The organism is Psychroflexus curvus (assembly GCF_020164585.1).
GTDB lineage: Bacteria > Bacteroidota > Bacteroidia > Flavobacteriales > Flavobacteriaceae > Psychroflexus > Psychroflexus curvus.
This window is the reverse complement of record NZ_JAIQZF010000001.1, coordinates 1-115343: the sequence shown is the minus strand read 5'-3', so window position 1 is coordinate 115343 and position 115343 is coordinate 1. Positions and strand designations below refer to the sequence as shown.

The following is a 115343-nucleotide window of genomic DNA, read 5'->3' as shown; positions in this document are numbered from 1 at the left end:
TCGGTAACGAAAAGGCCGTGTTCTAAACGGTGCTTTTTTTTATTCAAACTGTTTATAAGCTTAATTTGATTTTTACTGAGCATAGAAAATTATATTTTTTGAAAACATCACGCATTTGAACTACGGAATCACAAAATTACCATTAATTCTTTTAATTACTTTCCTGTTTTTCTCCTGTGACGTCACAAGAAAACTTAGTGATAATGAATTTTTAATTACAGATCAAACTATTACAAGTAGCGATACTTTAGTGACTGATAATGAAATCCATAGCCAGCTTTCTCAAAAAACCAACACCAGACTTTTTGGGTTTCCACTTAAGCTACAGATTTATAATCTAGCTCAAACCAAGCCAGAAAAGCGTTTCATCAATTGGGTTGGAAAACGAAAACAACGTAAAGATCGGCTAGTTTCTATACTATCTAAAAGACAAGTTATTCAGCTTAAAAAGTTTTGGGTCAATGTGAATAACTCCATCAAAAACACTGGAGAACCCCCTGCTCTGTTTGATGAAGAAAAGACAGAGCTCTCTTTAGAGAAATTGGAATCATGGTACTGGAACCATGGCTGGTTTAATGCGGATGCAGATTATAGTATTCAAAATGACTCACTGGCAAAAACTGTAAAAATTGATTACAAAATAAATCCAGGTGTTTTATATATCATCGATAGCATTTCAGAAAATATTGAATCTCCTGCAGCTGATTCTTTATATCAGCTCATTAAAAAAAAGAATAAAATAAGAGTTGGTAAGCCCTATAATACCGAAGAGTTTAATAGTGACAGAGACTTCATAAGCACTTACTTTAGAAACCACGGGCTTTATCATTTTGAAAAAGAATTTATTTCCTTTTATGCAGATACCTTGGGTAATGATCAAAAGATCAATCTTGAACTCATAATTACTAATCGCAGCGAAGCAGCAGGAGATACGATTACTAGTGTACCCTTCAAAGTCCATAAAATAAGTGAAATAAATATATTTCCAGACTATGATGGAACTTCTCGAAATGTAAAGGATTCTGTTAGATATAAAAACACTAATATCTACACATTTGGAAATCTAAAATTGAATCCAAAAGTCCTGTCTAATTTTATTTTTATAGAAAAAGACAGCCTTTACAGAGACATTGACAGAGCAAGAACAAATAATAGAATTTCGGAAACCCGAATTTTTAAATATCCTAACATACTCTATCAGGAAGACCCCAGGGATTCAACGGGCACTAATTTAGTTGCTAATATTTTTCTAACACCCAAAGAAAGATATTCTGCCAACATAAGTGTAGATGTAAGTCAAAGTAATATTCAGCAGTTCGGTATAGGATTCAACACCTCGGTTTTAGCTAGAAATGTTTTTAGAGGCGCAGAAACTTTAGAGCTTTCTGGTAGAGGAAATTTCGGTTCATCCAGAGACCTCGCTAATACTAAAGATCAGTTTTTAGATATTTTAGAATATGGTGCAGATTTGAGATTGAATTTTCCTAGAATTATTTCTCCGTTTTCAACTCAAAAAATCATAAAAAACACAATGTCTCCTTTTACTTCTGCCAGTGTTGGTTTTAGTACTCAGCAAAATATCGGTTTAGACAGAAGAAATCTTAATGCCATTTTTGGTTATCGATGGAAACCCAAACCCAGGACTTCCTATCAGTTAGACCTCATGAATATTCAGTTTGTGAATAATCTGAATGCAGCTAATTTCTTCAATGTATTTAGAAATTCATATTCAGAATTGAATCAAATTTCAAAGAATAACATCAACGAAGTGAATCCTGAATTTCTATTTGAAAATAATGAAGGTGAACTCGATTTAATTATACCAACTGGTACTAATGGATTTATAAGAGCCATCAATAACCAAAGTATAAACTTAAGCGTTGAAGAACAACAAACGGCAAATTCCCTAATAGAAAGAAGAGAACGCTTAACAGAAAACAATCTAATTGTCGCTTCAAATTTTACTTATGATTTCAGTTCGAGACGAGACATTTACGACCAGGATTTTTCTCAGTTTCGAAGTAAAATTGAATGGGCAGGAAATTTACTCTCTCTTTTCGCAAAACCATTGAACCTTGAGCAAACCCCAGAGGGTAAGTATAGATTATTTGATGTTCAATATTCTCAATACGTTAAAACCGAACTTAATTATATAAAGCATTGGGATCTTGGAAATAAACAGGTATTAGCTGCCCGTGCATACGGAGGTATCGCTATTCCTTATGGTAATGCGAAATCAATTCCATTCTCAAGAAGTTTTTTTGCCGGCGGACCCAATGACAACAGAGGCTGGAGACCCTATGATCTTGGACCCGGAAGCACTGATGCGGTTAATGATTTTAATGAAGCTAACTTCAAACTAAGCTTTAATGCAGAATATAGATTCAACTTATTTGGAAGTCTAAACAGTGCCTTATTTATTGATGCCGGGAATATTTGGAACGTGTTTGATAACATCGAAGACCCTAAAGCAACCTTTGATGGTTTACAGGATCTAAGCGAACTGTCCGTCGCCTCTGGATTCGGCTTACGTTATGATATTGAGTTTTTTGTTATCAGGATGGATTTAGGGTTTAAGACTTACAACCCTGGTAATGAAGGATCCAAATGGTTTAAAAACTATAATTTCAGCAATGCCGTTTTAAACTTTGGAATCAATTATCCGTTCTAGTAGATATATATTTATTAAATTTACAATTCTAATTATTAATTTAAAAAAGACATTATGAGTCATAATATAAAACCAGGCGTAGCAACTGGAAAAGAAGTACAGGCTATTTTTCAACATGCTAAAGAAAACAATTACGCTTTACCAGCTGTAAATGTTGTGGGTTCCAATACTATAAATGCAGTTCTTGAAACCGCTGCAAAATTAAATTCTCCTGTCATTCTTCAATTTTCAAATGGAGGAGCTCAGTTCAATGCAGGAAAAGGTTTATCTAATGCAAATGAAATTGCTGCCATTAAAGGTGCTGCCACTGGAGCAAAACATGTTCATGACTTAGCAGAAGCTTACGGAGCAACTGTGATTTTACATACAGACCACTGTGCTAAAAAATTATTGCCTTGGATAGACGGATTATTGGATGAAGGTGAGAAATTTTATAAAGTTCACGGCAAGCCTCTTTATAGTTCGCACATGATTGATCTTTCTGAGGAGCCTTTAGAAGAAAATATTGAGATTTGCAAAGCCTATCTAGAGAGAATGAAGAAGATGGGAATGACCTTAGAAATTGAACTTGGAGTTACAGGCGGTGAAGAAGATGGGGTTGATAATACAGATATCGATTCCTCTAAATTATACACACAGCCAGAAGAAGTTGCTTATGCTTATGAAGAATTAAGTAAAGTTTCAGATCAATTTACAATTGCAGCTGCTTTTGGGAATGTACATGGTGTTTATAAACCAGGAAACGTAAAACTTACTCCAAAAATTCTAAAAAATTCTCAGGAATATGTTTCCAATAAATATAAAGTAGAAGAAAACCATATCGATTTTGTATTTCATGGAGGAAGTGGTTCTACTGTAGAAGAAATCAAAGAAGCAATTGGTTATGGAGTCATTAAAATGAATATCGATACCGATTTACAATATGCTTTTACAGAAGGAATTAGAGATTACATGATCAACAAAAAAGAGTATGTCTCTACTCAAATAGGAAATCCTGATGGAAGTGATGTTCCAAATAAAAAATACTATGATCCAAGAAAATGGCTAAGAGAGGGTGAAAACACATTCATCACCAGATTAGAAAAGGCATTTAAGGATTTAAACAATATCAACACATTATAATATAGCCCCTATTTCGTATGGCAGCTTGGTTTAAGAGAAAGAAAAAAGGAATTCAGACCGCAACAGAGGACAAAAAAGATGTCCCTAAAGGACTGTGGTACAAATCTCCTACTGGTAAAATTATAGATGCAGAACAACTTGCAAAAAACTTTTTTGTGAGCCCGGAAGATGATTATCACGTCAGAATTGGCAGTCCGGAGTATTTTGATATTCTTTTTGATAATGGAACATTTGAAGAATTAGATGCAAAATTAAAATCTAAGGATCCGTTAAAATTTGAAGACACCAAAAGGTACAAAGACAGATTAAAAGAAGTTGAAAATAATACTGGACTCAACGATGCTATTAGAACAGCTATCGGCAAGTCCAAAGGCAAGCAAATTGTGATTGCGGCTATGGATTTCAAATTCATAGGAGGGTCTATGGGGTCTGTAGTTGGTGAAAAAATTGCCAGAGCTGTAGATCACGCTATTGCCAATAAGTGTCCTTTGATTATCATTTCAAAATCTGGAGGGGCAAGAATGATGGAAGCAGCCCTATCGCTGATGCAATTGGCGAAAACCTCTATTAAATTGACACAATTAGCAAAGGCTAAATTGCCTTATATTTCACTTTGTACAGATCCTACTACTGGTGGAACCACGGCCTCCTTTGCGATGCTAGGTGATATCAATATTGCAGAACCTGGTGCCCTGATTGGTTTTGCAGGCCCAAGAGTTGTAAAGGATACTACGGGTAAAGATCTGCCAAAAGGATTTCAATCTTCTGAATTTTTAAAAGAACATGGTTTTTTAGATTTTATTTCTCATAGAAAAGAACTCAAACATAAGATCAATTTATATATAGATCTTATTATGAATCAACCTGTAAGAGCATAATTTTTAAAAAATTGATATTCCATTTCAATTTAAAAGGTTACTTTTGCGCGATTGAATAGAAAACCTATTCTAGCATAAAAATTATTGAAATAATATTGGCATGTACTTAACATTAGAAGAAAAGGGCAAATTATTTGCTCAACACGGTAAGAACGAGAAGGATTCAGGTTCTGCAGAAGGACAAATCGCATTAATGACTCAAAGAATTGAGCATATTTCTCGACACCTTAAGACAAACAGAAAAGACTATAATTCTGAGAGATCTTTGGTCAAATTGGTTGGTAAGAGAAGAAATCTTCTTGACTATCTCATGAAAAAAGACATTATGAGATACAGAGCAATTGTAAAAGAATTAGGATTAAGAAAATAAGAGTAAATCAAGGGGCAATTCGCCCCTTTTTTAGTTTAAAAGCGTTCCTCGGGACGACTTCCAATGGTTTTACGTTTTTTTCTAAACAACAACACAACAACACGTATTAAGAAAAAAGTATAACCTTAAAATCATTATTATGATTCCAAAAACATTTAGTGAAATTATCGATCTCGGTGATGGTAGAGAAATCAAGCTTGAAACTGGTAAATTAGCAAAACAAGCACACGGCTCTGTAGTGGTCCAGATGGGTAACGCAATGCTATTGTGTACCGTCGTATCTTCTTATAAAGAAAGTACTTTAGATTTCTTTCCTTTGACAGTAGATTATAGAGAGAAGTTTGCAGCAGCAGGTCGTTATCCTGGTGGCTTCTTCAAAAGAGAAGCAAGACCAAGTGATGGTGAAGTGCTTACGATGAGAATAGTAGACCGTGTATTGCGTCCGCTTTTCCCTTCAGATTATAGAACCGAAACTCAGGTTATGATACAGTTGATGTCTCATGACGAGGAGGTTATGCCTGATGCACTGGCTGGACTTGCAGCTTCTGCAGCCATACAGTTATCTGATATCCCTTTTGAATGTGCTATTTCTGAAGCCAGAGTGGGAAGAGTTAATGGTGAGTTTGTCATTAACCCTAGCCGCAGTCAACTTTTAGAATCAGACATCGATATGATTATTGGTGCTTCTGCAGATTCTGTGATGATGGTAGAAGGTGAAATGGACGAAATTTCAGAAGAAGAAATGGCTGAAGCGATTCAGTTTGCTCATGAGCATATCAAAAAGCAAGTTGAGGCACAAATAAAATTAGCAGAAGCTTTTGGCAAAAAGCCCGTTAGAGAATACAATCCTGCAAAAGTGGATGAAGCCATCGAGAAAAAGGTTCACGATGCTGCTTACCAAAAAATATATGATATCGCTAAAGGCGGTCATAGCAAAAGAGATCGTGGAGAAGCCTTTTCTGCTGTAAAAGATGAAGTTTTAGATTTATTTTCTGAAGAAGAATTGGAAGAAAACGAAAAGCTCATCAAAACGTATTTCAATAAAGTTGAGAAAGAAGCAGTTAGAGAACTCACCCTTGCTGAAGGTGTGAGGCTAGACGGTAGAAAAACGGATGAAATCAGACCTATCTGGTGTGAAACCAATTATTTACCATCAGTTCATGGTTCTGCTATTTTTACCAGAGGTGAAACTCAGGCACTTGCCACGGTAACTCTTGGTACATCCAGAGAAGCCAATACTATCGATATGCCAACGCATCAAGGTGAGGAAACTTTTTATTTACATTACAACTTCCCTCCTTTTTGTACAGGAGAAGCTTACCCCATAAGAGGAACTTCCAGAAGAGAAATTGGTCATGGAAATCTTGCACAGCGTGCGCTAAAAGGAATGGTTCCAGAAAACAATCCTTACACAATCAGAATTGTTTCTGAAGTATTAGAATCTAATGGTTCGTCTTCTATGGCTACAGTTTGTGCAGGAACTATGGCCATGATGGATGCTGGTATCAAAATGACAAAACCAGTTTCTGGTATTGCTATGGGTTTGATTTCTGATGGTGAGCGTCATGCTGTTTTGTCTGATATTCTTGGAGATGAAGATCACCTTGGAGATATGGACTTCAAAGTAACAGGAACGGTTGATGGTATCACTGCTTGTCAAATGGACATCAAAGTAAAAGGACTGCCTTACGAAATTCTTGTAAAAGCTTTAAAACAAGCAAGAACAGGAAGATTACATATCCTGGATAAATTAGCTGAAACCATTTCAGAACCAAATGAAAATGTAAAAGCTCATGCTCCTAAAATCATCACCAGAAGAATTCCAAATGAATTCATTGGTGCTTTAATTGGACCTGGAGGTAAAGTTATTCAGGAACTACAAAAATCAACGGGTACAGAAATCGTCATCAACGAAGATCCTGTTACTGAAGAAGGTATTGTAGAAATTCTTGGTACAAAACAAGAAGGAATCGATAAAGTTCTTGCAAAAATTGACTCTGTAACCTTCAAGCCAGAAAAAGGTAGTGTTTACGAAGTTACTGTTGTAAAAGTCTTAGACTTTGGGGTAGTTGTAGAGTATAACGATGCACCAGGAAATGAAGTATTGCTTCACATTTCTGAACTTGCTTGGGAACGTACAGAAAACGTTGCTGATGTTTTAAAACTCGGAGACGTTTTAGACGTGAAGTACTTTGGAGTTGATCCAAGAACCAAGAAACCTAAGGTTTCTAGAAAAGCTCTTTTGGAAAAACCTGAAAGAAGCCCAAGAAAAGAAGATGAAGACTCTAAGTCTTAAACATACTTTAATCTATTAAAACGGTTTAGAACATTCTAAACCGTTTTTTTTTTACTGACAAACTAGCGCTACTGACATATTTTCATAAAGATATAGCAGTACAATTAAGGGTTTTCAGTGAAATACCTCTGTTTTATCTTAAAACATGTTTAATAATCCAAAATCAATGAATAATATGTTTACTTTAGTATTTGTGCATGATGCTTGCATTATATTAAGTAATCATTTTTATTAATCATTAAAAAAATAAAATGAAAGTATTAGTAATAGGAGCAGGTAACATGGGATTAACCTACTCTGAAGGAATGGCAAAATCCCCATTGTTGAATAGAAAAAATTTGATGATATACGACGTCTCAAAGGACTTATTGAATAAACTCAATGAAGTCTCATATTATGACGTCTTTGAAAATTTAGAAGACTGCTTACCAGATGCAGATGTCGTTTTTGTAGCGGTTAAACCTTATCACAGTGAAGACTTATTCACAAAGATGAAGCCGATGCTTAATGACCAGCAGATTATCGTTTCCCTGATGGCTGGTGTCACGATAGAGAACATTCAAAACGGACTCAATGTCAAAAAAGTAGTGAGAACAATGCCAAATCTTCCGGCAAAAGTTGGAAAAGGTGTGACATCTTACACAGAGTCTAAAGAAGTTTCCAGAGTCGAACTTCTTATGATTAGAAATTTACTGGACACCACGGGACAATCTATTCGTGTAAAAGACGAAGATTTTATCAATAAATCTACAGGTATTTCTGGTAGTGGTCCGGCTTATATTTTTTATTTCATGGCTTCCATGCTGGATGCAGCGAAGAAAATGGGATTCTCTGAAAACGATTCTAAAATTCTTGTTAGTAATACCTTTGAAGGTGCTGTTCATTTGTTTAATGAATCAGATTTATCACCAGAAAGATGGATGGACATGGTAGCTTCCAAAGGAGGAACTACAAGAGCCGCTTTGGACTCTATGGATGATAATAATGTTAAACAGCTTATTCAGGATGCAGCCTACGCAGCATTTGACAGAGCAGTAGAACTTGGTGATGAATAACTTAAACTCAGAAAGCATGCATAAAAAACGTATAGTAGTTAAAGTTGGAACCAATGTAATGACCAACAGAAATAATAGAATCGTTGGGCCAATTTTAAAAAATCTAGTAAGACAAATAGCTTATCTGTATGAACGAGATATCATAACGATTCTTGTTTCATCTGGCTCAGCTATCGCCGGGAAAGAGGTTTTAGGATCTTGCTTATCAGAAGATAAATCGACCCGACGTCAAGTGTATTCATCTGTCGGGCAACCAAGAATGATGAGACATTATTATACCATGTTTCATGATTTTGGAATGCGATGCGGACAGGTTCTGGCAACAAAAAGAGATTTTGCTCCAGGAAAATACCGCGAGAACATGATCAATTGCTATGAAGGCTTGTTAAGAGAAGGTATTATCCCTATTGCAAACGAAGACGATGCGGTATCGCTTTCAATGTCGATGTTCTCTGATAATGATGAATTAGCAAGTTTAGTTTCAGAATTGGTTGGAGCTGACATGTTAATTATGCTTACTGATATCGAAGGACTTTATACGGGTCATCCAGATCATGAGGATTCAGAATTGTTGAGACATGTTCGCGTACACGATAATGTTGAAAAATACGTTCAGGAAAATGAAAAAGGAGAAGGCGAAGGTCGTGGTGGTATGGAGTCCAAGCTTAAAATTGCAAAAATGACAGCAAGTAAAAATATACCCACTTATATCGCGAATGGAAAGGATGAGAATATCATAATAGATATTCTTGAAGGAAAGGAAGTAGGAACAAAATTTACAGTTTAAAAATTAGTACAAATGAAATTATTAAATACAAAAGTAAAAAATGACGTTCTTCAGTCTATGATGACGATCATAGATAAGAGAAGGAACGAAATTGTAGAAGCAAACAAAAACGATCTTGAATCTTTCAATAGAAATGATCAAGCTTTATATGACCGACTTGTGGTCGATCAGAAAAAAGTAGATGGGATGATTCAAGCTATCAAAGAGGTTAAAGAACAGGAAGATCCTGTTGGAAATGTTATTTCTGAAAGAACTCTAGATACAGGATTGAAAATCGTGAATAAAACAGATCCATTTGGAACGATCATGATTATTTATGAATCCAGACCAGATGTGACTATCGAAGCTGCTGTACTTGCCTTTAAAGCCAATAATAAAATATTTCTAAAAGGTGGTAAAGAAGCTAATCATAGTAACATTATATTAGAAGAATGCTGGCATCAAGCCTTGGAAGAAAACGGTTTATCAAAAGATTGGATAAAACTTCTTCACCTTAACAGAGAAGAAACCAGAGAATTTTTAAGCAATCCACCTGAGAAAATAGACTTAATTGTTCCCAGAGGTGGTGAAAAGTTGATTGACTTCGTTAAAAAAACTGCAAATTGTGCAGTACTAGTTAGCGGTCGTGGTAATAATTTCCTTTATGTGTCTCCAGATGCAGATTGGGATATTGCCAAAAAAGTAATTATCAATGCCAAAACTGATAAAATTTCTGGATGTAATTCTTTAGATAAAGTTTTAATTGACACACACCTTCCAGGTTTTGATTCTAAGGTGAAAGAATTAGCTGAGATTCTCGAGAATGATTATAAAGTTGACATTCTTGTAGATGGCAAAGTAAAAGCTGCCATAGACTATCCTACTCTTCCTACTGAAGATACCTGGAAAGAAGAATTTCTTGCTTTGAAAATAGTCCTGGGTTCTGTGGATTCTTTTGATGAAGCCGTAGAAAAAATCAACAAACACTCTGGCGGTCATTCTTCTGTAATCATTACTGAAGACAATGAAAAAGCTTTTGAGTTTATGCAGGAAATCGATTGTGCTGCAGTTTATCAAAACGCATCCACACGTTTTACAGATGGAGGACAAATGGGCGTAGGAGCTGAATTGGCGATTTCTACAGATAAATTACACCACAGAGGTCCATTAGGACTAAAACAACTAGTTACCAACAAATATTATGTTTGGGGAAGTGGACATATAAGAGAATAATTTTTAATTCTTTTTAAAATACTAAAGGCCTGCTTATCAACTCTGAGCAGGCCTTTTTTATTCTGTTTTTTTAAAATTTAAAAATATTTAATACAAAACTGTAACATTTCTTGGTTTTCAATCGTAAAATAAGATGTAGATAAACGATAATCGAGCACAGATCTAAATGAGACAACTTAAAATTACCAAGCAGGTTACTAACAGAGAAACTGCATCCCTAGACAAGTATCTCCAAGAAATTGGTAAAGTAGACTTAATTACAGCCGAAGAAGAGGTTGAATTAGCTCAGCGAATCAAGGCTGGAGATGATCTTGCACTGGAAAAATTAACCAAAGCGAACTTAAGATTCGTGGTTTCTGTATCTAAACAATACCAAAACCAAGGTCTTACCCTACCCGATCTTATTAATGAAGGAAATTTAGGTTTGATAAAGGCGGCAAAACGCTTTGATGAAACACGAGGTTTCAAATTCATTTCTTATGCGGTATGGTGGATTAGACAATCTATTCTTTCGGCATTGGCAGAACAATCTCGTGTGGTAAGATTACCACTTAACAAGATTGGATCTATCAACAAAATCAACAAGACTTTTGCTATTCTGGAGCAGCGTCATCAAAGACCTCCAAGTCCAGATGAGATTGCAAAAGAATTAGAAATGACTATAAATGACGTCAAGGAATCCTTAAAAAATTCTGGTCGGCATTTATCTATGGATGCTCCTCTTATAGAAGGGGAAGATTCCAACCTGTATGATGTTTTGAAGTTTGGTGAATCGCCAAGTCCAGAAAACGATTTATTACACGAGTCACTTCAAACTGAAATAGAACGCGCTTTGGAAACCTTAACCACACGTGAAGCAGATGTGATTAGACTTTACTTTGGTTTAGGCAATCAACAGCCAATGACGCTAGAAGAAATTGGTGAGACTTTTGGCCTAACCAGAGAACGTGTTCGTCAAATTAAAGAAAAAGGAGTGAGACGTTTAAAACATACCTCTAGAAGCACTATCCTCAAAACTTATTTGGGATAAGCTTCAGAAAAAATACTAATACATAGAGCCCTCAATTGAGGGCTTTTTTATTTGAATGAATTTTAAATTAATTCTGATCTATTTCTACGGAAGAGTTGGTTTCTGCCGCATCAGCTTTGATGCTTTGAAGCAAATCTTCAGCTTCTGAAATAATTTCAGGATAGGATTGGAAATTTTTGATAATATTTTCAAGAATGTAAGTCGCTTGGTAGTTATCTCCCAGGGCATTGAAATTTTTGGCCATCAGCAATAATCCCTTCACACCAAACTCTCTGTAGCGAGAATAATTTTTAGTAAGGTCTTGGACTGCCGCTGTGGATGCTTCGTAGTCTTCAGATTTATTTTTGAAATAAGCGTCGTAGTACAAAGCTTCTGCTTTCAATTTTCCTGTAGCCATTTCCGAGACCTCTTCATAAGCTGATTCTGCACGTTCTTCATCACCAACTTGAAGCGAAGCACGAGCTATAAATATCTTGGCATCGCTTAAGATTTCTTCATCACTTATATTTTTAGATAAAATCAATTCAGCATAAGCTATCGCTTCATCAAAGTTTTCAATTTCATAATAAGCTTTCATTAAATTAGATTGAGCGAAAAGAATATTTTGAGAAAAACTAGCTTCGGTCTCCAGTCGAGATAAAGTTTTGATAGCCTCATCATAATTTTCATTGGATAGATAAATCTGCGATAATCGTCTCAAAGACTCTTCAGTATACTCATTAGAACTTCTGTTAATTACTGCTACGTAATAAGGAAGTGATTCTTGAACATTACCTTCATTATAAAGCAACTGAGCTAGATAAAAATTTGAGTTCAGGCTGTTCCTTCCATTAGGAAACTCTTTAAGATAGGTCTTAAACCCTGAAATCGCCTTTTGAGTGTCATTGTTTAAAAATTTGTTTTCTGCAGCCTCATAAGTGGCTTCTTCAATATCTGAGTCTGCTACTTCCACAAAATCTAAAGTATTGACCCAACTTGCATACTGATCAATTTCATTCAACTCAATGTAGATTAAACGAACGGTTTGCACAGCCTGTAACGCCTCTTCAGTATTCGGGAATTCACTCACCAGCTGCTTAAACTTAGACAGAGCTTCGTTGTAATTCTCTTTGTTGAAATAAATTAAAGCTTGTTTCGAAAGTGCCTTTGGGTAATACAAACTTTGCTTGTAATTAGATATGATACGTTGGTAAGCCTTAATGCCTTGTTGGTCTTTATTTTCAGCTACATACGTATTCCCTAGCTCATACAAGGCATCGTCAACATAAATCGAATTAGGATATTTGTTTATAAAAGCATTCAAGCTTTCCATTTTCTGTTCATTTCTATCTACAAATCCATAACTGTACGCTTTTTGGAAGAAAGCATAATCACTTTTATAATTTCTCATTGCAATTGCGCTGTTGTAAGCTTCCATGGCTGGCCAGTATTGACCAAGCGCAAACCTGGCATCTCCCAATCTTACATAAGCATCATGAAGTCGTTGTGAGGGTCTTTCCACTTTAATAAAATCTTCAAAAAAAGAAGCCGCCAGTCTATAATTCTTGGTCTTGAAATAAGAATAAGCTATGTTATAATCAATTGAATAATATTCTGGCAATTTCTTTGCAGATGTCATTCCTTTAAACTCCTTATAACCTACGAGTGCCATCTCGTAATCACCTAAAGCATAATCAACTTCTGCTTTCCAAAAAGTTGCTTTTGCGGTATATTCTGGGTCCAGTCGCTGAGCTAAAGATGTATTGAAATACTGCTTAGCTTCTATGAGTTGATTATCCTTAAATAGTTCAATAGCATAGTAATAAGCCACCTTTTGTAAAGCTAATTTGTTATCGTAGGCTTTGCTGCCTTCCAACATTGAGATGGCTTTCAAATAATTTTTAGAGGTCAAGTATGAATCGATTAAGAGGTTTTTAACCACATCCACCTCTTTAGAATCTGGATAGGTTTCTATATAGGTTTGAAGAACCTCTGGTACAGATTGATAACTGTTTCCTATCTCGTAACTCAATTTGGCATAATTTAAAAACGCATCCTTTTTCAATTCATCATCAAAATTCATTTCTGAAACATTCTTAAAAGCATTGAGAGCCTGTGTTTTCTTATCTGTCCTTAGATAAGCTTTTGCTAAATGATAGTAAGCATTCTGAGCAACAAAGTCTTTTCCATCAATGATTTTAGAAAATTCTTCAACGGCAGATTCATAGTCCCCAGTCTCATAATAAGCGTAACCAAGCTGGTAATAATCCGTGTTATTCCACTTTCCCCTGTCCCCTCTGTATTCTTTTAAATAGTGAATTGCATTCGAATACTGTTTCAGGTTGAAATAACTTTCTCCTATGATTTTATTGAGCTGAGAACGCTCATGAGCATTCGATTTGGGAAGTTGTTCTTTACCTAATTCTATAGCTTTTTCAAAATTCCCCAATTTGAAGTTCATATCACTTTGGAAATATGAAATATTATTTCCTCTTATGCCTTCCCTTTTAACTTGATCAAACAATTCTGAAGCAGATTCATATTCATTTTCTTCATAAGCAATAAAACCGATATAATATTTTGCCTGAGCACCGTATTCTTTGTCATTTCTTACATTTTCAAAAAGCTGCTGAGCTTTTTGATAATTTTTTAATCTGAAATTGGTATAGGCATAATTAAACTGATAGGTTTTTAACTCATTTCTTGATAATGAACTCGTGTTTACCTTGCTTAACCATTTATTTGCTTTCAAAAAATCTCTATTCTGAAAATAATAGTTACCCACTTCAAGATATGCCTTGTTTGTTTTTAAGCTGGTAGGATTATTAAGAATAAAATTCTCCATCAACTCGTCAGCTCCAGGCTGATTAAGTTCAATAGCACATTTTGCCAAATAATAATCAACATTGGCCTTCAGTTGATCGCTATCTAATTCAGAATAAATTTTACGAAAAGCTTTGCTTGAGGCGTCAAATTGATTTTGTTCATATAAATGAAGTGCTTCCTGGTATTCTCCAAGTACATCTACAAATCTTTGTGTTTGCTGAGACTGAGCAGAAACGAAAGCAAACAAGATGAGTGTTAATAAAATTTTGGGCATTGGTATACGTTTTTAAGTAACAATCAAAGATAAAATTATATATACATATAACGGTGAAGCTTTTTTTTAATTATAACTCATCCAGAAAATGATTTTTCATGCTCAACTAAATAATCCTATATTTATGATCTCTAATTTTTTTTTACGCCCATGCCAGAAACCATTCTAGAACTCAGTGACGCCAGTATTTTTCAAAGAGAAACACTTATTTTGTCCAATGTCAATATCGAAATTCAAAAAGGAGAATTCGTTTACCTTATTGGTAAAACAGGAACTGGTAAAAGTAGCTTTATGAAGACCCTTTATGGAGATTTACCTTTACAAAGTGGTTATGGTCAAATTGTAGGAATCGAATTGCAGAATCTTAAAGAAAAACAGATTCCTTTCTTAAGGCGAAAACTTGGTGTTGTATTTCAGGATTTTAAGCTACTGAATGACAGGAACGTAAAGGAAAACCTGATTTTTGTTTTAAAAGCTACCGGATGGAAAGACAAGTCAAGAATGGATAAAAAAATTGATGAAGTCTTGGATAAAGTAGGTATGAAGACCAAAAGTTTTAAATTTCCTTATCAACTTTCTGGAGGAGAACAACAGCGCGTTGCTATTGCACGAGCCCTGCTCAATGATCCCGAACTTATTCTTGCTGATGAGCCTACAGGTAACCTAGATCCACAGACATCCGTCGAGGTTATGCAGGTTTTACAAGAAATAAATGCCAATGGAAACACCATCTTAATGGCTACTCACGATTACGCCTTGTTATTAAAATACCCATCCAAAACCTTGAAATGTGACGGGCAGCGTCTTTTTGAGGTCGTTCAAAAACAACAACACTAAATCAAATAGAATGAAAACCAGTTTGAAATTAATTGTATTGGGTTTACTTACGCTAAGTTTGGCCTGTAAACAAGAAGAATCTAAAGATAAAATAATGGCAGAAAATACGCTTCTTAAAGAATGGGAGGGGCCTTTTGAAGGGGTTCCCAATTTCGAATCCATGACACTTGAAGACCTGGAACCAGCCATGGATTACGCAATAGAAAAACACCTTCAAGAGATTGAAGACATAGCAAATGCAAATGAACCTGCCACTTTTAAAAATACCATCGAAGCCATGGAAAGGGCTGGCAAATTGATGGACAGAGTCTATACCTATTACGGTATATGGAGCAGTAACCTCTCTTCTGAAGAATTTAGAGAAATTCAGCAAAAATTATCTCCAAAATTATCTGAGTATCAGTCAAAAATTCGTCAAAACGAAAAGCTATTCAAAAGGATAAAAACTGTTTATGACACTAGTTTGGAAAAAAGTCTTGAGCCCCAAGAGCAAAGAGTGGTCAATTTGGTATATAAGTCTTTCGAGATGAACGGAGCCAACTTAGACAAACAAGGAAAAGAGCGCTATGCCGCAATCAACAAGGAATTATCCAAACTTTATACAGATTTCTCTAACAACATTCTTCATGATGAAGAGAACTATGTTACTTTCTTAAACGAAAATCAACTGGAAGGATTACCGGATTCTTTTATCAAATCGGCCAAAAAAGAAGCTGAACAGCAAGGCAAACCAGAACAGTATGCCATCGTAAACACCAGATCGTCTATGGATCCTTTTCTCACCTATTCCGAAGAAAGAGAGCTGAGAGAAAAGGTTTGGAAAAATTACTATTCACGTGGAGACAATGCCGATGAATACGATAACAATAAGCTTATAAAAGAGATATTAACCTTGAGAGATGAGCGTGTAGAACTTCTAGGGCACGATAATTTTGCTCAATGGAGACTTCAAAACAGAATGGCGAAAAACCCTGAAAACGCCATGGATTTATTGATGGCTGTGTGGCCTTCTGCCATAGCAAGAGTTGAAGAAGAGGTTCAGGATATGCAGAAAATCGCTGATGAAGAAAAAGCTGATATTGAAATTAAACCCTGGGACTACAGGTTTTACGCTGAGAAAGTGAGACAGGAAAAATATGATTTAGATTCTGAAGAAGTTAAACAATACCTGGTTTTAGAGAACCTCACCGATGCTATTTTTTATGTGGCAGGAAGATTATTTGATTTTGAATTTTCAGAAATTACAGACGGCAGTGTTCCTGTCTTTCATGAAGATGTAAAAGTATATGAGGTCACTCAAAAATCAGATGGCAGTCATATTGGTGTATTTTATCTAGATCCTTATGCTAGAAAAGGCAAACGTTCTGGAGCCTGGGCAACAACTTACCGTTCTTACACAACTTTTGATGGTGAAACCAATGTACTGGCTTCTAACAATTCAAATTTTGTAAAAGCTGCTAAAAATGAACCTATTCTGGTGTCCTGGGACGATGCTGAAACCTTTTTTCATGAATTTGGGCATGCGCTGCATTTCTTAAGTGCAGATGTGAAATACCCAACGCTTAACGGCGGAGTCAGAGATTATACCGAATTTCAATCTCAACTTTTGGAAAGATGGATTTATACAGACGAAGTCATCAATAATTACCTGAAACATTACAAAACAGGTGAACCAATGCCAAGCGAACTGGTGACAAAAATTAAAAATGCCTCTAAATTTAACCAAGGCTTCGCCACCACAGAATTTTTGGCATCTGCTATCATGGATATGAAGTACCATACCACAGATCCAAGTGAAATAGATCCCAAAACCTTTGAGAAGGAAACTTTAGACGAACTGGGTATGCCAGAAGAGTTGGTCATGCGCCATCGCAGTCCACATTTTGGACATGTCTTTTCGGGTGAAGGTTATGCTACTGGCTATTATGGGTATTTATGGGCCGATGTACTGACCTCCGATGCTGCTGAAGCCTTTAACGAAGCAGAAGGAGGATTTTATGATGAAGGTTTATCTGAAAAACTGGTGAAATTTCTCTTTGCACCTAGAAATGCAGTAGATCCGGCTGAAGCTTACAGACAGTTTAGAGGACGTGATGCAGAAATAAATGCTTTGATGAGAGATAGAGGCTTCCCCGTTCCAAAAGGATAGTATGCTATCCATTCTTATAAGAACATACAGGGATCCGGTTTTCGATATTGTTTATGAAATAAATGAACAGTGTCAAAAACTGGATCTTACTTATGAGATTCTTATTTCTGATGATGACCCTCAGGGAGAGAACCTAGAGGAAGAAAAGCTCTCCGGATTTCCGAATTTGACCTATTGGAAAAATCAATCCAATCTGGGTCGATCCAATAATTTGAATACCCTCATCAGAACTGCAAGATTTGACTATGTCCTGCTTCTGGACAATGACGTGATTCCCTTGAGGAAAAACTTTATGAGTTCCTATCTCAAAGCGATAGAACACAACTGTAAAGTAGCTTACGGAGGACTGACCTATGCAGATGAACCTCCACAGACTTCTCAGCTACTGAGATGGCTATACGGGCATAAACGCGAAGCTAAATCTGTTAAAATCAGAAAAGAAACCTATAAATATGAGGTTTTAGTTTCCAATTTACTTATTGATAAATCAGCTTTTCAACAACCTATTTTTGATGCAGAATTGACCAGTTACGGCTATGAGGATCTTGTTTTTTCTGAAGAACTTAAAGCCAAAAACCTAGGTGTTTGTCATTTGGATAATCCTGTCGTTCATAAAGGTCTTGAAACCTCAGCAGAATTCCTGATCAAGACTGAAACAGCTCTACTCACGCTTAAGGATTTAATCGACAGACAGAAAATTTCTGAAAACGCCACGTCCCTATCCCGACTGTATTTCAAAATGAAATCTACCCGAACCCTGCCCCTATTCTTAATTGCCTTGGACCCGTTTCAACATAAAATCAGAAAGCACTTAATTTCAAAACAGCCCCGTCTGTTTTGGTTTAATGTGTATAAGCTCTATTATTTTTCTAAGCAATTTCAGGATAAATGATTTCATTTTCTATCATCATACCACTTTATAACAAAGTCAATTATATTCAAAATTGCCTTAAAAGCATCTTGCAGCAAACACATCAGGAATTTGAAATTATCATTGTTAATGATGGAAGCACAGATGGAAGTGAAAAGATCGTCGAGAAATTTGAAGATCCCAGAATTCGACTCCTATCTCAGGAAAATCAAGGAGCTTCTGCTGCCAGAAATAAAGGAATTGCAGTTTCTAAATACGAATGGATAGCCCTACTCGACGCTGACGATTATTGGTATCCAAACCATCTAGACAAATTACAAAACACCATTGAAGCATGCTCTAAAGCTAACGTAGTTTGCACCAACTATGAGATTTTACTGGATAAAACCTATTTAAAACAAGCGTCGTTTTCGACTGAAGTAAAATCAAAACCAATGTATATAGAAAATTATTTTAAAGCCAGTTTAATAGACCCTTTGGCCTGGACTTCTGCCCTCTCGTTTACCACAAGCATTTTTAACAAAGTTGGTGGTTTCGATACACAAATAAAATCGGGTCAGGATATTGATCTGATTGTAAAATTTGGCCTAAAGGCTAAGATAGCCTTCAATCCTAAAGTCACTATGAGGTATCATAGAACTACAGAAAATAACCTTTCGGATATGACTGGATTAAGAGATAAACTTGCTTATATCAACAAGCATACATCTGAAGAAAAAAGAAATGCCTGGTTGAAGAAGTATATGGATATCAATAGGTTTTCTCTGGGCATACAGGCAAAAATGAAGGGAGACAATGAGCTTTTCAAGGAACTTCAACACGATATTGACCTATCTAATCTCAATTTTAAGCAAAAACTTCTCTTCAATTCTTCAGGATTCATTTTGAGAACACTGAAATCATTTCAACAAAAATTAATTCAGAAGAAAATTTATAAAAGCCCTTTTAAATAAGTTCAGTTTTTAAAATAAGTATCAAAGTCGAGTTTATCACCTATGATCCTTTTAGGCGTTTTGTAGTCTTTAGAGAAAATACTCTTTTCAGGATTAAACGTTTTGAATCTTATGCCGTTTAAGTCAGAGAAACTATGCATAAAGTGTTTTATAGTGTATGGTCTGCTCAAATTAAATCCGATGGATTTCACTTTTTCGAATTCGGGATTCATCCATAAGAAAAAGGGGATTTCATACATGGATTTTGTTGGATTATCATCTATATGACCGGCAAAATCAATTTCAGTAAAGACTTCTTCTCCATGATCTGATAAATATAGCAAATAAGAAGGTTCCTCTAAAGATATCAATTTCTGATGCACTTTTTTTAAAAAATAATCATGGTAAACAATAGAATTATCATAAGCATTGGATAATTCATGAGCACGAGAATGATTAAAATTGGAAAAGCTTTGCCCTTTAAATTTGTTAAAAGAATCTGGATACCTATCAGAGTATTTCATATGTGTACCCAGAGGGTGTAAAACGATAAACTTCAAAGGGGCTTCATCCTCTAAAGCTTCTTCTAATAACGGAATCAAAACCTCATCGTAAGGCGTAATACTTCCATCTAATGCAGTATTTTTAATTTGATAAGTATCACTTGCAGAAGCTATTTTTGTGACTAAACTTTCATATTCTCCAATGGGCCTTTGATTTGATAACCAAAAAGTCTTAAAGCCAGCCTGATTCATTAATTGAATAATTGAAAAATCATTTTCGCTACTTAACCCATTTAATGTTAATACTTTTTCCAAAGAACCTATTGTAAAAGCATTAGGGCTTATAACATTATCATAAATCAGCAGATCACTTTTAATACTTTGAAGGTAAGGTGTCGTATTTCTGGAATAACCGTATATACTCAATCTATTTCTAGTAGTAGATTCGCCTAGAGTAAAAACATAAGTTGCTCTTTTGATACTATCATTAAATCTAAACCCTTCTATATCAACTTTTGGTCGATCTATATTAAAAGATTCAATTTTCTTATATTCTTCAATATATTCAGTGATGGATTTTAAAGTTAAATAGGCTAAATTATATTGTATAAATCCTGTTTGAAAAAGAAAAAAAACTGAAAAGATTATGATCAAGACCGGTGGAATCCTTCTTTTAAAAGTTGACCCGTACACTACTAAAATAGGTCTCCAAAGAAAAAATAAAACTATAAAAAACAGATATCCAATTATCATTATTAGAATTGCCGGATTCAGATAAAACTCAATGAATTCATTAGATTCTGCTAGATTAGTTTCAAGCAAAACATAAATGGAGGAAGCACTCAGGTTCGCTTTAAAAATAAAATAATAGATGGTTTCGATAAGACAACTAAGGCTCCAAAAAACAAAAAAAACATACTGAAAAATTCGTCCAAGCCAAGGTTTGAAAAGCAATGAGATAGAAACTAAAATTAGTAAAGCACAAAAGTTCTCTAAAGCATTACCTAGTACAACTCTATTCCAGCCAAAACTAAAACCCTGTATAAGCAGAGAAACTATTAAAGGTGTTAACCAAATAATATAATGCTTTAGATTAACCTTCATTCTCAATTTTTTTAAATTTTGAAATAGCTTTCACACCTACACTATAAGCTTTAATTTGTTCAAAAAAAGAAATATAATTATGTCTGAAAAGAAAAAACACATACTTCACTAACCACAAATACGTCCAGTTATTGTAAAGCATATATTTTTGGGCGGTAGTGGCTTCGATTGACTTTTCACTTTCAAGACAAGAGGCTGAAGTTTTCCCGGGATGAATCAACAGAGTTTCCGCGACATAAGCGGTCTTAAGGTTGTTTTGTAGGATAGCACTTTTAAAAAGTTGTTCCTCTCCTGAGGGAAATATCGACCCAAGTCCAAAACGCTCATCCATCCTAATACCAAAAGATATGACATCCCTTCTTTTAAAACTTATTTCCACTGAAGATAAAGGTCGCTTTGAAGATGTTAGATAACCTTCTCGTTTTGGATACAACTTAGCTAAGTTTCTGGCGGCATTCAAAAACTGAAAAGAAATTAATGTAGCTTCAGGGTAGTTCCTATACGCTTCATATATAGTTTCTTCGAATCCTTTAAGATAAATAATATCATCATCTGCAATTAGTAAAATTTCACCCACTGCATTTTCGATAGCCAGATTTCGACTTTTGCTTAAACCAAACTCCCTGGAATTTATCGCTCGAATCTTCGGATTGAAGGAAACCAGGTCTTCCTCATGTTGAGTCTGATTGATAATCAAAATCGAATACAGCGACGTATTTAAATCTGGAAACATTGAATCAAGAAAAGACAAATCTTTTCTGTTCATGGTTGAAATCAATATTTCTAAGTCTCGTTTCATGCTCTATGGAAAAATAAAGTCTTACTAAATATCGATAAAATAATTACGAAATAAATCAAGTAAGTCAATGCGTGCCCGATCACCACCCCTTCTAAACCGACTTCGGGTATAAAATATACTGCCGAAACATACAATCCTAAAGCTAAAAATAAATCGGTTAAAATATAATGCCACATCATCTTCTTAGCATGAAACTGGTAAACCATCACCAAGGCCAAAACTCTAAAAAAATCACCCAGCATTTGCCACAAAAACAAGTCTGCTGCCGGCAGAAATTCTTCTGAAAAAATTAAACGGACAATCAAATCTCTTAACAAGTAAACAACAATTAAACCTAAAACAAACAAGGGTAAAATCTGTTTGTAAAATGAAAAAATAATGTCTCTAAATCCTTTTTTAGTTTGAGCTTCAGCCAGTTTTGGAAGGATATATAAATTAAGCAGGGACAGCACAAACAGCAAATAATAATTGGATATTCTCATCATAGATTCCCAAAACCCAGCCTCCACTTCTCCCAGATTATTAATTATGAAATTCCTTATACCTAAAAATACCAGCGGGAAGCTTGCACTGGAAATCAGTGTCATAAAGGCAAACTGACCCAGATTCTTAAGCATGGGTGAAGAAAACTCACGTAAAGAAAAGGAATTGAGCCTACCAAAATAAACTCGAACATGGTGTAAGGTAAAAACAAGCATGACCGAGGGAACTAAAACTACAGAAAGAATGGCCCCTTTCAAATCCAAAGCAAAAACCAGAATGGCAAACAACAGAAAATTTAATAAATGAGACGCTATATTGATTTTAATGACCTTGCTGAATTCACTAAACCCTTTCAAAAAAGACATCAAATAGATATTCATCACATGAAGTGGCAAGACAAAAGCCATCACACGAATGATGAAAACAAAATCTCTAGAGCCAAAAATAAACGCGTTAATAAATTCAGAAAAGAAAAAAATAATGGCCATGACCAGGGTACAGGCTAGTATTCCAGACCATACCAGGGTAGATAAAAAGGAAGAAAAGGCTTTGGAATTTGATTTGTTTTCAGCTGAATACTTCACTGCTGCATTGGCTAAGCCTGCACTGGAAAATTTATGGAAAAGCTCAAGCGCATCTCTCATATTCCCTATGAATGCCAGGCCCTGAGGTCCAAGAAAAACAGCTGTAAGTTTAGAGACACCAAGTCCAGTCATCATTTTGATAACCACAGAGAAACTATTGAAGGAAGTCACCTTCAATAATGGGGATTGCTGGATTACGGTTTTGAAACGTTTTAGCACGCTATGAATTGATTGTTCAAAATCGAAATTACAATTTTTAAATAGAGTTTGTTTAAAAAACTAAACCCCACTAACTAAAAACAGCTTTATACATTTCTGCATAAAGCTGTTTTTTAAACTCGATAAAAAATGTTATTGAAAATAAAAACTATTAGGAGCTATTCCAACTGCCTTTTCGGTGAGAAGTTCACCGGTAATTGAATAGACAAAAACGCTTCCGTTGGAAGCAAAATCACCTGCGTCGCCAACATAAATCCGGTCATCATTAACTTCAAATCCATAGAATGAACCGAAGGTTGAAGTGCTTCCATAATCAAAAATGAATTCTGAAAAAAGTTCAGTTGCTGAGGTAGGTGAAGTATAGGCTGCTGTTCCTGAGGTATAGTAAAACTGGTCATTTTCAACTCTTAAGTTATTTACAGACTCTAAGCCTTCAGGTTTAGCGATTTGATTTTCAACCGTAAACGTGGAAGGATTTATTACTTTGACACCTTCAGAATCCAACGTATACAGGCTCTGATTATAAACTTGCATAGAATTAAGACCAGAACTCACCTGCAAGGTCTCAGTTATTGAGCTTGAAGCAATATTAAATTTAGAGATTTGATTTCCAAAACCAAATGCAGCGTTTTGGATAAATAAGTCATCGTTAAAACTAACTATATGCTCTGCTACAGCTCCCACAACGACAGTTTCTTCAACCTCTAAAGTTTCGATATCGATGATAGCGATAAAATCATCCTGATCTGAATCAAAAGCAGCCAGGTTGGTCACATAAGCCTTACCATTGTGAACTGTTCCGAATCTTGGAACACTAAGTCCCGCATCTACATTTCCTAGCAATTCAAAAGTATATCTATTCACAACGGTGATTAAATTGGAACCGTTGGCAATGATAAATGCTTTGTCATCATCAAAGAAAATAGATTGTAGAAATAACCCCAGCCCTGTATTAGGGTTAACCTCTTCAAATATAGAATTTGAGAGTTGTTGCAAGTCTGAGCTCAAAAAGGAAACCGAACCACCTGCGCTTCCACCTTCATTTAAGATAAGCGTTCCATCAAAATAATCTCCGTCTGGAATTACTGGTAGATTATCGTCGTCATCACTGCAAGAAATAAGGAATACTGATAGGACTAATAAAAATAACTTTGAATACGTGTTCATTGAATTTGGGTTTTAAAATTTGATTTGGGTTTGAATAAAAAAATGTCTGCCTGGCATAGGTCGATTTTCTTGAGTTTGGTAAGCCTCATCTCCGCTATTTCTAACCTGAGCGGAGAGTTTTAAATTTTGGAGCTTTGGAAATTCGTAGGATATCCCTGCGTTCCAAAGCAAATAATCCTGTAAAATGTCATCTGCAGAATTATCGGTTCTTGTAAAAACTTCGCCATTGTATAAATTTTGAAGATTCACTGAAAATCTGTCGATTTTATAAGTTAAACTTGTCGTCCATTTATGTTTGGGAACATAGGTAAGCTGATAACCTGTTTTTTTATTTTCTGAAATGGTATATGCATAAAGAGAGCTTAAGTTGAATGTATGCATTCCCCACTCCAACTGAGTAGAAAGATTCGCTTCCAGGCCGTAAGTTTCGACCTCGTCTACATTCTCGGGTTGCCAGATGTTGCTCGAATTGGGGACCCACCGAATAAGATTGGAGATGTCATTATAATAGCCTGTAAAAGACAACTGATGTTTGCTTTGAACATCAGATAAAACAACCGAAGCTTCTACCTGATTCGAAGTTTCAGGTCGTAAATCGGTTCTTCCGCTCCCTTCCCAATACAAATCATTAAACGTCGGTATTCTAAAATTTTTAGAGACATTGACTTTGGCAGTCAGCCTATCCGAAACCTCATAATTGAAGCCTGAACTGAATAAAAATGGGCTGTCATACACATCAGAATAGTCTTGTCGTAAACTTACTTCTGAGGTCAAATTTTTCCAGTGATGCTTGGCTAGAAATGCCAAACTTGCAATACTTCTACTTTCAGATAAGACATTGTTTCCGCTGGCACTGCTGTAATTAAATTCACTAAGCACATTAAAGTCGAAGGCTTTGTAAGAATAAAACAGACTGTAACGAGCTAAAGTAGTTTGTGCCCTTGCTCCTGTTGACCTTGATGTTCTGGAATCTGGGGTATATTGAAAGTACTCATCAAAAAAAGCAAGTTTTAACACTGAAGTCACTTCAGAAAACTCACTTTCCCATTCCAGAAGATGACGATGGTCTTCATTAAAATAACTGGAAGAGGGGTCTGACGGAAACAGGAGCGAGAAATTTCTATCACCGTTAAAATACATACTATGGTAAGTGATTCTATTGTTCTGATTCAGTTTTCTGGCCAGACTCAAATTGACATTATAATGCTCGAATGCACCATTTAAGTTTTGTCGAGATGTCCCAGGCCAGTCATAATCATTTTCAGAAGACAACCGAGATAAGGCAAAAGACAAACTCCATTTTTCATTGGATGTAGAAGCCTTAAGTAAATTTTGATAGGTTGAAAAACTACCCGCCCTAGCGCTTAAGATGGCATTGGTCTCCCCATCAAACCTCAATTCATTTTTGAGGTGGATGCTCCCTCCTATCGCTCCTGTTCCATAAATAACACTTCCACCGCCGGGCCTGACTGAAATTTCATCGAACCCATCCACGAGTAAGGTATTGAAATCGGTTTGTCCATTAAACTGGGAATTGATATTGAATCCATTCCAGACCACAGCCGTTTGCTGAGCAGTCGTTCCGCGAAAAGTAGGCGAAGAGACCATGCCATATCCATTTTGTTTGAAGAAAATAGGCGTGTTTTGCTCTAGAATATCAGTAAGCGTACCAGGCGAATCCTGTAATGTTGAGATGGATAATGTAAACAAAAGCTGTCCTGTAGAAAACCTATTGATTTGGCGATCTACAACAAACACTTCATCCAGTCTCTGGATGGAATCTAACTGTGCGAAACCCAGCGTTGTGCAAAGACACGCCATGACGCAAAAACTTATCGAATACTTCATACACCACTAGACCCTTATCCCGAAAGTCTTTGTTTAAAATTTACACATTGAGGCAGGTCTCCTGGCTTGCGTCTTTATTCAACCTTCCCATTCGCCATAGACGAACAGTGGTTACGAAGTTGAGGAACAAAGCATACGCACATGGCGTACTCAGCTTACAGTTGCGGGAACAGCTTCCGATTTAAACGAAATTCCCTTTTAATCTTCAAAAGTTGAAATAACCCTTGAGAACCAAAATGCATTACAAAAATAAACATTTCTTAAAGAAATTATTAGTATTCTGAATTTAATTTTGGAGAACTGAATTTTGAATAGAATACATTCAAAATAATTAATCATACTTTTGCTTAAAACTTTATCCGAATGAAGCCACTAGTCTGTTTTTTGATCGCCTTAAGCTTTTTTGCCTGCAAAAAAGCAGATAAATCGGTTAACGAAGACGAACATTATACTGAAGTTGAAATCAAATACGCCAATGGATTTTCTATCCATATCTACCCGAAATTCACCAAGCTTATCGTACACTCTCCCTGGCAAAACGCTGAAAAAGAATTAGTTTATTTACTTGTTGATAAGGATAAAGGCGTTCCAGAACATATAGCTTATGATGCGCTTATCCAGCTGCCCATAGAAAAACTAGTCACCACTTCTACAACTCATATACCATCGCTTATTACCTTAAATAAAATAGATAAACTCGTAGGTTTCCCTAATCTGGATTTCATTTCATCTGTAGAAGCCAGAACTTTAATCGATGCTGGAGAGGTGAAAGAGCTAGGAAAAAATGAAGCCCTCAATACTGAAATTTTACTTTCTGTAAAACCAGATGTTGTGTTTAGTTTTGCTATTGAAGGTCGGAATAAAACACTCAATCAAATCCAGAAATCTGGAATTCCTGTGGTTTATAACGGGGACTGGCTGGAAAAGGATGTGTTAGGCAAAGCAGAATGGATTAAGTTTTTTGGTGCTTTTTTGGGTGAATTAGAGCTTTCTGTTGAAACCTTTGAAAAAATTGAAGCTGATTATATCTCTTTGAAAGAAAAAGCTGAAAAAGCAAAGAAGAAACCTACAGTTATTTCTGGAGCCATGCACCAGGATCGCTGGTATTTACCTTATGGGTCGAGTTGGCAGGCTCAGTTATTTAACGACGCCAATGCTGATTATATATATAAAGATACCCAAGGTAAAGGTAGCGCTGCTTTTTCTTTTGAAACTATTTTAGAAGATGCAAAAGAGGCAGAATTTTGGATTTCTCCAGCTCAGTTTACTTCCTACTCACAACTTTTAGAAAGCAATATTCATTACCGGGAATTTGAGGCTTTTCAAGACAGAACTATTTATACCATGGCTTTAACGACTGGTGAAACCGGTGGAGTTCTTTTTTATGAACTAGGTCCAAACAGGCCAGATTTAGTACTGAAGGACCTTGTAAAAATATTTCACCCAGGACTTATAGAAAACGAAGCGTTTACCTTTTTTAAACCTTTTGAAAATTGAGTAAATCACTTTTAAATCATATTCTTTTACTTGTCCTGTTGTTCATAGGGATTATACTGAGTTTGTCTTTAGGCTCTGTTTCTATACCTTTTAAAGAGATTATAAAAAGTCTGCTAGCATTATCAGTTGAGAATTCCACCTGGGACTACATCATCGTCAATTATAGGTTACCCAAAACTATAACGGCTATTTTAATTGGTTCTGGACTGGCGGTAAGCGGCTTGTTGATGCAAACTCTATTTAGAAATCCATTAGCCGGGCCTTACGTTCTTGGTTTAAGCAGTGGCGCAAGCCTTGGCGTTGCGTTTTTGATTATGGGAGCAGGTCTGTTATCAGGCATATTAGGTGAATTTATCTTTTCCAAATGGGCTATTATTCTGGCTGCAAGTGGAGGAAGCCTTTTGGTCATGCTAGCGGTTTTGTCCACAGCACAGAGAGTTAAAGACACGATGACTTTACTCATCATTGGATTAATGGTAGCCAGTCTTACCTCAGCGGTAGTTAGTGTTTTGGCCTATTTCAGTAATTCTGATGATCTTCAGCTTTATATCTTTTGGTCTTTTGGAAGCTTGGGTAATTTATCCTGGCAGGAAGTTGGAATTTTAGCATCCTGCTGGTTCATTGGTCTTGGTTTTGCCATATTTTGTCTTAAAAATTTAAACGCCCTGCTCCTTGGAGAAAATTATGCTAAAAGCATGGGAGTTGAGTTAAAAAGCAACCGAATTTTAATTATTGTTTCTACGTCCATTCTGGCAGGAAGTGCCACCGCCTTTGCGGGACCAATAGCCTTTGTTGGCCTTGCTGTGCCTCATCTGGTGAGACAGCTTATCCCAACCAACGATCATCGAATTTTGTTGCCCAGCGTAATTTTAGGCGGGGCGATATTAATGTTGATTTGTGATGTCATTGCTCAACTCCCAGGAAATGAAAACACATTGCCTATCAATGCAGTAACTTCTATATTTGGTGCTCCGGTTGTCATTTGGCTACTTTTAAGAAAACGCAAACTCAATTTTTAAAAATGTCTACTGAACTTAATCCGGATAAAATTTTGCTTTCCACTTCTTCTTTAAGCATTGGCTACAAGGACAAAAGAGACGTGATTTCTGTTGCTGAAGCTATTAATTTTGAGATTAAAGCTGGTGAATTGGTCGCTTTAATAGGCATTAACGGTTCTGGAAAATCAACCTTATTAAAAACTATATCTGGACAAATTCCTTCTTTATCTGGAGATATAAAGATAAACCATCAATTATTGTCTGAGCTTCCGTTGAAAGATTTAGGTGCAGTTTTGAGTTTGGTTTTAACCAATGAGCACGTTTCAAAACAATTAACTGTCATGGAACTGGTAGCTTTAGGCAGACATCCTTACACCAATTGGCTGGGAAACTTAAGTCAGGAGGATCTTGAAAAAGTCAACCAGGCCTTAAGCCAAGTGGATTTAATTCAGAAAAAAGATAAATCATGCGAGTCCTTAAGCGATGGTCAGTTTCAAAAAGTACTGATCGCAAGAGCTTTAGCTCAGGACACAGCTCTAATCTTGATGGATGAACCCACTACACATCTAGACATGTTTCACAAAGCTTATGTTTTAAAACTTTTGAAATCCATCGTAAAAAACTCTCAAAAAAGCATTCTTTTTGCTTCTCATGAAATCAATTTGGCTCTTCAGTTATGTGACAAGATTATTCTAATCGACAATCATAAAGTAACGTATGGATCACCTTTAGAATTGATTCAAAAAGGAGCATTTGATGCTTTATTTCCTAAAGATTATATTGTTTTTGATGAACACTCCCGCACTTTCAAAATGAAAATCTCAGAAGATTAATCACGATCAAAAAGTTTTCTCATAACGAACACGTGGGGGAATGTGATGGCAGCAATAAAGGCAAAAAGCAGGGATAAGAAATTTTTGCTGTCTTTGAAAATCCAGACCACCACGCACATTCCAATAATCGAAGCCAACCAATACGGAAATGCTTTTTTGAAGTATTTGTAAAAGTTTTTTAAATCGAACGTACCATATAGAGAATTGACCTGATCTTTCAAAGACGGCAAACTGTGCCAAAGCACAAAATAAACTGCAAAACCCCAGACGACGTCGCTCACATAAAATAAGCCTGAAAACAAAATGAAGTAAAAAAGGTTGTGTAACGCTGAAGCTCTTAGAGCTTTATTATTTTTTGAAAGAATCAAGTATAAAATCAAACTCCCCAGCATTGAGAACAGAAGTACATAGAAAAGCACTTTTTCAGGAACGAGGTAACTTGTCATATCTTCAATAATCGCTATAACTTCACTACTATTAAAATAAAGCAGAAGAAATAAAACTAGCAACCCGTAACTCAGATAAAATAAGGAGGCCAAAATTGACTTTTGGTTAGATATTTTATGATGAAAGTGCTGTTCTCCAAAATGATATCCACTTATCAACACAAAAGCAAGCAAGGCAATAAACGGAATAAAATAAAATATGGCCACAAAAGTCAGCACTACCCCTAAATAAATAGATAACGATTTAACAAATTGGTTTTGTTTAGAGTTGCTGCTAAGATTTTCGATGACAAATAAGTCATTGGAACCATGTAAAATACCAAAACTAAAGATCCCTACTAAAGCCATAACATACTGAATTTCTTGAGAAAAGAGTTCAGGTACTGCTAGTGCCAAAAAAGTTAACACGATTATCGAACTGGAAAGATTATCCTTTATAAATTTCATATTCTACAAAAATAAATCAAAATATTTCTTAAAAGTAAAAATTAGTGTTCAATTTTTACATACATTTGATTAAACAAACTTAAACATTTTAATCTATGAGAACTTTTATGTATTTAATGGCCGACGTCTCAAAAATCGCAAATGACGATTATGTTGGTTTTACTTTTTTTGTAGGTAGTATGGCCATGATGGCCGCTTCTGCCTTTTTCTTTTTATCATTAAGTCAATTTGATAGAAAGTGGAGAACATCAGTTTTAGTATCTGGTTTAATTACTTTCATTGCTGCAGTACATTACTTCTACATGAGAGATTACTGGGATCAAGTTGGCGAATCACCAACGTTTTTCAGGTATGTAGACTGGGTATTAACCGTACCATTAATGTGCGTTGAATTCTTCTTAATCCTAAGAGTAGCAGGTGCTAAAGTAGGATTGATGTGGAAATTGATTTTCTGGTCTGTCGTGATGCTAGTAACAGGTTACATCGGTGAAGCTATTGCAATTGACAGCCCTACTATGCAATGGGTATGGGGACTTATCTCTGGTATTGCTTACTTTGTTATTGTTTACATTGTATGGTTCGGCGAAGCGAAAAAACTTGCTGTATCTGCTGGTGGACAAGTATTGAAAGCTCACAAAATTCTATGCTGGTTCGTATTAGTTGGTTGGGCAATTTACCCACTAGGATACATCTTAGGTACTGAAGGTGGACTTTTTGGACTACAACTTGTATCTGATATTGAATCTGCACAACAAGCTATGAATGTTGTTTACAACATAGGTGATGCTGTGAATAAGATTGGATTTGGATTAGTGATTTATTCTTTAGCAATAAATTCTACTTCTAAAGACTAAATGTTCATAACAATAATGTCTAAGCCGAATCTTTAATAGATTCGGCTTTTTTTGTTTAAACCAATAATTTAACTGAATAAAGCTTCGATTTCCTTATAACCAAGTTTCTGAGCATGATCCTTGGCAGTGTAACTATGCTGATCTTTAAGACCTACATCGGCGTTATGATCTATGAGCAACTTCACGACTTCCGGTTGATTGAAACTCACAGCATAAATCAATGCTGTTGCCCCTTTATTATTGGTGAGGTTAATGTCTGCGCCGTTTCTTAAAAGTTTCTCAGCCATTCCTACATTTCCTTTAAAACTCACGCCCATCAAAGCGGTGTTTCCTGTCACATCCTGAGCATCCACATCAGGATTAAACGCCAACAAATAATCGACAAGCTCTGTATTGTCCATGTAGGTTGCAAATAACAAAGCTGTAAAACCCCTTTCATCAGCTTGGTTAATCTGTTCAGGTTTTTGCTTCAAAATCTGTTTGACTTCTTCAACATCCTGATTCTTTACTGCATTTATTAGTTTCATTAGTTTACTATTTTTTTTCTGAAATTAAAAAAACTCACTTCGACTCTAAAAATTTACTATCCCTAAATAAAATACTGATATAAACGGCACAGATTCAATTTTAGGAATCGTGTTCAGGTAAGAATTTTTTAATATTTGATAGTTTAATAGCAGAATGGGAAGCGTGATGTAACACTTTTCCATCTTTAATAACTAATATTTGTGGTGACTGGTGCAATACCTGAAAACGCTTTGTGATTTCGTTGGACACGTCTCGATGCGCCAGGAGATCCAAATAAAGCATTTCGATATGATCGTTATTGAAATCAATCTCATTTTGAAACTGATGCCAGACCATATTGCTAATTCCACAGGTCACAGAATGTTTAAAAATTACCACCAGTTTCTCTTCTGAAAGTTTTTCGATTGCATCCAATTGAGAAAGCTCTTCCAAAGTTCGCCAGGTAAAGCCAGATGGCTTTATTTCACTATCCCGTTCTGTAGATTTAGTATTAAAAAGTTGATCAAAAAATCCCATATATATCTAGTTTTTGTATAAGTCGTTAGATAACCCAATAATTACAGTACATAAGTAAAGTTTAAAACTAAACAGTTACTTATATTCGCAAAGTTAAAATATCTAGAAATAGAATGAGTGAAATTGCAGAAAAGAGAATAGTTTCTAACAAAGAAATACAGTTCCTAAATAAAAAATATAAAACGTTAGGCGTCATAGATCGCATCAAAACTCTGTACGAAGATTTCGATCAAGCTGAAGTGATGGTTACCAGTTCTTTTGCAGCCACTTCTGCTTTTTTATTAAAACTTTTTTCTGAAGTTAATACTGACCAGATTATCTATTTTATAGATACAGGCTATCATTTTGATGAAACTTTAAGCTACAAAAAGCAACTTACCGAAACTTATAACTTAAAAGTAAAGTCTTTAAGTGCAATAAAGCATGAACATGAGTTTACAACCAAGGACAAAACCTGGTCTAAAAATCCAGATTTTTGCTGTTCCATCAATAAAGTCAAACCTCTGGAAGTCATTAAAAATAAATATACCGTATGGGTATCTGGTCTAATGGAGTGGCAAAGTGACCACCGAAATACATTGAATATTTTTGAACAAAGAGGAGAAATCTTAAAGTTTTATCCACTTCTGGATGTAAGTAAAGAAGAAAGGGATGATTTTATAAGAGAACACAAATTACCGTTTCATCCACTGGTAAGCAAAGGCTATAATTCAATTGGATGCAAACATTGCACAGTTCCAGGCGATGACAGAAACGGGCGTTGGAATAACAATCCCAAAACCGAATGCGGTTTACACCTATAATTTAAAAGATACTACTTTGTTTTACATAGTACTGTAACAATTTTAGTTTTCATTCGTCTTTACAATAGATATTAATCTTTAAAACGAATAATCATGGAAACTACAACAGAAAACACCGTACTTGAGTCAAGCAGAAAACCAGTTTCAAGAGCTTACAAATTAGAGCTAAAAACCACACGCTTAAAATACTGGAATAGCTTACGCCGCTATCACTCTTAGGAAGCCGTCTCAAAACTTAGCTCTTGTCACCCTGAACCTGGCTAACTGCAGTTTGTAGTAAGGTTTATTTCAAAATTTTAATAAAAAACCCTGAAACCAGTTCAGGGTGACAGAAAGCTTGAGACAGCTTTTATAATTTTTAAAACATCTGCTTAAAAAGATTGATGAGCAAAGCTAATTAGCTTTTTACAAAAACAACTTAGATTTAAAGTTCTTAAATGGATTTTTGAGCTTTCTATTTTTTTGAATTGAGCATCATGCACTATTTTGAATTGTAAGAGTATCATTAGGATAAATAATATTCATTGTATTCAATTTCAACAGCGGGATTGATTTTTCTTAAATAGTCAACAAAGGATTCATTGGTTTTTGGCGCAAAATAGATCTCTTTGCCATCATTATAAATGATAACTAAACCTTTTTTAGCTAAAGCAACTTTTTTACCATCCCAAGAGGTTTTATTCACGATAACTTTTTTGATTTCATTCTGAAGAATACTTCCATAAAAAGGACCAATTCTGTAGCTTATCTTTTTATGAGTTATTTTATAACTCGTATCCAAAAACATCCAGATTACCAATAGCCAAACTAGACCAACTATTGAGACAAAAACAAAGACATAGGTTTCTGAGAATTCTGTTATCAACAAATTTTCGCCAATCAATATACCAAAAAGGAGTGATAATAAACCAAAAATAAAATTAAACGTATTGTCTCTGCGACTTCTGAATTTCATCTTAACTTATCTAATAAAAACAGGTTCACTATTCTTTTGTGTATGTTCTTCAGAAAAGTGATAATCTTCATAAGTGAAGCTTTTAATGCCTTCCAAAGTTTCGACTTCATGGTCTATAATATACCTTACCATAAGCCCTCTGGCTTTTTTAGCATAAAAACTGATGATTTTCAACTTGCCGTTTTTAAAATCTTTAAACACAGGTGAAATGATTTCTGCTTTTAGCTTTTTAGAATTCACTGCTTTAAAATACTCCTGACTTGCTAAATTGACAAAAAGTTCGCCTTCTTTTAACTCTGAATTGAGTTGAGAAGTCACTTTTTCCTGCCAAAGCTCATACAAATTGTCATTAGACTCTATGGCTAGCTTGGTTCCCATTTCCAGTCTGTAAGGCTGGATAAGGTCTAAAGGTCTGAGCACACCATACATACCTGACAGAATCCGCAGTGAATTTTGCAGATTTTCAATTTTATCTTTTGGAATTGAATATGCATCTATCCCAGAATAAACATCACCGTCAAACATATAAATGGATGGTCTTGAATTTTTAGGTGTATGCTTTTCATCAAAACTCTGGTATCTTCCATAATTAAGATCAGCTAGCTTATCGCTTATACTCATAAGTTCAGCGATTTCATCTTTGGTCATTCTAGCCAGTTTGCGGTTAATTTGCGCGGCAGTTTCCTCAAAAACAGGCTTGGTATATTGGTCTGTTGGAAGTTGGTCTTCTTGATTGAGTGACTTGGCAGGAGATACTATAAATTTCATTTTTTATTTTAAAAGTAAAGGAAATTGACCAAGTAAAATATATCCTTAACTAATTATTTAAAATAACAGTATTAGATTCACTTATCCTAAATGTTCTCCTTACTATTTTTAGCATAATTTCTCCAGCGCTCGACACAATCTGATATATCTGAAGGGACTTCAGAATCAAATTCCATCCATTCTTTTGTGACCGGATGTTCGAAGGCTAGAGTTTTCGCATGAAGAGCTTGACGTGGAAGAATTTTGAAACAATTATCTACAAACTGCTTGTATTTTGTAAACGTGGTTCCTTTCAAAATCTTATCACCTCCATAGCGCTCATCATTAAATAAAGTATGGCCGATATATTTAAGGTGAACACGAATCTGATGGGTTCTGCCTGTTTCCAACTGACAGGAAATCAGGGTTACATAGCCTAAACGCTCAATAACTTTATAATGCGTTACGGCTGGTTTTCCCTGTTCAGCTTCATCCCCTAAATGAACGATATTTTGAAGTCTGTTTTTAGGATTTCTCCCAATATTTCCTTCAATTGTTCCCTCTTCATCATTCATATTCCCCCATACCAGTGCTACATACTCCCGCTTACTGGTTTTATGAAAAAATTGATTGGTGAGGTAAGCCATAGCAGACTCGGTTTTAGCAATTACCAAGAGTCCGCTTGTATCTTTATCGATTCGGTGAACCAAACCGGGTCGATCACTGCTGTTGTTTGGCAGATTATCAAAATGATAAATCAAGGCATTGATAAGTGTTCCTGAATAATTACCATGACCAGGATGAACCACCATTCCGGCTGGTTTGTTGACCACTAACAGCGAATCATCTTCATAAACAATGTCCAAAGGAATGTCTTCTGGGGTAAGTAAATTTTCATAAGGTGGATAGGCTAATAAAACTTTCACCTCATCCCCTGCTTTCACTTTATAATTTTGCTTTACCGCCACACCATTAACGTATATATTTCCGTCTTTGGCCGCCTGCTGAACTTTATTACGGGTGGCATTTTCGATGAAATTCATCAAAAACATGTCTACACGCAGCGGCTCCTGACCCTTGGTTGCTGTAAAACTATGATGTTCGTAGAGATCATCATTCTCATCTAAATTATCTTGTGCTTGCATGGTATTTTAATTTGGAACTTAATAAGGATTGACCGCGAAAAAACCTAAAGGCTTCCGTCACCTACTACTAAGTCTATGGTACTCGTTTTGGGAAGCTTATCTCCCGCTTCTAAGGTTTCCCCTTTATGTCTCAATTCCAGGATCGCTCCTTTAGCGATATCTCGTTTTTCAATAATTTCACCTATTTGAAAACCTAAAGCTATTAAAGTTGGCTCAACCTGACGTCTTGTTTTTCTGATTAGATTTTTAGGTATTTCGACATTAATATAGCCAGAGGGATTAAGTGTAAGATAGATTTTACGGTTCTCCTTAACTTGTTTCCCTGGTTTTGGAACTTGATCCAAAACTGAATATGGAGGATAATTAGGGTTGAAATTGGCCGAATCTAAAATTTCACGTCTCAAGTTCATTTCCTCCAATTTTTTATCGACAATGTCCAGTTGAAATTTTGACAAATCAGGAACTGCGATAGTTTCATTATGATTGGTAGTAATATCCAGGTATTTAAGCGCTCCAAAAACTAAAGCAACTAAAACTAAGGCTGCCAGAATTAACTGGAGCAAAAAAACTTTACTAAAAATAAATTTGAAGAATTTCATAAAAAAATATTTACAAATATAGGTTATGCGGAAGCTAGAATAAAATTAACGCGGTGAATTCTGAAAAATTATAGTTTACCCATTTTCTGCAGGACAAAAAGAACTACAATCGGAATCGCAAGTAGAATTACCATCAACAAATGCTCCTGTAACACCCAGGGAGAAAGCAATAATGTGATAAAATAACCTCCCATGGCACCCCCAAAATGAGCATCATGGCCTACATTATCTCTTCTGGCTTTCATCGCCCAGATGGAATAAAACAAATAGCCTATACCAAACACATAGGCAGGAATTGGGATGATAAAAAACAAACCTAACATCATATCAGGCTGGAGCAAAATAGCAGCATATAATACCCCTACAACTGCTCCACTTGCTCCAACAGCTGTATAATTGTTTTCGTCTTTATGGAATTGAAGTGAAAGTAAGTTTCCCAAAATCAAACTTCCAAAATACACTAACAGAAACCCAACAGTTCCAACAAAATTCACCACACTGGAAGCAAAAAAGTACAAAGTCAACATGTTGACAAAGAGGTGTGTCGTGTCCACATGAAGAAAAGCAGAACTGAATATTCTTATTTTATCACCTGCTTTAATGGAAGATACTTCAAATTTATAGCGATTAAAAAAGTCATAATCGTTAAATCCCTTAAAGGACATCAACACATTTGCTGCTATAATTATAATTACTACTAAATCAAGTCCACCCATAATTTTAGAATCTCAAAACGCCAAATATACCTATCTTTGCACAAAATTAGGCTTAATGCAATTACTGATTTATGTTTTAGTGTATCCATTTTTATGGCTTATCTCAATACTTCCTTTTAAACTTATCTACCTTTTATCAGACATCGTTTATGTTTTGGTGTATAACCTATTTGCCTACCGCAAAAAAGTAGTCATTGAAAATCTAAGACTTGCATTCCCGGACTATTCAAAGTCACAACATGAAGCTATCGCCAAGAAGTTTTATAAGCATTTATGTGATATGGTATTTGAATCGATAAAGTCGATTTCAATATCAAAAGAAGAAGCCGAAAAGCGTTTCCAGTTTGAAGGGTTATCCATTTTTACAGATTTAGAACAAAAAAATAAAAGCGCTATATTGATCTTAGGACATTATGGAAATTGGGAATGGATTTTTGTTTTACAAGAATTCATCAATCATAAAGGTTATGGAGTTTACAAACAACTCAAGAACAAATATTTTGATAGGTTAGTCCGAAATATCAGGGCCAAATATGATTCTTACCTGATCACCACAAAAGAAACAGTCAATAGACTGGATGAAGTTAATGCGAGAGGAGAACTGACAGCTAGTGGTTTTATATCGGACCAATCTCCTAAAATTGATAAAGCTTTTCATTGGCAGGACTTTATGGGTGTGAATGTTCCTGTGTATACAGGCGCAGAAATGTTAGCTAAAAAACTAGATCATGCTGTGGTTTTCGTGAAGATTTCTAAAGTAAAACGCGGCTATTACAAATGCGTATTTGAACTTATAACCGATGAGCCCAAAGCCATTCCAGATTACCAAATTACAGATCATTTCCTAACACTGCTTGAGAAACAAATTCGCGAGGAACCTGCTTACTATTTGTGGACGCACAAGCGCTGGAAGCATAGAAAAATTAAATAAATCACCCCGAACAGATTCTTCCGGGTGATTTATTTAGGCTTTCATTTTTGTTTCAATCGGATCTTTATTTTTGTGTTTTTTTAATCAAAATGAAATACTCTACTTTATGATTTATTTACTCAACTCTTCTAGTTCAGTGATAAAGCGTTTTGCTAAAGCATCTGCTTCTTCCTGACTTTTAGCTTCCGTATAAATTCTGACAATTGGTTCGGTATTTGATTTTCTCAAATGAACCCAATTCGTTTCAAAATCGATTTTGACACCGTCAATTGTTGTTATGTCTTCTTCTTTATAGTTTTCCTGAATTTTATTCAGAAGAGCGTCCACATTCAGCTCTGGGGTGAGTTCAATTTTTTCTTTCGCCATAAAGTATGACGTGTAGGTTTGTCTAAGTTCAGAAACCTTTATTTGTTTTTCGGAAAGTAAACTTAGAAACAAAGCTACACCCACCAAACTATCTCTTCCATAATGCAGTTCAGGATAAATAATGCCTCCATTTCCTTCGCCACCGATAACAGCATTCACTTCTTTCATTTTGGCGACAACGTTCACTTCACCTACAGCGCTTGCAAAATACTTGCAACCGTGTTTTTCTGTCACATCACGTAAAGCACGTGATGAGGACAGATTGCTTACTGTTGCTCCCTTTTTACGACTCAAAACATAATCAGCTATGCTCACTAAAGTGTACTCTTCGCCAAACATTTCACCTTTTTCATCCACAAAAGCCAATCTGTCCACATCGGGATCTACAGCAATACCGAAATCAGCATTTTCCTCTTTTACTCTATGAGATAGCTCTGTCAGATGCTTTGCCAGCGGTTCCGGATTATGCGGAAAATGACCGTTTGGTTCACAGTAAAGTCTCACAACTTCCACTCCCAGCATTTCCAAAAGCGGTGGAATAGAAATACCTCCAGTTGAATTTACGGCATCCACCACCACTTTAATTTTCGCATCCTTAATTTGGTCTACGTCCACCAGTTCTAAATTTAAAACTTCTTCAATATGAAGATCGATATAAGCATTGTGATATGTGATTTTACCCAAATCGTCTACATCAGAAAATTCAAAATCTTCTTTTTCTACAAAATTCAGAATTTGCAGTCCTTCTTCAGCATTTAAAAACTCGCCGTCTTTATTCAAAAGTTTTAAGGCATTCCATTGTTTTGGATTATGACTTGCGGTAAGAATTATACCGCCGTCTGCATTTTCCATAGTTACCGCCATTTCTACAGTTGGGGTGGTGGAAAGCTCAAGATCGACCACATGAATTCCCATTCCAGACAGGGTTTGCATAACTAATGATTGAACCATGTCGCCAGAAATTCTGGCATCCCTGCCTACGACTACCTTATAGTGCTCTTTGTTTCTTTGGGTTTTTATCCATTGGCCATAGGCAGCTGAAAATTTCACCACGTCAAGCGGTGTAAGATTGTCTCCTACTTGCCCGCCAATGGTGCCTCGAATTCCAGATATAGATTTGATAAGTGTCATAAATTAAAATTTAGATGAAATTTTTGTGGTGTAAAGATACAAGTCCAGAGATTTAACTCATAAATAATTTGCTAAAACTGCTTAATAATCTATTTTAGAGCTATGAATTACTTGGCTCATATATTTCTTTCTGGCAATGATGACTTCCTAAAACTAGGAAACTTCATGGCAGATGAAATAAAAGGCAAGTCCTATAAAACTTATCCACGGGAAATCCAGAAAGGGATTTTACTGCATCGAGCTATTGATGACTTTACAGATCACCACCCTTTGGTCTCTAAAGGGGCTCATCGTTTTTTTGAGGAGCTCAGACATTATAACAGCGTTGTTATCGATATGATTTACGATCATATACTGGCAAAACGCTGGAATGAATATTCTGATGTAGAATTGACTGTGTTTGCTGAAGAATTCTATCTTTTGCTTGAAAATAATCAACACTTACTACCTCAAAAAATAAGCAAAGTTGTTCCTTATATGATTGAACATAACTGGTTATTGAGCTACTCTAAACTTGAAGATTTGAAAAGTATTCTCAAACAAATGAATCACAAAACTAAACATGAAACCCAACTCCATAAAGGGGTCGATATTTATCTGGCTCATCAGGCTGATTTTGATCTGGAATTCACCGGGTTTTTTGAGGATATCAGAAAGTTTTGCACATCAAAAATTAAACAACTGAATCAGGATTTATGAAACGTTTTTTGAAAATAATTAAAGTCACAGGAATAGTGGTTTTAAGTCTTATTCTAATACTTATTATCACAGGATTTTTTATATCTGAAGATTTACCAAATGGTAAAAAAGGACCAGAGGCTGACCAACTTGCACAACAAATTTTGAATGAATTGAATTACGAAGCTTTTGAAAAAACAAAAATCATAAGCTGGACTTTTGCAGGTGTTCATTCTTATGAATGGCATAAACACAAAAACTACGTCATTGTCAGTTCTGATGATTATAAGGTGAAACTTGATTTGAATGATTATGACCAAAGTGAGGTCATTTCTTCTAAAGATTTAGATTACGAAAACCTGATAGAAACTTCCATAAGAAATTTTAACAACGATTCTTACTGGCTTATAGCTCCCTATAAAATCATGGAAGATTCTGTGGAAAGAAGACTTGTGAAAAAGGACGGAAAAAAAAGTTTATTGATCACCTTTATTTCCGGTGGTACAACTCCCGGTGATTCTTATTTATGGGAAGTAGATGAAAATCACAGACCTACTTCTTTTCAAATGTGGGTTTCAATTATTCCTATAGGTGGAATTCAGGCTAAATGGAAAGACTGGGTCGAAACCCAGTCTGGTATGATCTTATCCACTAAAAAATCAGTGTTTGGAATTCCAATAGAAATTACAAATTTGAAGACTTCTCTTTAGGCAAACGCTATAAAAGCGGACATTACAAGCATAAGAAATGCTGGTAACGAGCGTTTAATCGGGTCACTTATTTTTATATGCATAGCAATAGCACCTATCATAAGAATTCCCATTCCTACTGCACCAATAAAACCAAGATTGTAACCATCCTGAAAAATGCTTATGATTAGCAATGTTGCAAATCCAAGTTTTAAAAATCCAATGATAGGCACAAACCAGGTTGGAAGTCCATATTTAGCAAACTCATCATTCATGCTTCCGGCCCCTGCTCCTCGCCATTCAGTTTGCTTATTGAACCTTAGTAACCAGACGTTTAGAATTCCAAGTGTGATTACAATTTTAAAAATTAAAATTAGAGTATCCATAATTAATTGTTTTGTTAAATATCCAAAAAATAATTAAGGATACATATACTCTAACATTATTTTAATCAGAAAATTTATTTACTGTCCTAGTTCGCCAATAAGTTTCCCGAAACTCCCTGACATGGAGGTCATGTCCAAGTTCTGAGCAGATTGAGTAATCTGATAGATGCCATTTGCATTTACATCATTTCCTCGCATTCTCAGAAGTAATAATCCAAGTTCAGAATCATAGCCAAAGAAGATCATCTCATCAATCTTTTCTTCTGAACCAACAAACAGTAATCGTGCTTCTCTATCACCACTACTGAAGTTGAGTAAAGATTGGTAATCTGGCTGGTTGAGAATACTTCTTAATTCTTCACGCTCTTCCTCAAGAATAGGCTCCCCTTTCTTCTTAGTCAAAGCCAGTAAATTTATTTTATCAATTTTCTGTAAGCTACTTTTTTCTTCTGAAGATAAATTTTCTAGATTTTGAAATAGAATATTTGTAGGGACACTGGCGGAAATAAATTCAGCAGAATTTTCTTTTTTAACCAGATATTCCTGAAGACTGGGCTTTGAATTGCAGGCCACAAGTGTCGCCAATACAAATACGATAAGAATGATCTTTTTCATGTCTATTGGTCTTTAAGTTTATCCAAAGATTTACCTCCGGGAATATTCATTTGACTGGTTAACTTCGAAATATTTTTTAAATCAATATTTCCGTTGATGACCATCAGTACAGATTGTGTATCTGTGGCTTCAGATGAATTGACAAACATCAAAAGTTGATTGACAAAGTCATCTGATTTTCCTGGTTTGATGTAGAAATTCACAGTCTTGCCTTCACTGTTCACCCGCATCAACTCCTCTAGATTACTTTTTGATTTCAACGTATTAAAATCGGACTGAAGTTGTTTACCGTATTCAAGGCTTTCTGTTGTATAAATCTTGATATCATCAAGATTTTCAACCAGGTCTAAGTAAGCTTTTACATCTTTATCGCTACTGTCTAAGTCCAGTTTACTCATAAGCCTAAACATGCCTTTGTTTACCACTATAGAAGTGATTTCTCTCACATTGTCATACTTACTAAAATCCTGAGCATTCGTAGCAGTTGCGCTCAAAAGGGCGATGGTCATTATAAGACCCATTAATTTAATTTGTTTCATAGCTTTATTTTATTAAGTTATTTTTTTGCTGGCTGAATACTTCTACATATTCCAATTTTTCAAGACCCTCATTCATGTTAATCGATATAAGATTGAGTGCATTTTGAGTCGTTTCAAAAGCAAGTCTTGCTTCTTCCAATTTTTGTTGATTTTCATAATAGTCATAAAACCAAACCCCACCTAAAACAATACAAATGCTTGCTGCTATATTGATCCAGAAATAGCGAGATGATTTTTTTTCAATTGCTGCCTCACCTTTAAATTGAACATTGGATTCCTTTTCAAAAAATTTAAAAAGACTAGCATAGGCTTCAAAATCACTATCGTAATTTCCAGATGAAAAGTACATTTTCAGCTCTTGCTCTTGTTCTAAAGTGGTTTCCCCTTCTTCATATAAACTGAGCAGTTGATTGATATATTTTTTATCGAATTCCATAGTCTGCAGTTTTTTTCAATTCACTTATAATTTTTTTTCTTGCTCTGGAAAGAGCAACTCTCACCGATGTAGAGTTCATGTTCATAATCTCTTCTATTTCTTTGTTTGTAAATTGCTCAATATCTCTCAACTGAATAACCGCTCTTTGTTGTTCTGGCAATTCATTGATAAACTTAGCCACCAAACTCACTTCATCTCTTGCTTCTATCTCGGAAGACAAACAGGAACTCGGTGCTGAATAGTTACTGTGTACAAGCTCTAAGGTTTTATTATGCTTGGATTTCAAGACATCGTAACACAGGTTTTTTGTTGTAGTCATAGCATAAGCTTCAATATTATTGATGTCTTCAAGTTGACCTCTTAATCTCCACAATTTCAATAATACTTCCTGTGTGGCATCCTTAGCAGCGTCTTCAGAAGATAAAAGACGACGTGAAAACCTGAAGATTTTACCTTCCAGAGGGATAACGTGCTGAGAATAAAATTCAGAAGTCATAAACAACCTATTTTAATGAAGACGACACAACAAAGGATTTGTTACATCTTCACACTTCTATTTAAATTTTGATTATTTTTATCAAAATTTATTTTGATGAAACTATTGAGACTTTTCTTTTTAATAAGCATATCACTATCCGTATTCGTTTCATGTCAGGATGATATCGATGATAATATTACAAATATTAATGAATTAGCCAATCAAGAAGATATAAAAGACTTCATCTGGAAAGCCATGAATATTTTTTATGTCTACAAAAGTGACGCCCCAGACTTAGCAGACGACAGGTTTGAAAACACACAGGAGTATATCAGTTTTCTGTCCAGCGTAGATTCCCCTGTCAACTTTTTCTATTCCTTATTGGCAGTGCAGGACAGGTTTAGTTTTATCGTTTCAGACTTTGTGACGCTAGAACAAAATTTAGACGGGATTTCTTTGGCCAACGGTATGGAATTTGGACTTATAAGATTTATTGATACTGAAACGGTTTTCGGTTACGTGAGATACGTGGTTCCCGGCTCTCCAGCAGACGTTGCCGGAATTGAGAGAGGAGTTATTTTCAACAGAGTTGATGGGATAACTTTCACCCCTGAAACCGATTTTAATTTGCTTCTATCCCAATCTAGCTATACGATAGGATTAGCTGAATTTCAGGGAGGTGACTTGGTAGGCTTGGATCAAGAAGTAAGTTTAACTAAAATTCAACTTACTGAAAACCCTATTCATGAACACAAAATTCTTGATGTGAATGGTCAAAAAGTTGGGTATCTGATGTATAACAACTTCAGAACACCTTTCAATTCTGAACTCAATTCTGTTTTTGCCGATTTTTCTGCTGAAGGAATCACAGATTTAGTTCTTGACTTAAGATATAATTCTGGTGGCAGCATCGAAACTGCCAAAGATTTATCCAGCATGATCACTGGTCAATTCAACGGCCAGATTTTTGCAAAACAGATTTTCAACGAAAATTTTGATGCCGAAAATTTAATTTTTGATGATCAAATCTCTACAGATGAACCTATTAATAGTCTTAACCTAACCAGGGTTTATGTATTGACTACAGGCTCTTCCGCTTCTGCTAGCGAACTGGTGATTAATGCTTTAAATCCTTATATCGATGTTATACAAATCGGCACAAATACAGCAGGAAAATTTGAAGGATCAGTTACCTTATATGACTCCCCCAATTTTTCAAGAAGTAATGTAAGCCTGGAGCATACTTACGCTGTACAGCCTTTGATTTTAAAAATAGCCAATAAAGATGGTTTTACCGGATTTTTTGATGGGCTTGAGCCAGATATTGAACAGTCTGAAATTTTTTCAAGCCTTGGTAACCTGGGAGACCCACAAGAAACCTTGCTCAATAGAGCTTTGCGGGAAATAAGTCCTGGTTTTGAACGTCCTTCATTTCAAGAAAAAAAGCCATTATTTTCTTCCAAACTGATAGGAGAAAGCCAAATGGAATCTCCTGCTTTTCAAAGAATGTATGTTGACCCTAATTCTATTCCATTTTGAATGACACCCCAAAAATTTAAAAGATAAAATCCTTCAATAGCCAATCTGCAATTGAATAAAAAACGCTTTCTTATTAGATTTTTATCTGCATTTTACGGTTGTAAATGAGGATTATAAATTATTAACTCTTAAACTGTAACTAATCCGTCTGTTTTAAACATTAAAATCGGAGTTTTACTTCTAGCGAGGGTTTGCAAAGAAAAAGCGCAAAGCCACGCAAATTATTGTTAATCGTTATTATATAAATTTGCGTCCTTTGCGAAAAGCTTAGAGGTCTTAGTAGCGTAAAATTATATGCAAAAGGGTGATAATAAATTATTTAAATCTAGTAGTAGAACATGTTTGATACCGGTTAGTTACCTTAAAGTTAATAACCGCTAATTGAGCTCAATCTTGATTTTAATCTTAAATTTGCAAACGAAAAAAATACGCACATGAAATCAACAGCACTTAACCCTATTCATCACCAATTGGGAGCCAAAATGGTTCCTTTTGCTGGCTACGAAATGCCGGTCTCCTACTCAGGTGTCAATATAGAACATGAAACCGTTCGCCAGCACCTTGGTGTGTTTGATGTCTCACACATGGGTGAGTTTTTTGTAGAGGGTAAAGAAGCTTTGGATCTTATTCAAAAAGTCACCACCAACGATGCATCAAAGCTTGTGGATGGGCAGGCGCAATATACGTGTATGCCGAATGAAACTGGTGGTATTGTTGATGACTTAATCATTTACAAATTCAATGCTGAAAAATTCATGATGGTTGTGAATGCTTCTAATATTCAAAAAGACTGGGACTGGATCCATTCTCATAATTCGTTTGATGCTAAACTTTCAGACTTATCTGATGAGTATTCACTTTTAGCCATACAGGGCCCAAAAGCAGTGGAAGCGATGCAAAGTATTTCCCCCTTAGATTTATCAGATATTAAGTTTTATCACTTTGAAGTGGGAGAGTTTGGCGGTGCTCAGGATGTTATTATTTCAGCGACTGGGTATACAGGAAGTGGTGGTTTTGAGATTTATTTCAAAAATAAAGATGCTGAACAAATCTGGACTTCTGTTTTGGAAGCTGGTAAGGGGCATGGGATACAACCTATTGGTTTGGCTGCTCGCGATACCTTAAGATTAGAAATGGGAATGTGTCTGTATGGAAATGACATAGATGAAACGACTTCACCAATTGAAGCTAAACTGGGCTGGATTACCAAGTTCACCAAAGACTTTATCAATGCTGAAGCCCTGAAAAAAGAAAAGGAAAATGGACCTTCCAGAAAATTGATCGCTTTTGAAGTTTTAGATAAAGGCATCCCGCGTCATGACTATGAATTACTGAATTCTGAAGGAGAAAGTATTGGTCATGTAACTTCCGGAACCATGTCCCCAAGTCTCAAAAAAGCAATTGGTATGGGATATGTCAAAGCAGAATACGCCAAATTCGGAACTGAAATCCTTATCCAAATCAGAAAAAAACAAATAAAAGCAGTGATTGTAAAGCCACCGTTTTACAAGGCATAGCTTTATAATAAGCTAGAAAATTGAGCCATTTCTAGTTTAGAAATGGCTCAATTCATTTAGAAAAATTGATAGTCAGTAACTAAGTGTATAAAGTGTAACCTGTCTGATCGAGCCTTTCGGCTTCACTCAGGACAGGTTAAAGTCGAGACCTGATGACTTCTTGGCTGCGCTCGAAGTGACAACATAAAATACTTAAAAGAAACAAGCAATATCAAACACACGAAAAAAATATTGATTCTTGGCGCCAGTGGCTTTTTAGGAAATGTTCTTTACAAAGAACTCTCTCCTTATTATGATGTCTATGGCACCTATGCAAGAGATAATGTGATTTTAGATCAAAATAAACGCATGTTTCAATGGGATGCAGAAACCGAAACCATCAGTCTTTTGTTGAACGAGCTGGCTCCAGACCTTATCATTTCGGCTATCCGAGGAGATTTTTCTGCACAAACGCATGCTCATTTTGAAATCATTGACTATTTGATAAAGTTTCAGAAGAAATTGATTTTTATCTCCTCTGCTAACGTGTTTGATGTATTTACCAATTACCCGTCCTATGAATATGACAAAACACTTTCTGAGAGTGTGTACGGTAGATTTAAAATCAGGATTGAAAATGCATTACTAAGGTTACCCAACTCTCTTTATAATATAGTGAGACTTCCGATGATTTACGGACATAATTCTCCCAGAGTAAAAGAATTAAAGATTCTGCACGATTTAAAAGAACCTATTGAAGTCTTTCCAAATGTAGTGATGAACGTAACTACGCACGATAAATTCGCCCAACAAATCCATTACATCATCAACAGAGAACTGGAAGGGGTTTATCATCTAGGCAGCAAAGATTTGATTCATCATAAAGAGTTAGTGTATGAAATATTAAAAGGATTAGAGTTGGAGAATCCTATTTCTAAGAATGTTTATAATTCCAATGAAGACCGTTATATCGCTGTGATTCCAAAAGACAACATATTGCCCAAAAATTTTCAAATCAGCATTGATGAAGTTGTACAAAGCTCCGTAAAACTTTCATAAACTTAAATTAGTTTACTTTCAAAATTGTAAATTGAGGCTAAAATAAAAAAGATATGAGACCACTACAAGACGAAGAAATAAAATCAAGATTAGAAAAATTTGAAGGCTGGTCATTCAATGAGAATGCAATTCATACTACTTTAGAATTTGAGAACTTCAAAGAAGCATTTGCCGCTATGACGAGAATTGCTTTTGAGGCTGAAGCTCAACAGCATCATCCACAATGGTATAATGTTTATAATACACTTGAAATCTCATTATCAACTCACGATGCTGAAGGCGTGACGGATAAAGATTTTAAACTAGCAGAAAAGATCGAAGAAATCATCTCTACCTAGTTTTAACAAAAGTTGAGTTAATTATTTCGTAAGTTAAACAATGTGAGAATCATAATTCTATATTTGCAAAAAATAATTTGAATATGATTGATGCCTTAGAATGGAGATATGCGACAAAGAAATTTGATGAATCCAAAACCATAGACTCTGATAAAATTGAGCTTTTAAAAAAGGCTTTTAATTTGACTCCTACTTCCTACGGACTACAGCCATTAAGGTTAGTCATTGTAAAAAATCAAGAGCTTAAAAATAAATTGTTTGAGCATAGTTATAACCAAATCCAAGTCAAAACCGCTTCACATGTTTTGGTGATTTGCATTGAAAATACGGTAGATGAAAAATTTATCAGAGCTATTTTTGAATTACAAAAAGAAATCAGAAATGCAAAGGATGAGATCATTAATCCCTTCAGAGATTTTTTGATTAAAGACTTTGGCAAAAGAAGTAATCAGAACATTGAAGAGTGGGGAAAAAATCAGGCCTACTTAGCTTTAGGGAATTTGTTAACCGTTTGTGCTGCAGAAAAGATTGACTCCTGCCCCATGGAAGGTTTTGTAGGAGAAGCTTATGATGATGTACTGAATCTAAAAGAAAAAGGAATCTCAACATCTATTGTTTTGCCTGTAGGTTACCGTGCCAAAGATGATAAATTCGCCGACTTTAAAAAAGTAAGACGTCCTCTGGAGGAAACGATTATTGAGTATTAGAATTTTAGACGATAGATATTAGATGTTAGACTTAATTGAGCCACGAATCTTGAAAAGAGAAAATAACAAGGAGCAAAGAATAACGAGTAACGAGGCAATAGGCAATAGGCAATAGGCAATAGGCAAAAATCAGTAGTTAGTAGTCAGTAGTCAGTAGTCAAGATTAAAAAAATGTGATTTACTAAAAATTAAAGCAATGAAAAGAATGAAAAGATTATTCGTTTTTTTGGTGCTGTCCTTAGGAGTCATTTCTTGTAGCTCTGATGACGAAAATTCTCTGACTAAATTTGAATTTGTAACTGAATATACTGCCACTGTAACAGTTGGTGGAGTTGTTGGTACAATGGAAAGAACTTTTGAAATTGGAGAAGTTTATGATGGAAGGGATGAAGGTGGTGAAACCATTACCTTAAGGATAGCTGAACATACCGAACTAAACGAAGATTGCCCTAATAGTTGGTGTTATCAGGAATTTTTGGACGTTCCAAGAGCATCTTTAGAATTGGCAGATTAAGTTTGAGTTTTTAAATTTAAAAAAACAAATAGCGAAAACTATTCTTTTCCATCTACAAAATCTTGTAAATACGCATATCTAGGGGTTAGTTTCCCATCTTTAGTCATACGGGCTCGTTCTAGAATTCCATCTAAATCATTATTAAAAAAGGCAGGCATCACATGCTTTGCAAACATCTCTCCGAATCCTTCACTGGCGTCTTTGGGCAATTCACAGGGGAGATTATCAACGGCCATTACAGTAATGGCACCTTTGGTATCAAAATCGACTTCAGATTCAGTTTGAGGATCATAGCCATAAAAAGGATCTGCAATTGTAGAAGGTCTTATGGTGGATGCTACTGGTCCATCAACATCGCAGCTGATATCGGCCACAAGATTGATCTTAAAGTCAGGATGCCTGGCATTTTCTCTCGTAAACAAATAAGGCGCATTGTCGCCGTAGAAATGTCCGGCAATAAAGAAATCGGTAACTTTAGCAAAGCGCATGAAATCAGATTTGTAAGGTGTAGGATCTAGAAAAAATTCTGAAACCTTACCTGGTTTGCCATCTTTTCTCTTGTTATAATCCAACACATCGATAATGGTATAAACGGGTTCTTGAAAGGAATTTGAAACATACTCCTCTACTCCAACCTGTTTAATATTGAGATAGTCTAAAATTTCTTTGGCTCCTCTAGCCACCTTTCCTAATCCAGAAAGACAAATTTTAAGATCTGGCACTTCAATAGTGTCCAATTCTTTTTTTAGCGCCTCCAGGTCTGCAAGATCATCGACCTTAGATAGACTAAAAAGCTGATCTCTAAGTCCCAGAGCTCTAAACCCATTGTATGCCCCTACCAATCCGGCATAACGACCAAAACCAATAAGCCGGTTTCCTCTACTATCCGTAACGACTTCGTGATCGTAAAGCTGAATATTTTTTTCCAAAATCGCTTTGAGCAAGTCTCTGTTATAAGGTTGCTTTTTAATGGTATGTGAAAAAAAGAAATAGGATGCACTCGGGATAAGGGTTTCTATTGGTACTTCCTTAACCCCAAGTAAAACGTCGCAACTGGACAAATCGCTTTCGAGGTTTAAACCATATTTGGCATAGGCTTTATCTGAAAATATGCGTATGTCTGACGGCTCCACAACGAATTGTAAACCTTCAAACTGCATTTGGACTTCTTTAGCTTTTTGTGGTGTAAACACAACTCGACGATCTGGAGGAGTTTTTCGCTCTTTAATAAGTCCTATTTTCATATTGATTATTTTAAGATGATTTTTGGTTCAAATATAGGATTAATATCTATTTTTGCATTCCTGTTTTGGAAACGAAACGCTGGTATTTGTTCGGAAACTTTAAGTTAATGACAATTCCACGTTAGTCCCAAAGCTTTGGGGACAAAACATGTTCATTGACGTGATAGCTATTATACAGCTTCACTTATTTAATTGGGGTCGATTTGGTTTTGACAGCAAGACCAATTGAATGGTAAGCACGCCGAGCGCTGGGATATAGCTCGTAAATCTCATATTTCACACTTTTTTAAACGGCGAAGATAACTACGCCTTGGCTGCATAATCCGAATCACAGTAGGATATGCTTAATCCCAACAAGGTTGGGAGCTAAGATGTCTCGCAAAAGCCTTGATTTACGGCGTTTGCACACGAGGCACCGGTAAAGTAAATATAGCCAGAGCAGGGCCTTGATGCTTTGGTAAAACTTAATCGAGGATAAGGACAAAGTAGGTGGTTTTCAGCCAGCTTTGTCTCGAAAATCCAAGAGAAAACTAAGCGTGTAGAAAACTATTGAATTGCTTGTTTGGACGGGAGTTCGAGTCTCCCCGACTCCACAGAAAACCCCCATATACCCAGTGTATATGGGGGTTTTGTTTTTTAGGTGACAATTTAGGTGACAATTTTTACAAAATAGTTTCAAGATTTCTTTTACTTAGAATTGGAATATTCTACTTTAAATTTCTCCATTTATCTGAAAAATAAGGAATCTGAAAATAGATATGTTCGAGGTTCTTAAGGAATGGGAAGCCTGCCTTATCCGTTCTATATTCGTAATTAAATTCATCTATCCGATTTTGATAATCAAATTTGTAAGCTTCCCTAAATTTCTATAAAGTATTTCATCATACTTAGATTTTTTTATTATTATACTATGATAATAAGTTTTAATATTATATTTTGCTATCCATTCGTCATTGAAAATATAACTCGAAGTCTTACCTCCTTCTAAAATACCCTTTGTGTGAAATTTAGAAGAACTATTTTCTAAATAATTAATTTTAGATGAACCTCCTTTTTTGTAATTTGAAATGTTATTTTTTAATAAGTACTCTAAGACTTGATTATATACTTCAACAACGCTTAATCGGTTAGTATCTTTAAAATAAGAAGGTTCATATTCACGATTTCCAAACATATCTTTTTTCCAGTCTGAATACTTTCCAGGTATATCCTCCAATATGCTTTCCAGCAAATTCTCCATTTACATAAACTTCGCTATTTGATTTACACCTTCAAAATGTAGGAACCACTTTCTGTTGTCGGATTTATCAATTTCCAACTTTCGCTTGTACCTGCCTATGCCTCGATAATAGTCTTTTTCCTCATCAAATGGATCTGTTTTATTCCAGGAATGCGGTAAATTGATTCTCTGCCAATCTACCTTATCTGATTTTTTTCCTAATTTAAATGACCAATTGCTATTGATCGTTTTCATAGATCTTCCCTCATCTTGCGAAAATGAAGAAAAAGCTATTAGAAAAAATAAGGTGGCAAATAATCGCATAGTACTACATCATTTTAATTCAAAATTGGATTCGAGCACTTTTTCAGAACTTGAACCTACAAAAACTTTAAAATCCCCTGGCTCTGCATAAAAACTCATGTCCTGATGGTAAAATGCTAGGTCTTTTTCACTAATTGAAAATTCAACTGTTTTGGTCTCTCCTGCTTTCAATTCTATTTTCTCAAAGCCTATCAGTTCTTTAACAGGGCGAGTAATAGTTGCAACTAAATCTCTCATATATAATTGCACCACTTCTTTCCCTGTTCTTTCTCCAATATTTGAAACTTCAACTGTTACATTGATAGTGCCGTCTTCACTTAAGCTGTCAGAACTGAGTTTTAGATTATCGTATTTAAACTGCGTGTAACTTAAACCAAAACCAAAAGGAAATTGCGGCTCATTGGTCACATCCAGATAATTGGATTTAAACTTTTGAAACCATTCACCTTCCAGCGGTCTTCCAGTATTTTTATGGCTATAATAGATTGGAATTTGCCCAACATTTTGCGGATAGGTCATCGTTAGTTTACCAGATGGATTTACATCACCATACAAGACATCAGCTAATGCCAGACCAGCTTCAGAGCCCGGAAACCATGCATTCAAAATAGCATCAGAATGTGGAAGAATTTCTCCTAGAACTAAAGGCCTACCGCTCAATAAAACTACCACTACCTTTTTACCTGTTCCTTTTAAAGCTTTTAATAAGCGAACTTGATTATCTGGAATGCTGATATCTGTTCTACTAGAACTTTCACCCGAACTTTCGGAAGCCTCTCCCAGTATGGCTACAACTACATCAGACTCATTCGCCAACTCAACTGCTTCATTGATCATTTCAGCTTCAGGTCTGTCATCTCGGTAGGTGTTTTTGCCATGCATCCCAATTAGCTCTTCCAAATCCGCATCCTCTACCAAGTTGGAGCCTTTTGCATACTGAATGTTATCCGGGTTTTCCGATACTTCTTTTATACCTTCATAAATGGACACTGATTTCATAATATCAGCACTTACACTCCAAGTGCCCACCATATTTTCTTTATTGTTTGCTAAAGGTCCGATTAAAGCAATTTTAGCATTTTTATTAACCGGCAAAGCCTCTCCATCATTTTTAAGCAAAACCATCGATTCAGAAGCTGCTTTTCTGGCAACCGCTCTATTTTCATCCGAAAATAATTCTTTGGAAGCTCGTTCTTCATCCATGTATTTGTAAGGATCATCAAACAAGCCTAATTGATATTTTGCTTTTAAAATAAGCCTACAGGCATTATTAATGGTCTCTTCTGACACCTTTCCTTCTTCCACAGATTTTTTAAGTGTAGTCAAAAAACCCTCACTTACCATATCCATTTCAACACCTGCATTCAAAGCCAAAGCGGATACATCCTGCAAATCACCCATACCGTGTGCGATCATTTCGCTCACCCCAGTATAATCACTAACCACAAAGCCATCAAAACCCCATTCTTCTCGTAAAACTTTAGTCATCAACCACTTATTACCAGTTGCAGGAACACCATCTACTTCATTAAATGAAGCCATTACAGTTCCTACCCCAGCGTCAACTGCTGCTTTATAGGGCGGAAAATAATCATTATACATTCTCAATCGGCTCATGTCCACTGTATTATAATCCCGACCGGCTTCTGAGGCTCCATAAAGCGCAAAGTGTTTCACACATGCCAATAGGGTGTTTTCAGCTGACAAATCATCGCCTTGATAGCCCCGTACCATAGCAGCTGCAATTTGACCACCTAAATAAGGGTCTTCTCCGCCGCCTTCAGAAACTCTTCCCCAACGTGGGTCTCTTGAAATATCCGTCATAGGTGAAAATGTCCAGGCTATACCATCTGAAGATGCTTCTTCTGCAGCAATTCTAGCAGATTGTTGAATCAACTCCATATCCCAACTAGCGGAAAGCCCAAATGGAATAGGAAATGTGGTTTTATAACCATGAATCACATCTTTAGCTATAATCAAAGGAATCCCTAAGCGGCTTTCCTCTACAGCCACTTTTTGAACTGCCCTAATTTTATCAATTCCAGTGATATTGAATAAACCGCCTACTTTTCCTTCTTTTATACTTTTGGCTATGCCTGCGTTTGTGCTGATACCAGTACTTACATCACCAGCTGAGGGAAGGTTTAATTGTCCAATTTTTTCCTGCAAAGTCATTTCATTGAGAAGAGAATCAACTTTTCGATTGATATCAGATGAAGCATTATTTTTTTGATTTTTGCTACAACTGCTCAATAATAAAATTAATGCAAGCACTCGTAATAATAAATATTTCATTTGTTTTTATTTTGAATTAGAAAATAGCCATGGTAATAAGTCAGGCTCTGCAAAAGCAGAATCCCAGCTATTATGATTGTCTTCTTGATATAAGGAAAGTTTGGCATTTCCACCATAATGATTAATAGCACGTGCCATTTCTTCAGAATGTTTTGAGGGCACCACATCGTCTTTTTTTCCGTGAAAAAGCCAAATATTAAATCCCTTGGGGTAATCTTTAGTTATTTCAGGATTGGCACCTCCACAAATAGCAAACGCTGCCGCAAACATATCAGGCTTTTTGTAAATCAATTCGAATGTTCCCATTCCTCCCATAGAAAGTCCGCCAACGTAAATTCGTTCTTTATTTACATAGTTTTTCGAGGTCATTACATCCATTAAATCAATTACCAGCTGCAAGGATTTAGTAGCAGGCTTTTTATTCATAAAATCGAATTGAAAAGGAACTGTATCCCTATTCACCTCAACCTTTGCCCAATAATCATCTTTTGGTGCCTGCGGAAAAATAACTATAGCTGGAAATTCCTCTTGATTCTTCAGAAATAATTCACCGCCATGCGTTAATTGTGATTGATTGTCACTACCTCTCTCCCCCGCACCGTGTAAAAATAAAACCACCGGATATTCTTTTTCTTCAGAAAAATCCTTCGGAAATAAAATTCGGTAATTCAAGGTATCAGCATCTTTTATAAAATGTTCCTTTTTAAAGGCTTCCTGCTCCTGAGCTATTACTGAAAATGACACCATTAGTAGAAAAATCACTAACCTGTATAAAAATTTATTTTTCATTTATTTTAATTGTATGTTTTCGAAGGTGAAATCATGTTCCTTTTCCTCCATAAATTCATCAAGCCAGGGAGAATAGGTTTTTACTTCAATTTTTTGATTTTCAGGATCAACTTTTATTATCCGCAAAAAGCCATTACCACCGTTCTCTGAACCTTCTACCCCTTTCTGATAATTGGCGAGCATTTGATAAACCTTATTACCTTTTTCTCCTTCGCTTACCAAAGTTCCTACTCCGGTTTTAAGGATGTGTCCTGAAAACACCATAGAAATATTATCGTATTTTTTAATCAATTTCTCCCAAAGTTGTCCTCCATTATTGGGAGCTTCTTCGTCAGTATCCTTACCAATTCCATAGTTTTCAGGAAGCCACCAATCTTCTCCGTCGTGAAGCGTACTATCCTCATATATGTGAGCGTGTGTTACTAAAATAAAATTATGTTCGGGGTATTTCGCGACCATCTCATTGGCCCAAGCGATGGTTTTATTTCGGGGTCCAAACTCTAGTGAAAGCACCATCCATTTTTGGTTTCCTATGGTAAATTCACTTAACAAATTATCAACTTTGCCTTCAGGAAAAGAGGTTATAACATTAGGGAAATCATTAACCGAAAAGAACGCATTAGCTAAAGAAGTATTCCTGGTATCAGCAAATTTCCCGCTTACGCTTCCCATATCATGATTGCCTAAAGCAAACGAATAAGGTACTTTCCCGTCGATAGTATTAAAACCTTTTTTAGCGATGTCCCATTCTTTTCCATTATTATTCTGGGTGATATCGCCAACGTGAAGCACAAAGGAAAACCTATCTTTATTATTTGCTAACCACTGCATCTGGTGTAAATAAATTTCAGGAAATTCCTCAACATAAGTCTGGGTATCTGGGAGTACTACAAATTCAAAAAAATGTTCTTGTGCCCGTACACACCCCGTACTTGCAAATACGAAGAGTAAAAAAACAAGACTCCATTTTTTATTGAAATATGTTGGAAAGCGATTCATATAAATTAATTAGAAACATTAAATCCTAGATTATCCAATCCCACCTGCACTTCCGGAGCTCCCATAAACAAGTCCCAAATAAGGCCAGAGCGGTAATTTTCTATCATCACTACCATTGGCCCCTGATCTATGGCCAAATATCTTTGAGCTGCCCAATCTTCGACTTCGAGACTAAATGCATCGTAAAATCCGGCTGGTCCCCAAAGCAACTCGTTTTGATCTTCAAAGAAGTACCTCATAGCGCCCAAAGAAAGTTCAGGAGTATAAGGTATAGAACTAATCGCTGCGGTTGGTGAAACCACCCCACGATCAGTATCAGGAGAATGTGCTGTGTAGCCTATTCCATCGTCTTCATTACGGGTATAACTTGCAGTTAGGCCCCAGGAATTTTCATTATAAGTTTCAAAATCATTCGGATTTTCCTGAGTATATTCATAATTGATCTTAGTGTGGTTCACATTCAAATCCCAGTAATTCGCATATCTATCTTCAAGTCCTTTTGGATTCAATCCTAAATAAGAATAATGCGCCCAAAAAAGCGGACCGGCTTTATCGCCTCGAGTATTATGTTTTAGAATTAATGGGATTCCGTAGGCTTCTTTATCGCTCACAATATTTCCACTACGAGCCCAACCATCGTGGTAGGCATCAGGTTCAATTGCATGATCCGGGGAGGAAGCGGCCATTACATAAGTGATCAAGCACTCGTTATAACCTTCAATCATAAAATCCATTTCCCATTGATAATCTGGCGACCAATGCCAGTAAAGTCCGTCTTTATTATTTGTGTACCACTCCCATTCAATACCTTTCCAAAGTTTGTCGTACTTAGCAGCAACCGCTTTTTCTTTTTTGCTTCCATTTTTTAGGTATTCACGAACCACGATAAACCCCTGTGCTAAAAATGAAGTTTCCACAAGATCTCCTCCATTATCTTTATCACTAAAGGACTGGGTTTCTCCGGTTTTACCGTTTAACCAGTGCGCCCAAACCCCATGAAATCTAGGAGCATTATCTAAAAAATTTGCGATCTTATCTAAACGGACTACTGCAGAATCCCTAGGAATAAATTCCCGTTCCATTCCAGCAACAATTGCCATAAGACCAAACCCAGATCCTCCTGTAGTTACTACATGGGCATCGTTTTTGGGGTATTCACCATCAGGATGATAGCGTTCCCGAGCCATACCAGAATTTGGCTCGGCATAATCCCAAAAATATTTAAGGGTTTGCTTCTGAACAGTATCCAACAGGGCTTCTTCTGAAAGTGTTTTATATTCTGTTATTTCTATTTCCTGTTTTTCTGATAAATTCTTACAACTAAAAAGTAACAAGCTGAATATAAAAAAACTTAAAATTGATTTATAGTTAGTCATCGTTATATAATTCTAAATTTTCGGTATTAATAATTAAAGCCCAGTTTATTCAAACCAGCTTGTATTTCTTCATCTTGCATAAAAAGATCCCAAATCAAACCAGTTCTGTGATTTTCTATCATTGAAATTATTGGCCCTTGGTCTATGGCCAGATAACCATCCGCTACCCAGTTCTCTTCTTCCGAAAAAGCATCATAGAAACCGTAAGATCCCCAAAGCTCATTTCCTTTTTCCTCATAAAAGTACCTTAGGGCTTTCATAGATTCTTCGGGAGTATAGGGAAAAGAAGATAAGGCGGCCGTTGGTGTAATTACACCTAAATCGTTAGCCGGGCTGTGAGCCGAATATCCTTCATAACTATCACTAGCGGTAAAACCCCAACTATTCTCACCATAACCTTCAAAATTTTTAGGGTTATCTATCGCATAATTATAATGAATAAGACTATGCGCAACATTTTGTTCCCAGTAATTGGTATATTGATCACTCAAATTTCGGGGATCTAAACCTATAAAAGAGTAATGCGCAAAAAAAAGCGGCCCTCCGTAGGCAGGTCCCAATGGGAGGTCTATCCCGTAATATTGCCGGTTATTTACCATATTTCCGTTAGAAGCCCAACCTTGATGGTAGACTTTTGGGTCAACAGTATAAGTTGGAGATGCGGAAGCAAGGACATAAACCATAAGCGATTCATTCCATCCCTGAATTCTCAGATTTATATCAAATGCATAATTAGGAGACCAGTGCCAGTAAAGCACATTTTCACCTTGGGTGTACCAATCCCATTCTACAGCTTCCCAAAGGGCGGTAATTCGATTTGTGATTTCGGTTTCTCCTGAAAAATACTGTCGGGCGATCAATAGCCCCTGGATTAAAAAAGCAGTTTCTACCAGATCTCCTCCGTTATCCCTTTCACTAAAAGGTCGTGTTTGAGCTGAATCATCAAGATACCAATGAGAGAAAGCACCATGGTAAGTTGGAACCTCTTCCAGGAAGTCAAGAATTTTATCCAGCCTTCCAATAGCTTCTGCCCTACTTATCCAACCTCTTTCTACGGCAACAGGAAAAGCAGCAATACCAAAACCAGATCCTCCAATTGTAACTATATTTCTTCCCTGTCCTCCATAAGCATCGGCTTGAGAACGTTCGCGGGCTAATCCAGAGTTGGTTCCTGCAAATTCCCAGAAGTATTTAAAGGTTTGCTTCTGAACTTTTTCCAGTAACTCCTCATCAGTTAATTGTTCTTCTTCATCAATTTCTGAATTTGGATCGTATGGTTCCTGGTATCCCGGACCTTCATCACTGGAGCAGGACGAAAGAATTAACAGTAATCCAATAAAATATAAGTATCTAGTCATCTTGAAAGTTTAATTGAGGAAGAATATAAATAATGAATCCAGAATATTTTTTTAGTATATAGACCACTCTCACTAAACTATCTAGCAAGACAAAAAGATTCCGGCTCTGGTTAGAGCCGGAATTATTTTTAAAATCTATTTTCCCATTGCGGCCTGAATATCTTCCGCAGTTAAGGCTTTGTTATAGAAACGCAGATTGTCCATAAAACTTCTGTCTGACAGGTGGTTCCAACCGGTAAACCTTGGTGCACCAGACATTATTGATACAATGTCGGTTCCTGTCCAATCTACTCCACCGGAAACGGCCCCAGTGTTCATCAGCTCTCCGTCCAAATAAATTTTACTTTCAGAGTTTGAAATAGTAAAAGCGACGTGTACCCATTCTCCAACGTTTACATCTATCACACCTCCATCATTCCAACTATCAGAAGAACCAGTTCCAACATTTAATTTAATGCGTTGTTCATCGGCATTTCCTTCTCTAAAAAGGCGGAAACCACTGGTTCTATTGTTTTGTGCATCTGGGTTCTCTTCATCTTCAGGACCAATAGTAATTATTCCTGCTCTATCTGGATCAGCATTCACTTTATACCAAAACGTTGCACTAAATTCTTCACTTAGAAGACCTTCTGATGGTAATAATAAGTAAGAATCAGCTGCTCCCGCATAGGCATTGTTGCCTTCTACACTTTCACCAGCAAAACCAGGAGATCCTACTTCTGTGACTTCACGATTAGCTACCACATCAGTATAATCACCGTTAAAAGGCATATCGAGAGTGATTGAAGAAGCATTGATCAATTCCTGAATATCTTGCTGACTTAATGTTTTATTAAACAGCCTCAGTTCGTCTATATTACTGTTTATATCAGCTTTGTGGCCCCAGTAGCTAAATGTCTCACCTCCTGAACCAATGGTGAGATCTTCAACTCCAGTCCAATCTATAGCTCCTGTCATGCTTCCCGTGTTAACTGGCATACCGTTAAAATAGAGAACTGTTTCTGATGGATTTACACTAAAAGCAACATGCACCCATTCACCTTCTGCCACATTTATAACTCCTCCATCATTCCAGCTTTCTCCGGTTCCAGTTCCCACGTTTAATTTTAGTCTTTGTTCTTCTGCTGTTCCTTCTCTGAATAAACGGAAACCTTGCTGGCGCTCCTCATTGGCTCCAGCTACAAGAATACCAGCACGGTCGGCTTCTGCACTAACCTTATACCAGAAAGCACCACTAAATTCGTTTCCAAGATCCTCCTGATCAAGCTTTACATCTATATAAGAATCAGCTTTCCCTTCATAGGTTCCTGTTCCTAAAAAAGCATCATTGGAAATAGCTGGGGTTCCGGTTTCATCTCCCATATAAATATTTATTAGTTCGGTAAAATCGCCATCAAAAGGCATATAGAAAAACTCTCCGGCAAATTTAGGAGTATAAGGTGGTTCTTTACTGAAGTTTACTGTTTTGCTAGTAGTATTTCCTGCAATATCTGTAGCATTAATAGTTAAGGTATGCTCTCCATTGGTCACGTTATCAAAAGTAACTTCCTTCTTTACGATACGGTAATCAAGAAAATCATTAAAAGTAGCAATCTGGTTACCATTTACCAGAACCTCAATCATATCAACCTCTATATCATCTACCACTTCAAACTTAATATTGATTGCAGCTACAGCTTCGGGCACTTTAATTGTGCTTCCCTCATTTGGGAAGTTAATCGTCACTTCAGGACTACCAGCATCGGCTCCAGGATCAACCTGAGTAAGCGGATCTATTCCATCATATTCGCAAGAAATAAGCATAAACATACAGGCAAACAGTCCTAAAAGATAGTTATTGATTGTATTCATAATTTTTTATTTAATAATGATTAAATAGTATTAATAGAATTGTGTCAGTTTTAATCTATTGGTAAGGCATCGAGTTGCGCCTGAGGGTATGGTAAATATTTATCGTTTGCTGAGAAATTTCTTCCGTCATAGCTTAATTCATCAAACTTATCGTGACGAATCATATCATAGTATCTAATACCCCATTCCATGGCTAATTCAGCAAATTTTTCATCCAAAACTTGCTCGTGGGTTACACCACTTAAAGGTTGCATCCCAGCCCTTTCTCTTACTAAATTTACAGCTTCATCTGCAGAAATCGCAGAACCGCTTGCTCCTAGCGTTAAAGCCTCTGCATACATTAGCAGGATTTCTGCATAACGAATAATAATGAAATTCTTACCTGCTCCATAGCTATTTCTTCCATCAGTAAGCTGAATAGACGGAAGATAATGCTTACCACTAGAAAATTTTCCTCGAGCAAAATCATTGATTATATCTCCAGATGGAGTTGTATTAGAAACAAAATCAGGGATAACTACACCCTCTGCTTCAAGTTCTGCAATTCCTCTATCTGTAAACAAAACACTTGTTTGGAGCCTTATCTCTTCTTCACGTTCTATCATGAACTTGATAAATTTATTACTAGGCTCATAGAATCCCCAACCACTTCGCGCATTTTCTCTTGCAGGAGTCCAGTTTTGTGGACCAAAAGGAGCATATAAATGATATAATGCATTTCCTGTTTCACTACCATAATCAGAAAATTGTATTTCAAGCAGGCTTTCATTACTAAGTTCTCCTGGTTTTTTAAACAGTTGGTAAAAATCAGGGTGAAGAGAAAATTTTCCTGAGCTTATAATCGCTCCTGCTGCATCAGCTACAGCTTGATAATTTTCAACCTCTTGGTTCGCTAATGCTTTTAGAGCATAGGCTGTATATTTTGTGACTCCACCTTCGATATCGGTACGTTCATTTGGGCGAGCATCTGGCAATATTTCTATAGCAGCATCCATTTCGTCCGATATAAATTGCATTACTTGGGCTTTTGAAGAAACCCCTTGCTTTAATTCTTCATCTGGCTGATTGGAAGTAATAATAAAAACATCTTCCCAAGTTCTGGCCAGATTTAAATGAAGGTATGCCCTTAACACCTTTATCTCAGCAATATATTGATCTGCTCTAGCTGCTTCTTCAGCATCTGCAAATTCTTTAAAGCGCAGTATTTGTGAAATTGCACTGTTCAAATTAACGATATCATTGTAATGGACATTCCAAAGAGAATTATACATCCAATAATTAGTATCATAATCAAATAAGTCTGTATCAGTAAATGGCTGTTGATCTCCAAGACCTCCAGCATTTACATCATCTCCTCGTACTCCTAAAAGCAGGGGTTCTTCCCAACCTCGAGTTGCAAATTCGTAATATGCACCTATAAGAGGTTGTATCATATTACTTGTATCGGTATAATCAAAATCCCCTGTATTTAATTGACCTTCGCGCTCTTCAAGCTTATCACTGCATGAGCTTGCTCCAAAACCAAAAACTAGGCAAAGAAGCAGAATTTTTGTTAAATCATATTTTTTCATCATTTCGTTTTTTTAAAATTTTAAATTAATTCCCACTGTATAAATTGCTGGAACTGGATAGGTTTGCCTATCTACACCATTAGCTACTTCTGGATTGAAGCCATTATAACTAAATGATGTATATGGTCTCTCTGCTGTAAAATAAATTCGGGATTCTGGAAATCCTTCTGGTTCAAAATTATAGGCTACTTGAATATTTTGAATACGGAAAAAATCTCCATCTTCTACCCAGAAATTACTCAGTTTCTGATTCCAAGCCTTACGCAAGCCTTCTGATGACGGGTAAGTATTACTAGTTCCCTCTCCATGCCATCTGTTAATAGCAAGGTCTGCATCCATATTGGTATCCTGAGTAAAGATGATTTCACCTCGTTTTCTATTCAGGATTTTATTGCCGGTTTGACCATAAAAATCCAATGAAAAATCAAAGGCTTTGTATGAGACTCCTAGGTTACCACCGAACGTAAATTCTGGAAGAAACGATCCTATTATTTTTCTATCAGAATCATCAATCACACCATCACCATTTTGATCTCGATAAATTAAATCACCAGGAACTAAGCCATTGTTAACTGCTACAGGATCTGCATCAATCTGCTCTTGATTTTGATACACCCCGATTCTTTCATAACCATAAAAACCTAGTAATGGTCCACCAATTGTGGTACGTTGTCTAAATTCAGCAGAGCCAGAATCAATATAACCTCTTTCATCTTCAATTTCAAGTGTTTCATTTTTAAGGGTTGTAAAGTTTGCGCTCACTCTAAAACTAAAATCCTCGGAGACTTGCTGGTTCCAGCTTGCAACGAGCTCTAATCCTTCATTTCTTATAACTGCCGCATTTTTATTAACGCTTCTATTAACAATTGGTATAAAAACCGGTATGATAGCGTCATGAGTATCACGTATATAATAATCAGCATCTATAGATAATCTCCTATCAAAAGCTTGAAGATTTAAACCGAAATTGAATTCTTCAATAACTTCCCAAGTATTATTTGAAAATACACTTGTAGAAGTGATTCCACTTCGCGGCTCGTCTCCAATAGGAGTTGTAATAACGTTAATCGTATTGGATCCTGCACTTGCAGCAACGTTATCGTTACCCAATTTTCCCCAACTTGTTCTTAATTTAAAGAAATCTAATAATTCATTATCCGCTAGGAAATCTTCTTCTGAAACTACCCAACCTAATCCAACAGATGGGAAATAGCCCCAGGGATCTCTAGTGAATTTAGAAGAACCATCAGCTCTAAACGTTCCATACAATAGGTATTTATCTTTAAAACTATAAGCTACTCTACCAAAGTAGGATAACCCAAAAAATCTTCTTCCTCTTTCACTTACATTGTTGCTAAAAGAATCAGGATCTGCAAAATCCAAAAACCTGCTTGATTCAAGTTCTATTCCAGAAATATCAACACCAGTAGCAGAAAAGGTATTACTAGCTTCGTCTCTATAGGACGTTCCCAACATCACAGTAAAGTCGTGATTACCAAAATTATCGTCATAAGTTAGGACATTATCCCAATATTGATTAGAAAAATTATTATTTGACCTTCTAATACTTGATCTTCGTTCAAAATTATTGCCCATTGTATAAGGAAGGTTTACATTTCTTTCTTCTAAAGAAGAGTAGTTATGACTATAAGTGGATTTTATATCTAGCTTATCCTCTATAATATCATATTGAACGAACATCGTCGTAAGTAGTTTTCTAATTTTGTTTCGATTTTCGTTATAGGCAAGATCCTGAAAAGGATTTTGAGTACCTCTATAACCCAACAATTGAGCATTGGAATAACGGATAGGACTTGCCTCTGTATTTAACTCGTCTATAACAGGCATTGTAGGAACTGCAAAATAAGCTCTAAACCAAGCACCGTTCTCTGGATAATATTTGGTAGCATTACTAAATATTGAATTTACTCCAACTTTTAAACGATCACTTAAATCTACATCAATTTTGGAACGGATATTAAAACGCTCATAATTATTTTTCATATCTAATACACCATCTTGTGAGAAATAATTTGTACCAAGAGCATAAACGATATTTTCGCTACCTCCTGATGCAGATAAACTGTGGTTTTGTATAAATCCTTCTCTTAATATTTCTTTGTACCAATCGGTGTTAACTGCAGGTACGTTAGGATTTATTCGGCTGCGTCCATAACGTTGAATTGCATTGTTAATAAATTCAACATCTGCCGATGATCCAGACTCTCTAGCCATAGTAGCAAACTGCTCTGTATTAGCTAATTTCACAACATTCTGAGCTCTCTGGAATCCAGTATAGCCATCGTATTCAAATTGTGGTTTTTGATTTTTCCTTCCAGATTTGGTTTCAATAATGACAACACCATTAGCTGCTCTCACTCCATAAATAGCTGAAGATGAAGCATCTTTTAGGACATTTATAGATTTAATATCGTTGGTATTTAAAAAATCAATATTATCATATAATGCACCATCTACTACATACAATACATTTGTTGCATTACCAAATGTTCCTAAACCTCTAATCCTTACTGTTGGAGAACCTCCAGGTGAACCAGAACTTACAATTTGGACTCCAGCCACTTTACCTTGCAAAGATTGCATAACGTTTGAAGTAGGTGTTTTTTCAATTTCTTCAGTGTCAAGACTACTAATAGCTCCAGTTAAATCCCTCTTTTTTTGAGTACCAAAACCAACTACAATGATTTCATCCAATAGATCTGTATCTGGCTGCATCATAATGGAATAGTCTTTACTTTCATCTACGGTGAACATTTGGGGAGAAAAACCAAGGAAAGTGACTCTTATCTTGGCTCCAACTTCTACATCTTCTAATGTGAAATTTCCGTCAAAATCGGTAACATCAAAAATTTCTTTATCAAGCACCTTTACTTCAGCACCTGGTAAAGGCATTTGATTTTGATCCGTAATTGTACCTGTAATGGTTTTGGTTTGCTGAGCAAAACCAAAACTTGACATAAGAACTAAGCAAATTGAAAATAGTTTAAATTTCATCGGGTTTATTTTTACTTATTATTGAGGTAAAATTAGAGATAAGCCCCAAGTAAGCGCAAACGTTATAGTACACTACTACTACTTCAAATGAAATGAGGTAACTATATGTCTGATTATTAATATTTTAAAACCACAATGTAGTATGATTCTTAAACAAATAAAACGCATTGATGTAGTAATGAAGTAGCCAAATGCTTATCAAATTAGAGTATTAAAAGTTTTTAATAAAGAAATTATTAAGATTTGTACTTTTATCTAAACCCATTTTTTTGCGCAATCGGTAACGCTGTATTTCAACTCCACGAAGAGATATTCCCATTAATGGTGCTATTTCTTTTGAAGCTAAATTCATCTTCAAATATGAACAGAGTTTTAAATCTTTATTTGAAAGTTTAGGATAATTATCGAGTAAATCTTTAAAGAAGTCTTCATGGAGTTCATTAAAATTTGTTTCAAAGACTTTCCATTCTTCTTTATTTTTAATGGCTTGATTGATTTTCTTTAGTAAATGTTTTTTCTTGTATTGATTTGCAAACTTAGTATCTTCTCTATTCAATTCATTTTGGACCTCCATAAGCATCTCATTCTTTTTAGCTGCTATCATAGTCGTATTTGCCAATTCTTTACGTTTTAAATTGATTTGATTTACCAAATTTTCCTTTTCCAAATTGTTAACACGCTCTTGATGTTCCTTCTCAAATTTCTCTTCAAGAAACAACTGTTGTTTTTTAAGCTTTATTTGATTGAACCGATAAACTAAAATTACTACAGAAATTAAGATTAAAAAATATACCAGTTTCATAAAAAATGATAAATACCAAGGAGGTGCTATACTAAAATTAAAAAAACTCTTCTTAGCAATTTTAGCTTGAGGACCAATGGCTAGCAATTGTAACTCATAATCTCCATGCTTGAGATTCTTAAGATTAATTACTCCATTGTTGACCTTACCGCTTAAAGTATCCTCCCCTTTTAATCGATATCGTAAACCAGTAGCATCGGAAACAGGAAGGGATGTGAAAATTTTCAAATTTCTTGAAGTCTTATAAGGAGTCACTGGTTTCCTTACAAGTGGATAACGCCCTTCTGAATCTAAAAAACCATTAACAGTGGGTTTACTAATTTGAACATCTGCTAAGTTATTGATGAATTTGGCTAAGTCCACCCTCGCAAAACCATTATTTAACGCGATATAAAATAATGAATCCTTTTTTAAAATTTTTTCATAATTCTTCACAAGACGGTTATTCAAATTGCTTAGAGAAAAAACTATATTATGATTATCAAAATCAGTAAATTTAAGTGAGTTATCTACGGTATGACTAAACCAATAAGAATCATCTGATTTTAGCAACATTTTATGCTTCTGCATAGCTTGTAGCTCTTCAAAAATTTCAACAGAATCTTTAAAAAGATTATATTTAAACCACTGCTTACCATTGAAAATAGCCAACCTATTATTAATTTTAAAAATATCTGTATTAATACTTTTTCCTCCGTCTGGGATTTTTATTCTGTCAATAAACTTAGTTTCTTTATAATTTTCACTCATACCTACCCTATATAGACCTTCATAAGGATGAACTGCCCAAAACGTGTGGTCATTTTCAAAAACAATGTTTTTAACAGGAAAATTTAAACTTTCAATAGTGTAGACACTATCTTGTTTACGATCAAAGTTTCGTATACCAGTATAACTGCTTATTAAATATTCATTAGCAACAGATGGTATGTCATAAATCTCGAAACTTCCTGTTGTAGTCTCTATCGGTATCAATTTATCATTGAATAAGTAATAACTCCCTGTATTATGATTTACAAACAGCGTGTCTTTCAATATTTTTAAATTCCATGTATGCCCCTCAGCTCCATCAATAATTTTAAGCTGATTGTTGTCAAAAGTGTAAACACCAGTATTACTAGCAAGATACATGTTGTTTTTATAAAACTCTAGATCATAGACAGCACCTAATTCCCCTGTATCATCTGTATAAAATTTGATTGGAGAATCAATTTCTATTCGATCTATTCCATTGTCCAATCCTAACCAGACATTACCATCTTTTTCAATAATATCTAATATAGTATTATTCTGAAGACCATTGTTTCTGTTAAAAATAGTATAAGACTTTTTTTCTTTATTGTAGTTTATAAGTCCATTATTAACAGTACCAAATAATAATCTCTCATTTTCTAATGCCAATATTTTATTTAAATCAGATCTCTTCAACTCTTCTTGTAATCTAGAATCGCCATATAATCTGGATGATTCCCCATCGTAAATGAAAATTTTTTTTCGGGTACCCATTATAAGATCATTCCCCTGAATCGCCATATCAATAACCACTTCACCATTCAAAATTTCAAGATTGGGAAGCTTTTCTAATTCATTTTTATTGTTTAAATTAAAAAGTCCATTTTTTTTTACGGTAACTAAAAGTTTGTTCTGATATACAATCATTTTATTACTAACTACATTCTGTACTCGAGTTATTGTATTGTAATCATATTTATAAATTGCTCCAAAAGATCTAAAATATATGTCCCCCTCAAAAGCCAAAATTTCCCAAAACTCTTCACTTTGCAAAGCATATTTTTCGAATTGTGGAACAAGCGTTGTGTAAAAATATTTTCCTGTGTTATCTTTTTTCCAATATCCAAATTCTTTATATGAACCTGTGAAAATTTTATTTTTATGGACAAAAACTGAACGAATAATGCCACCATCAGGCAAAGGAAATAATTCCCAAGATTGACCATCAAAACTTAATAAACCTTGATTGTTAGCAATGTAAATCACTCCATCTTTATCTACATCAATATCCCAGTTTTGACTTGCAGCATTATAAACAGTTGAATAGTAATTGTGAATAGGAGGAACAAGTTGTTGAGAATACAGGCTATAAGCTTGGAAAGCAAGTAGAAAAAAAATAATTTTATAGTAATTCATATAAATCACTTAGGATTTTAAAACACTTTCTAAGTTAAAGCAATATTTTAAGCACAACACAAAAAAAAAGTTAACACTTAAAAGATATATTTAAAACATTGTTGTCTCACAAAAGTAGAGAATTGATTGATAAGATTTCTTAAGGCTGGCTATTTCGGAGTGATGGTGCCACCTGTTTCGGTCAAACAGTGCCACTTTGAAAGATACTGCAATTATATAAAAAATTAATATTACTCGTTCTTTAATGCTCCTTTTCTTAACGATTCTCCTTTGAGGTCGATCCGATGTGAGGAGTTCACGATCCTGTCCAGAATAGCATCTGCTATAGTTCCTTCCCCAATTATATCATACCATGCCGATACGGGTATTTGTGATGATATAATTGTGGAGGCTTTGTTGTACCGGTCATCTATTATATCCATAAGGGTTTCCCTGGCGTGATTATCAAAACTCTGCAGGCCAAAGTCATCGAGGATCAGTACATCCGCTTTGATGAGTCTCCCCGACTCCACAGAAAACCCCCATATACCCAGTGTATATGGGGGTTTTGTTTTTTAGGTGACAATTTAGGTTGCACTGTTAATACAACTCCTCATTTTTAAAAGGAATCAAAGCTAAAATAACGGCCTCTGAATAATAGGAAGTTCGGTCTATGAGGTCTCCTGTTAAAATACCTACTGCTCCGCTTTTTTGTTTGGAATTATCGCGTTTAAAAACTATGTCATCTGCTTCGCCAAGCTCCTTCCCTTCTTTGATCAGGTCAACCACCTGTTTGGGGAGAAAAAAGGTTCCCGTTCTGGATTTACCGTACTTCCCATTGGATTTGATAAACACCCAGGCAAAGGCCTGCATTTCACTATCGACCTCTTCTATTCCTCCTTCTATACCGATATAAAAATCGGCGTCTTTGTGAGTGTTGGCAGCATTATCAGCTCTGTTTTTGGCTCCGCGAAAGGTTTCTTCATCACTCATAGGCTGGTCAGACACCTCTGATAGAACAGACACTCCTATACATTCGAATTCATGATTGGGAAATATCTGTTCCAAACCATTTTTTGCGGCCTGTATTTTTACGGGATTTTTTGATGCAATAATTACTTTTTTCATGATTATGTTTATGACTATGTCAATTCTAAATTTAATTTTTTAGTTTGGAGAATTGTCCTCCCAAATGCTTAATTATCTAAAATATAAACTCTTGATTTCAAAAGTTCGTGGTATAAGACAATTCATCTTTAGCTTTTAAACATAGCAAAATTATCGATTATGAAAGGAGATTCATCCTAAAAAAAAGATGAAGTTGCCAAACTAAGTTTTCTTTAGAACGGGTTTAAACTATCAGGTTAACTCTTAAATTGAGTTTTACTTAACCTATTAATCTTTAACTTAGGATTTGAATCATAATCTTATATCATGACTATTTTTGAAGCCTTACGCCAAGAACACGAAATACAGCGCCATCTCGTTGCTAAATTGGTGGAAACCCACGGGGATACCGAAGAGCGAAAAAAAATATTTGAGCAGTTAAAGCACGAATTAAAAATTCATGCTGATGCGGAAGAAAGGCATTTCTATATCCCATTGATTAAGAAAGACCTTACTCAGGAAAAAGCCAGACATAGTGTCGCTGAACACCATGAAATGGATGAACTGATCGAACAGCTAGAAGATACCGAAATGGATGCATCCAATTGGTTGAAAATTGCCAAAGCCCTAGAACACAAAGTTCTTCATCACTTAGATGAAGAAGAGCATCAGGTTTTTCAAATAGCAGGAAAGACCCTGACCGATAATCAAAAAGTCAGCTTAGCTGAAGAGTATAACAAGGAAATCAAGAAGATGCGGTAATATCAAGAATAAGATTTTACTCCTTTTTTAAAGGCTTAAACTCGCTTTAGTCAATATTTCTAACCCACTTTAAATCCTTATTGAGACTATTAATTATGTTTTACTTAAGTATTTGATCGCTAAAAATCTGAATCCCGCGCTTATCAATCGCATAAGAAGGGATTCAAATTTTTCAAGCCCTGAATTTTACTTTTTATAGAAAATCTCGTCTATAGTATTATTAGTGTATAAATCTTAAATCCTAAAAGCATTAGAGCTTTATGACTTATGAAAAACGTAAGCGTCCTTAAACTAATTATTGGTCTTGAAATTCTCTTACAGGTCACTTTAACCTCAGCACAACATCAGGAAAAAAAATTCACCGTTAAGCATATCACTGAATACCTAACTGTAGATGGAGTTTTAGACGAAGCTGCATGGGAATCTGCTGAGAGTATTGGGGATTTTCAACAGTATTTTCCTGCAGACAATGTTATTGCCGAATACCAGACGGATATAAAAATGCTGGTAAATGACGATATTCTTTATGTTGGTATAAAGGTTAATACGCCCGGAAATAAGTATATCATATCTTCTCTGGAGCGCGACTTCCGGGCAACTGGCAACGATAACATCAGCTTGGTATTTGATACTTTTAATGATGGCAACAATGCTTTCCTTTTTGGTATAAATCCCTTAGGGGTACGCAGAGAGGTATTGATTTCCGGCGGGGGTCAGGACCTTAGTGGGTTTACGACCTCATGGGACATCAAGTGGAAGGGAGAAAGCAAAATTTATGATGACTATTATACAGCTGAAATGGCTATTCCACTTACCTCTTTCAAGTTTGCCGAAGGTGAAACCAAATGGCGTTTTCAGAGCTATAGATTTGATATGCAGTCCAACGAACGCAGTAATTGGTACAGAATACCTCAAAATCAGAGTGTAATCAACCTGGCATTTATGGGCGATATGTACTTTGAAAAGCCCTTAGGTCGATCCAGAACACCCTTAGCCATTATTCCTTACATCAATGGTATCACAGATAAAGAATTTACCACAAACTCCTCAACCTCTTCGCTAAAAGTGGGAGGAGATGCTAAACTGGCTATTGGTAATGGCATGAATCTAGACATTACTTTAAATCCAGATTTTTCAAATGTTGAAGTCGATGAAATCTTTACAAATCTTACGCGCTTTGAAGTTAATTTACCGGAACGGCGACAGTTTTTTATAGATAATAATGATTTATTTGGCGGATTTGGTAACAATGATGATGCTAGTCCTTTTTTCTCGAGAAGAATAGGCATCGCAACCGACAGGCTTGGGAATACTGTTCAAAATGATATTCTTGGGGGTATTCGCCTTAGTGGGAAACTCAATAAAACCCTAAGGCTTGGTTTTTTAACGATACAAACCGATAAAAATGTAGAGCAGGAAATTGCGTCTAATAATAATTTGATGTTTGCTTTGCAACAGAAGGTGTTTAGCAGATCCAACATTGGCATATTTTTTATAAACAAACAAAGAACTGGTTCTGAGGATTACTTTGAACCGGAAAATTCCTACAATAGAGTTGTTGGGATTGACTATAATCTGGCTAGTGAGGATAATGTATGGTCGGGTAAGTTTTATACGCACAAATCTTTTCAGCCAGGAGATTCGGAGGACAGCTATTCTGCTGGAGCTTTATTGAGAAGAAATACCAGATTTTGGAATTTTGCGACAGACCTTATTTATGTCAATGATGATTTCCGGTCAGATTTAGGATTTATTAGGCGGAAAGATATCATAAGATCAACTTCTTCTGTTAGACGTTTATTCTGGCCTAAAACTGGGAAAGTCAACAACCACAGTATAGAGTTTACACCAACATTAATTTGGAGACCTACGCTTGATTATCAGAAAACGGATCATGAAATCGGTGTCAGTTATAGAGTCACTCTAAAAGATTTTACAGAATTTGGAGCCAATTATAACAACAATTACATATTTCTGGCTCTACCTTTTGACCCTACCGGAACAGAAGGCGCTTTGAAGCTCCCAGCTAATCAGGCTTATACTTTTAATGCCGTTAATGTTTTTTATAACAGCAATAGCGCTGAAACATTTTCTTTCAGAACCAGAGCTGGTTTAGGAAAGTTCTATACTGGTAAACGCTACTCCTTAGGCGGTGAAGCCTTGCTCAGAATACAGCCAAAAGTGAGACTGAGCCTCAATATCAATTATGATAAAATTGAATTGCCAGACCCTTATCCAAGTGCGGACTTATGGTTAATAAGCCCCAGAATCGAGATTACGTTTAGCAAATCCATATTCTGGTCAAGCGTATTTCAATACAGTAATCAACGCGATAATTTAGGCATCAACTCCAGATTACAATGGCGATTTGCCCCCTTATCTGATCTTTTCATTGTTTACAATGACAATTATTTTGTGAATACCATTGAGCCAAAATTTAGATCTCTCAATTTAAAACTTTCGTACTGGCTTAATATTTAGTAAAGCCTTTATGCATTAAGCCTTAACATAGACCGTTTTCTTGTTCACAAACTCCATCATGCCCTCTTTTGCCAGTTCTCTTCCGTAGCCAGATCTCTTGGTTCCTCCAAAAGGAAGTCGGGGATCAGACTTGACGAGTTCATTGATAAAGTAAGCCCCATCGCTGACTTTTTCGGCCATGTCCATGGCTTTTTGAATGTCTTTTGTAAAGACCGTTACTCCTAATCCAAATTTTGATAGTTCTGATAATTCAAAGGCTTCATCACTAGTCTTAGCTTTAATCATAGCTGCTAGTGGTCCAAAGGTTTCTTCATCAAATGCTGGCATGCCTGGTTTTACATTTCCAAGTATAGTTGGGTCGTGATAGCAGTTATCCTGCTTGCCTCCAAGAATGAGTTCGGCACCCTTTTCAACAGATCTTTCCACCTGGCTATGCAGCTGGTCGGCCAGGTCTTTTCTGGCTAAGGGACCTACCTGAGTAAAATCGTCCATAGTATCACCTCTTTTCAATCCGCTAACTGCGGTTTTAAATTTAGACACAAATTCGTCATAAACGCCTTCCAATAATATAAAACGCTTTGCTGCGATACAGCTTTGTCCACAGTTTAGCATTCTAGCCGTTACTGCAGTTTTAACAGCCTGATCGATATCGGCATCTTCCCAAACGATAAAGGAATTATTACCTCCCAGCTCCAGCAAGCTCTTTTTTAAATATTCGCCGGCAAGTTTAGCCACTGCAGATCCGGCTCCACCACTTCCTGTTAAGGTCACCGCCTGAACGGCATCATGCGCTATAATCGTTTCAGATGTATCATGATGAACAATCAAATTTTGAAAAACACCTTCAGGATAACCTGCTTTTTTAAAGATGTCTTCAATTTTTATAGCACACCCAAAAACATTGGGGGCGTGTTTTAGTAAGGCTGTATTTCCAGAAGTAAGGGTCGGTGCTGCAAATCTAAAGACCTGCCAGAAAGGGAAATTCCAGGGCATCACTGCAAAAACAGCTCCAATAGGATCATGTCTCACATAACTGTGCTTAGCATCGGTTTTTATCACTTCTTCAGCCAAAAATTCAGAAGCATTTTCAGCATAATAATCACATACCCAGGCACATTTATTGACTTCAGCTCTGGATTCAGAAATAGGCTTGCCCATTTCAAGCGTGATCATTTTCGCATAGTCTTCAACATTTTCTCTTAACACCTCTCCTACTTTCTTTAGACGTTCGGTTCGTTCTGTCAAAGGTGTTTTCCTCCAATGCTTAAATGCTTCAGAAGAAGCTTCAAGTTTACTATTGAGTTCTTCAGAAGTGAGTGATGTATATTCTGCAATAGTGTCCCCATTGAAGGGGTTTTTACTTTGAAATTTCATTTGTTTTTATATTTAAAAACTTAATCAATATTAAAAATTGAATAAAATGTTTTAGTTATTTTAAATCACGATTTTGTAGATGACCAGACTTCTTTCAAAAACTCTTTAGTAATTTCTTTAGATTTTTCGGAGGTTGCTTTGTTTAAAAGAGGATTGGAATAGGTAATAGTTTTGGCCGCATACCCCTTGTAGGGCATTGCAAACTGATTGTTTTTTGATCGCTTTTTTCTTCTTTGATGCAAATGAATACTTTCTTCTCTCTCCTCAAAATCATCAAACCCTTGACTTATTTTTTTACCTGGCCAATGCAAACCTACTCGACCTGATTTAGGAGAATAGGCTGCGGTGAATAAAGTGCCGAATCCTTCTTTGAATAGGTCATTGTAGAGAGGCTTTCTAAGAAAAGCGGAAACTAAATCTTCTGATGAAAGATCCTTTTCCTCCAATAAATGACTTAAAAATAAAGAACGCTCAACAGTTTTATTAAATCTAGCATTCTCCGGCCAATCCACCTTCTTTTGATGATTTGTCGTGTAGGCTGAATTGGTTATTACAGCTTTTTCATCAGGTGCAACCCTTATGGTTTTATAACTGCCCGACTTGTCTGCAACACTTACATTATAAGCCATATGAGAAGGGATTCTGATTAAAGCATCGACTGCCTCATCCACATTGGAACAAAATTCAAGAACGTATCTCAAAATAAAAGGAATTCCGAAACCTTCACCCGTGATTTTTCTTCCTCCAAAGGTTAATGAAACTACCAAACCGTCTTCATTTATTCCATCCAAAATACCAATCAAGCAATCGCTTGTAGCAATTACTTTTTTTTGATTCCATTTGGTGAGTATCTGAATACCTTCAAATAGGTCTGGATGATGGTCGTAGTTACGGACAAGCTGAAAATCATCACCTTCCAAAATAGCATTTGAGCAGCCGCTCACATAAAATGGAGGCTGGTAACCAGTGAGAAACTTAGCTCCCAACTCATCTGCATTGACGAGATAGCAAAGTCGTTCGTAGGTTGGCCATAATTCTGGCATGTATGTTTTAAGAGCTAATTGAGAAGTTTCCAAATCTGCAGTTGGAACTTCCTTCTCATTTTCAATTAACCATTTTTTATAAGCCTCCCAATGCGTAAAGAACATGTTTTGCCATTTTGAGCCAGGTAAACCAGGTTCTGAAATCGTCTTAAAATTAATCTGCATATAGAGATTTATAGTTAGTACTCATTAAATTATTTGGTTAAAGATCCAGACAAATTTGGTTTGCGTTTATCTTCAACTATAACTGAAGAAAACTTAGATCGAATAGCTTTAATCCAACTTTTGGCTCTGTCATTCAATTTAAAATCGTCTGTCATCATTCGACCTCTGGTCACCAAAATCCCCATGTCTGCACCTTCATAGAGATAATCACCATTTTTGGCAATTCTCATAAAGAAAGCTTCGTTTTCATTTTGCACAGCACGTCTGTGCGTGTCCATCCTGTCAAATTGGATATGACCTGTGTCATACATCTTCCAAATACCAGATTTTGCAGATTCAGTAACGTATTCAATGGTATCCGCAGTATGCTTTACAATCAATTGACTCCAGCTGTCTATATTTTGCTGATTTGACCAACGCTTGTTTAGTTTTTCAACATCCAGAGCATAATCGATATTCATCCATTCTAAAATATGGAAAACAAATAATGGTGCATCTGCCAGGGCAAAAACGGCATGGTTTGTAATTGAACTAGCACCCGTAACTCTAGGGTTAAGCTCACCTAAGTAAATTTCGCCATTGTCCTGATCTATAAGGAAATCCAATTCGAAATATCCTTTATAACCTTCCTCTCTTAATTGATTTCCGAAAAGCTGCGTGTAATCCACTGCTTTTTGTCTTAACTCTGGCGTAAACGCATCTGGATAAATTTCATTACCACACCAACCACCTTCGTAAGGCGTTAATTGTTTGAAACCAACTAACTCTGTCATAAGTGGTGCAACAATGGTACCATGTCTTGTCACACAGGCTTCAATCGCTGTTCCTCTACAACGAATACGCTTCATGATTTTAACCTCTGATTCATCTTCGATTTCATCTGCATATTCAAGGTATTCTTCTTCATTAGAAATAAAGAAAGTCGTGTGACCTGAATCTCCAAAAGGGGTCTGTATAACGAGTTCATTGCCTAAATGCTTAGAAACCTCACACAGGTGATCGTAATTTTTAACTTTAGAGAGGACATAAGGAACACAGGCTACACCAGCTTTTTCTGCAATTCTATTGGTATTAACTTTGTTATCCAGGAAGGTTCTCATTTCAGCTTTAGGAAACATAATTTCCAAGCCCAGCTTTTCTGCAAGTCTTTCTGTTTCTTCATTGAACATTAGAAACATCGCCTTCCCAGCTCTTCCGTCAACACTTCTGGTTTTTATATAGTCTTGTACTTCTGGATGCTGTAACAAATAGTTGTTGATATCTTCTATACCTTCAAAATCATCGTGAGGAATTTCATTTTTAGGAGAAAAAACATTTGGATGCTGACCATCAAAACATTCGATATACGTAATAAATCTGAATCCCTTTATCCATTCGTCTGCCCCCAAAAGATTAAAGTTGGTTGCACTTATGAAGTACAAAGGCTCTTCATTCTTGTGAAAAGCTCTTCTGATGTCAGATATGCCATTCAATTCTACTTTTTTCGGTCTTCCTCGTTTCTTTTGAACAATCCCAGGCGAAGCTTTACTCGTTTTCTTAACCGGTTTAGCTTTGGAAGAAGACCCGGATTTACTTGAGGTTGATTGTTTCTTAGTCTTTGACTTTTGTTCTCCGCGAACTGGAATTTTGGTTTCATCCTTTCCAGTAATTGTTGCCTGTTTAGAATGAGATTGATCTTTATTTTTTGTTGAGTCCATAAGTTTATTTTTTATCGATTAAATTTTTCTTTTTGTAACTTCCCATCGAAGTAACTGTTTGTTGCCTATTCAAAATACTGTCTTTAAATACTCTCAGTCCAAGTTCGGGTGAATACCCGTGGATTTCAGTCACATCTAAAACAGTTAAAAAATGAATGATTTCTTCGCTCACCACTTGCCCTGGAACCAAAACAGGAAATCCCGGAGGATAAGGGATTATGAATGAAGAGGCGACCAGAGTTCTCCCATCTTCTATAGTTGATCTGCACTCTGATAATGGTATGTATTCGTAATTTTCTTCACTGTAAGCAAGCGTAAAAGCCTCCCTGATGTTTCCACCTGGCACTCCAGGAACCGCCTGAAAAGAGTGATGAAAATAACTAAAGTCTGGTAATGGAGGAAAATCTTGGGTTAAAGAGCTGATTTTAGCTTGGTGGATTTTATTCTCTTCTTTAGTTAGAGACAATTCCTCTCTGTCCAATTCATCTGCAATTTTAAGCAATGCATTGGTCAAATAAGTAATACTACCTCTGGTGGTTCCAATATTGGTCATCAGTAAAACTGTATTACGAGATGTTTTATTGATTTGAATGTTGAATTGATCCATCAAATATTTGTTCTTAAAGGTATCTCCATCCACTCCTGTTCTTCCTATATGAATAGTAATTTTAGTTGGATCAAGAACGAACTCATCTTCTTTCCAGGCTTTATCCATTCGATTCCATCCTGACTTTGGATTATAATACTCCGACAAACCAGACGACCTATATTCCTTGGGTATAAAATCACCTATAGTCAATATATCAAAGTATTTTTTTAATCTCGGATGATCGTTGACTTTAGCCCTGAAAACCATGGCTAATTCTATACTTTTTTCCACAAGCTCATAACCTTCAAATTGTACTTGACGTCTTCCTGCATCCAGAGAAGCAAGAATCTGATAATTCGGAGACGTAGAGGTATGTGTCATGTAAGCTTCCATGAAGGTGTTTTGCGTTTTTTTCCTGAAATCCTGATCCCAAATGTGAATCATCGAACCTTGTCTAAAACTACTCAAGGTTTTATGCGTACTCTGCGTTGAGTAAACTCTTATGCGCACCTTATCAGGATCTGGAAGTCTTGGGACTTCACCTTTTTTCAGACTTTTGATGTGTTCTTCGTATTCAATTCTGTATTTATCAGTTTTATATTTTTTGCTGAGTTTATCAGCTACATACATTCCAGTCCTCTGCTTGTAATTGTAGGTGAATCCTGCAAAAGCAAACCAAGCTTCATCCCATAGAAAAATCATATCTGGTTTTATAGCCAGGATTTCCTCCATCACTTTTTCTACGTTATAAACAAAACCGTCAAATGTACAGTTGGTAAGTAGTACCATTTTGACCAACTGCATTCTTCCTGCCTCTTTCAATTGCAACAATTTATCTTTGATTTGTTGCAGAGGAACAGCTCCGTACATGGAATATTTTTCTATGGGATAGGAATCCAAATACACAGGATAGGCACCAGCAAGTACTAATCCGTAATGATGCGATTTATGACAATCTCTATCAATCAAAACTACATCGCCAGGCTTCACTAGAGCTTGTACCACAATTTTATTGGAAGTGGAAGTTCCATTAGTTACAAAAAAGGTGTTGAGCGAGCCATAAGCTTTACTAGCCATTTTTTGAGCGGTCTTTAAAGTTCCTGTGGGCTGAAGTAATGAATCTAAACCACCTTTGGTTGAAGACGTTTCTGCTAAAAACATATTTCTTCCGTAGAAATTTCCAAAATCATTAATCCATCTGGATTTAAAAACTGAATTCCCTCGAGATATAGGCATCGCATGAAATACGCCCGTTGGCTTTTTGCTGTATTCTTTCAAAGCTGAAAAAAACGGAGTTTCATAACGTTTATAGATTCCTCTTAGAATTGTGAGATGCAATTCTTGAACGTCTTCTGCCCGGTAAAAAATTCGATCAAAGGTTTTTAAAGTACTGTCTTTAAGATTTCCTAAAGATGTGTCTGTAACATAATACGTATCGATCTCAGGTCTGAATTTCTTAACCAATCGACCTAGAACAGGACCTAAACGAATTTCCGATTTTGAATTCATATCCAAATCGAGAATGCTTTGAACAAAAGGTTCCAATACAGGAGTGATTTTTTTGGATTTGTATGGAGGTGCATAACGTATAACCACTGCCTGAATATTACTATTGAATTTCAAAGCTATCATGGCATCCTCGAAAGTTTTCTGGACTACCACCCCATAATTGAATTGATCACTGCTGGTGCAGACCTCTTTCAAATCACTGCGAAGTTTATTCTCCTCCTGTAGGGAAATATCCTCTACAAAAAGAACTTCAAAATAGTTTTTACCTTTCCCATCATACTTGTCAATTGCTTCAAGCTGATCTGTACTCAAGTCTTCATCTTCTAGAACATTGGGATTGCTTCTGTATTTATCACTCACAAGAAGTTTTGTGATTTCAGAAATTTTATGAGCAAAAGCGGTGTACTCTTGCCGCTCCATCATTTCAAATAACAATTCCAGTCTATGAATTCCTGGAAGAGCAAAATAACTTTCAATGCTTTCTAACTTTTTGAGATCTTTTTTAACTGTTTCAATCTGTTTTTTTTCTTCTGCTGAACCTTTAGAGTTCTCACCAAGTTTAGAAGATTCCAGTTTTAAAGAATTCCAGGACTCGAGTCGAAGTTGATTAATATTATAACAATTTGAAATTTGAAGTTTTGAATTTATCATAGTTATTATTGGCTTGAGTAAAGTGCTAATTTGTTTCCTTCTGGATCAATGAAAATAGCGAAATATCCAGACTCTTCGCTAATAAGCGTTTTCGGCATTACTATTCTACCGCCAGCGTTTTCAACATTTCCAAGAACCAAGTCAAGGTCATTTCCAGCATTTAAATATATGAGAGGACCGGAATCTCCGGGAGTGGAACCTGGGCCGGCTACTATTGATCCACCTATACCATTACTAACTGGAAAAAAGGCCATTGCATAATTATCATTTAAATTGGTTTCCATTTCAATTCCAAAAATCTGATTATAAAAATTGACAGATTGCTGAAAATTTAGTGCTGGAATTTCAAACCAACTTATAAAATCTTTTTGCTGTCGTTTAATTTTAGGTGTTGTTCCTCCCATATTTTTATTTTTAAAAATTATCCACTAAATCCTTTGTATCCAGTTGGATTTTTTGGTGATTCATATTGATGTTCTTTTATTTTTAACTCTGCTAGATTATCTAACTTAGTAGGCTTGATAAGCGGGCCCAGTGAATTAAGATAAGGTAGCTGAACTCCCTGCTGATAAATATTGAACTGACCTATATGGTCTCTAAAGCTTTTTAAAGGTTGCCCTAATCGTAATACACCGAGTTCTCGACTTCTCTTAACACGATTGATATTGAGTTCAAGCGGGAAAATTTCTTCATTACCTTCGGCTTGATAAATAACTCTGCCATCGGGTCCACAAACCAAGGATCTTCCACTACCTCCGGACTCAAGACCGTTAACATCAAAGAAATAACATTGGTTAACCGCTGCCATTGCTCTTACGATAGATAATTCTACATCTCTATCTATAGTCCCTGTCATTGTTGGATGTAAAATAACTTCTGCGCCCATTACAGCCAGAGTTCGTACCGTCTCTGGAAACCACATATCATAACAGATGGATAAACCAAATCTCGCAACGCCTGGTACATCAAACACACAAAATTCTGAACCTGGTGTAACTCCAACTTCATATGGATAAAATGGAAACATCTTTCTGTAACGTGTTACAATTTCACCCTTAGGGTTAATAACTGTCGCCGTATTATAGATTTTGCCTTCACTTTTTTCAAAAATAGAACCTGGTAATAACCATACCCCATGTTTTTTGGCCATCGCCTGCATTTCTTTTTCGAATTCACCCGGTATTTCTTGCGCATTATGGGTTAGGGGACCGTAACCACAAAGCTCACTATACACCACCATATCTACCCACGGGTAAATACTCATAGTGATGTCTAATTTTAATTTCATCATTTCCACATTGGAAGTGACTGCTGAAGTCTTCATTTGGATTCCAGCGATTGCAAAAGGATTCATATGTTATTTATTAATTGTTGTTTGGAAAATTATTTCTCCAGTTTTTTTGTTCTGTAAATTGTCTGATTTTAATTTTTAAATTTGAAAATTTCGCACACCAGGTTGGATTAGGTTCATCTAAAAATCACTTTAATAGATTGAGATGGAAGTATGTTTTCTTATTTGGTTTTCAAGAATATCCAAACCCTTATTCAGCTGTTCATCTGTAATGACAAGTGGACATAAAATCCTTAGAACATTTTTAAAAGTACCCGCGCTGATGAGAATCAATCCTTCTTCCGCACAACCTTTCAAAATTTTTGAGCATAATTCTGTCAGCGGTTTTCCAGGATCGTTATTTTCCACAAACTCTATCCCAATCATAGCGCCTAAGCCTCTTACATCCCCAATTTCAGGGCAATCTTTCCTAAAATTCTGCAAGCGTTCTGTAATAAGATGTCCAATATGTAATGCTCGATCATTAAGATTTTCATCTTTCATAAATTGTATAGTAGCTATCGCTGCAGCACAGCAAATAGGACTGCCTATATAAGTACCCCCTATAGTTCCGGGTTCTGCGGCATCCATGACTTCTGCTCTACCAAGAACAGCAGCGATAGGAAGGCCAGAACCCATGGATTTGGCATACGTACTAAGATCTGGCTGAACGCCATAGTGCTGCCAGCTCGCCCAGTGACCAGTTCGACAGAAACCACTTTGGATTTCATCAAATACCAGCATGACTCCATGTTCGTCACAAAAAGAACGAAGTCCTTCTAAATATTTTTGTGGAATAGGATTAAAACCGCCTTCACCTTGAATAGGCTCTACTATGATGGCAGCGACACTATTGATATCTACCATGCTATGAGCACTTTCCTTAAGTCGCTTAAGCTCTGTTTCTACAAATTCCTCCATATCCCTTGAACCGCGATACTTGTAAAAATTAGGAAAAGGAATTCGATATACTTCAGGTGCGAAAGGACCCGAAGAAAATTTATAGTTCACTTTACTAGTCAGACTCATACCCATCAAAGTTCGACCATGATAAGCTTCTGTAAAGCAAATAACTGCCGGTCGTTTAGTCGCCTGACGTGCTATTTTTATAGCATTTTCGACTGCTTCGGCTCCAGTGCTGATAAGCATGACTTTGGTATGTTCACCATGTGGGAGAATTTTTGCAAGCTCCTCACTAAGCTTAATGTAGGGTTCGTAAGTCACCACATTGAAACTTGTATGAATATATTTTTCTGCCTGTTCCTGAATAGCCTTAACGACAGGTGCTGGACAATGACCTGCATTTACAACACCAATACCTCCAGCAAAATCTATCAATTCATTCCCATCTACATCTGTAATTATTGCACCCTCAGCCTTTTCTACAGTGGCTGTATTGAAAACACCAACACCATTGGCGACAATGTTTTTTCTCCTATCAAGGAGCTCCTGAGATTTTGTTTGCTCTTGGATCATAAAAAAATTAGATTATTATATGTATTTATTTTTGGTCTTCTGAAAGCTTGGCATATAAAATAAATCAAACTCAATACCCTTTCAGTGCTTCTTAATATACGATTAAATTTTATCAATCAAAATGAATCTTCCTTCTCAAATCAGTAATAAAAAGAGCTTACTACTAAAATTATGCTAATAAATTTGTTAAGCAAAAGAATTAAAATAAAAATTTAAAAAACCATCTTCCTTATAGTCAATAAATTATAATTGGAGAACTCTAGTTATACTAAATCAATTTTAACACTTTTGACGCCACAAATATTGTTAAATAATTTAACTAAAAAAAGTTAAACTTTTTAATAAGAAATAAGTGATACCTGAGGTTAAGTCAACCATTTGAATTTTTTCAACACTTAAAAAATTCTTCTTTAGCCAAATATACCTTAGCCTTGGATTTAGATAAGCTTTTACTCTTAGAATTCAGTTTTATGTTTTATTTTCGGTTTAAAAACAAGCTCTATGAAAAATTTCTTTACCCTGATTTTACTCTCTCTAAGTTTAATCTCCTGTAATTTCAATAAAACTCAAAATGAAAAAGATATGGCTGATAAAAAAGATTCTATAGAAATTAAATTTTGGAGTGGCAACCGCACTCAAATCAGACAGGACTACGAGAGACTGGTTCTGAAAGCCGTTCTGGAGGTAACAGAAAAGGATTTTGGGCTATGGAAAATAAAAGAAACCGCAATCGATTTACCCGGGGATACCGAGTCTAAAGTATTTTCAGAAAAAAACTTTGACCTATTTGTTACTATTGCAGGTAACCAAAAGTTTAAAAACCAGGAAGTTCATGTGATAAAGGAGCCTTTAGCAAAAAATTTATTGGGCTACAGGATACCAATAGTCAATGAAAAGGTTTCAAAACAATTTCATTCTGAAGCTAAGGCGTCTGACTTAAAAGTCTTGGTCCATGGCATTCCTGAAACCTGGAGCGATGTTGAAATATTTGAAGAAAACGGGTATTCAGTCCTAGAAAAAGGCAGTTTAGACAATCTATTTGAAAGATTATCCAAGGATGAATTTGATTACAGCGCATTTGGTGCCAATGAAATCCTTAGTGTCTTTAAACATAGAGCTTCCAAATTTGAAAACTTAGAGATAGCTCAGGGTATCCTGTTCTATTACCCATTTCCTATGGTCTTTTACGTTCACCCTCATCAAAAAAAGCTAGCCGAACGCCTGGAAATTGGCATGGAAAGAATTCAAAAAAACGGCAAACTGGATTCGATTTTCAACTCGTTTTATGCAACACTGATTGAGGATTTGAAACTGAACCAGCGTAAAATCCTCAAACTAGAAAATCCATTTATTCCCGAAGCCTTTAAAACCCTTCAACCAGACCTTAACTCTATAAATAACTAGATATACTTTAATCTCATTCTATTGATTTTATGTAGAATCAGAGGTCATGTTTGGCGATATCACTAGCTTTAAACATAAAGTCAAACTCAAGCTGAGATCCGGATTTGAGATAAAACTCAGCCTTTTATGTATTATCCAAGCCTAAAGTTCGCCTGAAGTCCATCAGAAAATGATTTTAATACCCAGCAGCCTGTCCGTCGACTCGGGATTCTGAAGCTCCGTAATACACGCCTTTTTCGTGGTCCTTCATAATGCCCTGGTACCTTCCAAAAAAACTATTGCCCACCTCAACTTTGTGGCCTTTGGCACGGAGTTGGCGAACCACTTCGTACGGAATTCCAGATTCAACATTCACCTGACCGGTAGATTTGAGACGATCGGTTACGGCGCCTGTAGGTTTCGATGAGCCGGAATGGTCCCAACGGGAAGCATCTCCGGCTTCCTGAACGTTCATTCCAAAATCAATAATATTGGTCAGAATACTCACATGACCTATAGGCTGGTAAGCGCCTCCCATATTGCCGTAGCTGAAAAACGGCTTTCCGTCTTTCATCACAAAGCCCGGGATGATCGTATGAAAAGGCCGTTTACCCGGCTGAAATACATTGGGATGTCTGGGGTCTGTAGAGAATAATTCCCCCCGGTTTTGAAAACTAAATCCAAGTCCAGGCACCACAAAACCAGTGCCCATGCCTCTAAAATTGCTTTGAATCAAGGACACCATATTGCCTTCACTGTCTGCTGTTGTCAGATAGACCGTATCTCCATTTTCAATCACCTCAACCCCGGTACTCACGTCGTTCAACGCCGTTTCACCAATCAGCTGTCTTCGCTCGGCTGCATAATCTTTGGACAATAAAATGTCATAAGGCACCTCCTGAAAATCAGGATCGGCGTAGTGTTTGGCTCGGTCTTCGTAAACCAGCTTTTTGGTTTCGATAAAGGCATGTAAAGTTTCTGCCGTCCCATACCCCATGGATTTCAGGTCGTAGCCTTCCAGAATATTCAGCATTTGTAAAACCGCTGTGCCCTGAACATTTCCTCCCACCTGATACACATCATAACCGCGGTAATTGGTGCTAACAGGCTCGATCCATTCAGAATGATGATTTTTAAAATCTTTATAGCGTAAATAACCGCCATTGTCCTTCATCCATTTATCTATCTTTTGAGCGATTTCTCCTTCATAGAACGCATCTCTGCCCTTTTCAGACAGCAAGCGCAGGGTGTTGCCAAGTTCAGGGTTTTTGAAAATTTCACCTTTTTGCGGACCACGACCATCAATGGTGAATGTAGATTCAAACGCACCCGGTTGCGATTTCAAAAAGGGCACACTATTTCTCCATCGCATAGAAATCGCTTCAGTCACTGGAAATCCGTTTTCAGCATAGTCGATTGGCGATTTCAAGATGTCCTTCATCGGTAAGGAACCGAATTTTTTATGCAACTCAAACCAACCGTCGACTGCGCCAGGTACCGAGACCGAAAGCAAATGATAAGGCGGTATACTTTCGCGATCGATTGCATCTAACTCCTCGAGTAAACCCTCGTATGACAAGCCCAGAGGCGAACGCCCGCTGGCATTGATGGCGTATAATTTCCGACTTTTCTCATGCCAGATAATGGCAAACAAATCTCCTCCAATTCCGTTTCCGGTGGGTTCCATAAGCCCTGTAGCCGCATTGGCGGCAATGGCTGCATCAATGGCGTTGCCGCCCTGCTTCAGGATATCCAGTCCAATTTGAGTGGCTAAGGGATGACTGGTGGCCACCATCCCGTGTTGGCCTATGACTTCAGATCTTGAAGCAAAATTAAGACCGTTGGCTTCTCTGTCTGCCTGAGCAAAAGTGAAGCCCGTCATGAACAAACCTATTGATAAACTGCTTAAATGCTTCAGATATGAATTCATAAGATGTATGTTTTAAAAACTAAGAAATCAAATGTTTGACTTGAAAAGTATTATAAAGTTAAATATCTATTTATTCAAAAACTAACAGACTATTGCCTCATTACTAACCGCTGTACATCATAAACAAACTCTTTAAACTCAAAAACAGGCAAAACAGCACGATCAAAATTCCGACGGCATTTTGTAACCAGGTGTTTTTAAATTCACCCATCAGCTTTTGGTTAGAGACGATTGCCAAAAGTATAATGGCAATAAATGGCAATAATAGTGCATTACTCACCTGAGCGATTTGAATCAATTCAATCGGATTGATGCCTAAGGAAGAAAAGAAAACCCCAAGGAACAGAATACCTCGCCAGGTCCATTTGAATTTCGGGTGCGACTTAGCTATCTTCCAGCCCAGACAGCCTTTCAGGACATAGGCTGCGGCTAAAGCGGCCGTGAGTGTTGACGTAATTCCAGCTGCAAAAAATCCAAAGCCCAGCAAATATTTGGCATACACCCCATACAAAGGTTCCAGGGTTTCAGCCATGTCTAAAATGGAAAGCAATTTGTCTTTGGGTAATCGGGAAGCCGCAACCACCACGGCAATGGAAACGATCCCTCCAAGGCCTATGGCAATAGCAGAATCTAATTTAGCAAACTTCAACCCTTTTAAATCTTTCCATTTCTCCTGAACGATTGAGGAATGTAAAAACAAATTATAAGGCACGATGGTCGTCCCGACAATGGCCAGAACGGTGGTTAAGGAGTCAGAAGGCATTTTCAAAAGAAAAACGCCCTGTAATAAGGCCATGTAACTCGGTTGGGTGATGATGGCTGTGGTCAAAAACGACAAACTCATCAGGACGACCAGGACGATCAATACGTTTTCAATTTTTTTATAGCTGTTCATATTCAGAATGAAGAAACAAATCACACCGATGAGCAGGGGCAAATAATCCAGCTGGAAACCACCAATACTGACCAGAGTGTCTGCATAAATCACCGAAAAGCCCATCACAGCGCCACTGATGTTTCCTGCTTCGTAAGCCGCATTTCCAAACACGATCGCAACCACCACCAGAAACATCAAAATGCTTTTCAGTAAAGGATGCTTGACCACATGTCGCATCGCTGTTCCCAGGTCTTTTTGAGTGACCAGGCCAATTCTGGCGGACATGTTTTGCAAAACGATAGTAGCCAGAATCGATAAGACCAGCGCCCAGATCAAATCTGTTCCAAACTTAACGCCTGCGATAGAACAAATGGTAATGGTACCCGGACCGATAAACGCAGCCGCTACGAAAGTCCCCGGACCGAAATAGGACGTGAGTTTTTTAATCATTCAGGACGCTTTTCGAGTGCATAAAGCGCAAAGGTTCCCAGCCAGTGCGAACCCTCGTAGGTATCGCCAAATAAATTCGGATAGGCTTTGGCAAAATGCTGATCCGCTGTGGTTTTCAAATGGTAAAAGGCTTCGTAGGTATCGGCCAGTTCATACAGGTTCCAGGCTCTGCTGAAATTAAGACCATCCAAATGCACCAGCTTTCCATCGCTTCTGTCGCTTACTTCAGCAACCTCCAAAGAAAAATATTTTGAAAATAAACCCGGCATAAAATCTTTGGCCCAGACTTGAAATTCGTTTTCAGGCAACACTTTGGCCATCAAAGAGACTTCTTCCAGACATGGCGATAGAAAATCATAGCCGCCTGGCTCCCACCCGATCGGGCAATTTTTATCCCCAAGGTAAAAATCTCTGGAGCGCTTGATGATGAGTGCCCTGAGCGCTTCTTTTTCAAAGGTCTTCGCATAATCTAAAGTCATAGACAAGGCAAAGGCGGTGTTGGGATGTTCACCCACCCGAATGGGATAGACCAGTTTAGGCAAAAACGTCATTATTTTTTCTTCCAGCACCTCGACAAGCGGCATCAGATTAGTGAGCCATTCCTGTGCCTGAGGATCCTCCCAGGTTTTGAGCTCTCTGGCCAGGGTAAACAACCAGGCCCAGCCGTAAGTGCGTTCAAAATTTGTATTGTGTTCGGTTTCAAAAAACTCGATTTCGGTTTGAATGTTTTCTGCGGTAAGCCTTTGCGATAAAGCACTTCTGAGGCTATCCGCCTGCTTAAGTTCCGGAAAGTCTTTGAGCAGCTTCACCAAAGACCACTGACTGTGCACTGCAGAATGCCAGTCGAAACAGCCGTAAAAGGCAGGACGCAGAGCTTTAGGTCTGGCTAAATCCGCTTCCGAACCCAGCACCTGACCCAGCTTATTCGGAAATTCCTGAGTGATGCACTCCAGAGGAAGTTCAGCCAGCTGTTCCGCTTCTTCTATCCCAAATTGAGGGAAAGATTTATTCTCAAATGGAGATTTTGTTCCGCCTTTGGTTTCCGCAGATTTTTGACAGCCTGAGATTATGATAGCAACACATAGAATTAAATAAAACTTCATTACTTTTATGTTTTTAACGAATATACTTATAGTTTTTTTAAACCAAAACACCTAAAACCTAGAAATTAAAAAACAAAATTATGTCCAAAATAGCACTCATTACAGGAGCCAGCAGCGGAATTGGTTTAGCCACCGCCAGACGATTTGCCAAAGAACACTTCAAACTTATTCTCTGTGGCCGTCGGCAGGAGCGTCTGGATGACTTAAAATCAGAATTGTCTCCACAGACGGAAGTCACCACCCTCAATTTTGATGTGAGGGATCAACAAGCGGTCAATGAAGCCCTGGAATCCCTTCCGACTCAATTTAAAGCCATTCAAATTCTTATCAACAATGCCGGTAACGCCCACGGTCTGGATTACATTCAGGAGGGCTCTTCCACCGACTGGGATGCTATGCTGGACATCAATGTAAAAGGCTTACTCTACGTTTCTCAGCCTATCATCCAGACGATGATTCAAAATAAAGAAGGGCACATCATCAATATCGGCTCTACGGCGGGTAAGGAAGTTTACCCCAAAGGCAATGTGTACTGCGCCAGCAAACACGCCGTAGATGCTATCAACAAGGGGATGCGCATGGATTTGTATGAACACGGCATACGCGTGGGCGCCATCAATCCTGGCATGGTCGAAACCGAATTCAGCAAAGTCAGATTCAAAGGAGATGAGGAGCGTGCCGACCAGGTTTACAAAGGTTACAAAGCCCTGCAGCCCGAGGACATCGCCGACATCATTCACTTCACGGTCACCCGTCCCTACCACGTCAACATTGCCGATCTGGTCGTCATGCCCACCGCCCAGGCTGGCAGCGGAATGATCAACAAGTCCAGTTAAGATTGATTTTACCCCTGCTGGCTTTCAGATTTGGCGATATCACTAGCTTACAACTTCTAGCTAGCTTTATGCTGGGAACCGAACTTCACGGTAAATTAAGGAATCAGGTTTACACTAGTTTTTTGCTTTCATCTGAAGCCTTTCAAATCCTGATTTTTTTTTCAATAGGGACATATGTTTTAATTGAAGTCTATAATGGTACAATTAGTTAGTAAAGCAAACTCTGCGCCTATGCGCTAAATCAATGAGGGTTTCAGATGCCAGGGCGGTTCCAAATAAAGAAACGGGATCCTCTCCCGCTAAGGACTGTCATCGGTAAAACCTAAACCAATATAAAAGCCTTTTGCCGTAGGTACAAACCATGGGGTTTTGTAATGCCTATAAAGCAAAGATAGTTTTAGATGTCAGGGCGCTGCCCCTTTGATTTGTTTTCAAGTCATGTTTTTTTATTAAGATTTAAGGGCGCTGCCCTTTAATAGTAAAATCGTTTTAGTTTTACATATTGTTGAGAACACAGCTTAGAATAGGGGCGTTAGCCCTGTAATATTCTTAGAAGATGTGAACCCAGTTCATAAAGGGGCATAGCCCTGACATCTTTTTTGCTATTTGATGATGAACCAAAAAGCAGTTATTGAAGTAAAAATTACACGCTCCCTTGATCATAAAACTTCCTAAATTAAATTAAAGCCTTATCCTCTCTTATGTCTGCTCTCTTAAAGCGAAGCGGTCTTTGTTATTCTACCAGAAAATACTATTAAAGAACAATCAATCTCAACATAATTTTATCAATTCCTTACCATCCTATTGTACTTAGGGTCTTAACTTTGTGAAAAATCAAAAATATGAGCACCACTATAAAAGACCTTGAACCTAAAGTCATTTGGAAACACTTTTCAGACCTCAACGCCGTGCCAAGAGCTTCCAAAAAAGAAGAACAAGTCATTGAATTCATGATGCAGTTCGGGAAATCTTTGGGACTCGAAACCCTTCAGGACAAAGTTGGAAATGTGATTATCAAAAAACCGGCGACTCCCGGCATGGAGGATCGTAAAACCACGGTTTTACAGTCACACCTGGACATGGTTCACCAAAAAAATAACGACACGGATTTCGATTTTAACACCGAAGGCATTCGCATGCACGTGGATGGAGACTGGGTAAAAGCGGAAGGAACGACGCTTGGAGCCGATAACGGACTTGGAGTAGCGACTATCATGGCGATTTTGGAGAGTAAGGATATGCCACATCCCGCCCTGGAAGCTTTGTTTACCATCGACGAGGAAACAGGTATGACCGGCGCCAAAGAGCTGGATGGCAGTATTCTGGAAGGTGAGATTTTGCTCAACCTCGATACCGAGGAAGATGATGAAATTGGGATTGGCTGTGCCGGCGGCGTTGATATGACCGCTACGCGTTTTTATATCGAAGAATCGATTCCCGAAAATTCGCTGGCTTACAAACTCAAGCTTAAAGGCCTGCAGGGCGGACATTCCGGTATGGACATCATCAAAGGCCTGGCCAATGCCAATGTCCTGATGAACCGACTTTTATACACGGCTTACACAACAGTTAACTCCAGAGTCGCAAGCATTGAAGGCGGAGGACTTAGAAACGCCATCCCCCGTGAAAGCGAAGCCGTGGTCATCGTGCATCAGGAACACAAAGACAAATTTGAAGACGCCCTCCATACTCTTTTTCATGAAGTCAAATCTGAATTTGCCAGCCTTGAGCCGGAGATGAAGTTTGACCTGCAGCAAACCGAACTGCCTAAGAAAATCATGAGCAGCGATGTGCAGGATGCGGTGTTGAAATCCATTTACGCTGCGCATAACGGGGTGTACCGAATGAGTCCTGAGATTGAAGGCTTGGTAGAAACCTCCAACAATATCGCTAAAATCTCGCTGGGAGATGGTAAGATTGAAGTCTTATGCCTGACGAGATCCTCACTGACATCATCCAAAGACAATTTGGTCAATTCCTTATCCTCTGCCTTTGATTTGGCTGGATTTCAAGTCAATTTATCTGGCGACTATCCAGGCTGGTCACCCGATCCGTCTTCAGATATTCTAAAAGTGGTCGACCGTATTTACCAGGAACAAAACAATGAAAAAGCCCATGTCGCTGCCTGCCATGCCGGTTTGGAATGCGGGATTTTAGGCAGTCATTATCCGGACATGGATATGATTTCCTTTGGGCCAACCATTCGTGGAGCGCATTCGCCGGACGAACGCGCCAGCATTTCCAGCACCCAAAAGTTCTGGAAACTGACTCAGGAAGTCCTGAAACAGATACCGGTAAAAGGATAGAATCCCCCCTAGCCCCCAAAGGGGGAATTTATTCGTTAACTTTATGTTCTCATTTACGTATTGGATGAATTGTCCCGCCTATGGCGCAGAACCTAGAGCAACGGAGTGAATAATCTTTGCTTGCTTTGGAGTAAAAGAGTCCCTGCTTTTGCTGGCAGGCAGGCCTGCCTTTGCCAAGGAAACCTGCCTGCCAGAGGCACGACAGGCAGGCGCTGGCAGGCTCGTCGTTTCTCTTCCCTCGGAATGACACTCAACACTGTCATTCAGAAGGAGACTACAGTCGACTGATGAATCTCTACTGTCGAAAAGCATTAAGGATTCGATATAAAAGATTCCCTGCCTTTGCCAAGGAAACCTGCCTGCCAGAGGCACGACAGGCAGGCGCAGGCAGGCTCCTATCGTCGGAAAGACAAGCATCACTGTCATTCAGAAGGAGACTACAGTCGACTGATGAATCTCTACTATCGAAAAGCATTAAAGATTCGATATAAAAGATTCCCTGCCTTTGCCGGCAGGCTCATCCAAGCAAAAAACTTCATCAAAACGATAGCGATCGGTAAATTTGAAACAGCTTCCTCATCAGCCACATTCGCCGAGACTAACAAAAAAAACAGGCTCCTGTTGTTCAACAAGAGCCTTTTTAGTTTTGATTTAATAGACTTAATCCCAGTGTGTCCGGATACCAATCTGGAAATTATTCAAGTCGGTGAGGTTATCGCTGAAAATGGAATTAAGGTTATACTGAGCAAAGATCGCTACGTTTTCCCAGCCTATATAAGCACTAAGGCCGTACAACAGATCATTGGTATTGAAGTCATCCCGCTCACGAAGCTTCACATCGGTTCGGCTGTCATTGTACTTTAACTTCTGAGTATTCAGTAAATTTATACCTGCAAATCCACCCAGACCCACTTTAAAATCATGATCGCTAAAGCGCTTGTTGCCATTATCCAGAACCGTGGTCTTTGAACTTCCAAACTGAAGATGAACTGGAACGATTAAGTTGTCCATTCTGAATTTTGATTTGTCCAGATCAAATCCAAATTCTTGAAATTCGGTCTGTTCGCCATTCTGAACAAAAACGGAATTGTTTTTTGGTTTTAAACCATTAAACTGAAGAGAAATTCCGTAGGTCAATCTTAAAAAATTGGTTTCTTTAAACACCCGTGTACTCCACTCATAACCAATTTCAAAACTGCGACTCCCTCCAAACTTGAAGGGGGTATCGTCTATACTTTCGCCATCCAAAACCGCGTTGTTAAAAGACAAACTGGAGAACACTGCACTGCTTGTTCTGGATGAATAGGGAAGATCCCGGTGTTTTAAACCATCCTGTGAAACTTCTTTTTTAGATGAAATTTCAAACAGGTCGAAGGTGAAACTTGATGGGCTTAGACCCAGTTCATCGATTATGGACAAATAAGAATCATAGTCTTCAAACTGATCAAAGTCTACTTCGCCATATTTCCTTTTTTGAAAGGAAGCCCAGTCAGTGACCAATTCCTGTGCTTCTTCAATATTTGTAGCAGAGTCTATCGCAGCCTCCATCTTGAGGTCTTCAGCTTCAGCAGGTGATAGCTCTCCCTTTTCCAGCTGGGAATTTATTTTACTCACTTTCGTACTCAAAAAGCGCTTTTCTTCAGTTTCAATTCTGCTGATAAGCTGTTCCAGCTCTAAAGTTTCATTCTCAGAAAAGATCGAAAAATCTTTGTTCTGTGCCAGAAGTGATGTACTGCACATACTGGCTAAAAACAGGACCATAAGTGTTATTTTAACAGGCATAATTTTAAAATTTTATAGGTTGAACATTAGATTAATAAAAACAGGTATGTCTTTAAATTGGGCGCCAACATAGCTGTATTTTGGTATAAATTACCTAGCCCCAAGGCTGGATTTTAATTCATTGAAATTCACTTCGATAAGCTTCCAAATTTTATCCTGAAAAGAGTCCGGATTTTCTGAATCCACCTCAGCCAAAAGGCGTTTAGCCGTGAGCTGATCGAAAATCTGTTTATCCTTTGGAGTGGACAAGCCGGCTCTGGCCTCTGCTAATAAAACCTCTACTTCGCTTACATTCTGCTGACGGAAACGCTCCTCTTCCAGCTCCTGCTCTACCTCGGCCAGTAAGGTTTTAGCTTTTAAGTGATTAGGCTTTAAGTTACTGGTGCTAATAGATTTAGGAGCTTCGATCCTTAGTTTTGATTTAGGAAGCTGAACGAATGTAGCTTTTATCGCTTTTGGCTGAAGCTGAATGACAGATACGATATTGCGTCTTTCAGCCTCCATTTCCTGAGTTTGCTTTTCTTCTGAATTTGCCACAGGCACCTGATCTACAGAAACAGAAAAATAAGCTGGAGACAGTAAAACCAAGAGTCCGATAAACCCGGCGGCAATGCCGCTCCAAAGCCACAGAGCTTTCGTTTTAATTGTGCGGGAACTGGCCAATTCTCCGGTGATTTTCCCCCAGGCTTCCTCCGTTGGCTGGAGGTCGCGCTGGTTAAATTTATGCTGTATGTCGTCTTTAAACTTGTCCATGAGAGGAGGATCTATGTGTTTCTAATTTGGTTTTGAGCAGTCGCCTGGCTTTAAACAGCTGCGACCTGGAGGTCGCTTCTGTGATATTGAGCGTTTCTGCAATGGCTTTGTGCGTGTAGTCTTCGATCACATGCATGGTAAACACCAGCTTGTAACCTTCAGGCAATTCGTCTATTATCTCCTGGAGTTCCTCCACCGACCACTCGGTTAGACTTGGCATGTCTATTACTTCATAGTGTTCTATAACATCGGTAGAGAATTCGATGTGCTTTTGCTGTCTGAGAAAATCGATCGCTGTGGTCACCATGATGCGGCGGACCCAGCCTTCAAAACTGCCTTTGTTTTCGAAGCGGTGCAGGTTTTTAAAGACTTTCACAAAGCCAGTGGACATCACCTCTTGGGCATGATGAAGGTCTGAAATGTAAAGCCTGCAGGCCGAGAGCATTTTGGGAGCAAACTTTCTGTAAAGACGGTATTGTGCCTTTTGGTTATGCCGCTGAGCATCTTGGATAATCTGCTCTAAGTCTTTATGTAGTTTGATCAGTTTCACAGTTGAATGGTGTGTCTATAGATATAGACGACAAAAAAGCCTTTAGTGTTGCCTGAAGCCTCCAGTTTATTTAAAAAAATTTTCAATCGTCTTCCTCACCAGACATCCGCTTTCAGGAAGGACGGGGGTTGAAGCAACTGTCGTGACCTTTTAAAATGTGTTCTGCACAAAATCAAAAAAAGAAAAAAAAGCAGGTCTGTAAGCCGGATTCTGTTCCCGATCCCGATCGGGATTGGGACCCTATCATTTATCTAGGATTTTTGTTGCCAAAAACCTCAATCTGTTTACCCTCCAAGATCGGGCGCACAACCCTCAAGCCTTGGTTTACATAACATTTCACCACATAGAGTTTACCGATTTCACTACAGCCGAACTGTACTTGCTTTCTGTTGCACTGGTCCTTCCCCGTCCCGATTACTATCGGGACGGGACGACGGGCGTTACCCGCTATGTTGTGCTATGGTGTCCGGACTTTCCTCTCCTCGCCTATGACGAGCAGCGATAGGGCGACCTGCCCTGCAAAAGTAAGTTTAATTATTGGAGTTTTGATTGTGAAAGTGAAGAGTAGTAAGTAAATAGTAGTAAGTAGAGAGTAATAAGTAAGGAAACAGGAAACAGGAAACAGGAACCAGGAACCAGGAGACACGAACCACGAGACAGGACAAGTGAGTAGTTAGAAAAATAGAAAAAAGAACAAGGAGCAAAGAGCAACGACCAATTAGCAACGAATCAGGAAACAGGAACCACGAGACAAGACTATTAAGTAGAAAGTAAATAGTAACAAATAATCAGTAAGGAAACACGAGATACTAAACAGGACTGACAGTACTTGCAGGAGCAAGATGCCTGTCTGCCGACAAAGGCAGGCTCGCGCTAGCAGTGAGACTAGTTGACTGGTTTAAACAGGACTATTTGATTACTTCAAATGCTCTAGCTAGAATAAAGAATCCTAAGGATTCATATGATTATAGCTTATGAAGCTAGAAATTAATACGACCCTGTCAGGGTCGAATAGAAGCATGGTTTAATACCTATATCATCCCTTCAGGATGGATTAACCAATAATGAATCTCACCAAAGCTATTGGTTTCAATAGAAGAAATTAACCCGAGCAAGACGTTTATTTTTATAAGCTAAGAAGACTGGCTTAGGCTAGCGTCAGAAACAATGGACTTGTTGACTGGTTTAAACAAACTATTTGATTACTTCAAATGCTCTTGCTAGAATAAAGAATCCGAAGGATTCATATGATTATAGCTTATGAAGCTAGAAATTAATACGACCCTGTCAGGGTCGAATAGAAGCATGGTTGAATATCTATACCTATATCATCCCTTCAGGATGGATTAACCAATAATGAATCTCACCAAAGCTATTGGTTTCAATAGAAGAAATTAACCCGAGCAAAACGTTTATTTTTATAAGCTAAGTAGACAGGCTTAAACTAGCGTCAGAAACAATGGACTAGTTGACTGGTTTAAACAGACTATTTGATTACTTCAAATGCTCTTGCTAGAATAAAGAATCCGAAGGATTCATATGATTATAGCTTATGAAGCTAGAAATTAATACGACCCTGTCAGGGTCGAATAGAAGCATGGTTGAATATCTATACCTATATCATCCCTTCAGAATGGATTAACCAATAATGAATCTCACCAAAGCTATTGGTTTCAATAGAAGAAAATCAATCACAGGTTAGAGCGTTTGAACTGGTTGACTAATTGAATAATATACTGGCTGACTTGCTAATTTAGTCGATATCCGTTATGATTTTGATATTTTCTTTCACTACATTGGATAGTTCTTCAGGTAATAGACCTACTCGTTTAAGGAGTCTTTTGTTATCAATCGCACGAATTTGATCCATCATAATATCACAAGGCTGATTTACGTTTGCAACTCCGTCTCTAACATGAACCTTCAATATTTCTAAGTCTTTTTTAACATTGGTCGTTAAAGAGCTAACCAAATTTGACGGATGAGATACATTGTTGAGTAAATCGGTCTGAATAACCAAGACGGGGCGGGTCTTACCGGGTTCGGTTCCAATTTGAGGATTTAAATCTGCAATCCAAATTTCAAATTGCTTAATCTGCATCTTCGATTTTTTCAAATTCTTTAAGCACAGCCATAGAATCTTCCTTAACAAGTTCTGACTCCTTTTTTAGTTTTTGTTCGATGATTTACTTACGTTGAAGTTTGTTATATAAATCTAAAGCCTCGTTAATGTAACGGTTACGTGGTTTTTTTGATTTTACCAAGGTTTTTTTCGGTTTCACCGAAAATTGAATCGTCTATTTTTAAAGATACGGTTTTCATATGCTTATTTATTTTACATATATATATTCTTTTAATACATCAAAAAAGTATATTAAAAGTTTAAATAATTATCTGTAGTTATTATACCAGTGAACTGGTCGACCAGTCTACCGGTTTACTAGTTAACTAACAACTCAAAGACTCACGTCTATCCACTACTTCTTCTTCCTCAGCTTCAATGCGCGGTCTGGATAGTCGGTGATAAGACCATCAACGCCGAATTTAAGCAGGGTCTTCATTTGCTCTGTCTCATTGACGGTCCATGGAATGACTTTCATTCCTAAGTCATGGGCTTCACTGACCAGCTTTTTAGTAACCAAAGGAAAATAGGGGCTGTAGATTTCAGGTTCGAAACCCAATTCCGTTAATGCAGTCTCAAAATCAGTGTTATACACTAAAGCGGCAAGTCTTACCTCTGGATAGGACCTGTGCAATTCCTGTAATATTCTGAAATCAAAGCTTTGCAGATTCACCCGTTTCAATTTGGTTTCTTTTTGAAGCACCTCCATCACGAGTTTAACAAAATCCGCTGGTTTTGGATGATAAAGCTCATCGCCCTCGGGAAGGCTTTTCAATTCAATATTGTACTTGATCTTCTTACCGTGATTTTTACTCAGGCTATCCGCCATGTTTAGGACTTCTTTGAGTAAAGGTTTGTAAGCCGACTCTAGTTCCTGCTCTGGAAACGCAGGGTTAAGCTTGCTTCCGCAGTCAAAGGCTTTGACTTCCTCATAAGTCAGTTGATAAATATTGAAGACCTTTTCGTCATCTTTTTTGATGGCGTTGCCATCGGAGTCTAGACAGATATCTGCATTCATCCAGGGCTCATGAGAGACGACTACCTGATTGTCTTTGGTAACAACCACATCGAGTTCAAGCGTGTTTACCCCAAGCTCCAAGGCTTTTTGAAAGGCCTGCAGTGTGTTTTCAGGTGCGAGTCCTCTGGCTCCACGATGCCCCTGAAGATCGAATGCATAGGTCGTAGATTTTGAGATTGCGGTCTCTTTTTGAGATTGAGCATGCAACGAGGGTAAGGTGAGTAAAAGCATAAATAGATAGTTCATTACTTTTTGATTTTTTCCTGAATAAAATTTTGAGAGGCTTCTAAAACTGATTTCCAATCCTGGGATCTCAATTCACTGGCGATGACATGATTCCTGGTTTCTGGAAACGCTTGTTTCTGTTTTAGATCTTCTGGAGTTCCTAATTGGTCGTACATTTCAAGCATAGCTGAAACAGAGACGACCTGATCTTGTTCTTCTTCGCTTTTATAGTAATACGCCATAAAAACAGGTGCTGTCACAGCATTAAAAGTGTCGGGAGTCATGGTTTCTTTAAGCATACCGATGAGTGCAACGTAGGCATTGATATGGTATTCGGTTGACCAGTAGTTGGATTCTGGCTCTGGACGGTCCGTTTTCTGAACTTCACCTCCAATCATAGATTTGAACATCTCCCGACCTTGAGGAGTCGTAATCTGGCTCATCATGGGGTTTTTAAGTCCTACAAAAGGTGAATACAGGACCAATCCAGCGATATCTTCATGCTTCGAAGCTAAATAAAGACTTAAGGTCCCCCCTGTTGACGTGCTTATCAAAACCACTTTATCTCCAAGTAGTCTTCCAATTTCTAAAGCTTCTTCAGCGGATTGTAAATAGTTTTCTTTTGTCAGTTGCTCAAAGCCTTTCACTCCACTTCTGCCGTGTCCTTTGAGTCTGGCATAAAACACATTGGCTTCAAATTCTTCTGCCAATTTGGAAACCACTGGCTCTGCTTCCATTCGACTGGCACCAAATCCATGTAGGTATACAAAAACCAAGGCTGTAGGAGACTCTGTGTCATTTGCCCAGGAAATCATGGCATTGTTGTCTTTTTTCAAATCTGAAACTTCAGCTTCCTGCTCCTGAATCCATTCGTCGATGGTTTCATTGGTATAGGTTGAAATAGCCTGAGCGGAAAGCTGTGGAGAAATCCACAGCATCCAACTCATGACTACCAATTTTAAAATGCTTTTCATAAGTATCCTTCAGGTTATAAAACTAATTAAAATCTAATTGAAAATTGTGCTCCAAAAAATCTGGGCGGGCCAGCAATAAAGGTTGGAATTCCAAAGGCTCCACCAGTATTCCCAGCGTCGATAATAAATTCTTCATCCAGAGCATTGGTCATGAAAAACGTCAATTCTTTGGTATCATCCAACCTAAGCCCTGCTCTTAAATTTAATAATCCATAAGCCTCTTGCGAAATGTTGGGTAAATTGGTTTCTTCAAAGAACACTTCAGATTTGAAGGAATACGTAGGCAGGAAAAAACCTTCTAACCGGTCAGATAAAGGAAAACCGATATTACCGCCAAGCGAAAACGAATGTTCCGGGGTTAACCTAAAGCGGTTACCTGCCAAAGCCTGCTCGTTTCCGTCTTCATCAACATCATCAAATGTAGCATCTATGTAGCCGTAATTAGCAAAAAAGCTTATATCCTTACTCACAGCATATTGGAAAGAAGTTTCGAATCCATAGGATGTTGCACTCCCACTATCGTTTGGAATGATTACCAAACCATCAACAGGATCCAGTCTTGCTATAGTTGTTTGGAAGTTTTGATAGTCATAGTAAAAGGCATTCGCATCAAACTGTAATCTGTTTTTCAGAAATAGGGATTTAAACCCTAATTCGTAAGACCATACGGTTTCATCAGATAACACGTTGACGTCGGATGCGGTCACGTTTATGACATTAGGTCTTCGACCTCTGGCGATGTTTCCAAAGACGGAAATTTCGTCGTTGAAATCATAATCCAAAGCAAAACGCCCTACAGCTGAGGTGAAATTTTCACTAGCGCTTCGTCTCCCATTCGTTGGTGCAAAAAGGTTATTGGGGAATGAGCCTAAAAAATTACCAAGCAAGCCAGGTTGATCCGCATTTTCTACCTCTAGCCCTGCGTTGATGTTTTCCCAGGTCGCTCTTAAACCAAGAGTTGCGGTCAATTTAGTGGTGATATCGTAAGAACCATCAACAAATATATCTCCGGAATAGTTTTCACCGAAGTTTGTTGACCTCTCCTTGTTAAATTCTAGTAAAGGGGCTCCCGCTAAAGGTCCAAAAGCAGGGTTGTTGGGAATAGTTGGTAAAAACTGAGGAACACCATTCACCACTAAGTTTTCAATATTGAGTAATAAAAGTGCAAAACTCTGTTCATTGGTTTCAAAAGGAACCGACTGCGAACCATCTTCAGCAAAGAAATTAACTCCGAAGAAACCTCTGAACTTGTCTTGAGTATCGAAATTAAACCTCAACTCCTGACTGAATTGCTTACCTTCAGATTGCTCTCTGAAAAATAACACGGGAGCAGCTGTACCATCTGCATCAAAAGCCTCATCGGAATCAAATTGACGGTAAGCCGTAATCGATGTAAGATCCCAGTTTTCATTAAAATCATGTTTCAGAATTCCAGTGATTCCCCACACCTCTCTATCCAGTCCCAGGGCTTCACCCCGTTCGAGGTCTGCGAATGTATTTGGGTTTGTAGTCCCTCCACGTGGAGCAAAAGTTCCACTTTTAAAGGAAGTTCCCGGTGGAGTATCGCTTTGCCAGTTAGCAATGACATCTAATGTTGTGCGTTCTCCCATGAGGTATTTTAAGGAAGTTCTAAAGGCCAGGGTTTCTTTTCCGTTGAGGTCTCCACCAGATAGATTGTCTATAAAGCCATCGCGTGCATTATATATTCCTGAAAATCTCACAAAGAGTTTATCCTCCACCACTGGTGTATTGACATGGCCAGTAATAATACGCTGATTATAATTTCCATAGGCCGCTTTAAGAAAGCCTGATTTTTCATTTTTAGCTTTATTCTGAATCAGATGTATGGCACCAATTTGAGCGCCACGACCAAACAGAGTACCCTGAGGTCCTTTTAAAACTTCAACACGTTCCATATCGTAAAGTTCAACCACAGAGCCTCTGGATTTACTAATAGAAACACCATCCTGAAAGACAGAAACTCGTGGCTCTACTCGTGAATCTCCACTATCTGATGTAATTCCACGAATCACAATACCAGGGTTGTTCACACTCTGTATTTGAATCTGAAGTCCGGGTACAAATTCTGAGAGCGCATCGTATTCAAAGGTGTTGGTGCTCTCTAAAAATTTACCACCATAAGATGTGATAGCTATTGGTACCTCCTTGTTCATTTGTTCTCGCTTCTAAGCGGAAACCATAATGCCATCCAGCATATAATTAGCTTCATTAAGCGTGACATCCAGCTGCATATCTCCTGAAACTTCGATAAGCTTTTCAATAGTTTCAAAACCCAAATACGTCACCTTCAAAGTGTAGCTGCCTTCTGGAATAGTATTGAGTTGATATTTTCCCTTAGAATTGGTCACCGTCCCTTTATTGAGTTCAGGAATCATCACATTTGCACCGGGAATTAAATTTCTTTCAGCATCTCTTACTTCTCCTGAAATAGAATACGATTGTGAAAAACTAGTTAAGCTAACTAAACCTAGCAGTACTGTCAAAAAATAAATCTTTCTCATTGTTGTTTTTTTTCCAAAAGTAGCCGTAGAAAACCGAGACAACTTTAAGAGAAAAGCATCAAAATGTTAACAGACTAGTGAAAATTATTAAAGAAATGTTAAGCAGATTATATAAAGACTTATTTAATTGACACGCCATTAACGTAGAGATAAATTTCCATTAACACCTTTCAACTGAAATCGCATCATCACTGGCAAATGATCTGAAAGTAAGTTGGTGTTCGATATGGTTTTTGCGTCAATCATTTCAATAAAATCTGAGGAATAAAAGATGTAGTCTATTTTTACTTTGGGGGTTTCGGCGCTAAATGTATAATTATCATCTCCAAAATTTGTCACCTGACTTATTGAGATGGCATGTCCGAAACCAGGCTGACTGTAAAATTTCTGCATCAGTGAAGCTTCCATAGGCAGTAAAGATTCATTAAAATCACCAAGCAATATGGCTGGTCCTTTAGCAACAAGGGCTTTAAACGTATCAAAAACATGCTCTAAATGAATAGCTCTGGTTTTCTCACTAAACGCTTCAAGATGAATATTCATCACAGACAATTCTCTGCCATTGATCGAAATTTTTGAGGTCTGAATCAGTCTGTCCAGGTAAAAGTCATTGTAATAAAAAGGCCGATCCACAGGTTTCTCCAAAACCTCAACAGTATTGGATAGTATAGGATATCGACTTACCAGAGCCTGACCAGATTGGATTTTTCCGAACTGAAGATGGACTGGCCAGTAAGGAAAGGGAACATAGTTTTTATCCCAGTTTATGGCTTTAGCAGCAAAATTGTAGTTCCCTTTTTTCTGAATTAATTCAAGTTGATTTACTTCAAAACTTCTGGAACTTCCAAAATCAATTTCCTGCAAGGCCAGAATCTCTATTGAATTTTCATCTAAAAGCTGGAGTAAGCTATTGGCATTAGCATCGAAGAGCGCTTTTGTTCTTTCCACAGCTTTGTTGTTGGTCATGCCGGATAAATAACCAATATTGAACGTCATGATGGATAAGGTGTCCTTTTCTAAAGCTTCTGAAGTTGAATTGTTATAAATCGCGTACCTGTCAGTGTCTGTATTAAATTCACCAGAAGAAGCCCAGATATAAAATCCAAGAAAAGCAATAACGATCAGAACGAGGCTTACAACTATTTTTTTCATGACAGAAATTTTTGTTTAAAGCACTCAAATTTGGATGTATCTCAGGTTAAATCTATATCATGAAATGTTTATCTTAATTAGATATGAGATGTCAGATTTAAGATATTGGACTTGGTTACTTTAAACCAACTCTGCTTTTAAAATCTCCTTACAAATAATTTTGCCTTCCTCTAAGCTCAATCCCTTAGCTAAGGCTGGATTGGAGGCACAGGCTTCTTTCCATCCCTTATTTGCGATTTCCATAATATACGGGAAGGTCACGTTGGTCAGGGCTAAAGTGGAGGTGTAAGGCACTGCTCCGGGCATGTTGGTGACGCAGTAATGCACCACATCGTCTACGATATAAGTCGGGTTTTCGTGAGTCGTTGGTCGGGTAGTTTCAAAACAACCACCCTGGTCTACGGCCACATCGACCATCACCGTACCGGGCTGCATGTCTTTGAGCATGTCTTTGGTGATCAGTTTAGGCGCTTTTGCTCCGGCTATCAGTACGGCCCCAATAATCAAGTCGGCCGTTTTGATGTGCTTTCTGATGTTGTATTCGTTTGAAAAAGCAGTAATGACATGACTAGGCATGATGTCGTTGACATAGCGAAGCCGTTTCATGCTGATATCAAAAATAATGACGTGGGCACCAAGACCTGCGGCCATCTTGGCCGCCTGTATCCCCACCACACCTGCGCCCAGCACCAGCACTTTTCCCGGGGTGACACCAGGCACACCGCCTAAGAGAATTCCCTTCCCTCGAATAGGCTTTTCGAGGTACTTGGCTCCCTGTTGTGTAGCCATACGACCGGCAACTTCAGACATGGGCGTGAGTAAAGGCAAACTCCCGTCGTCGTCCTGAACCGTTTCATAGGCTATACACACGGCTTTGGAGTCTATCATGGCCTGAGTGAGCGTCTGGCTCGAAGCAAAATGAAAATAGGTAAAAATAATCTGACCTTCTCTAGCTAAGCTGTATTCTTCTTCGATGGGCTCTTTGACTTTCACAATCATTTCAGCTACCTGATATACCGATTGAATGTCAGGTAGAATTTCTGCCCCGGCTTCTCTGTAATCCAAATCTGTAAAACCACTGGCTAAGCCTGCCTTAGATTGAACATATACCTGGTGCTTGCTTTTGGAAAGTTCAAACACACCTGCTGGTGTAATGGACACCCGACTTTCATTGTTTTTGATTTCGATTGGCACTCCTATTTTCATAATGACATTATTTTAATATACCCCCTATTAATTTAGGGGTAAATATAAAATTTATGTCTAAATAAATAACAAGACCCCTTTTTTTTATCCATTTATTTTTTTAAAAAAAAATTCAAGCCTTTGCTATACAAAAGAGGTTCTGCGGTATCAAAACAAAGACAGCTTCAATTTTTGCTTTACCTTTTCTCTGAAGTCGTGCGGATAGGTTTGGTCTCCCATAAAAATATCGGTCATATACTCAGATGCACGTTGTCCGTATTTTTTCAAAAGTATATTGCACAAGGTTTTATTTTCATAGAAAAAACCAGCGAGTTTAACACCCAGTCTAAGTTCCGGCAGTAGTTTTTTATTCAACTTTTCATCATAAAGCTGAATGGCTTTTTCCAAATCCAATTCGCTTTCTACTATAGCTCTAACAGCTAATTTTCCACTGTAAATCGCATTGGAAATGCCTTCTGCTGTCAATGGGTCTGCAAAGCCTGCTGCATCTCCGATTAAGAACACATTGTGTTTTACAAAACCATCCTTTCGGGGTATTATTGGAATAATAAAGCCATGAGCCTGTTCTTCTAAAACTTCTGTAATCCCGAGCATTTTCAAATAGTCCCTGTAGTAAGTTTTTAAATCTATGCTTTTTTTTGTTTTAAAGAAATTGACTACACCAACCGATAGGTGGTTTTTCTTCGGGAAACTCCAGCCGTAGCCAAAAGGAATCACGTCCATATCAAATCGGGCCGAGGTCGATAAACGCTCAAAGTCTTCCTCCGGTACTTTTATTTCATATTCCAGGGCCGGACACATCTTACGGGATTCTTCCCAGCCCGCTAACTTAGCCGTTGGACTCAAAGCTCCATCGGCAGCTATAATAAATTTAGCTTGAATCTTCTGGTTAGAAGTTGTCAAAGTCGTGTATTCATTCTGAAAATCTAATCCCGTCAATTTTTCACCTTGCAGAAGTTCTACTCCAAGCTCCTGAGCTTTCTGCACCATCAAAAAATCAAATTCATCGCGCATGACCATGCTGATAATCGGATGTTTTCGCACCGTATTGAGTGCTAATTGTTTGGCATCAAACCTGATGTCCACATCAAAAAATTCACGTTCCACTGCTGAAGTTATATCAAAAGGCATGTTTTTTCTTCCTCTAAATACAAATCCGCCTCCACAGGTTTTATAGCGTGGCAAAAGCTCTTTTTCAATAATTACTGTTTTTAAACCGTTTTTTGCAGCTTCAAACGCAGCACTGGCCCCTGAGGGTCCGCTACCAATAATGGCGAGATCGTATGTTTTCATAAATTGGTTTATATCTAGGGTGAAAATAAATTATTTTTTGAAAATAGAATCAGGAAAAAGAAAATAGAGGAAAGAACAAGGAAAAAAGAGAAAAGAGCAAAGAGACAAGAGCAAGGAAAGAAGAACAAGGAGGATGGAATAACGAATCACGAATTAGGAGAAACGAGGCACGACGGGCGAATAGTGAGTAGTGAGTAGTGAGTAGAAATAATTATTTTTTGAACATAGAATCTGGAAAAAGAGAAAAGAGCAAAGAGAAAAGAACAAAGAGAAAAGAGAAACGATGAACCAATTTCGAAGCAGGAGACAGGACAATTAAGTAAAGAGTAAAGAGTAACAGGTAACTATTAAGGAATAAAGAACCACGATACACGACGGGCAAGGAACTAACCACGAGAAACTAATAACTAATGACCAATCACGAACCAGTCCACCAACTCACCAGTTCACCACCTCACTAAAATTTTCAAAAAAACAGTACATTTAAGTTTTAAAACCTATACCTATGACTGCTTCTGTTGTTTTTCAAATCGTCAACACCTTCGTCTTACCAGCCTGGCTGATCCTCATTTTCTTCCCTTCCAAATCCTGGCGGAATCCTGTGATTTACGGCTTTTCCATAGCTATGGCTGTCGTTTACCTCGTTTATGTCATCACGGGCCTGGGAAATTTTGATATGGAGTCGTTCAGTGAACTGGAAGGCATCAAAGCCATGTTCACCTCCGATGAGGCTGTACTGACCGGCTGGGTGCATTATCTGGTGTTTGACCTGCTCGTAGGTAACTGGATTCTGAATCAGTCGCGAAAACACGAGATTTCTCACTACCTGATTATTCCCTGCCTGCTGCTCTGCTTTATGTTTGGTCCGGTGGGCTTTCTGCTGTACGCGATTATTAAGCTGGTTAAAACTAAAAAGTTGAATTAGGTTTTAGGATGTAGGATTGGAGATTGTTGATTTAAGAACGAAGACTAAGACGAAGGATTAGACTAAGACAAGAACCAGGACGAACATTTAAGAAATAAAAAAAGCCCTGCAACTGCAGAGCTTTTCCTGAATAAAAATTAAAAACCAATCCATTACATTTTCACATCAAAACGGTCGAGCTCCATGACTTTAGACCAGGCCTTGACAAAGTCGTTGACGAATTTTTCTTTTGAATCTGCCGTTGCATAGACTTCCGCTATGGCTCTTAACTCTGAGTTGGAACCGAATATTAAATCAGCGCGGGTAGCCGTCCATTTGACCTCATTGCTTGCTCGGTCTTTCCCAATAAACACCCGTCTGAACTCATCTTTGGCTTCCCACTTGTTGTTGATGTCCAGTAAGTTTACAAAGTAGTCGTTGGTTAGTTCCCCTGCTCTTTCGGTGAAAATACCGTGTTCCGTATTGTCATAATTAGCGCCTAAAGCTCGCATTCCTCCCACCAAAACGGTCATTTCAGGAGCGGTAAGCGTCAGTAACTGTGCTTTATCCACCAGCAGTTCTTCCGTGGTCAGCGTGTAACGCTTGCCCTGGTAGTTGGTAAATCCGTCTGCCATAGGCTTGAGCAATTCCATAGATTCCACATCGGTTTGTTCCTGTAAAGCATCGGTTCTTCCCGGGGTGAAGGGAACTGCTACGGTATATCCTGCTTTCTCAGCGGCAACTTCAATTGCGGCATTACCTCCAAGCACAATCAGGTCGGCAATAGATATTTTTTTGCTGGAATGCTTCTCATTGAATTCCTTCTGAATAGCCTCGTATTTAGCCAAGACTTTATCCAATTGCTTTGGATTATTGACTTCCCAGTTGCGCATAGGCTCCAATCGGATTCTGGCCCCATTAGCTCCTCCTCTGCGGTCTGAATCTCTGTAGGTTGAGGCTGAATTCCAGGCGGTAATCACCAGTTCAGAAGTCGTTAAACCTGAGTTTAAAATATCTGACTTTAACGTCTCGATATCCGCTGCCGTAATCTGGTCGTAATCCGCTTCCGGAATCGGGTCCTGCCAGATGTAATCTTTGGCAGGTGCTTCTGGTCCAATGTAAGTGGATTTAGGCCCCATATCTCTGTGGGTGAGTTTAAACCAGGCATCGGCAAAGGCCTTGTTGAATTCTTCCGGATTTTCATAAAAGAATTTAGAAATCTTTAAAAATCCAGGATCCTTAATCATAGTCAGGTCGGTCGTAAACATGGTTGGCTTATGAAACTTGCCTTCGATGTGCGCATCGGGATAGTTAGCTTCCGCCTCATTCGCGATCCACTGGTATCCTCCTGCCGGGCTTTTCGTCAGTTCCCATTCGTTTTCAAACAGCGACTTAAAATAACCCTGACTCCATTCTGCCGGAGTTTTAGTCCAGATCACTTCCAGTCCGGAAGTGATGGTATGTTCTGCCTTACCAGATTCGTATGAACTCATCCAGCCTAACCCCTGATTTTCAATGGCTGCTGCCTCAGGTTCGGGTCCCACATGCGAGGCTGAAGCTGCTCCGTGTGACTTGCCAATGGTATGCCCTCCGGCGATGAGCGCTACCGTTTCCTTATCGTTCATTCCCATACGGCCGAAGGTTTCACGAATACCGGCTGCCGCCAGAGCCGGATCCGGTTTTCCGTCCGGTCCTTCCGGATTCACATAAATCAGTCCCATTTGTACCGCTGCCAGGGGACGCTCCAGGTTGCCTTCCACATCGTAGCGTTTGTCGTTGGCCAGCATTTCATCTTCCGGTCCCCAGTACACAGTGCTGGCAGGCTCCCAGGTATCTTCACGACCCCCGCTGAATCCGGTGATCTCCAGTCCCATATCTTCATAAGCAACCGTTCCCGCCAAAATCATCAGGTCTGCCCAGGATAAACTCCTGCCGTACTTCTGCTTGATCGGCCAAAGTAATCGTCGCGCTTTATCCAAATTCGCGTTATCCGGCCAGGAGTTGATGGGTGCAAACCTCTGCTGACCATCCCGTGAACCCCCGCGGCCATCTGCAGTCCGGTAGGTTCCGGCACTGTGCCAGGACATCCGAATAAAAAACGGCCCGTAATGCCCGTAATCGGCTGGCCACCAGTCCTGAGACGTGGTCATCACTTCAACTAAATCGGCTTTAAGCTGCTCGTAATCCAAAGCAGCAAAAGCTTCACGGTAGTTGAAGTCTTCGTCCATCGGATTGGACTTCGCCGTATGCTGTCTTAAGACGCTTAAATCTAAGCTATTGGGCCACCAGTCTTTACCACCGGTTCTTTTGGTCGGTGCAGTTTCGGTTTCCACCTCCGCTGTTTTGGCCTGCATCTTGGCGTGAGGATTTTCACCGTCTTTCACCTTGATGCGGATTCCTGTAACAGGACAGGTCTTGTACTCAGCTTCAGCGCTCTGCTGGGCAAACACAGCGACTGTAAACAAACTGAATGCAGCAATTATAAAATTTTTCATAGGTCTAAATAATTTGATTTGAACTACAAATTTAGCCGCGAAATCCATTCCTCAAACGTTTGAAAATTATAGTTTTTGATAAGAGCATAAGGCTTTCTGATAGTTAGCGTTTCTGGTATTGAAATTAGCTATGTATCAACAGAATAACTTAGGTGGGATTGGAGATTGGAGATTGGGGATTGGAGATTTTTGAATGCTGATTTTTGATTTAAGATTTATGAAAATAGAGAAAAGAACATAGAGCAAAGAGGATTGGAGATTGCTGATTGTTGATTGCCGATTGTTAATTTTTGATTTATGATTTATGAAAATAGAGAAAAGAACATAAAACAAAGAGGATTGGAGATTGCTGATTGTTGATTTAAGAACGAAGACCAAAACGAAGACGATAGGAGAATTGTATCGAAGCCACTGTGCACGAATTACGAGACAAGAACCAGGAAACAGGACAGTTAGGGAGTAGGTGTTAGGTATTAGGTTTTTTGACCTTCCCTAAATAGCGTTGACCGTTCAGGCTTCACTGTTCACCGTTCACTTTTGACAAACTCTGCTGCCTGAGCCTGCCTTCCAAGGGGACCGCAGGCAGGTGATTCGACGATAGGAGAATTGCGTTGCATTGAGCGGAGTCGAAATGTATCGAAGCCACTGTTCGCAAATCACAAGACACGACAGGAGTAGTGAGTAGTGAGTAGTGAGTAAAAATATAGAGAAGAACAGAGAGAATTGAACAAAGAGGCATGACAAACGAGGAACGAATCTCAAGACACGGGCACGACAAACGAATAACGAACTAGGAAGTGTGATTTACTAGCAACTAACAACCATTGAACGAGCCAAAAGCTTAAGGCCAAAGGCAAAAGCATACATCATTCTTATGGCCTGATTAAATTAAATCCGTTGACCAGTTGATCACCTGACCATACCACCACATCTCCAAATTACTATTTCACCACTGCACCGTTTTAAAGTTCCACCAGGATATCCACCAGCTTTTGATCCAGGTCACGGATGGCTTTGGCGTAAATGTCATCCCATTGCGCAAGCTTGTCTCGATTTTGCAATTCAATCTGGTACTGTATGCCCGGTAGAATCCACGAAGCGTAACCGCTAAACGGGTCTGAGGAGGCGTATAGGGATTTGTACCAGTCGCCGTAAGGCATGCCTTCGGGATATAAAAAGCTTTTTTCCAAAGCCAGCAGCTTCGCATTCAGTGCTTTCGCTTCCTTTTTGCTTATCGTTTGACTTTCAAGCTGTTCCGAAAAGGCTTTCGCCACCAGGTTAGCAGTAGCTTCTAAGCTGGATATCGCAGCGGTTGAAGCCTTGAACCCGGCAAAATCAGAATAAAAACCCCTCACCTGCTCTTCGGCATGATTGAAGTGGGCATCCAAATCAGTCGCATACTTCACCACATCGTAAGGCAGCAGCGTGGCATTAGCCAGACGCAAACTGAGGGTCCCCATGACCGCTTCCACGGTAGGCCCCATTTGAAATTCGGGATCGACGAAGTTTTCGTAAAAAAAGAAATCGTCGTAGTTGGTATGGTAAAGCGTCGGGCCGCTGGCACCCCCACTGAGGGAGGGCACACCGGCATGCATATAGAAAGCGATGTGATCTGAACCACCACCCAGGTTGCCGATGCTCGGGGACTCCTTGTCTTTGGACCAGTGCTCGTAAACCGTTTCGTCGGTGTAGGGATAATCTACATTCTGGGTCGCCTGAGCAAGGACGGTTTTAAGGCTTGGAGAGGCCGCTGCTCCGAAATTCTTACCCGACACAGCGCCATCCAAATTGATATAGGCCACGGCTTTGGCTTTGAGCTCGTCTTTGAACTGCTCTACCCACTCGCTGGACCCAATCACACCGTGCTCCTCGGCATCCCAGTGTGCAATGAGAATGGAACGCTCCGGACGCATACCGTTTTTGGCCATCTCTCCCAAGGTTTCGGAAAGGCTCAGCAGCATGGCAGTGCCCGAGTTGGGATCGGTAGCGCCAAAGGCCCAGGCATCGTAGTGGCATCCCAGAATGATCCACTCGTCGGGATGGGTTTTGCCTTTTAGCGTACCCACCACATTGTAAACCTCGGTAAACTCTTTAGGCTGCTCCACTTTTAGCCTGACTTTCAAATCGGAGCCGCCCTGAAGTCTGTAGGTGTATGGCAATCCGCCCTGCCAGTTGTGTGGAACGGCATCGCCTGTCATGTGCTTAAAGATATTATCGGCTGCGCCGTAGGAAATGGGAGTCACCGGAATGGTGTGCAAACCAGCTTCTGTCGGATCGAGTCGCTCCGGTGAGTCTTTATGATCCCGTGGCAAAGCCGGTTCGTAAGGCGTTAAGGGATCGCCGGTCCAGTCGGCAGTGAGCAAGGACCCGCGTTGAATGCCACTATCGTTGTAATACACGCCTTCCGGAAATACCAGTCCGCGCGTAAAACCTGAATCTTTGGGGTCGGTATAAATAATAAGTCCGGCAGCCCCGTAAGCTTCGGCAAATTTGGCTTTATAGCCACGGAAGTTCCCCCCGTAACGGGCGATAACGATTTTATCCTTCACCGATACCCCGAGTTCTTCCAGCTTTTCAAAATCGGCTTTGGTGGCGTAGTTGGCATAAACTACCTCAGCAGTGACATCGCCACTTCCGGAATAGGCATTCCACCCTTTGACCAGTTCGGGATGGCTGGAAAACGGATCATCGGTCAGGGCATTTTCCTGCTGATCCAGAACAATGGCTTCTGGCGTAATGACTTCTACCAAAGACTCACCAGGACCGCTGCTCATATAGACGTCGTAGGGATAGGTTTTTACATCCAAACCGGCCTCACTCATACTTTTAACCATGTAGTCCTTCACCTTTTCGTTGGCTGGGGTTCCGGCGATGTGCGGGTTTTCGGTCAGGGTTTTGAGATGGGATTTGAAGCGGGTTTTGTCTATGCTTTCCCGAAACTGAGCTTCAAGTTGAACTTGTGTTTTGGCGCCTTCCGGGCTATAACCCGTCAGATCCTGGGCTTGTAATGCGATTCCTGCAAGCAAGCTGAAACTAATGATAATACCTTTCATTCTTTGATAATTTTAAGATTCTGGAGATGAATTTACATAATTTTAAGACTCTGGAAAGGGTTGAAAGTTAAAATGAAGAGGAATTTAGTGGTAAGAGATGAGTTTTTGAGTAATGAGTAATGAGTAATGAGTAATGAGTTAAAAATTTAGAATTTAGAATTTAGAATTCAAAATTGGTGAAGTCGAGTTCTCGATACGATTTGCTACGCTATCGCTCCACAAATCACTCGAACTGACAGTGATCGAGAAACGCTGTCACTTTGAGTGTTTTGTTTGCTTCCTAAAAGCAAACGAAAAGTATCGAAAAGTTAGACAGGTGTAGTTTAATTCACGATGTAATTTTATAATGAAGTTGAGTCGAGTTCTCGATACGATTTGTTCCGCTATCGCTTTACAAATCACTCGAACTGACAGGGGCTGGAGTGATAAACAATTTTTGCCTAATTTTAAAATTAAATATCTCAATTTATGTATTGCGTTTATATCCTTTTATGTTCTGATAAAACATTCTATACTGGAATTACATCAAATTTAGATAAACGTATAAATGAGCATCAAAGCGGGAAGCATTTTGGAAGTTATACGTTCAATAGAAGACCTGTTGAATTAGTGTATTACGCCGAATTCTCAGAAGTTGAAAGAGCTATTTCTACGGAGAAGCAAATTAAAAAATGGTCTAGAGCTAAAAAACAAGCTTTAATTGATGGTCATTATGAAAAACTTCCTAACCTCGCTAAAAAGAAGTTTGGCAATAAATTTAAGTGAAATTTATGACGACGTTGGGCTAAGTTCTCGATACATCCCGACAAAACCTGTCGGGACACTCGAACTGACAATGATCGAGAAGCGCTATCACTTCGAGTGATTTTATGGAGTGTAACGAAATAAAATCGTATCGAGAAGTGGTTCGTTCTAAAAGCACTAAAAATGTTTCCGTTAGGCCGAGTTCTCGAAATGTCACTTCGAGTGGTTTTATGAAATGAAATGGAATAAAATTGTATCGAGAAGTGCTTTCTTAAATCATATCTATCAAAAAAAATTGTTCACGTTAGGTCGAGTTCTCGATACATCCCAACAAAACCTGTCGGGACACTCGAACTGACAATAGTCGAGAAGCGCTGTCACTTCGAGTGATTTAGTTGCTCGCCAAGAGCAAGTAAATTATATCGAGAAGTGGTTTTGTCTCAAAGCATGAATTCAAAATTGTTCTCGTTGAGTCGAGTTCTCGATACAATTTGCTACGCTATCGCTTTACAAATCACTCGAACTGACATGGGCTCGAACTGACAATAATCCTAGTTCTTCTTAAAACTGCAAAAGACAAAGTTTTGAATAGCTCCAGAAGGCGTCTCGTGATCTACAGTCCTGCAGCTAACTTTTTCAAAATAAGGTTTGAAGATGTCGGTCATGCTGGTTTCAGAATACTGCTGAATCTCTATGCCACTGCATTTGGTAGGGCCCTGCTCAGAAAACGTACCCATCACCAGCAGGCCGTTAGGTGCAATCCCTTTTTGAGCAATAGTAATGTAGGCGGATATTTCCTCTTCCCGGGTTAGAAAATGAAAGGCGGCCCGGTCATGCCAGACGTCATAGAGGCGTTCAGGCGCAAAGGTCGTCACATCCGACACTATCCAGAGGACCTGCTCCGCTTTGCTGCCCAGGCGTTCCTTGGCTCTTTCAATGGCTTCTGCCGAGATATCCAGCACCGTGATATCCTTGTAACCACGCTCCAGCAGGTGATCAACCAGCAGGCTGTCGCCACCCCCTATGTCGATAATTTTGGCTGTTTTAGGCACCTCAAATTCTTCAAAGAAACTCAAAGAGGTTTCGGGCGTGGGCTGAAACCAACTGACGTCCTGAAGGGCTTTGGTTTGGTATATCTTGTCCCAATGGGACTTGCGGTTGAACTCTGACATGCTTGTTCTATTTGGAATTGTTGCAAAAGGCTACTATTCTAAATGCAATATCAAAAATTAAATACTCTTGAGTTGAATTATAAGCTAAAAATGTTTTGTTAGAGTTTGTTTAATGTTTAGTTTTAAAGCTATGCTATTTTAACCAAACTTCATGAACCAACTTCCCTTCTCTCCTGATATTAATAATAATGCTTTAGCCAGTATTTTTAATCACACCTCAGCAACTTATAAGTTCTATTGGTTTATAGGAATAATTGAAGAAATTGAATTAGGTTCTAAAGAAATTCAAAAAGAAAAAGTTTTTGCAAGAATGGTTGCTAATGCATGGTATCCAGTCATGTACTTTAAATTATCTTTTGGTGTGCAGGATAAACTAGCGAGTATTATAAATGATTTATACGATTCCACTTCTTTATCTAAAAGTAGTGACAAGAAAAAAATAGTAAATGGGTTATTAAAAAACAAAAATGACGATCTAACAAAAAACCTTTATCATCTTGATAATTTAGTTCCGTACAGGTTTTTGAGTCCCTGGTTTAAAACAAAAAGCACCAATGGTAAAAATGTATATGAGGAATCCCAGAAAGATTTCATGGATACATTGTATCGTCTATATCAAGATAAAATCATAGTAAATGACAATTGGTACGATTACATCAGATTGAATGCAAAAATTATCAAAGACTTTATTTATTGGAATTTAGCATTATTCATTCAAAAGAGAAATCCAAGTACTCCAGATATAATTAGTAAACTTATAAAGCCTGCTAAAAGAAATACATTAACAAAACAGCGTAGAGAATTTTGGAACATTTACTTAACGGAAAGACCATATACAAAATGCATATTTACTAATGAAAAAATAGATATTAATAATTACGACGTAGATCATTTTGTGCCCTACTCCTTTGTTTCACATGATTTAATTTGGAATTTAATTCCAATTAATTCAAGTTTTAATAAAACTAAGAATAATAAAGTTCCGAGATTCGATTCTTATTTTAATTCTTTTTACAATATACAATCAGACGCAATAAAGTTTTTTGGCAAATCAATGCCCAAAAAATATAAAGAAGAATACTTGTCAGTTTTTCCAAGGTTTACAGAAAATCAAAATATTAGATTTGATAATTTTAAAGATGTGATAAGTCCATTAATAACAGTAGCTCATAACAATGGTTTTGAATTTTTAGAATAGATACCATGACTACAAAAAACATTAACTCACACCGCACCGCCAAGGAACGGGAAAAGATGTCCTACCCGACCCGGCTTTTACTCGAAAAGAAGCTGATACGTGGCAAAAGCCTTGATTTTGGTTGTGGTTTAGGAAAGGATGTGGAAGAACTCAAGGCCAAAGGCATGGACATCACAGGCTATGATCCACATTATTTTCCGGACTATCCCGACAAAACTTTCGATACCATTCTGTGCCATTATGTTTTGAACGTCCTTCAAAGTCAGGAGCAAGCCAGAGTGCTTTATCAGATCTCAAAGCTTTTAAAGTTTGGTGGTAAAGCCTACTTCAGTGTGAGGCGAGAGATTACAAAAGCTGGTTTTAGAACGCACTTTGTCCATAAGGTACAGACTTACCAAACCAATGTCATCTTACCTTTTGAAAGCATTTTTAAAAACGATAACCTAGAAATCTACGAATACCAGCATTACTGCTATCTAAACCAAAACAAACCGGAAGTGAGTCCGTTTTTTGAACGCCTGGAACCCAAGGAGCAGGTGGGTGAACTGGCCAGCTGCTTTGCCTTTCGGGATAAGTTTCCTGTTTCTGAAGGACACACCTTAGTCATTCCTAAAAGAAAGGTGTCTGACTATTTCGAACTCAGTTTTAGAGAGCAATCTGCTTGTTGGTTTTTGATTAACCTGATTAAAGCTGACTTACAAGACCGATTCAATCCTGATGGTTTTAACATTGGTATCAACATCGGCGAGGCAGGCGGGCAAAGCATTCCCCATGTCCATATCCACATCATTCCTCGCTATACAGGCGATGTGAAACATCCGCGTGGCGGGGTGAGAGGCGTGATTCCCGGGAAAAAGGAGTATTGAACGTTTCTGGCTATGATTTCGTTGCGGAAAAATCCGCAGGATTCTTTCCGTTGTAGCCGAAAGATAGTAAAATAGCTTTGAATTCCGCCAAGGAATTCAACCGCAATGAATTATAGCCTGTGTGCCTGTTGCACAACTCAATTTCTTGCAAATATATAGAATTGATTGGCATTGAAAAGTTTGGAATTGATTATCTTTAGTAATGCAAGGAAAAAAGACTTATCAAGAGAAATTGTTCACTCGATTCTTATTGAGTGAACGCATCCCCGAAGAGAATTTTTATCGCAGATTAA

Annotated in this window: 95 protein-coding genes, 2 other RNA genes, 1 pseudogene and 1 riboswitch (1 of these 99 running past the window's edge); of the genes and pseudogenes, 38 read left to right on the top strand and 60 right to left on the bottom strand. The window is 37.6% G+C overall.

Features of this window, described 5'->3' with window-relative positions:
* A protein-coding gene (locus LB450_RS00490; RefSeq protein WP_224485854.1) for a TrmH family RNA methyltransferase crosses the window boundary here: on the bottom strand, window positions 1-83 show its start. 646 nt of this gene lie to the left of the window's left edge; 83 of the gene's 729 nt are visible here — the first part of the coding sequence; its start codon is at window positions 81-83; the stop codon falls past the left edge of the window.
* Between the two features lie 32 nt (window positions 84-115).
* Here LB450_RS00490 and tamL point away from each other — a divergent pair, with 32 nt between their 5' ends.
* The 9 genes from tamL to LB450_RS00445 all read left to right on the top strand — a co-directional run bounded on the left by tamL (window position 116) and on the right by LB450_RS00445 (window position 11421).
* Complete coding sequence (gene tamL / locus LB450_RS00485; RefSeq protein WP_224485853.1) at window positions 116-2671, top strand: translocation and assembly module lipoprotein TamL; 2556 nt, start codon at window positions 116-118, stop codon at window positions 2669-2671.
* Window positions 2672-2725: 54 nt separating this feature from the next.
* Entirely contained in the window at window positions 2726-3793 is a 1068-nt protein-coding gene (gene fbaA, locus LB450_RS00480) for a class II fructose-bisphosphate aldolase (RefSeq protein WP_224485852.1), read from the top strand.
* A gap of 17 nt (window positions 3794-3810) precedes the next feature.
* Window positions 3811-4671 carry an acetyl-CoA carboxylase, carboxyltransferase subunit beta gene (accD, locus tag LB450_RS00475; protein WP_224485851.1) on the top strand — a complete coding sequence of 287 codons (861 nt, stop codon included), beginning with the start codon at window positions 3811-3813 and terminating at the stop codon, window positions 4669-4671.
* Window positions 4672-4771: 100 nt separating this feature from the next.
* Entirely contained in the window at window positions 4772-5041 is a 270-nt protein-coding gene (rpsO, locus tag LB450_RS00470) for a 30S ribosomal protein S15 (protein ID WP_224485850.1), read from the top strand.
* Between the two features lie 139 nt (window positions 5042-5180).
* Window positions 5181-7337: a polyribonucleotide nucleotidyltransferase gene (locus LB450_RS00465; protein ID WP_224485849.1), complete on the top strand. Its 2157-nt coding sequence runs from the start codon at window positions 5181-5183 to the stop codon at window positions 7335-7337.
* Window positions 7338-7588: 251 nt separating this feature from the next.
* On the top strand, window positions 7589-8392 hold the full coding sequence (gene proC / locus LB450_RS00460) for a pyrroline-5-carboxylate reductase (protein ID WP_224485848.1): 804 nt from the start codon (window positions 7589-7591) through the stop codon (window positions 8390-8392).
* A 16-nt stretch (window positions 8393-8408) separates the two neighbouring features.
* Window positions 8409-9179: a glutamate 5-kinase gene (gene proB / locus LB450_RS00455; RefSeq protein ID WP_224485847.1), complete on the top strand. Its 771-nt coding sequence runs from the start codon at window positions 8409-8411 to the stop codon at window positions 9177-9179.
* Between the two features lie 12 nt (window positions 9180-9191).
* Window positions 9192-10391 (top strand): glutamate-5-semialdehyde dehydrogenase, encoded by a 1200-nt coding sequence (locus LB450_RS00450; protein WP_224485846.1) that lies wholly within the window; start codon window positions 9192-9194, stop codon window positions 10389-10391.
* A 166-nt stretch (window positions 10392-10557) separates the two neighbouring features.
* Complete coding sequence (locus LB450_RS00445; RefSeq protein WP_093366035.1) at window positions 10558-11421, top strand: sigma-70 family RNA polymerase sigma factor; 864 nt, start codon at window positions 10558-10560, stop codon at window positions 11419-11421.
* 67 nt (window positions 11422-11488) lie between these two features.
* Here LB450_RS00445 and LB450_RS00440 read toward each other — a convergent pair whose 3' ends face one another.
* Window positions 11489-14500, bottom strand: coding sequence for a tetratricopeptide repeat protein (locus tag LB450_RS00440; RefSeq protein WP_224485845.1), 3012 nt, complete (start codon window positions 14498-14500; stop codon window positions 11489-11491).
* 150 nt (window positions 14501-14650) lie between these two features.
* Between LB450_RS00440 and LB450_RS00435 the strand changes: the two genes are divergently transcribed.
* Genes LB450_RS00435 through LB450_RS00420 form a run of 4 tightly spaced genes read left to right on the top strand, consistent with a single transcriptional unit; the run spans window position 14651 to window position 19310 of the window.
* A complete protein-coding gene (locus LB450_RS00435; protein WP_224485844.1) occupies window positions 14651-15337 on the top strand; it encodes a cell division ATP-binding protein FtsE in 687 nt (228 codons plus the stop codon).
* A gap of 10 nt (window positions 15338-15347) precedes the next feature.
* On the top strand, window positions 15348-17486 hold the full coding sequence (locus tag LB450_RS00430) for a M3 family metallopeptidase (protein WP_224485843.1): 2139 nt from the start codon (window positions 15348-15350) through the stop codon (window positions 17484-17486).
* A 1-nt stretch (window position 17487) separates the two neighbouring features.
* Window positions 17488-18378 (top strand): glycosyltransferase, encoded by an 891-nt coding sequence (locus tag LB450_RS00425; RefSeq protein ID WP_224485842.1) that lies wholly within the window; start codon window positions 17488-17490, stop codon window positions 18376-18378.
* Entirely contained in the window at window positions 18375-19310 is a 936-nt protein-coding gene (locus tag LB450_RS00420) for a glycosyltransferase family 2 protein (RefSeq protein WP_224485841.1), read from the top strand. Before LB450_RS00425 ends, LB450_RS00420 begins: the two co-directional genes overlap by 4 nt.
* A 2-nt stretch (window positions 19311-19312) precedes the next feature.
* Here the strand turns inward: LB450_RS00420 and LB450_RS00415 are convergent, their stop codons facing one another.
* From LB450_RS00415 to LB450_RS00395, 5 genes are all read right to left on the bottom strand, one after another.
* A complete protein-coding gene (locus LB450_RS00415; protein WP_224485840.1) occupies window positions 19313-20896 on the bottom strand; it encodes a sulfatase-like hydrolase/transferase in 1584 nt (527 codons plus the stop codon).
* Window positions 20886-21695 (bottom strand): glycosyltransferase family A protein, encoded by an 810-nt coding sequence (locus tag LB450_RS00410; RefSeq protein ID WP_224485839.1) that lies wholly within the window; start codon window positions 21693-21695, stop codon window positions 20886-20888. Before LB450_RS00410 ends, LB450_RS00415 begins: the two co-directional genes overlap by 11 nt.
* On the bottom strand, window positions 21692-22981 hold the full coding sequence (locus tag LB450_RS00405; RefSeq protein ID WP_224485838.1) for an O-antigen translocase: 1290 nt from the start codon (window positions 22979-22981) through the stop codon (window positions 21692-21694). Before LB450_RS00405 ends, LB450_RS00410 begins: the two co-directional genes overlap by 4 nt.
* Window positions 22982-23113: 132 nt before the next feature.
* Window positions 23114-24148 carry a YncE family protein gene (locus LB450_RS00400; RefSeq protein WP_224485837.1) on the bottom strand — a complete coding sequence of 345 codons (1035 nt, stop codon included), beginning with the start codon at window positions 24146-24148 and terminating at the stop codon, window positions 23114-23116.
* Between the two features lie 12 nt (window positions 24149-24160).
* Entirely contained in the window at window positions 24161-25969 is a 1809-nt protein-coding gene (locus LB450_RS00395) for a TonB-dependent receptor (RefSeq protein ID WP_224485836.1), read from the bottom strand.
* Window positions 25970-26030: 61 nt separating this feature from the next.
* Window positions 26031-26247, bottom strand: a riboswitch (cobalamin riboswitch).
* A gap of 112 nt (window positions 26248-26359) precedes the next feature.
* On the opposite strand from LB450_RS00395, the gene LB450_RS00390 reads away from it, so the two are divergent.
* From LB450_RS00390 to LB450_RS00380, 3 genes are read left to right on the top strand one after another with little or no spacing between them, the layout of a single operon-like run.
* Window positions 26360-27493 (top strand): ABC transporter substrate-binding protein, encoded by a 1134-nt coding sequence (locus tag LB450_RS00390; protein ID WP_224485835.1) that lies wholly within the window; start codon window positions 26360-26362, stop codon window positions 27491-27493.
* Window positions 27490-28512: a FecCD family ABC transporter permease gene (locus tag LB450_RS00385; RefSeq protein WP_224485834.1), complete on the top strand. Its 1023-nt coding sequence runs from the start codon at window positions 27490-27492 to the stop codon at window positions 28510-28512. The genes LB450_RS00390 and LB450_RS00385 overlap by 4 nt, the downstream gene beginning before the upstream one ends.
* 2 nt (window positions 28513-28514) lie before the next feature.
* On the top strand, window positions 28515-29324 hold the full coding sequence (locus tag LB450_RS00380; RefSeq protein ID WP_224485833.1) for an ABC transporter ATP-binding protein: 810 nt from the start codon (window positions 28515-28517) through the stop codon (window positions 29322-29324).
* On the opposite strand, the gene LB450_RS00375 is transcribed toward LB450_RS00380, so the two are convergent.
* Entirely contained in the window at window positions 29321-30217 is an 897-nt protein-coding gene (locus LB450_RS00375; protein WP_224485832.1) for a Brp/Blh family beta-carotene 15,15'-dioxygenase, read from the bottom strand. The two genes, LB450_RS00380 and LB450_RS00375, sit on opposite strands and share 4 nt — an antisense overlap.
* A gap of 95 nt (window positions 30218-30312) precedes the next feature.
* On the opposite strand from LB450_RS00375, the gene LB450_RS00370 reads away from it, so the two are divergent.
* Entirely contained in the window at window positions 30313-31071 is a 759-nt protein-coding gene (locus tag LB450_RS00370) for a bacteriorhodopsin-like (RefSeq protein WP_224485831.1), read from the top strand.
* Between the two features lie 68 nt (window positions 31072-31139).
* On the opposite strand, the gene LB450_RS00365 is transcribed toward LB450_RS00370, so the two are convergent.
* Both LB450_RS00365 and ytxJ read right to left on the bottom strand, forming a co-directional pair.
* Window positions 31140-31598 (bottom strand): ankyrin repeat domain-containing protein, encoded by a 459-nt coding sequence (locus tag LB450_RS00365; protein WP_224485830.1) that lies wholly within the window; start codon window positions 31596-31598, stop codon window positions 31140-31142.
* A gap of 100 nt (window positions 31599-31698) precedes the next feature.
* Window positions 31699-32115 carry a bacillithiol system redox-active protein YtxJ gene (gene ytxJ, locus LB450_RS00360; RefSeq protein ID WP_224485829.1) on the bottom strand — a complete coding sequence of 139 codons (417 nt, stop codon included), beginning with the start codon at window positions 32113-32115 and terminating at the stop codon, window positions 31699-31701.
* Window positions 32116-32228: 113 nt separating this feature from the next.
* Here ytxJ and LB450_RS00355 point away from each other — a divergent pair, with 113 nt between their 5' ends.
* Together LB450_RS00355 and LB450_RS13665 are read left to right on the top strand one after the other, a co-directional pair.
* Complete coding sequence (locus tag LB450_RS00355) at window positions 32229-32918, top strand: phosphoadenylyl-sulfate reductase (RefSeq protein ID WP_224485828.1); 690 nt, start codon at window positions 32229-32231, stop codon at window positions 32916-32918.
* 93 nt (window positions 32919-33011) lie between these two features.
* A complete protein-coding gene (locus LB450_RS13665; protein ID WP_262902664.1) occupies window positions 33012-33137 on the top strand; it encodes a hypothetical protein in 126 nt (41 codons plus the stop codon).
* A gap of 286 nt (window positions 33138-33423) precedes the next feature.
* Here the strand turns inward: LB450_RS13665 and LB450_RS00350 are convergent, their stop codons facing one another.
* The 5 genes from LB450_RS00350 to LB450_RS00330 form a co-directional block, all read right to left on the bottom strand.
* On the bottom strand, window positions 33424-33873 hold the full coding sequence (locus LB450_RS00350) for a PH domain-containing protein (RefSeq protein WP_224485827.1): 450 nt from the start codon (window positions 33871-33873) through the stop codon (window positions 33424-33426).
* Between the two features lie 6 nt (window positions 33874-33879).
* The gene (gene yaaA / locus LB450_RS00345; protein ID WP_224485826.1) at window positions 33880-34641 is read right to left on the bottom strand and encodes a peroxide stress protein YaaA; all 762 of its coding nucleotides are present in this window, start codon (window positions 34639-34641) and stop codon (window positions 33880-33882) included.
* A gap of 86 nt (window positions 34642-34727) precedes the next feature.
* Window positions 34728-35765 (bottom strand): RluA family pseudouridine synthase, encoded by a 1038-nt coding sequence (locus LB450_RS00340; RefSeq protein ID WP_224485825.1) that lies wholly within the window; start codon window positions 35763-35765, stop codon window positions 34728-34730.
* Window positions 35766-35809: 44 nt separating this feature from the next.
* Window positions 35810-36364 (bottom strand): PASTA domain-containing protein, encoded by a 555-nt coding sequence (locus tag LB450_RS00335; RefSeq protein WP_224485824.1) that lies wholly within the window; start codon window positions 36362-36364, stop codon window positions 35810-35812.
* A gap of 68 nt (window positions 36365-36432) precedes the next feature.
* Complete coding sequence (locus LB450_RS00330; protein WP_224485823.1) at window positions 36433-37080, bottom strand: rhomboid family intramembrane serine protease; 648 nt, start codon at window positions 37078-37080, stop codon at window positions 36433-36435.
* Between the two features lie 55 nt (window positions 37081-37135).
* On the opposite strand from LB450_RS00330, the gene LB450_RS00325 reads away from it, so the two are divergent.
* Window positions 37136-38011, top strand: a complete 876-nt coding sequence (locus tag LB450_RS00325) for a lysophospholipid acyltransferase family protein (protein WP_224485822.1) — start codon at window positions 37136-37138, stop codon at window positions 38009-38011.
* Window positions 38012-38122: 111 nt separating this feature from the next.
* Here the strand turns inward: LB450_RS00325 and glmM are convergent, their stop codons facing one another.
* Entirely contained in the window at window positions 38123-39508 is a 1386-nt protein-coding gene (glmM, locus tag LB450_RS00320) for a phosphoglucosamine mutase (protein WP_224485821.1), read from the bottom strand.
* A 102-nt stretch (window positions 39509-39610) separates the two neighbouring features.
* Here glmM and LB450_RS00315 point away from each other — a divergent pair, with 102 nt between their 5' ends.
* Both LB450_RS00315 and LB450_RS00310 read left to right on the top strand, forming a co-directional pair.
* Entirely contained in the window at window positions 39611-40207 is a 597-nt protein-coding gene (locus LB450_RS00315; protein WP_456095401.1) for an acyl carrier protein phosphodiesterase, read from the top strand.
* On the top strand, window positions 40204-40896 hold the full coding sequence (locus tag LB450_RS00310; RefSeq protein ID WP_224485819.1) for a hypothetical protein: 693 nt from the start codon (window positions 40204-40206) through the stop codon (window positions 40894-40896). Before LB450_RS00315 ends, LB450_RS00310 begins: the two co-directional genes overlap by 4 nt.
* On the opposite strand, the gene LB450_RS00305 is transcribed toward LB450_RS00310, so the two are convergent.
* From LB450_RS00305 to LB450_RS00285, 5 genes are all read right to left on the bottom strand, one after another.
* A complete protein-coding gene (locus LB450_RS00305) occupies window positions 40893-41261 on the bottom strand; it encodes a DoxX family protein (RefSeq protein WP_224485818.1) in 369 nt (122 codons plus the stop codon). The genes LB450_RS00310 and LB450_RS00305 overlap by 4 nt on opposite strands.
* Window positions 41262-41339: 78 nt before the next feature.
* Window positions 41340-41876: a DUF4252 domain-containing protein gene (locus tag LB450_RS00300; RefSeq protein ID WP_224485817.1), complete on the bottom strand. Its 537-nt coding sequence runs from the start codon at window positions 41874-41876 to the stop codon at window positions 41340-41342.
* Between the two features lie 2 nt (window positions 41877-41878).
* Window positions 41879-42415 (bottom strand): DUF4252 domain-containing protein, encoded by a 537-nt coding sequence (locus LB450_RS00295; protein ID WP_224485816.1) that lies wholly within the window; start codon window positions 42413-42415, stop codon window positions 41879-41881.
* Between the two features lie 4 nt (window positions 42416-42419).
* Window positions 42420-42851, bottom strand: coding sequence for a hypothetical protein (locus LB450_RS00290; protein WP_224485815.1), 432 nt, complete (start codon window positions 42849-42851; stop codon window positions 42420-42422).
* Complete coding sequence (locus tag LB450_RS00285; protein ID WP_224485814.1) at window positions 42838-43347, bottom strand: RNA polymerase sigma factor; 510 nt, start codon at window positions 43345-43347, stop codon at window positions 42838-42840. The genes LB450_RS00290 and LB450_RS00285 overlap by 14 nt, the downstream gene beginning before the upstream one ends.
* A gap of 96 nt (window positions 43348-43443) precedes the next feature.
* On the opposite strand from LB450_RS00285, the gene LB450_RS00280 reads away from it, so the two are divergent.
* The 6 genes from LB450_RS00280 to LB450_RS00255 all read left to right on the top strand — a co-directional run bounded on the left by LB450_RS00280 (window position 43444) and on the right by LB450_RS00255 (window position 48982).
* Window positions 43444-44868, top strand: a complete 1425-nt coding sequence (locus tag LB450_RS00280) for a S41 family peptidase (protein ID WP_224485813.1) — start codon at window positions 43444-43446, stop codon at window positions 44866-44868.
* Between the two features lie 434 nt (window positions 44869-45302).
* Window positions 45303-46385, top strand: coding sequence for a glycine cleavage system aminomethyltransferase GcvT (gcvT, locus tag LB450_RS00275; RefSeq protein WP_224485812.1), 1083 nt, complete (start codon window positions 45303-45305; stop codon window positions 46383-46385).
* 231 nt (window positions 46386-46616) lie between these two features.
* The gene (locus LB450_RS00270) at window positions 46617-47423 is read left to right on the top strand and encodes a sugar nucleotide-binding protein (RefSeq protein ID WP_224485811.1); all 807 of its coding nucleotides are present in this window, start codon (window positions 46617-46619) and stop codon (window positions 47421-47423) included.
* A gap of 53 nt (window positions 47424-47476) precedes the next feature.
* The gene (locus LB450_RS00265) at window positions 47477-47761 is read left to right on the top strand and encodes a 4a-hydroxytetrahydrobiopterin dehydratase (protein WP_224485810.1); all 285 of its coding nucleotides are present in this window, start codon (window positions 47477-47479) and stop codon (window positions 47759-47761) included.
* An 83-nt stretch (window positions 47762-47844) separates the two neighbouring features.
* Window positions 47845-48468 (top strand): NAD(P)H-dependent oxidoreductase, encoded by a 624-nt coding sequence (locus tag LB450_RS00260; RefSeq protein ID WP_224485809.1) that lies wholly within the window; start codon window positions 47845-47847, stop codon window positions 48466-48468.
* Window positions 48469-48664: 196 nt separating this feature from the next.
* The gene (locus tag LB450_RS00255; RefSeq protein ID WP_224485808.1) at window positions 48665-48982 is read left to right on the top strand and encodes a hypothetical protein; all 318 of its coding nucleotides are present in this window, start codon (window positions 48665-48667) and stop codon (window positions 48980-48982) included.
* 38 nt (window positions 48983-49020) lie between these two features.
* On the opposite strand, the gene LB450_RS00250 is transcribed toward LB450_RS00255, so the two are convergent.
* Window positions 49021-50226 carry an NAD(P)-dependent oxidoreductase gene (locus tag LB450_RS00250; protein ID WP_224485807.1) on the bottom strand — a complete coding sequence of 402 codons (1206 nt, stop codon included), beginning with the start codon at window positions 50224-50226 and terminating at the stop codon, window positions 49021-49023.
* A 194-nt stretch (window positions 50227-50420) separates the two neighbouring features.
* Between LB450_RS00250 and ssrA the strand changes: the two genes are divergently transcribed.
* Window positions 50421-50822, top strand: a transfer-messenger RNA (tmRNA) gene (gene ssrA, locus LB450_RS00245).
* A gap of 227 nt (window positions 50823-51049) precedes the next feature.
* On the opposite strand, the gene LB450_RS00240 is transcribed toward ssrA, so the two are convergent.
* The 13 genes and pseudogenes from LB450_RS00240 to yjjX form a co-directional block, all read right to left on the bottom strand.
* Window positions 51050-51466: a hypothetical protein gene (locus LB450_RS00240; RefSeq protein ID WP_224485806.1), complete on the bottom strand. Its 417-nt coding sequence runs from the start codon at window positions 51464-51466 to the stop codon at window positions 51050-51052.
* On the bottom strand, window positions 51467-51700 hold the full coding sequence (locus LB450_RS00235; protein ID WP_224485805.1) for a hypothetical protein: 234 nt from the start codon (window positions 51698-51700) through the stop codon (window positions 51467-51469). It lies immediately after the preceding gene.
* A gap of 78 nt (window positions 51701-51778) precedes the next feature.
* A complete protein-coding gene (gene bglX, locus LB450_RS00230; RefSeq protein WP_224485804.1) occupies window positions 51779-54064 on the bottom strand; it encodes a beta-glucosidase BglX in 2286 nt (761 codons plus the stop codon).
* Window positions 54065-54070: 6 nt separating this feature from the next.
* Window positions 54071-54853 carry a carboxylesterase family protein gene (locus tag LB450_RS00225; RefSeq protein WP_224485803.1) on the bottom strand — a complete coding sequence of 261 codons (783 nt, stop codon included), beginning with the start codon at window positions 54851-54853 and terminating at the stop codon, window positions 54071-54073.
* Window positions 54854-55852 carry a metallophosphoesterase gene (locus tag LB450_RS00220; RefSeq protein ID WP_224485802.1) on the bottom strand — a complete coding sequence of 333 codons (999 nt, stop codon included), beginning with the start codon at window positions 55850-55852 and terminating at the stop codon, window positions 54854-54856.
* A 5-nt stretch (window positions 55853-55857) separates the two neighbouring features.
* Window positions 55858-57228 (bottom strand): glucoamylase family protein, encoded by a 1371-nt coding sequence (locus tag LB450_RS00215; RefSeq protein ID WP_224485801.1) that lies wholly within the window; start codon window positions 57226-57228, stop codon window positions 55858-55860.
* Window positions 57229-57254: 26 nt separating this feature from the next.
* Window positions 57255-58586: a glucoamylase family protein gene (locus LB450_RS00210; protein ID WP_224485800.1), complete on the bottom strand. Its 1332-nt coding sequence runs from the start codon at window positions 58584-58586 to the stop codon at window positions 57255-57257.
* Between the two features lie 135 nt (window positions 58587-58721).
* A complete protein-coding gene (locus LB450_RS00205; RefSeq protein WP_224485799.1) occupies window positions 58722-60437 on the bottom strand; it encodes a LamG-like jellyroll fold domain-containing protein in 1716 nt (571 codons plus the stop codon).
* Window positions 60438-60487: 50 nt separating this feature from the next.
* On the bottom strand, window positions 60488-62008 hold the full coding sequence (locus LB450_RS00200; protein ID WP_224485798.1) for a RagB/SusD family nutrient uptake outer membrane protein: 1521 nt from the start codon (window positions 62006-62008) through the stop codon (window positions 60488-60490).
* A gap of 12 nt (window positions 62009-62020) precedes the next feature.
* On the bottom strand, window positions 62021-65023 hold the full coding sequence (locus LB450_RS00195; protein WP_224485797.1) for a SusC/RagA family TonB-linked outer membrane protein: 3003 nt from the start codon (window positions 65021-65023) through the stop codon (window positions 62021-62023).
* 211 nt (window positions 65024-65234) lie between these two features.
* A complete protein-coding gene (locus LB450_RS00190; protein ID WP_224485796.1) occupies window positions 65235-67973 on the bottom strand; it encodes a helix-turn-helix and ligand-binding sensor domain-containing protein in 2739 nt (912 codons plus the stop codon).
* Between the two features lie 230 nt (window positions 67974-68203).
* Window positions 68204-68482, bottom strand: a pseudogene (locus tag LB450_RS00185) (ATP-binding protein); the annotation flags it as partial.
* A gap of 70 nt (window positions 68483-68552) precedes the next feature.
* Window positions 68553-69080 carry an inosine/xanthosine triphosphatase gene (yjjX, locus tag LB450_RS00180; protein WP_224485795.1) on the bottom strand — a complete coding sequence of 176 codons (528 nt, stop codon included), beginning with the start codon at window positions 69078-69080 and terminating at the stop codon, window positions 68553-68555.
* Window positions 69081-69386: 306 nt separating this feature from the next.
* Between yjjX and LB450_RS00175 the strand changes: the two genes are divergently transcribed.
* The gene (locus LB450_RS00175) at window positions 69387-69821 is read left to right on the top strand and encodes a hemerythrin domain-containing protein (protein ID WP_224485794.1); all 435 of its coding nucleotides are present in this window, start codon (window positions 69387-69389) and stop codon (window positions 69819-69821) included.
* Between the two features lie 267 nt (window positions 69822-70088).
* Window positions 70089-72302: a DUF5916 domain-containing protein gene (locus tag LB450_RS00170; protein ID WP_224485793.1), complete on the top strand. Its 2214-nt coding sequence runs from the start codon at window positions 70089-70091 to the stop codon at window positions 72300-72302.
* Window positions 72303-72317: 15 nt separating this feature from the next.
* On the opposite strand, the gene LB450_RS00165 is transcribed toward LB450_RS00170, so the two are convergent.
* The 7 genes from LB450_RS00165 to LB450_RS00135 all read right to left on the bottom strand — a co-directional run bounded on the left by LB450_RS00165 (window position 72318) and on the right by LB450_RS00135 (window position 82136).
* Complete coding sequence (locus tag LB450_RS00165; protein WP_224485792.1) at window positions 72318-73676, bottom strand: NAD-dependent succinate-semialdehyde dehydrogenase; 1359 nt, start codon at window positions 73674-73676, stop codon at window positions 72318-72320.
* A 65-nt stretch (window positions 73677-73741) separates the two neighbouring features.
* Complete coding sequence (locus LB450_RS00160; RefSeq protein WP_224485791.1) at window positions 73742-74884, bottom strand: C45 family autoproteolytic acyltransferase/hydolase; 1143 nt, start codon at window positions 74882-74884, stop codon at window positions 73742-73744.
* Window positions 74885-74913: 29 nt separating this feature from the next.
* Entirely contained in the window at window positions 74914-76581 is a 1668-nt protein-coding gene (locus LB450_RS00155; RefSeq protein ID WP_224485790.1) for a biotin carboxylase, read from the bottom strand.
* 4 nt (window positions 76582-76585) lie between these two features.
* Window positions 76586-79330: an aminotransferase class I/II-fold pyridoxal phosphate-dependent enzyme gene (locus LB450_RS00150; RefSeq protein ID WP_224485789.1), complete on the bottom strand. Its 2745-nt coding sequence runs from the start codon at window positions 79328-79330 to the stop codon at window positions 76586-76588.
* Between the two features lie 5 nt (window positions 79331-79335).
* Complete coding sequence (locus LB450_RS00145; protein WP_224485788.1) at window positions 79336-79734, bottom strand: VOC family protein; 399 nt, start codon at window positions 79732-79734, stop codon at window positions 79336-79338.
* A 17-nt stretch (window positions 79735-79751) separates the two neighbouring features.
* Window positions 79752-80684 (bottom strand): carbon-nitrogen hydrolase family protein, encoded by a 933-nt coding sequence (locus LB450_RS00140; protein WP_224485787.1) that lies wholly within the window; start codon window positions 80682-80684, stop codon window positions 79752-79754.
* Window positions 80685-80813: 129 nt separating this feature from the next.
* Entirely contained in the window at window positions 80814-82136 is a 1323-nt protein-coding gene (locus tag LB450_RS00135) for an aspartate aminotransferase family protein (protein ID WP_224485786.1), read from the bottom strand.
* 501 nt (window positions 82137-82637) lie between these two features.
* Here LB450_RS00135 and LB450_RS00130 point away from each other — a divergent pair.
* A complete protein-coding gene (locus tag LB450_RS00130) occupies window positions 82638-83540 on the top strand; it encodes a hypothetical protein (RefSeq protein WP_224485785.1) in 903 nt (300 codons plus the stop codon).
* A 175-nt stretch (window positions 83541-83715) separates the two neighbouring features.
* On the opposite strand, the gene ggt is transcribed toward LB450_RS00130, so the two are convergent.
* From ggt to LB450_RS00110, 3 genes are all read right to left on the bottom strand, one after another.
* Window positions 83716-85449 carry a gamma-glutamyltransferase gene (gene ggt, locus LB450_RS00125; RefSeq protein ID WP_224485784.1) on the bottom strand — a complete coding sequence of 578 codons (1734 nt, stop codon included), beginning with the start codon at window positions 85447-85449 and terminating at the stop codon, window positions 83716-83718.
* 103 nt (window positions 85450-85552) lie between these two features.
* Window positions 85553-86776: an Nramp family divalent metal transporter gene (locus tag LB450_RS00115; RefSeq protein WP_262902887.1), complete on the bottom strand. Its 1224-nt coding sequence runs from the start codon at window positions 86774-86776 to the stop codon at window positions 85553-85555.
* A complete protein-coding gene (locus LB450_RS00110) occupies window positions 86773-87879 on the bottom strand; it encodes a DUF2891 domain-containing protein (RefSeq protein WP_224485783.1) in 1107 nt (368 codons plus the stop codon). The genes LB450_RS00115 and LB450_RS00110 overlap by 4 nt, the downstream gene beginning before the upstream one ends.
* Before the next feature lie 80 nt (window positions 87880-87959).
* On the opposite strand from LB450_RS00110, the gene LB450_RS00105 reads away from it, so the two are divergent.
* On the top strand, window positions 87960-88715 hold the full coding sequence (locus LB450_RS00105) for an SDR family NAD(P)-dependent oxidoreductase (RefSeq protein WP_224485782.1): 756 nt from the start codon (window positions 87960-87962) through the stop codon (window positions 88713-88715).
* 842 nt (window positions 88716-89557) lie between these two features.
* Entirely contained in the window at window positions 89558-91021 is a 1464-nt protein-coding gene (locus LB450_RS00100; RefSeq protein WP_224485781.1) for an aminoacyl-histidine dipeptidase, read from the top strand.
* A gap of 660 nt (window positions 91022-91681) precedes the next feature.
* Here LB450_RS00100 and LB450_RS00095 read toward each other — a convergent pair.
* From LB450_RS00095 to LB450_RS00040, 12 genes are all read right to left on the bottom strand, one after another.
* On the bottom strand, window positions 91682-92803 hold the full coding sequence (locus LB450_RS00095) for a TonB-dependent receptor (protein WP_224485780.1): 1122 nt from the start codon (window positions 92801-92803) through the stop codon (window positions 91682-91684).
* Between the two features lie 90 nt (window positions 92804-92893).
* Window positions 92894-93556 (bottom strand): hypothetical protein, encoded by a 663-nt coding sequence (locus tag LB450_RS00090; protein ID WP_224485779.1) that lies wholly within the window; start codon window positions 93554-93556, stop codon window positions 92894-92896.
* Complete coding sequence (locus LB450_RS00085) at window positions 93543-94106, bottom strand: RNA polymerase sigma factor (protein WP_224485778.1); 564 nt, start codon at window positions 94104-94106, stop codon at window positions 93543-93545. The genes LB450_RS00090 and LB450_RS00085 overlap by 14 nt, the downstream gene beginning before the upstream one ends.
* A gap of 183 nt (window positions 94107-94289) precedes the next feature.
* Window positions 94290-94624: RNase P RNA component class A (gene rnpB, locus LB450_RS00080), an RNA gene on the bottom strand.
* Between the two features lie 1235 nt (window positions 94625-95859).
* The gene (locus LB450_RS00075; protein ID WP_224485777.1) at window positions 95860-96207 is read right to left on the bottom strand and encodes a type II toxin-antitoxin system PemK/MazF family toxin; all 348 of its coding nucleotides are present in this window, start codon (window positions 96205-96207) and stop codon (window positions 95860-95862) included.
* A 376-nt stretch (window positions 96208-96583) separates the two neighbouring features.
* Complete coding sequence (locus LB450_RS00070) at window positions 96584-97492, bottom strand: glycerophosphodiester phosphodiesterase (protein WP_224485776.1); 909 nt, start codon at window positions 97490-97492, stop codon at window positions 96584-96586.
* Window positions 97492-98445 carry an alpha/beta hydrolase gene (locus tag LB450_RS00065; protein WP_224485775.1) on the bottom strand — a complete coding sequence of 318 codons (954 nt, stop codon included), beginning with the start codon at window positions 98443-98445 and terminating at the stop codon, window positions 97492-97494. Before LB450_RS00065 ends, LB450_RS00070 begins: the two co-directional genes overlap by 1 nt.
* A gap of 26 nt (window positions 98446-98471) precedes the next feature.
* Complete coding sequence (locus LB450_RS00060) at window positions 98472-100619, bottom strand: TonB-dependent receptor (RefSeq protein ID WP_224485774.1); 2148 nt, start codon at window positions 100617-100619, stop codon at window positions 98472-98474.
* A 12-nt stretch (window positions 100620-100631) separates the two neighbouring features.
* Window positions 100632-100967 (bottom strand): carboxypeptidase-like regulatory domain-containing protein, encoded by a 336-nt coding sequence (locus LB450_RS00055; RefSeq protein WP_224485773.1) that lies wholly within the window; start codon window positions 100965-100967, stop codon window positions 100632-100634.
* Between the two features lie 138 nt (window positions 100968-101105).
* Entirely contained in the window at window positions 101106-102119 is a 1014-nt protein-coding gene (locus LB450_RS00050) for an endonuclease/exonuclease/phosphatase family protein (RefSeq protein WP_224485772.1), read from the bottom strand.
* A gap of 120 nt (window positions 102120-102239) precedes the next feature.
* Window positions 102240-103325 carry an alanine dehydrogenase gene (gene ald / locus LB450_RS00045; RefSeq protein WP_224485771.1) on the bottom strand — a complete coding sequence of 362 codons (1086 nt, stop codon included), beginning with the start codon at window positions 103323-103325 and terminating at the stop codon, window positions 102240-102242.
* 147 nt (window positions 103326-103472) lie between these two features.
* A complete protein-coding gene (locus tag LB450_RS00040; RefSeq protein ID WP_224485770.1) occupies window positions 103473-104618 on the bottom strand; it encodes a geranylgeranyl reductase family protein in 1146 nt (381 codons plus the stop codon).
* A 505-nt stretch (window positions 104619-105123) separates the two neighbouring features.
* On the opposite strand from LB450_RS00040, the gene LB450_RS00035 reads away from it, so the two are divergent.
* Window positions 105124-105543: an ABA4-like family protein gene (locus LB450_RS00035; protein ID WP_224485769.1), complete on the top strand. Its 420-nt coding sequence runs from the start codon at window positions 105124-105126 to the stop codon at window positions 105541-105543.
* A gap of 152 nt (window positions 105544-105695) precedes the next feature.
* Here the strand turns inward: LB450_RS00035 and katG are convergent, their stop codons facing one another.
* Both katG and LB450_RS00025 read right to left on the bottom strand, forming a co-directional pair.
* Complete coding sequence (katG, locus tag LB450_RS00030; RefSeq protein ID WP_224485768.1) at window positions 105696-108017, bottom strand: catalase/peroxidase HPI; 2322 nt, start codon at window positions 108015-108017, stop codon at window positions 105696-105698.
* A 962-nt stretch (window positions 108018-108979) separates the two neighbouring features.
* A complete protein-coding gene (locus LB450_RS00025; RefSeq protein WP_224485767.1) occupies window positions 108980-111070 on the bottom strand; it encodes a M28 family peptidase in 2091 nt (696 codons plus the stop codon).
* A gap of 468 nt (window positions 111071-111538) precedes the next feature.
* Here LB450_RS00025 and LB450_RS00020 point away from each other — a divergent pair, with 468 nt between their 5' ends.
* Window positions 111539-111835, top strand: a complete 297-nt coding sequence (locus LB450_RS00020) for a GIY-YIG nuclease family protein (RefSeq protein ID WP_224485766.1) — start codon at window positions 111539-111541, stop codon at window positions 111833-111835.
* A 530-nt stretch (window positions 111836-112365) separates the two neighbouring features.
* On the opposite strand, the gene LB450_RS00015 is transcribed toward LB450_RS00020, so the two are convergent.
* A complete protein-coding gene (locus LB450_RS00015) occupies window positions 112366-112986 on the bottom strand; it encodes a class I SAM-dependent methyltransferase (RefSeq protein ID WP_224485765.1) in 621 nt (206 codons plus the stop codon).
* A gap of 151 nt (window positions 112987-113137) precedes the next feature.
* Between LB450_RS00015 and LB450_RS00010 the strand changes: the two genes are divergently transcribed.
* Entirely contained in the window at window positions 113138-114184 is a 1047-nt protein-coding gene (locus tag LB450_RS00010) for an HNH endonuclease domain-containing protein (protein ID WP_224485764.1), read from the top strand.
* Between the two features lie 5 nt (window positions 114185-114189).
* Window positions 114190-115050, top strand: a complete 861-nt coding sequence (locus tag LB450_RS00005) for a bifunctional class I SAM-dependent methyltransferase/HIT family protein (RefSeq protein WP_224485763.1) — start codon at window positions 114190-114192, stop codon at window positions 115048-115050.
* Window positions 115051-115343: the final 293 nt, after the last annotated feature.

What these genes read in the sequence shown, in the direction of transcription:
- LB450_RS00200 (WP_224485798.1), bottom strand. Translation starts at nt 62,008, where the DNA reads ATGAAAAAATATGATTTAACAAAAATTCTGCTTCTTTGCCTAGTTTTT.
- LB450_RS00070 (WP_224485776.1), bottom strand. Translation starts at nt 97,492, where the DNA reads ATGAACTATCTATTTATGCTTTTACTCACCTTACCCTCGTTGCATGCT.
- LB450_RS00370 (WP_224485831.1), top strand. Translation starts at nt 30,313, where the DNA reads ATGAGAACTTTTATGTATTTAATGGCCGACGTCTCAAAAATCGCAAAT.
- LB450_RS00450 (WP_224485846.1), top strand. Translation starts at nt 9,192, where the DNA reads ATGAAATTATTAAATACAAAAGTAAAAAATGACGTTCTTCAGTCTATG.
- gcvT (WP_224485812.1), top strand. Translation starts at nt 45,303, where the DNA reads ATGAAATCAACAGCACTTAACCCTATTCATCACCAATTGGGAGCCAAA.
- proB (WP_224485847.1), top strand. Translation starts at nt 8,409, where the DNA reads ATGCATAAAAAACGTATAGTAGTTAAAGTTGGAACCAATGTAATGACC.
- LB450_RS00050 (WP_224485772.1), bottom strand. Translation starts at nt 102,119, where the DNA reads ATGAAAAAAATAGTTGTAAGCCTCGTTCTGATCGTTATTGCTTTTCTT.
- LB450_RS00355 (WP_224485828.1), top strand. Translation starts at nt 32,229, where the DNA reads ATGAGTGAAATTGCAGAAAAGAGAATAGTTTCTAACAAAGAAATACAG.
- LB450_RS00250 (WP_224485807.1), bottom strand. Translation starts at nt 50,226, where the DNA reads ATGAAAATAGGACTTATTAAAGAGCGAAAAACTCCTCCAGATCGTCGA.
- LB450_RS00350 (WP_224485827.1), bottom strand. Translation starts at nt 33,873, where the DNA reads ATGAAATTCAGAAGTCGCAGAGACAATACGTTTAATTTTATTTTTGGT.
- yjjX (WP_224485795.1), bottom strand. Translation starts at nt 69,080, where the DNA reads ATGAAAAAAGTAATTATTGCATCAAAAAATCCCGTAAAAATACAGGCC.
- rpsO (WP_224485850.1), top strand. Translation starts at nt 4,772, where the DNA reads ATGTACTTAACATTAGAAGAAAAGGGCAAATTATTTGCTCAACACGGT.
- LB450_RS00010 (WP_224485764.1), top strand. Translation starts at nt 113,138, where the DNA reads ATGAACCAACTTCCCTTCTCTCCTGATATTAATAATAATGCTTTAGCC.
- LB450_RS00195 (WP_224485797.1), bottom strand. Translation starts at nt 65,023, where the DNA reads ATGAAATTTAAACTATTTTCAATTTGCTTAGTTCTTATGTCAAGTTTT.
- LB450_RS00155 (WP_224485790.1), bottom strand. Translation starts at nt 76,581, where the DNA reads ATGGACTCAACAAAAAATAAAGATCAATCTCATTCTAAACAGGCAACA.
- LB450_RS00135 (WP_224485786.1), bottom strand. Translation starts at nt 82,136, where the DNA reads ATGATCCAAGAGCAAACAAAATCTCAGGAGCTCCTTGATAGGAGAAAA.
- LB450_RS00100 (WP_224485781.1), top strand. Translation starts at nt 89,558, where the DNA reads ATGAGCACCACTATAAAAGACCTTGAACCTAAAGTCATTTGGAAACAC.
- LB450_RS00020 (WP_224485766.1), top strand. Translation starts at nt 111,539, where the DNA reads ATGTATTGCGTTTATATCCTTTTATGTTCTGATAAAACATTCTATACT.
- LB450_RS00065 (WP_224485775.1), bottom strand. Translation starts at nt 98,445, where the DNA reads ATGAAAAGCATTTTAAAATTGGTAGTCATGAGTTGGATGCTGTGGATT.
- ggt (WP_224485784.1), bottom strand. Translation starts at nt 85,449, where the DNA reads ATGAATTCATATCTGAAGCATTTAAGCAGTTTATCAATAGGTTTGTTC.
- LB450_RS00335 (WP_224485824.1), bottom strand. Translation starts at nt 36,364, where the DNA reads ATGAAATTCTTCAAATTTATTTTTAGTAAAGTTTTTTTGCTCCAGTTA.
- LB450_RS00130 (WP_224485785.1), top strand. Translation starts at nt 82,638, where the DNA reads ATGAAAAATTTCTTTACCCTGATTTTACTCTCTCTAAGTTTAATCTCC.
- LB450_RS00420 (WP_224485841.1), top strand. Translation starts at nt 18,375, where the DNA reads ATGATTTCATTTTCTATCATCATACCACTTTATAACAAAGTCAATTAT.
- LB450_RS00165 (WP_224485792.1), bottom strand. Translation starts at nt 73,676, where the DNA reads ATGAAATTTCAAAGTAAAAACCCCTTCAATGGGGACACTATTGCAGAA.
- LB450_RS00440 (WP_224485845.1), bottom strand. Translation starts at nt 14,500, where the DNA reads ATGCCCAAAATTTTATTAACACTCATCTTGTTTGCTTTCGTTTCTGCT.
- LB450_RS00465 (WP_224485849.1), top strand. Translation starts at nt 5,181, where the DNA reads ATGATTCCAAAAACATTTAGTGAAATTATCGATCTCGGTGATGGTAGA.
- LB450_RS00430 (WP_224485843.1), top strand. Translation starts at nt 15,348, where the DNA reads ATGAAAACCAGTTTGAAATTAATTGTATTGGGTTTACTTACGCTAAGT.
- LB450_RS00075 (WP_224485777.1), bottom strand. Translation starts at nt 96,207, where the DNA reads ATGCAGATTAAGCAATTTGAAATTTGGATTGCAGATTTAAATCCTCAA.
- LB450_RS00415 (WP_224485840.1), bottom strand. Translation starts at nt 20,896, where the DNA reads ATGAAGGTTAATCTAAAGCATTATATTATTTGGTTAACACCTTTAATA.
- LB450_RS00005 (WP_224485763.1), top strand. Translation starts at nt 114,190, where the DNA reads ATGACTACAAAAAACATTAACTCACACCGCACCGCCAAGGAACGGGAA.
- LB450_RS13665 (WP_262902664.1), top strand. Translation starts at nt 33,012, where the DNA reads ATGGAAACTACAACAGAAAACACCGTACTTGAGTCAAGCAGAAAACCA.
- LB450_RS00340 (WP_224485825.1), bottom strand. Translation starts at nt 35,765, where the DNA reads ATGCAAGCACAAGATAATTTAGATGAGAATGATGATCTCTACGAACAT.
- LB450_RS00175 (WP_224485794.1), top strand. Translation starts at nt 69,387, where the DNA reads ATGACTATTTTTGAAGCCTTACGCCAAGAACACGAAATACAGCGCCAT.
- LB450_RS00265 (WP_224485810.1), top strand. Translation starts at nt 47,477, where the DNA reads ATGAGACCACTACAAGACGAAGAAATAAAATCAAGATTAGAAAAATTT.
- LB450_RS00115 (WP_262902887.1), bottom strand. Translation starts at nt 86,776, where the DNA reads ATGATTAAAAAACTCACGTCCTATTTCGGTCCGGGGACTTTCGTAGCG.
- LB450_RS00210 (WP_224485800.1), bottom strand. Translation starts at nt 58,586, where the DNA reads ATGACTAGATACTTATATTTTATTGGATTACTGTTAATTCTTTCGTCC.
- LB450_RS00330 (WP_224485823.1), bottom strand. Translation starts at nt 37,080, where the DNA reads ATGGGTGGACTTGATTTAGTAGTAATTATAATTATAGCAGCAAATGTG.
- LB450_RS00110 (WP_224485783.1), bottom strand. Translation starts at nt 87,879, where the DNA reads ATGAAGTTTTATTTAATTCTATGTGTTGCTATCATAATCTCAGGCTGT.
- LB450_RS00395 (WP_224485836.1), bottom strand. Translation starts at nt 25,969, where the DNA reads ATGGCGTGTCTTTGCACAACGCTGGGTTTCGCACAGTTAGATTCCATC.
- LB450_RS00285 (WP_224485814.1), bottom strand. Translation starts at nt 43,347, where the DNA reads ATGACTTCTGAATTTTATTCTCAGCACGTTATCCCTCTGGAAGGTAAA.
- LB450_RS00305 (WP_224485818.1), bottom strand. Translation starts at nt 41,261, where the DNA reads ATGGATACTCTAATTTTAATTTTTAAAATTGTAATCACACTTGGAATT.
- LB450_RS00055 (WP_224485773.1), bottom strand. Translation starts at nt 100,967, where the DNA reads ATGAGAAAGATTTATTTTTTGACAGTACTGCTAGGTTTAGTTAGCTTA.
- glmM (WP_224485821.1), bottom strand. Translation starts at nt 39,508, where the DNA reads ATGACACTTATCAAATCTATATCTGGAATTCGAGGCACCATTGGCGGG.
- LB450_RS00390 (WP_224485835.1), top strand. Translation starts at nt 26,360, where the DNA reads ATGAAGCCACTAGTCTGTTTTTTGATCGCCTTAAGCTTTTTTGCCTGC.
- katG (WP_224485768.1), bottom strand. Translation starts at nt 108,017, where the DNA reads ATGAAAAATTTTATAATTGCTGCATTCAGTTTGTTTACAGTCGCTGTG.
- LB450_RS00205 (WP_224485799.1), bottom strand. Translation starts at nt 60,437, where the DNA reads ATGAATACAATCAATAACTATCTTTTAGGACTGTTTGCCTGTATGTTT.
- LB450_RS00295 (WP_224485816.1), bottom strand. Translation starts at nt 42,415, where the DNA reads ATGAAACAAATTAAATTAATGGGTCTTATAATGACCATCGCCCTTTTG.
- LB450_RS00260 (WP_224485809.1), top strand. Translation starts at nt 47,845, where the DNA reads ATGATTGATGCCTTAGAATGGAGATATGCGACAAAGAAATTTGATGAA.
- LB450_RS00315 (WP_456095401.1), top strand. Translation starts at nt 39,611, where the DNA reads ATGAATTACTTGGCTCATATATTTCTTTCTGGCAATGATGACTTCCTA.
- LB450_RS00150 (WP_224485789.1), bottom strand. Translation starts at nt 79,330, where the DNA reads ATGATAAATTCAAAACTTCAAATTTCAAATTGTTATAATATTAATCAA.
- LB450_RS00040 (WP_224485770.1), bottom strand. Translation starts at nt 104,618, where the DNA reads ATGAAAACATACGATCTCGCCATTATTGGTAGCGGACCCTCAGGGGCC.
- LB450_RS00235 (WP_224485805.1), bottom strand. Translation starts at nt 51,700, where the DNA reads ATGAAAACGATCAATAGCAATTGGTCATTTAAATTAGGAAAAAAATCA.
- LB450_RS00410 (WP_224485839.1), bottom strand. Translation starts at nt 21,695, where the DNA reads ATGAAACGAGACTTAGAAATATTGATTTCAACCATGAACAGAAAAGAT.
- fbaA (WP_224485852.1), top strand. Translation starts at nt 2,726, where the DNA reads ATGAGTCATAATATAAAACCAGGCGTAGCAACTGGAAAAGAAGTACAG.
- LB450_RS00365 (WP_224485830.1), bottom strand. Translation starts at nt 31,598, where the DNA reads ATGAAACTAATAAATGCAGTAAAGAATCAGGATGTTGAAGAAGTCAAA.
- LB450_RS00375 (WP_224485832.1), bottom strand. Translation starts at nt 30,217, where the DNA reads ATGAAATTTATAAAGGATAATCTTTCCAGTTCGATAATCGTGTTAACT.
- proC (WP_224485848.1), top strand. Translation starts at nt 7,589, where the DNA reads ATGAAAGTATTAGTAATAGGAGCAGGTAACATGGGATTAACCTACTCT.
- LB450_RS00090 (WP_224485779.1), bottom strand. Translation starts at nt 93,556, where the DNA reads ATGGACAAGTTTAAAGACGACATACAGCATAAATTTAACCAGCGCGAC.
- LB450_RS00380 (WP_224485833.1), top strand. Translation starts at nt 28,515, where the DNA reads ATGTCTACTGAACTTAATCCGGATAAAATTTTGCTTTCCACTTCTTCT.
- LB450_RS00060 (WP_224485774.1), bottom strand. Translation starts at nt 100,619, where the DNA reads ATGAACAAGGAGGTACCAATAGCTATCACATCTTATGGTGGTAAATTT.
- LB450_RS00310 (WP_224485819.1), top strand. Translation starts at nt 40,204, where the DNA reads ATGAAACGTTTTTTGAAAATAATTAAAGTCACAGGAATAGTGGTTTTA.
- LB450_RS00290 (WP_224485815.1), bottom strand. Translation starts at nt 42,851, where the DNA reads ATGGAATTCGATAAAAAATATATCAATCAACTGCTCAGTTTATATGAA.
- LB450_RS00280 (WP_224485813.1), top strand. Translation starts at nt 43,444, where the DNA reads ATGAAACTATTGAGACTTTTCTTTTTAATAAGCATATCACTATCCGTA.
- bglX (WP_224485804.1), bottom strand. Translation starts at nt 54,064, where the DNA reads ATGAAATATTTATTATTACGAGTGCTTGCATTAATTTTATTATTGAGC.
- LB450_RS00240 (WP_224485806.1), bottom strand. Translation starts at nt 51,466, where the DNA reads ATGGAGAATTTGCTGGAAAGCATATTGGAGGATATACCTGGAAAGTAT.
- LB450_RS00025 (WP_224485767.1), bottom strand. Translation starts at nt 111,070, where the DNA reads ATGAAAGGTATTATCATTAGTTTCAGCTTGCTTGCAGGAATCGCATTA.
- LB450_RS00215 (WP_224485801.1), bottom strand. Translation starts at nt 57,228, where the DNA reads ATGACTAACTATAAATCAATTTTAAGTTTTTTTATATTCAGCTTGTTA.
- LB450_RS00425 (WP_224485842.1), top strand. Translation starts at nt 17,488, where the DNA reads ATGCTATCCATTCTTATAAGAACATACAGGGATCCGGTTTTCGATATT.
- LB450_RS00445 (WP_093366035.1), top strand. Translation starts at nt 10,558, where the DNA reads ATGAGACAACTTAAAATTACCAAGCAGGTTACTAACAGAGAAACTGCA.
- ald (WP_224485771.1), bottom strand. Translation starts at nt 103,325, where the DNA reads ATGAAAATAGGAGTGCCAATCGAAATCAAAAACAATGAAAGTCGGGTG.
- LB450_RS00300 (WP_224485817.1), bottom strand. Translation starts at nt 41,876, where the DNA reads ATGAAAAAGATCATTCTTATCGTATTTGTATTGGCGACACTTGTGGCC.
- ytxJ (WP_224485829.1), bottom strand. Translation starts at nt 32,115, where the DNA reads ATGGGATTTTTTGATCAACTTTTTAATACTAAATCTACAGAACGGGAT.
- LB450_RS00190 (WP_224485796.1), bottom strand. Translation starts at nt 67,973, where the DNA reads ATGAATTACTATAAAATTATTTTTTTTCTACTTGCTTTCCAAGCTTAT.
- LB450_RS00255 (WP_224485808.1), top strand. Translation starts at nt 48,665, where the DNA reads ATGAAAAGAATGAAAAGATTATTCGTTTTTTTGGTGCTGTCCTTAGGA.
- LB450_RS00325 (WP_224485822.1), top strand. Translation starts at nt 37,136, where the DNA reads ATGCAATTACTGATTTATGTTTTAGTGTATCCATTTTTATGGCTTATC.
- LB450_RS00225 (WP_224485803.1), bottom strand. Translation starts at nt 54,853, where the DNA reads ATGAAAAATAAATTTTTATACAGGTTAGTGATTTTTCTACTAATGGTG.
- yaaA (WP_224485826.1), bottom strand. Translation starts at nt 34,641, where the DNA reads ATGAAATTTATAGTATCTCCTGCCAAGTCACTCAATCAAGAAGACCAA.
- LB450_RS00095 (WP_224485780.1), bottom strand. Translation starts at nt 92,803, where the DNA reads ATGCCTGTTAAAATAACACTTATGGTCCTGTTTTTAGCCAGTATGTGC.
- accD (WP_224485851.1), top strand. Translation starts at nt 3,811, where the DNA reads ATGGCAGCTTGGTTTAAGAGAAAGAAAAAAGGAATTCAGACCGCAACA.
- LB450_RS00015 (WP_224485765.1), bottom strand. Translation starts at nt 112,986, where the DNA reads ATGTCAGAGTTCAACCGCAAGTCCCATTGGGACAAGATATACCAAACC.
- LB450_RS00435 (WP_224485844.1), top strand. Translation starts at nt 14,651, where the DNA reads ATGCCAGAAACCATTCTAGAACTCAGTGACGCCAGTATTTTTCAAAGA.
- LB450_RS00105 (WP_224485782.1), top strand. Translation starts at nt 87,960, where the DNA reads ATGTCCAAAATAGCACTCATTACAGGAGCCAGCAGCGGAATTGGTTTA.
- LB450_RS00400 (WP_224485837.1), bottom strand. Translation starts at nt 24,148, where the DNA reads ATGAACACGTATTCAAAGTTATTTTTATTAGTCCTATCAGTATTCCTT.
- LB450_RS00035 (WP_224485769.1), top strand. Translation starts at nt 105,124, where the DNA reads ATGACTGCTTCTGTTGTTTTTCAAATCGTCAACACCTTCGTCTTACCA.
- LB450_RS00160 (WP_224485791.1), bottom strand. Translation starts at nt 74,884, where the DNA reads ATGCAGATTAATTTTAAGACGATTTCAGAACCTGGTTTACCTGGCTCA.
- LB450_RS00145 (WP_224485788.1), bottom strand. Translation starts at nt 79,734, where the DNA reads ATGGGAGGAACAACACCTAAAATTAAACGACAGCAAAAAGATTTTATA.
- LB450_RS00140 (WP_224485787.1), bottom strand. Translation starts at nt 80,684, where the DNA reads ATGAATCCTTTTGCAATCGCTGGAATCCAAATGAAGACTTCAGCAGTC.
- LB450_RS00220 (WP_224485802.1), bottom strand. Translation starts at nt 55,852, where the DNA reads ATGAATCGCTTTCCAACATATTTCAATAAAAAATGGAGTCTTGTTTTT.
- LB450_RS00170 (WP_224485793.1), top strand. Translation starts at nt 70,089, where the DNA reads ATGAAAAACGTAAGCGTCCTTAAACTAATTATTGGTCTTGAAATTCTC.